The 106,412-nt window shown below is 70.6% G+C and carries 85 protein-coding genes, 3 pseudogenes and 1 riboswitch (1 of these 89 running past the window's edge); of the genes and pseudogenes, 57 read left to right on the forward strand and 31 right to left on the reverse strand.

The annotated features are described in order from the left end of the window. Window positions 1–553: the 3' portion of a TetR/AcrR family transcriptional regulator gene (locus tag ACIOGX_RS34690; RefSeq protein ID WP_401918687.1), read on the forward strand. The gene continues 116 nt to the left of window position 1, outside the view; only the last 553 of its 669 coding nucleotides appear in the window; its start codon lies beyond the left edge, outside the window; the stop codon is at window positions 551–553. 147 nt (window positions 554–700) lie between these two features. Here the strand turns inward: ACIOGX_RS34690 and ACIOGX_RS34695 are convergent, their stop codons facing one another. Continuing rightward, entirely contained in the window at window positions 701–1,096 is a 396-nt protein-coding gene (locus ACIOGX_RS34695; RefSeq protein WP_356516783.1) for a hypothetical protein, read from the reverse strand. 159 nt (window positions 1,097–1,255) lie between these two features. Between ACIOGX_RS34695 and cbiE the strand changes: the two genes are divergently transcribed. The 3 genes from cbiE (at window position 1,256) to ACIOGX_RS34710 (ending at window position 8,153) form a co-directional block, all read left to right on the forward strand. Then, window positions 1,256–2,731 carry a precorrin-6y C5,15-methyltransferase (decarboxylating) subunit CbiE gene (cbiE, locus tag ACIOGX_RS34700; RefSeq protein WP_401918689.1) on the forward strand — a complete coding sequence of 492 codons (1,476 nt, stop codon included), beginning with the start codon at window positions 1,256–1,258 and terminating at the stop codon, window positions 2,729–2,731. Continuing rightward, window positions 2,728–3,486, forward strand: a complete 759-nt coding sequence (cobM, locus tag ACIOGX_RS34705) for a precorrin-4 C(11)-methyltransferase (protein WP_356516779.1) — start codon at window positions 2,728–2,730, stop codon at window positions 3,484–3,486. Before cbiE ends, cobM begins: the two co-directional genes overlap by 4 nt. A 242-nt stretch (window positions 3,487–3,728) precedes the next feature. After that, entirely contained in the window at window positions 3,729–8,153 is a 4,425-nt protein-coding gene (locus tag ACIOGX_RS34710) for a hypothetical protein (RefSeq protein WP_401918691.1), read from the forward strand. 182 nt (window positions 8,154–8,335) lie between these two features. Here ACIOGX_RS34710 and ACIOGX_RS34715 read toward each other — a convergent pair whose 3' ends face one another. Beyond that, complete coding sequence (locus ACIOGX_RS34715) at window positions 8,336–9,457, reverse strand: cobalt-precorrin-5B (C(1))-methyltransferase (RefSeq protein ID WP_384765951.1); 1,122 nt, start codon at window positions 9,455–9,457, stop codon at window positions 8,336–8,338. Window positions 9,458–9,505: 48 nt separating this feature from the next. Between ACIOGX_RS34715 and ACIOGX_RS34720 the strand changes: the two genes are divergently transcribed. Next, window positions 9,506–10,402, forward strand: coding sequence for a cobalt-precorrin-6A reductase (locus ACIOGX_RS34720; protein WP_401918693.1), 897 nt, complete (start codon window positions 9,506–9,508; stop codon window positions 10,400–10,402). Here the strand turns inward: ACIOGX_RS34720 and ACIOGX_RS34725 are convergent. The 3 genes and pseudogenes from ACIOGX_RS34725 to cobG form a co-directional block, all read right to left on the reverse strand. Then, window positions 10,393–12,156, reverse strand: a pseudogene (locus tag ACIOGX_RS34725) (precorrin-2 C(20)-methyltransferase); the annotation flags it as partial. The gene ACIOGX_RS34720 and the pseudogene ACIOGX_RS34725 overlap by 10 nt on opposite strands. Next, entirely contained in the window at window positions 12,153–12,815 is a 663-nt protein-coding gene (locus ACIOGX_RS34730) for a precorrin-8X methylmutase (protein ID WP_356516768.1), read from the reverse strand. The pseudogene ACIOGX_RS34725 and the gene ACIOGX_RS34730, both read right to left, overlap by 4 nt. Beyond that, window positions 12,812–14,389 (reverse strand): precorrin-3B synthase, encoded by a 1,578-nt coding sequence (gene cobG, locus ACIOGX_RS34735; protein WP_401918695.1) that lies wholly within the window; start codon window positions 14,387–14,389, stop codon window positions 12,812–12,814. Before cobG ends, ACIOGX_RS34730 begins: the two co-directional genes overlap by 4 nt. 372 nt (window positions 14,390–14,761) lie before the next feature. Further along, window positions 14,762–14,834, forward strand: a riboswitch (cobalamin riboswitch). A 56-nt stretch (window positions 14,835–14,890) separates the two neighbouring features. Between cobG and cobN the strand changes: the two genes are divergently transcribed. Then, a complete protein-coding gene (gene cobN / locus ACIOGX_RS34740) occupies window positions 14,891–18,523 on the forward strand; it encodes a cobaltochelatase subunit CobN (protein WP_401918697.1) in 3,633 nt (1,210 codons plus the stop codon). A gap of 115 nt (window positions 18,524–18,638) precedes the next feature. Here the strand turns inward: cobN and ACIOGX_RS34745 are convergent, their stop codons facing one another. From ACIOGX_RS34745 to ACIOGX_RS34755, 3 genes are all read right to left on the reverse strand, one after another. Next, complete coding sequence (locus ACIOGX_RS34745) at window positions 18,639–19,424, reverse strand: ABC transporter ATP-binding protein (protein ID WP_401918699.1); 786 nt, start codon at window positions 19,422–19,424, stop codon at window positions 18,639–18,641. Between the two features lie 176 nt (window positions 19,425–19,600). Continuing rightward, window positions 19,601–21,556, reverse strand: a complete 1,956-nt coding sequence (locus tag ACIOGX_RS34750) for an FtsX-like permease family protein (protein WP_401918701.1) — start codon at window positions 21,554–21,556, stop codon at window positions 19,601–19,603. 404 nt (window positions 21,557–21,960) lie between these two features. Continuing rightward, on the reverse strand, window positions 21,961–23,655 hold the full coding sequence (locus tag ACIOGX_RS34755; protein WP_401918703.1) for a hypothetical protein: 1,695 nt from the start codon (window positions 23,653–23,655) through the stop codon (window positions 21,961–21,963). Between the two features lie 294 nt (window positions 23,656–23,949). Here ACIOGX_RS34755 and ACIOGX_RS34760 point away from each other — a divergent pair, with 294 nt between their 5' ends. Next, a complete protein-coding gene (locus tag ACIOGX_RS34760) occupies window positions 23,950–24,504 on the forward strand; it encodes a flavoprotein (protein ID WP_401918705.1) in 555 nt (184 codons plus the stop codon). A 54-nt stretch (window positions 24,505–24,558) separates the two neighbouring features. On the opposite strand, the gene ACIOGX_RS34765 is transcribed toward ACIOGX_RS34760, so the two are convergent. Continuing rightward, window positions 24,559–25,134 carry a hypothetical protein gene (locus tag ACIOGX_RS34765; protein ID WP_129773196.1) on the reverse strand — a complete coding sequence of 192 codons (576 nt, stop codon included), beginning with the start codon at window positions 25,132–25,134 and terminating at the stop codon, window positions 24,559–24,561. A gap of 116 nt (window positions 25,135–25,250) precedes the next feature. Between ACIOGX_RS34765 and hemL the strand changes: the two are divergent. From hemL to ccsB, 7 genes and pseudogenes are all read left to right on the forward strand, one after another. Then, a pseudogene (gene hemL / locus ACIOGX_RS34770) lies at window positions 25,251–26,564 on the forward strand (glutamate-1-semialdehyde 2,1-aminomutase); the annotation flags it as partial. Window positions 26,565–26,638: 74 nt separating this feature from the next. Further along, complete coding sequence (locus ACIOGX_RS34775) at window positions 26,639–27,322, forward strand: histidine phosphatase family protein (protein WP_401768951.1); 684 nt, start codon at window positions 26,639–26,641, stop codon at window positions 27,320–27,322. 274 nt (window positions 27,323–27,596) lie between these two features. Then, window positions 27,597–28,844, forward strand: a complete 1,248-nt coding sequence (locus ACIOGX_RS34780; RefSeq protein WP_356516737.1) for a hypothetical protein — start codon at window positions 27,597–27,599, stop codon at window positions 28,842–28,844. Window positions 28,845–29,060: 216 nt separating this feature from the next. Continuing rightward, the gene (locus ACIOGX_RS34785; protein WP_401918708.1) at window positions 29,061–29,681 is read left to right on the forward strand and encodes a TlpA family protein disulfide reductase; all 621 of its coding nucleotides are present in this window, start codon (window positions 29,061–29,063) and stop codon (window positions 29,679–29,681) included. Window positions 29,682–29,712: 31 nt separating this feature from the next. Then, a complete protein-coding gene (locus ACIOGX_RS34790; RefSeq protein ID WP_356516891.1) occupies window positions 29,713–30,450 on the forward strand; it encodes a cytochrome c biogenesis CcdA family protein in 738 nt (245 codons plus the stop codon). Window positions 30,451–30,454: 4 nt separating this feature from the next. Continuing rightward, window positions 30,455–32,329 carry a cytochrome c biogenesis protein ResB gene (locus tag ACIOGX_RS34795; protein WP_401918710.1) on the forward strand — a complete coding sequence of 625 codons (1,875 nt, stop codon included), beginning with the start codon at window positions 30,455–30,457 and terminating at the stop codon, window positions 32,327–32,329. Next, on the forward strand, window positions 32,326–33,417 hold the full coding sequence (gene ccsB / locus ACIOGX_RS34800) for a c-type cytochrome biogenesis protein CcsB (protein ID WP_356516731.1): 1,092 nt from the start codon (window positions 32,326–32,328) through the stop codon (window positions 33,415–33,417). Before ACIOGX_RS34795 ends, ccsB begins: the two co-directional genes overlap by 4 nt. 171 nt (window positions 33,418–33,588) lie before the next feature. Here the strand turns inward: ccsB and ACIOGX_RS34805 are convergent, their stop codons facing one another. Then, window positions 33,589–34,002: a PLD nuclease N-terminal domain-containing protein gene (locus ACIOGX_RS34805; RefSeq protein WP_401918712.1), complete on the reverse strand. Its 414-nt coding sequence runs from the start codon at window positions 34,000–34,002 to the stop codon at window positions 33,589–33,591. A 298-nt stretch (window positions 34,003–34,300) separates the two neighbouring features. On the opposite strand from ACIOGX_RS34805, the gene ACIOGX_RS34810 reads away from it, so the two are divergent. Continuing rightward, window positions 34,301–35,752 carry a menaquinone biosynthesis decarboxylase gene (locus ACIOGX_RS34810; protein WP_356516728.1) on the forward strand — a complete coding sequence of 484 codons (1,452 nt, stop codon included), beginning with the start codon at window positions 34,301–34,303 and terminating at the stop codon, window positions 35,750–35,752. Further along, entirely contained in the window at window positions 35,749–36,651 is a 903-nt protein-coding gene (mqnP, locus tag ACIOGX_RS34815; protein WP_356516726.1) for a menaquinone biosynthesis prenyltransferase MqnP, read from the forward strand. Before ACIOGX_RS34810 ends, mqnP begins: the two co-directional genes overlap by 4 nt. A 61-nt stretch (window positions 36,652–36,712) precedes the next feature. Here the strand turns inward: mqnP and ACIOGX_RS34820 are convergent, their stop codons facing one another. After that, complete coding sequence (locus ACIOGX_RS34820; RefSeq protein WP_401918715.1) at window positions 36,713–37,279, reverse strand: rhomboid family intramembrane serine protease; 567 nt, start codon at window positions 37,277–37,279, stop codon at window positions 36,713–36,715. Between the two features lie 171 nt (window positions 37,280–37,450). Between ACIOGX_RS34820 and ACIOGX_RS34825 the strand changes: the two genes are divergently transcribed. The 11 genes from ACIOGX_RS34825 to ACIOGX_RS34875 all read left to right on the forward strand — a co-directional run bounded on the left by ACIOGX_RS34825 (window position 37,451) and on the right by ACIOGX_RS34875 (window position 49,027). Next, window positions 37,451–38,194 (forward strand): UbiX family flavin prenyltransferase, encoded by a 744-nt coding sequence (locus tag ACIOGX_RS34825; RefSeq protein ID WP_401918717.1) that lies wholly within the window; start codon window positions 37,451–37,453, stop codon window positions 38,192–38,194. Between the two features lie 117 nt (window positions 38,195–38,311). After that, window positions 38,312–38,767, forward strand: coding sequence for an Lrp/AsnC family transcriptional regulator (locus ACIOGX_RS34830; protein WP_129773177.1), 456 nt, complete (start codon window positions 38,312–38,314; stop codon window positions 38,765–38,767). A 147-nt stretch (window positions 38,768–38,914) separates the two neighbouring features. Beyond that, the gene (locus tag ACIOGX_RS34835) at window positions 38,915–39,895 is read left to right on the forward strand and encodes a zinc-binding alcohol dehydrogenase family protein (RefSeq protein ID WP_401918719.1); all 981 of its coding nucleotides are present in this window, start codon (window positions 38,915–38,917) and stop codon (window positions 39,893–39,895) included. A gap of 73 nt (window positions 39,896–39,968) precedes the next feature. Continuing rightward, entirely contained in the window at window positions 39,969–41,147 is a 1,179-nt protein-coding gene (gene mqnE, locus ACIOGX_RS34840) for an aminofutalosine synthase MqnE (RefSeq protein ID WP_356516718.1), read from the forward strand. Between the two features lie 58 nt (window positions 41,148–41,205). Continuing rightward, complete coding sequence (locus ACIOGX_RS34845; RefSeq protein ID WP_356516716.1) at window positions 41,206–41,736, forward strand: GNAT family N-acetyltransferase; 531 nt, start codon at window positions 41,206–41,208, stop codon at window positions 41,734–41,736. A gap of 72 nt (window positions 41,737–41,808) precedes the next feature. Continuing rightward, on the forward strand, window positions 41,809–42,105 hold the full coding sequence (locus tag ACIOGX_RS34850; RefSeq protein ID WP_240046055.1) for a DUF4229 domain-containing protein: 297 nt from the start codon (window positions 41,809–41,811) through the stop codon (window positions 42,103–42,105). 470 nt (window positions 42,106–42,575) lie between these two features. Beyond that, the gene (locus ACIOGX_RS34855) at window positions 42,576–43,931 is read left to right on the forward strand and encodes a dicarboxylate/amino acid:cation symporter (protein ID WP_356516714.1); all 1,356 of its coding nucleotides are present in this window, start codon (window positions 42,576–42,578) and stop codon (window positions 43,929–43,931) included. Window positions 43,932–44,210: 279 nt separating this feature from the next. Then, window positions 44,211–45,269, forward strand: a complete 1,059-nt coding sequence (locus ACIOGX_RS34860) for a DUF1611 domain-containing protein (protein ID WP_356516712.1) — start codon at window positions 44,211–44,213, stop codon at window positions 45,267–45,269. Beyond that, on the forward strand, window positions 45,269–46,366 hold the full coding sequence (locus ACIOGX_RS34865) for a hypothetical protein (RefSeq protein WP_401768931.1): 1,098 nt from the start codon (window positions 45,269–45,271) through the stop codon (window positions 46,364–46,366). The genes ACIOGX_RS34860 and ACIOGX_RS34865 overlap by 1 nt, the downstream gene beginning before the upstream one ends. Further along, entirely contained in the window at window positions 46,363–48,126 is a 1,764-nt protein-coding gene (locus ACIOGX_RS34870; RefSeq protein WP_401918723.1) for an ABC transporter ATP-binding protein, read from the forward strand. Before ACIOGX_RS34865 ends, ACIOGX_RS34870 begins: the two co-directional genes overlap by 4 nt. Window positions 48,127–48,397: 271 nt before the next feature. Continuing rightward, window positions 48,398–49,027 carry a TetR/AcrR family transcriptional regulator gene (locus ACIOGX_RS34875; protein WP_356516889.1) on the forward strand — a complete coding sequence of 210 codons (630 nt, stop codon included), beginning with the start codon at window positions 48,398–48,400 and terminating at the stop codon, window positions 49,025–49,027. Here ACIOGX_RS34875 and ACIOGX_RS34880 read toward each other — a convergent pair. Next, entirely contained in the window at window positions 48,981–50,093 is a 1,113-nt protein-coding gene (locus ACIOGX_RS34880; protein ID WP_401918725.1) for a MaoC family dehydratase, read from the reverse strand. The genes ACIOGX_RS34875 and ACIOGX_RS34880 overlap by 47 nt on opposite strands. A 424-nt stretch (window positions 50,094–50,517) precedes the next feature. On the opposite strand from ACIOGX_RS34880, the gene ACIOGX_RS34885 reads away from it, so the two are divergent. After that, complete coding sequence (locus tag ACIOGX_RS34885) at window positions 50,518–52,446, forward strand: AMP-dependent synthetase/ligase (protein ID WP_401918727.1); 1,929 nt, start codon at window positions 50,518–50,520, stop codon at window positions 52,444–52,446. A gap of 229 nt (window positions 52,447–52,675) precedes the next feature. On the opposite strand, the gene ACIOGX_RS34890 is transcribed toward ACIOGX_RS34885, so the two are convergent. Beyond that, window positions 52,676–52,879 (reverse strand): cold-shock protein, encoded by a 204-nt coding sequence (locus ACIOGX_RS34890; protein ID WP_017948713.1) that lies wholly within the window; start codon window positions 52,877–52,879, stop codon window positions 52,676–52,678. A 445-nt stretch (window positions 52,880–53,324) separates the two neighbouring features. On the opposite strand from ACIOGX_RS34890, the gene ACIOGX_RS34895 reads away from it, so the two are divergent. The 5 genes from ACIOGX_RS34895 to ACIOGX_RS34915 all read left to right on the forward strand — a co-directional run bounded on the left by ACIOGX_RS34895 (window position 53,325) and on the right by ACIOGX_RS34915 (window position 58,773). After that, window positions 53,325–54,137, forward strand: a complete 813-nt coding sequence (locus ACIOGX_RS34895; protein ID WP_356516885.1) for a menaquinone biosynthesis protein — start codon at window positions 53,325–53,327, stop codon at window positions 54,135–54,137. A gap of 157 nt (window positions 54,138–54,294) precedes the next feature. Then, window positions 54,295–56,136, forward strand: coding sequence for a serine/threonine-protein kinase (locus tag ACIOGX_RS34900; protein WP_401918729.1), 1,842 nt, complete (start codon window positions 54,295–54,297; stop codon window positions 56,134–56,136). A 150-nt stretch (window positions 56,137–56,286) separates the two neighbouring features. Further along, window positions 56,287–57,513 carry a cyclic dehypoxanthinyl futalosine synthase gene (gene mqnC, locus ACIOGX_RS34905; RefSeq protein ID WP_356516701.1) on the forward strand — a complete coding sequence of 409 codons (1,227 nt, stop codon included), beginning with the start codon at window positions 56,287–56,289 and terminating at the stop codon, window positions 57,511–57,513. A 32-nt stretch (window positions 57,514–57,545) separates the two neighbouring features. Then, a complete protein-coding gene (locus ACIOGX_RS34910) occupies window positions 57,546–57,995 on the forward strand; it encodes an imidazolonepropionase-like domain-containing protein (RefSeq protein WP_401918731.1) in 450 nt (149 codons plus the stop codon). 85 nt (window positions 57,996–58,080) lie between these two features. Next, window positions 58,081–58,773, forward strand: coding sequence for a demethylmenaquinone methyltransferase (locus tag ACIOGX_RS34915; protein WP_356516697.1), 693 nt, complete (start codon window positions 58,081–58,083; stop codon window positions 58,771–58,773). Window positions 58,774–58,843: 70 nt separating this feature from the next. Here ACIOGX_RS34915 and ACIOGX_RS34920 read toward each other — a convergent pair whose 3' ends face one another. After that, entirely contained in the window at window positions 58,844–59,350 is a 507-nt protein-coding gene (locus ACIOGX_RS34920; protein WP_356516883.1) for a GNAT family N-acetyltransferase, read from the reverse strand. 107 nt (window positions 59,351–59,457) lie between these two features. Between ACIOGX_RS34920 and ACIOGX_RS34925 the strand changes: the two genes are divergently transcribed. Next, window positions 59,458–60,744 carry a geranylgeranyl reductase family protein gene (locus ACIOGX_RS34925; RefSeq protein WP_030351353.1) on the forward strand — a complete coding sequence of 429 codons (1,287 nt, stop codon included), beginning with the start codon at window positions 59,458–59,460 and terminating at the stop codon, window positions 60,742–60,744. Between the two features lie 135 nt (window positions 60,745–60,879). Here the strand turns inward: ACIOGX_RS34925 and ACIOGX_RS34930 are convergent, their stop codons facing one another. Continuing rightward, a complete protein-coding gene (locus tag ACIOGX_RS34930) occupies window positions 60,880–61,428 on the reverse strand; it encodes a glycoside hydrolase family 25 protein (RefSeq protein ID WP_356516695.1) in 549 nt (182 codons plus the stop codon). Window positions 61,429–61,778: 350 nt separating this feature from the next. On the opposite strand from ACIOGX_RS34930, the gene ACIOGX_RS34935 reads away from it, so the two are divergent. Beyond that, on the forward strand, window positions 61,779–64,361 hold the full coding sequence (locus ACIOGX_RS34935) for a hypothetical protein (protein WP_401918734.1): 2,583 nt from the start codon (window positions 61,779–61,781) through the stop codon (window positions 64,359–64,361). Between the two features lie 41 nt (window positions 64,362–64,402). Here the strand turns inward: ACIOGX_RS34935 and ACIOGX_RS34940 are convergent, their stop codons facing one another. The 4 genes from ACIOGX_RS34940 to ACIOGX_RS34955 form a co-directional block, all read right to left on the reverse strand. Further along, on the reverse strand, window positions 64,403–64,762 hold the full coding sequence (locus ACIOGX_RS34940) for a hypothetical protein (protein ID WP_401918736.1): 360 nt from the start codon (window positions 64,760–64,762) through the stop codon (window positions 64,403–64,405). A gap of 327 nt (window positions 64,763–65,089) precedes the next feature. Further along, window positions 65,090–65,284 (reverse strand): DUF397 domain-containing protein, encoded by a 195-nt coding sequence (locus ACIOGX_RS34945; protein ID WP_356516689.1) that lies wholly within the window; start codon window positions 65,282–65,284, stop codon window positions 65,090–65,092. Window positions 65,285–65,374: 90 nt separating this feature from the next. Then, entirely contained in the window at window positions 65,375–65,569 is a 195-nt protein-coding gene (locus ACIOGX_RS34950; RefSeq protein WP_401918738.1) for a DUF397 domain-containing protein, read from the reverse strand. Between the two features lie 13 nt (window positions 65,570–65,582). Then, a complete protein-coding gene (locus tag ACIOGX_RS34955; protein ID WP_401918740.1) occupies window positions 65,583–66,434 on the reverse strand; it encodes a helix-turn-helix domain-containing protein in 852 nt (283 codons plus the stop codon). A gap of 242 nt (window positions 66,435–66,676) precedes the next feature. Here ACIOGX_RS34955 and ACIOGX_RS34960 point away from each other — a divergent pair, with 242 nt between their 5' ends. Then, entirely contained in the window at window positions 66,677–67,144 is a 468-nt protein-coding gene (locus ACIOGX_RS34960; RefSeq protein WP_356516683.1) for an ATP-binding protein, read from the forward strand. Between the two features lie 743 nt (window positions 67,145–67,887). Here the strand turns inward: ACIOGX_RS34960 and ACIOGX_RS34965 are convergent. After that, window positions 67,888–69,867 (reverse strand): heavy metal translocating P-type ATPase, encoded by a 1,980-nt coding sequence (locus ACIOGX_RS34965; RefSeq protein WP_401918742.1) that lies wholly within the window; start codon window positions 69,865–69,867, stop codon window positions 67,888–67,890. Window positions 69,868–69,963: 96 nt separating this feature from the next. On the opposite strand from ACIOGX_RS34965, the gene ACIOGX_RS34970 reads away from it, so the two are divergent. Continuing rightward, window positions 69,964–70,347, forward strand: a complete 384-nt coding sequence (locus ACIOGX_RS34970; protein ID WP_356516677.1) for a metalloregulator ArsR/SmtB family transcription factor — start codon at window positions 69,964–69,966, stop codon at window positions 70,345–70,347. Window positions 70,348–70,805: 458 nt separating this feature from the next. Here ACIOGX_RS34970 and ACIOGX_RS34975 read toward each other — a convergent pair whose 3' ends face one another. After that, window positions 70,806–71,486 carry a TetR family transcriptional regulator gene (locus ACIOGX_RS34975; protein ID WP_401918744.1) on the reverse strand — a complete coding sequence of 227 codons (681 nt, stop codon included), beginning with the start codon at window positions 71,484–71,486 and terminating at the stop codon, window positions 70,806–70,808. Window positions 71,487–71,581: 95 nt separating this feature from the next. On the opposite strand from ACIOGX_RS34975, the gene ACIOGX_RS34980 reads away from it, so the two are divergent. Further along, complete coding sequence (locus ACIOGX_RS34980) at window positions 71,582–72,514, forward strand: SDR family oxidoreductase (RefSeq protein ID WP_356516665.1); 933 nt, start codon at window positions 71,582–71,584, stop codon at window positions 72,512–72,514. A gap of 36 nt (window positions 72,515–72,550) precedes the next feature. Here ACIOGX_RS34980 and ACIOGX_RS34985 read toward each other — a convergent pair whose 3' ends face one another. The 3 genes from ACIOGX_RS34985 to ACIOGX_RS34995 form a co-directional block, all read right to left on the reverse strand. Beyond that, on the reverse strand, window positions 72,551–73,165 hold the full coding sequence (locus ACIOGX_RS34985) for an HAAS signaling domain-containing protein (protein WP_356516663.1): 615 nt from the start codon (window positions 73,163–73,165) through the stop codon (window positions 72,551–72,553). Then, a complete protein-coding gene (locus ACIOGX_RS34990; RefSeq protein ID WP_356516661.1) occupies window positions 73,162–73,536 on the reverse strand; it encodes a PadR family transcriptional regulator in 375 nt (124 codons plus the stop codon). Before ACIOGX_RS34990 ends, ACIOGX_RS34985 begins: the two co-directional genes overlap by 4 nt. Window positions 73,537–73,686: 150 nt before the next feature. Then, window positions 73,687–74,532 (reverse strand): C40 family peptidase, encoded by an 846-nt coding sequence (locus tag ACIOGX_RS34995; RefSeq protein WP_129773121.1) that lies wholly within the window; start codon window positions 74,530–74,532, stop codon window positions 73,687–73,689. A gap of 881 nt (window positions 74,533–75,413) precedes the next feature. Here ACIOGX_RS34995 and ACIOGX_RS35000 point away from each other — a divergent pair. Genes ACIOGX_RS35000 through nuoN form a run of 14 tightly spaced genes read left to right on the forward strand, consistent with a single transcriptional unit; the run spans window position 75,414 to window position 91,532 of the window. After that, window positions 75,414–75,773 carry an NADH-quinone oxidoreductase subunit A gene (locus ACIOGX_RS35000; RefSeq protein ID WP_249948537.1) on the forward strand — a complete coding sequence of 120 codons (360 nt, stop codon included), beginning with the start codon at window positions 75,414–75,416 and terminating at the stop codon, window positions 75,771–75,773. Window positions 75,774–75,792: 19 nt separating this feature from the next. Further along, a complete protein-coding gene (locus tag ACIOGX_RS35005) occupies window positions 75,793–76,347 on the forward strand; it encodes an NADH-quinone oxidoreductase subunit B family protein (protein WP_046505025.1) in 555 nt (184 codons plus the stop codon). Next, complete coding sequence (locus tag ACIOGX_RS35010) at window positions 76,344–77,081, forward strand: NADH-quinone oxidoreductase subunit C (RefSeq protein ID WP_356516659.1); 738 nt, start codon at window positions 76,344–76,346, stop codon at window positions 77,079–77,081. The genes ACIOGX_RS35005 and ACIOGX_RS35010 overlap by 4 nt, the downstream gene beginning before the upstream one ends. Then, complete coding sequence (locus ACIOGX_RS35015; RefSeq protein ID WP_356516657.1) at window positions 77,081–78,412, forward strand: NADH-quinone oxidoreductase subunit D; 1,332 nt, start codon at window positions 77,081–77,083, stop codon at window positions 78,410–78,412. Before ACIOGX_RS35010 ends, ACIOGX_RS35015 begins: the two co-directional genes overlap by 1 nt. A 35-nt stretch (window positions 78,413–78,447) precedes the next feature. Then, window positions 78,448–79,317 (forward strand): NADH-quinone oxidoreductase subunit NuoE, encoded by an 870-nt coding sequence (gene nuoE, locus ACIOGX_RS35020; RefSeq protein WP_356516879.1) that lies wholly within the window; start codon window positions 78,448–78,450, stop codon window positions 79,315–79,317. Continuing rightward, on the forward strand, window positions 79,317–80,678 hold the full coding sequence (nuoF, locus tag ACIOGX_RS35025) for an NADH-quinone oxidoreductase subunit NuoF (RefSeq protein ID WP_356516655.1): 1,362 nt from the start codon (window positions 79,317–79,319) through the stop codon (window positions 80,676–80,678). The genes nuoE and nuoF overlap by 1 nt, the downstream gene beginning before the upstream one ends. Then, window positions 80,675–83,227, forward strand: a complete 2,553-nt coding sequence (locus ACIOGX_RS35030; protein ID WP_401918748.1) for an NADH-quinone oxidoreductase subunit G — start codon at window positions 80,675–80,677, stop codon at window positions 83,225–83,227. Before nuoF ends, ACIOGX_RS35030 begins: the two co-directional genes overlap by 4 nt. Further along, window positions 83,224–84,624, forward strand: coding sequence for an NADH-quinone oxidoreductase subunit NuoH (gene nuoH / locus ACIOGX_RS35035; protein WP_356516651.1), 1,401 nt, complete (start codon window positions 83,224–83,226; stop codon window positions 84,622–84,624). The genes ACIOGX_RS35030 and nuoH overlap by 4 nt, the downstream gene beginning before the upstream one ends. After that, window positions 84,617–85,222 carry an NADH-quinone oxidoreductase subunit NuoI gene (nuoI, locus tag ACIOGX_RS35040; RefSeq protein ID WP_356516649.1) on the forward strand — a complete coding sequence of 202 codons (606 nt, stop codon included), beginning with the start codon at window positions 84,617–84,619 and terminating at the stop codon, window positions 85,220–85,222. Before nuoH ends, nuoI begins: the two co-directional genes overlap by 8 nt. Beyond that, window positions 85,219–86,094 (forward strand): NADH-quinone oxidoreductase subunit J, encoded by an 876-nt coding sequence (locus ACIOGX_RS35045; RefSeq protein WP_356516647.1) that lies wholly within the window; start codon window positions 85,219–85,221, stop codon window positions 86,092–86,094. The genes nuoI and ACIOGX_RS35045 overlap by 4 nt, the downstream gene beginning before the upstream one ends. Beyond that, window positions 86,091–86,390, forward strand: a complete 300-nt coding sequence (nuoK, locus tag ACIOGX_RS35050) for an NADH-quinone oxidoreductase subunit NuoK (RefSeq protein ID WP_129773108.1) — start codon at window positions 86,091–86,093, stop codon at window positions 86,388–86,390. The genes ACIOGX_RS35045 and nuoK overlap by 4 nt, the downstream gene beginning before the upstream one ends. 14 nt (window positions 86,391–86,404) lie before the next feature. Continuing rightward, complete coding sequence (nuoL, locus tag ACIOGX_RS35055; RefSeq protein WP_356516645.1) at window positions 86,405–88,300, forward strand: NADH-quinone oxidoreductase subunit L; 1,896 nt, start codon at window positions 86,405–86,407, stop codon at window positions 88,298–88,300. A 5-nt stretch (window positions 88,301–88,305) separates the two neighbouring features. Continuing rightward, window positions 88,306–89,883: an NADH-quinone oxidoreductase subunit M gene (locus ACIOGX_RS35060; protein ID WP_401918751.1), complete on the forward strand. Its 1,578-nt coding sequence runs from the start codon at window positions 88,306–88,308 to the stop codon at window positions 89,881–89,883. Beyond that, entirely contained in the window at window positions 89,880–91,532 is a 1,653-nt protein-coding gene (gene nuoN, locus ACIOGX_RS35065; RefSeq protein ID WP_356516641.1) for an NADH-quinone oxidoreductase subunit NuoN, read from the forward strand. The genes ACIOGX_RS35060 and nuoN overlap by 4 nt, the downstream gene beginning before the upstream one ends. A 79-nt stretch (window positions 91,533–91,611) precedes the next feature. Here the strand turns inward: nuoN and fahA are convergent, their stop codons facing one another. The 3 genes from fahA to ACIOGX_RS35080 form a co-directional block, all read right to left on the reverse strand. Further along, window positions 91,612–92,835: a fumarylacetoacetase gene (gene fahA / locus ACIOGX_RS35070; protein WP_384774529.1), complete on the reverse strand. Its 1,224-nt coding sequence runs from the start codon at window positions 92,833–92,835 to the stop codon at window positions 91,612–91,614. A 242-nt stretch (window positions 92,836–93,077) separates the two neighbouring features. After that, window positions 93,078–95,093, reverse strand: a complete 2,016-nt coding sequence (locus ACIOGX_RS35075; protein WP_401918754.1) for a CocE/NonD family hydrolase — start codon at window positions 95,091–95,093, stop codon at window positions 93,078–93,080. A gap of 150 nt (window positions 95,094–95,243) precedes the next feature. Further along, the gene (locus ACIOGX_RS35080) at window positions 95,244–96,749 is read right to left on the reverse strand and encodes a peptide MFS transporter (protein WP_401918756.1); all 1,506 of its coding nucleotides are present in this window, start codon (window positions 96,747–96,749) and stop codon (window positions 95,244–95,246) included. A 154-nt stretch (window positions 96,750–96,903) separates the two neighbouring features. On the opposite strand from ACIOGX_RS35080, the gene ACIOGX_RS35085 reads away from it, so the two are divergent. The 4 genes from ACIOGX_RS35085 (at window position 96,904) to ACIOGX_RS35100 (ending at window position 101,553) form a co-directional block, all read left to right on the forward strand. Beyond that, window positions 96,904–97,914 (forward strand): polyprenyl synthetase family protein, encoded by a 1,011-nt coding sequence (locus tag ACIOGX_RS35085; RefSeq protein ID WP_356516633.1) that lies wholly within the window; start codon window positions 96,904–96,906, stop codon window positions 97,912–97,914. Window positions 97,915–98,147: 233 nt separating this feature from the next. After that, window positions 98,148–99,434 carry an outer membrane lipoprotein carrier protein LolA gene (locus ACIOGX_RS35090; protein WP_401918758.1) on the forward strand — a complete coding sequence of 429 codons (1,287 nt, stop codon included), beginning with the start codon at window positions 98,148–98,150 and terminating at the stop codon, window positions 99,432–99,434. Window positions 99,435–99,623: 189 nt separating this feature from the next. After that, the gene (locus ACIOGX_RS35095) at window positions 99,624–100,616 is read left to right on the forward strand and encodes an ABC transporter ATP-binding protein (RefSeq protein ID WP_356516629.1); all 993 of its coding nucleotides are present in this window, start codon (window positions 99,624–99,626) and stop codon (window positions 100,614–100,616) included. Further along, a complete protein-coding gene (locus tag ACIOGX_RS35100) occupies window positions 100,603–101,553 on the forward strand; it encodes an ABC transporter permease (RefSeq protein WP_401918760.1) in 951 nt (316 codons plus the stop codon). Before ACIOGX_RS35095 ends, ACIOGX_RS35100 begins: the two co-directional genes overlap by 14 nt. Window positions 101,554–101,684: 131 nt before the next feature. Here ACIOGX_RS35100 and ACIOGX_RS35105 read toward each other — a convergent pair whose 3' ends face one another. The 3 genes from ACIOGX_RS35105 to ACIOGX_RS35115 form a co-directional block, all read right to left on the reverse strand. Further along, entirely contained in the window at window positions 101,685–103,085 is a 1,401-nt protein-coding gene (locus tag ACIOGX_RS35105) for a M28 family metallopeptidase (protein WP_356516625.1), read from the reverse strand. A gap of 383 nt (window positions 103,086–103,468) precedes the next feature. Next, a complete protein-coding gene (gene rarD / locus ACIOGX_RS35110; protein WP_401918768.1) occupies window positions 103,469–104,434 on the reverse strand; it encodes an EamA family transporter RarD in 966 nt (321 codons plus the stop codon). A 197-nt stretch (window positions 104,435–104,631) separates the two neighbouring features. Further along, window positions 104,632–105,492: an SDR family oxidoreductase gene (locus ACIOGX_RS35115; RefSeq protein WP_401918762.1), complete on the reverse strand. Its 861-nt coding sequence runs from the start codon at window positions 105,490–105,492 to the stop codon at window positions 104,632–104,634. A gap of 161 nt (window positions 105,493–105,653) precedes the next feature. On the opposite strand from ACIOGX_RS35115, the gene ACIOGX_RS35120 reads away from it, so the two are divergent. Further along, window positions 105,654–106,025, forward strand: coding sequence for a helix-turn-helix domain-containing protein (locus ACIOGX_RS35120; RefSeq protein ID WP_356516877.1), 372 nt, complete (start codon window positions 105,654–105,656; stop codon window positions 106,023–106,025). Window positions 106,026–106,067: 42 nt separating this feature from the next. On the opposite strand, the pseudogene ACIOGX_RS35125 reads toward ACIOGX_RS35120, so the two are convergent. Beyond that, window positions 106,068–106,412 (reverse strand): annotated as a pseudogene (locus ACIOGX_RS35125) (2-oxoacid:ferredoxin oxidoreductase subunit beta); the annotation flags it as partial.

Below are 106,412 nucleotides of genomic sequence, written 5' to 3' on the forward strand. Positions count from 1 at the left end.
GCGCACGACGACCAAGGAGATCGCGAGGGAGGCGGGCTGCTCGGAAGCCGCGCTCTACAAGCACTTCCGCGACAAGGAGGAGATCTTCGTCAGCGTCCTGCACGAGCGCGCGCCGCGCTTCACGGACGCGCTGGCGCGGCTGCCGGGCCGCGTGGGCGAGGGGGAGGTGGCCGCTCATCTGGAGGAGGTGGCCAGGGTCGGGGTGCTCTTCTACCGGGGTACGTTCCCGATGGCGGCGTCCCTCTTCGCCAGCCCCGACCTGCTCGTGGCCCACCGCAAGCGGCTCGGACTCGACGGCTCGGGGCCGCACGAGGTGAGCCGGTCCGTGGCCGGGTATCTCGCGGCGGAACAGGAGCTGGGCCGGGTCTCCCCGGACATCGACCCGGACGCGGCGGCGCTGCTCCTCGTCGGCGCCTGCTTCCACCGGGCCTTCCTGGACCTGTTCTTCGCCCCGGATCCCCCGGAGGGCGCGCTGCGTCCGGAGAGCGAGGCGGATTTCGCGCGGGAGACCGTACGGGCACTGCTGGCGGGCATCGCCCCACCGGGCCCGTGAGCGCGGATGCACCGGACCCGTGAGACCCGTGAGACCCGCGAGTAAGCCCTGCCGCGCTCGTGAGCGGAAGCTCTGCCGGGCCCGTGAGCGAAGCTCTGCCGGGCCCGTGACGTGGGTGACCCGGCGGCGCGGCCGGGAAGCTCCGGTTCAGCTCCTCTCGGGGCGGCGCCTGTCGCCCGCGCACAGCGCCCAGATGATGAAGAGGTCGACGGCGAGGAGCACGAGGGCCCAGAGCGGATAGCGCGGGATCCAGAGGAAGTTCGAGATCGCGCCGAGCCCCGCCAGGATCACACCGACCACGCGCGCCCAGACCGCGCCCCGCAACAGCGCGCAGCCCGCGATGAAGATGATGGCGCCGATGATGAGATGGACCCATCCCCAGCCGATGAGACTGAACGAGAACACGTAGTTCCTCGTCGCGAGGAAGATGTCGTCCCTGGCGATGGCGGAGATACCCGCCAGGATCGTCATCACGCCGCCGAAGATCATGAGAACCGCGGCGAAGACCGTCCATCCGGTAGCAAGTGCCCTCTTGGCCGTCATGGGCGCTCCCTCGGTGAGGAGACGGGCCGCGGGCCGGTGCCGGTCCGCGGCCATTGCCGTCACCTCAAGGTTCCATACGGATGGGTCACCCGCATCTCTTCCGGAGGGCGGCCAGTAGAGTGCGGACTCGGTCTTCCCCCAGTTCAGAGGTGTACGGCAGTGAGCCCCGCCCAGCCATCCGCGCCCCCAGGGCCCACCGGGCCCCGCGCTCAGCTGCCGGTGACCGTCGTCGGGATCGGCGCCGACGGCTGGGCGGGGCTGCCCGGCGGCTCGCGGGCCGCGCTGCGCGAGGCGGACGTCCTCATCGGCGGCCCCCGGCAACTGGCCCTGCTCCCCGGGGAGTGCGCGGGCGAGCGGGTGCCGTGGCCGTCGCCGCTGCGGCCCGCCGTTCCCGGACTGCTGGCCGCCCACGCCGGGCGCCGGGTCGCCGTACTGGCGAGCGGGGACCCGATGTTCCACGGGATCGGGCGGACCCTGTCCGAGGTCCTGTCCGTGACCCTCGGCGCCGACGCCCAGCGGGCCGGGGTGCTGCGCGTGCTGCCGCATCCGTCGTCCGTCTCGTACGCGTGCGCCCGGCTCGGCTGGCCGGTGGAGGACACGGAGGTGGTCACACTCGTCGGCCGCCCCGCCGAGCGACTCTCCGCCGCCCTGTACGACGGCCGTCGGGTGCTCGTGCTCAGCGCGGGGGCGGCGACCCCGGCCGAGGTGGCCGCGCTGCTGAGGGACCGGGGTTTCGGACCGAGCCGTATGCATGTCCTCGAACAACTCGGCGGCGGAGAACGGGAACGGCGATTCGAGGGCATCGCCCAGGAGTGGGCCGAGCCCGCCGGTGATCCGCTCAATGTCGTGGCGGTCGAGTGCCGCCGCGCGCCCGACGCGCCGCGCCTCGGCGCCGTACCCGGCCTGCCGGACACCGCGTACGAGCACGACGGCCAGCTCACCAAGCGGCATGTGCGCGCCGCGACCCTGGCCGCGCTCGCGCCCGCGCCCGGCGAACTGCTCTGGGACATCGGCGGCGGGTCGGGCTCGATCGCCGTCGAGTGGATGCGTACGCACCGGTCCTGCCGCGCCGTCTCGGTCGAGCGCGATCCGGCGCGGGCGGAACGTATCGGCCGCAACGCGCGGGCGCTCGGCGTCCCCGGGCTGCGCGTCGTCACCGGCGGGGCGCCCGGCGCGCTGGCCGGACTGCCGGTGCCCGACGCGGTGTTCATCGGCGGCGGGCTGACCGTACCGGGGCTGCTGGAGAGCTGCTGGGACGCGCTGCCCGCGGGGGGCAGGCTGGTCGCGAACACGGTGACGCTGGAGTCCGAGGCGTTGCTGGCCGAGTGGTACCGCCGCCTGGGCGGGGAACTCGTACGGCTGGCGGTCGCGCACGCCGTTCCGGTGGGCGGTTTCACCGGGTGGCGGCAGGCCATGCCGGTCACTCAGTGGGCGGTCACGAAGGACCGGCCGCCACGGGTCCCCACAACAGGAGTTCCCTCGGCGGGGATTTCGTCAGCAGGACTCCCCGCGGCGGGGGTTCCGTCAGCGGGAGTTCCTGCGGCTGGACTCCCCGCGGCTGGACTCCCTGCGGCAGGAGTCCCCTCAGCAGGAGTTCCCTCAGCAGGAGTTCCCTCGGCAGGAGAAGAACGATGACGGTGTACTTCATCGGCGCCGGTCCCGGCGCCGCCGATCTGATCACGGTGCGCGGCGCCCGCAGGCTGGCCGCCTGCCGGGTGTGTCTGTACGCGGGCAGCCTCGTGCCGCGCGAACTGCTGGCCGAGTGCCCGCCCGGCGCGCGCCTGGTCGACACCGCGCAGATGGACCTGGACGGAATCACGGCCGAGCTGGTCCGGGCGCACGAGGAGGGCCACGACGTCGCCCGGCTGCACTCCGGCGACCCGTCGGTCTTCAGCGCCGTCGCCGAGCAGATGCGCCGGCTGGACGCGGCGGGCGTGCCGTACGAAGTGGTGCCGGGCGTACCGGCGTTCGCGGCGGCGGCTGCCGCGCTGAAGCGTGAGCTGACCATCCCGACGGTGGGCCAGACGGTGATCCTCACGCGGATCGCCCAGCGCGCCACCCCGATGCCGGAGGGCGAGGACCTGGCGACCCTCGGCCGGAGCGGCGCGCTGCTCGTCCTGCACCTGGCCGCGCGGTATGTGGACCGGGTGGTGGCCGAACTGCTGCCGCATTATGGGGCGGACTGCCCGGCCGCGGTGGTGGCGATGGCCAGCCGCCCGGACGAACTGGTGCTGCGCGGCACGCTGGACGACATCGCCGGCCAGGTGAAGGCGGCGGGAGTGGTGCGGACGGCGGTCATCATGGTCGGCCGGACGCTGGGCGCGGAGCAGTTCCGCGACAGCCACCTGTACTCGGCCGGCAGGGAGCGCCCGCACACTTCGCGGCCGTAGGTCCTGTCAGGTCCTGACGGGTCCTGTCGGGTCCTGTCGGGTCCGGTCAGGCACTTTGGGCACTTCAGGCGCTTCGGCCCTGCTCGGCCCCCTTCTTTTTCGTCGCGGTCATGTCACATCTTCCCCACGCGTTCGACCCGGGGCTCCACGTGAGCTGCGTCCGCGCGCCATACTGAGAGGGCAATCGAACATTCAATAAAGCCTCAATAAACTGCCAAGTCGTACAAGGGAGTTGGGTGTACGTGGTCGAGATACCGAGTACGCCCGAGCCGCTCGCCGCCGCGGTGCTCAGGGTCCGGTATCCCGACGGTACGGCTGTCGGCGTCGGCTTTCTCGTGACCGGGGAACTGGCCGTCACCTGCGCCCATGTCGTCGCCTCCGCGCTCGGGCTGGACGAGGACGAGCGCCCGGCCCCCGGGGCGACCGTCGAGGTGGACCTGCCGCTCGGCCCCGTGGACAGCCCGACGGGCGGTCGGGGGGACGGCCGGGAGGATGGCCGGGCGGGCGGTCCGGCGGGCGGTCCCGTGGTCGTTCCCGCGGCGGTGGAGTACTGGCCCGACGGCGGCCCGTCCGGGGCCCGGGACATCGCCGTACTGCGCCTGCGGTCCGCCATCCCCGGCTCCGTACCGCTGCGCATGGCCGAGGCGGACGACGTATGGGGACACCCCGTGCGGACCTTCGGCTTCCCGGCCCGTCACGACGACGGGGTGTGGCACGCGGGGGTCCTGCGGGCGCGGCAGGGGGCCGGCTGGCTCCAGTTCGAGCGGGCGGCGGGCAGCAACCACGCGATCAGCCGGGGCTTCAGCGGAGCACCGGTGTGGGACGAGCGGCTGGGCGCCGTGGTCGGCATGGTGGTCGCCGCCGATCCCCGGCAGCCGTCCGCCTTTCTCATCCCGACCGCGGAACTGCTGCTCGCCGTACCGTCGTTGCGGGAGGTGGTGCTGCCGCCCTCGCCGTTCCGTGGTCTGTCGGCGTTCCAGGAGGCGGACAGCGAGGTCTTCCACGGCAGGGACGAGGAGAGCGCCGAGGTCGCCGCGCTGGTCACCGAGCACGCGGTGGTCACCGTCTTCGGCCCGTCGGGTTGCGGGAAGTCGTCGCTGGTGCGGGCGGGTGTGGTGCCCCGGCTGAGGAAGGCCGGATACGCCGTGGTCGTCGTACGGCCGGGTGGTCCGTCCGGTCTGCTCGGTGCTCTCGCCATGGAGCTGACGCGGCTCACCCAGCCGGGACTGACGGGGAGCGCGCAGCGCGAGGAGAGCCGGGTGGTGGAGGCGGAGCTCTCCGTGCACGGCTGGGGGGAGATCCTGGCGCAGCTGACGGACGCGGGCGCGGGTCCGGGGCCGGGTACGGGTGGAGGTCCGGGCGCGGGTACGGGTACGGGTACGGGCAGAGGCCGAGGTCCGGGTACGGGTGGAGGTCCAGGTACGGGCGGAGGCGCGGGTGCGGTCACGCGGCGCGCTCGTGGGGCGCGTGGTCTCCGCGGTCTCGTCGTGGTCGTCGACCAGCTGGAGGAACTCCTCGACAACTGCCCCGCCGCCAGGACCGCCGCCGAGGCCGTCGCCGCGCTCTTCCCCGAACACCCGCCGTCGGGGCTGCGCGTGCTGTCGACCCTCCGCGCCGACTTCCTGGAAGCCGTCAGCGCGCGGCCCGGTCTGGAACGCGCCCTGCGGGGCAAGTCCCTCCTCCTGCCCGCGATGTCCGCGGAACAGGTGCGGCAGGCGGTGGTCCTGCCGGTCCGGGCGATCGCGTCCGTCGCGTACGCGGACGGCCTGGAGCAGCGCATTCTCGCCGACTGCGGCGACGCGCACGGCGTACTGCCGCTCCTGGAGTTCACCCTCGACCAGCTGTGGGAGCGGCAGCGGGGCGGTCTGCTCACCCACCGGGCGTACGAGGAACTCGGCGGCGTCAGCGGCGCGCTGGCCGAGCGGGCCGAGACCGTATGGCGGCGCGCGGCGGGGGAGGCCGACGGGGCCGGCCGGACGGACGGGACCGACGAGGACACGGCGCGGCGGCTGTTCACGCGGCTGGTCCGGCTGCCGCTCGGCGGCCCCGCGGCCACGCGCCGTGTCGTGCCCCGCGCGGAGCTGGACGGGCCGGAGTGGACGGTCGCCCGAGCGCTGGCCAGGGAACGGCTGGTGGTCATCGGCCTCGACGACGAGCGGCGGGAGACCGTCGAGCTGGCCCACGAGGCGCTGATCCGGGCGTGGGACCGGCTCGGCGCGTGGGTGGAACGCGACCGGGACTTCCTCGCCTGGCGGGAAGGTCTCCGGCACGACCGCGAACGCTGGGAGGCGGCCGGCCGCGTGCCGGATCTGCTGCCCGCCGCGCCGGCCCTGGAGGCGGCGCGCCGCTGGGAGCGCGAGCGCGGCGAGGACCTGAGCGAGGCCGACGCCGACTTCCTGCGCCGGGGGCGCGACCGGTCGCGGACGAGAACCCTGCGCAGACGCGGGCTGTTCACCGGCCTCGGTACCGTACTGGCGCTGGCGGCGGTGCTCGGCTCGCTCTTCGTGTACCAGACGGGTGTCACGGAGGAGCGCGCCGCCGAGGCGGACTCCCGCTCCATGGCGGCGACTTCGACGGATCTGCGCGCCACCGACCCGGCGCTGTCGGCGCTGCTCGCGATCTCCGCGTACCGCCGCTCGCCCACGGAATCGGCGCGCGACGCCCTGTTGCAGAGCTACCTCGCGTACGGGCGGGCGCGCTGGCTGATGTCGGGGACGCCGGGCAGGGTGCGTGAGGTCGCGGCCAGCGAGGACGGCCGCGTCGTGCTGGCGACGACCGAGCTGGGGCGGGCCACCCTGTTCGTACGGGACGACGACGGGCGGATACGCAGGGCCCACCTTCCGCCGGAAGCGGAGGCGGCCCATCCGGTCGTCGCGCGGGACGGGAAGGGCGCCGGTTACGTCGCGGCCAACGGAAAGCTGCTCTGGTACCGGGTCCGCGCGGAAACGGACACGCTGGTGGCGGACGGCCGGACGATATCCGCGGCCCCGATCGCCTCCACCCGCTTCTCGGCCTTCCGGCAGGCCGCGGTCTCGCCGGACGGGAGCCGGGTGGCCGCCGTCGTCAGCGACGACCTGGTGATCTGGGATCTCGCCAGGGGCACCGTCGTCCGCAGGACCGAGCCTCCGGAGGGCCACGATTTCCTGGCGCTCTGGTTCGGGGCGGACCCGGACACCGTGCTGGCGTACACCGGCGACTCCATGGCGGGCAGGGACTCCACACTCCGCGCGTACGAGGGCTCCCGCCCGCCCCGCACCGTCCTGTCCGGCCTGAACGGGGTGGAAGTGTCCGGCGACGGAACCGCGGTGGTCTTCTGCCGTGGCACCGACGTCTCGGAGAAGGCGCTGTACCGGGTGGTCCGGGTGGCGGACGGCGAGGAGACCGGCCGGTTCGCGAGCGACGGTCCCTGCGTGGAGAGAATGGCGATCGACCGCACGGGCCGGTACATCGCGGTCAGCGATCTCGTGGGCGACGTCATGCGGCTGGCCGACACGAAGGAGCGGAAACCGATCTCCGAGATCGGGGCGCGCGTGGGGGCCGGGGCGACGGACACCGCTCTGGGGAGCCGCCGCCCGTACGGCCGGCTGGTGCGGGAGGACGACGGGTTCTCTCTCCTGGCCTACGACCCGGCCGGCGTGACCGTGACCGGAATGTCCGCCGATGTGCGGGAGTTCCTCTCCGCCGACGGGGACGGCATGGGTACGGCCCTGACACCGGACGGTGCCACGGCCATCAGCAAGTCGCGTGACGCGGAGCTGATACGGACGCACAGCGTGGCCGGGGGATTCACGACGGACGCCACGGCGGACCGGCCGGGCCTGGGAGCGCGGGACAGTCTGAAGGTCAGCGGTGACGGCGCGCTGGTCGCCGATCCGGTGGACTCGGACATCGTCATCCGGGAAGTGCCGTCCCTGCGCGAGGTCAGTGTCGTCAGCCCCGCGGAGATCGGCGAGCCCTCGCTGTTCATGTTCACCGACGACCGGCATCTGCTCGTCACCGTCCACACCACCGTCGAACGCTGGGACGCCAGGAGCGGGCGACGCGTCGACCAGGTCGACCTGGCGGAACTGGACCTGGCGGAGAGCATCGGCGGTACCCCCGTCACCTGGCCGTATCCCAGGGAAGGGCATGTGGCGGTGCTCGGCGACACCTCCCTTCACGTCGTGGACCTCCGCGAGGGGCGCGAGGTGCGGGAACTCCGGGTCGAGATCGGGGAGGACGCGACCGGCCTCCGCATCGACGCCACGGGCCGGTACATGGGGGTCTTCCGCCGGGGCGGCGACTGGGAGCTGTGGCGACTCGACCCGGCCCGCAGGGAACTCGGACCCATGAGCGGCGCCGGGACCGGCGAGTTCGTCGACGGCGAGGGACGCTTCCTGGTGGCGGAGCCGGGAAAGGTGCGGATCTACGAGGTCGGACGCCGCTCCGCCGCGGAGTCCTTCGACTTCGGAACGGCGATGAACGCCACCCCGGGGACGTTCCCGGCCGTCTCGGCGGACGGCTCGACGGTCCTGTACGACGACGAGGGCCAGACGATCCCCGTACGCCTGGACCCCGATGAATGGACCGCCGGACTGTGCGCGGTGACCGGCCGCCGCACCCTCACGGCCGCGGAGCGCGCCGCGGTACCGGCGGAGGTGCCGCCGGGGGCGGTGTGCGAAGACTGAGCGCGGGGGCGGGCGCGGGGCGCCGGGGGAGGCGCGGTCGCGGGGCGCCGCCGTCTATCCGAATCCCGGCGTTGGTCTGGTTCCGCTGAGACGGCCGGCTGTGTGCCGCGGTCGTTCGCGTGGCGACGAGGCCCGCCGTTCCCGCCCGCGACACGGCCCCGCGTCGCACGGTCTGTGCGCGGTCACGCGGGATCGCTGCGGCCCACTATCGTGCCCGCCCTGTCGACGCAGATCACGTCCACCCGCACCGGCGCCCCGCGCAGCACCCGCAGGGCCTCGTCGCGTGCCCGTCTCGCGACCTCGTCGCCCAGTGGCACGTTCCGGGACTGGCACAGGCGGAGTGCCTCCAGGCCCGTGTTGGCCGCTGTCACCTGCTCCGCCAGTGGCGCGTCCGCGCCTGCCGTCAGGGCCAGTCGGGAGAGGAAGGTCTTGTCCACCTGGGAGCGGGCCGAGTGGAGGTCGAGGTGGCCCGCCGCCAGTTTGGAGAGTTTGGCGAAGCCGCCGCAGAGGGTGAGACGGTCGACGGGGTGGCGGCGGAGGTATTTGAGGACAGCGCCCACGAAGTCGCCCATGTCCAGGAGGGCGTCCTCGGGGAGGTCGTAGGCCGCGAGGACCGTCTTCTCGGACGTCGATCCCGTACAGCCCGCCACATGCGTACGGCCCGCCGCGCGGGCCACGTCCACGCCGCGTCTGATCGAGTCGATCCAGGCGGAGCAGGAGTACGGGACGACGATGCCGGTCGTGCCGAGTATGGAGAGCCCGCCCAGGATGCCCAGGCGCGGGTTCCAGGTGGAGCGGGCGATCTCCGCGCCGTTGTCGACGGAGACGGTGATCTCCACATCGCCCGTACCGCCGTGGCGGGCCGCCACCTCCGCCACATGGGCGCGCATCAGCTGGCGCGGGACCGGGTTGATCGCCGGTTCGCCCACGTCCAGGGGGAGTCCGGCGCGGGTGACCGTACCCACACCCGGCCCCGCGCGGAAGACGACCCCCGCGCCCGGCGGCAGCAGCCGTACGGTCGCACGGATCAGGGCGGCGTGGGTGACGTCGGGGTCGTCGCCCGCGTCCTTGACCACGGCCGCCATGGCCCTGTCGCCGGTGGTCAGAGCCTCCGAGGCGAGGGCGAAGGACGGCGTCTGGCCCCTGGGCAGCGTGATCGTCACCGGGTCCGGGAACTCGCCGGTCAGCAGCGCCGTGTACGCGGCGGTCGTCGCCGCCGTCGCGCACGCGCCGGTCGTCCAGCCCGGCCGGAGACCGGTGTGCTTGAGTTGGGCGGCGCGCCCGCCCTTCCCGCCGTCAGTCATGGAAAGACCCCGTCATGAAAGACCTCGTCACGGAAAGACCCGCCGACGATGAGTGAACCGACCCCGGCCCTGAAGCAGGCCCCGGCCCATGTGCTGATCCTCGGCGGTACGACGGAGTCGCGCCGGCTCGCCGAACGCCTGCACGGCCATGGCCGCCTCCGTGTCACCAGCTCCCTCGCCGGCCGGGTCGCCCGGCCCGTGCCGCCGCCCGGGGACGTACGGATCGGCGGGTTCGGGGGCGCGGAGGGGCTGGCGCGCTGGCTGCGCGAGCATCGCGTGGACGCGCTCATCGACGCCACCCATCCCTTCGCCGACACCATCAGCCACAACGCGGCACATGCCGCCCGGCTCACCCATGTTCCCCTCCTCTCCGTGCGCCGCCCCTCCTGGGTGCCGGTCGCCGGTGACGACTGGCACGCGGTCGGCTCCCTGGCGGAGGCCGCCGGGAAGCTGGCCGCGCTGCGGTGCGCGCGGGTCTTCCTGACCACCGGGCGGATGGGGCTCGCCGCCTTCGCGCACCTCGACGCGGTGTGGTTCCTCGTACGGTCCGTGGACGCCCCGGAACCCCCGTGCCCGGCCCGTACGGAAGTGCTCCTGGACCGGGGGCCGTTCACCCTCGACGGCGAGCGGGAGATCCTGCGCCGCCATCGCGTCGACGTCGTGGTGACGAAGGACAGCGGCGGCGCCGCCACCGCGCCCAAGCTCACGGCCGCCCGCGAGGCGGGGGTACCGGTCGTGGTCGTCCGGCGGCCGGCCGTCCCCGAGGGGGTGTTCTCGGTGGCCACGGTCGAGGACGCGGTGGAGTGGCTGGCTCAGCTTCCCGGGCTCTCGGGGCTCCCGGGGCTCCCCAGGCTCCCGGGGCTTCCGGGGCGCCCTGGGCTTTCCGGGCTCTCCGGGCGCCCGAGGCTTCCCGGGCCCCCTGGGCTGTCCGGGCTCTCCGGGTAGCGGCGCGGCGTCCACACCACCGTCTCGCCCCCGTCCTCGCCCCGCCGCGCGGTCACCGTCCGCGAGGAGCCGACCAGCAGGATCGTCCGCATGTCGACCTGCGCCGGATCGAGATCGGCCAGCCGCACGATCCGTACGCTCTCCTCCGGCCCGCCCACATCGCGGGCGAGGACGACGGGCGTGTCGGGCGCGCGGTGTTCCAGGAGGAGTTCGCGGGCCTTGCCGACCTGCCAGGTCCGGCTGGCGGAACCGGGGTTGTACAGCGCCAGCACCAGGTCCGCGCCCGCCGCCGCGTGCAGCCGCTCCGCGATGACCTCCCACGGCTTGAGCCGGTCGGAGAGCGAGAGCACGGCGTAGTCGTGGCCGAGCGGCGCACCGACCCGCGCCGCGGCGGCGTTGGCGGCGGTCACGCCCGGGAGCACGCGTACGGGCACGTCCCGGTACGGATCGGCGGACGCGGCCTCCAGGACGGCCGTGGCCATCGCGAAGACCCCCGGGTCGCCGCCCGAGACCACGGCCACGCGCCGGCCCCGCCGGGCGAGGTCGAGGGCGAACTCCGCGCGCTCCGACTCCACTTTGTTGTCGGAGCCGTGGCGCCGCTGGCCGGGGCGGACCGGAACTCGGTCCAGATAGGTGGTGTAGCCGACGAGATCCTGGGCGGCGGCGAGCGCGCCGCGCGTCTCGGGCGTGAGCCACAGCGGCCCGGCCGGGCCCGTCCCCACGACCACCACGTCACCGGTCGCCTCGCCGGTCGCGTCAGTGGTCGCGTCAGTGGTCGCTTCGGTGGTCGACTCGGCGGCCGGTTCCTCGGCCGGTTCCTCGGCCGACCCGGGTACGGCACGCGCCGCGACGCGGCTCGGCAGCACCGCCACCGAGAAGTACGGCACCGATTCCGGGTCCATGTCGGCCAGCGCCCCGGTGCGTTCGCCGCTCATCGTGGCGCGCTCGACGTACCGCGCGTCGGCCAGCCGACCCGCCCGCTCGACCGCCCGCCGCACGGTCGGGAACGTACGGCCGAGCTTCATCACCACCGCCGAGTCCGCCGAGGCCAGCCGGGCCGTCAGCTCCTCCTCGGGCAGCGTGCCCGGCAGGACCGTCAGCACCTCCTCGCCCTCGACGAGCGGGGTACCGAGCCGCGCCGCCGCCGCGCTCACGGACGTCACACCGGGGATGACCTCGGTCGGATAACGGTCGGCCAGCCGCTTGTGCATGTGCATGTACGAGCCGTAGAAGAGCGGATCGCCCTCCGCGAGCACCGCGACCGTCCGCCCGGCGTCCAGATGGGCGGCGAGCCGGGCGGCCGACTCGGCGTAGAACTCGTCCATCGCGCCCTGATAGCCGCCGGGGTGGTCGGTGGTCCCGGTGGTGACCGGGTAGACCAGCGGCTCCTCGATGTGATCGGGGCGCAGATGCGCGGCGGCGATGGACCGGGCTATGGACCGGCCGTGGCGGGCGCTGTGATACGCGATCACCTCGGCCTCGGCGATGACCTGTACGGCCCGTACGGTCATCAGGGACGGGTCTCCCGGCCCCAGACCGACCCCGTACAGCCGGCCCACGCCCGAGCCGGCGTCCGCCCGGACTCCTGAGCCCGCGTCCGCCCGGACTTCCGCGTAGGCGTCCGCCCGGATGTCCGAGGCCGCGTCCGCCCGGACTTCCGCGCCCGCGTCCGCGTCCGCCCGGACTTCCGCGCCCGCGTCCGCGTCCGCCCGGACTTCCGCGCCCTGCTCGTCGGTGGTGCTCCGGGCGCTCATTCTTCCTCGCTCGCGATCGCGTTGACGGCCGCGGCGGCGAGGGCGCTGCCGCCGCGCCGTCCCCGTACGACCAGGTGTTCCAGGCCGGAGTGGTGTCCGGCGAGCGCGTCCTTGGACTCGGCCGCGCCGATGAAGCCGACCGGCACGCCGATGACCGCCGCCGGGCGCGGAGCGCCGTCCTCGATCATCTCCAGCAGCCGGAAGAGGGCGGTCGGCGCGTTGCCGACGGCCACCACCGCGCCGTCCATCCGGTCGCGCCACAGCTCCAGCGCGGCGGCGCTGCGTGTCGTCCCCAACTCGGCGGCCAGCGCGGGCACCGACGGATCGGAGAGGGTGCAGACGACCTCGTTGTCCGCGGGCAGCCGCTTGCGGGTGACCCCGCTGGCGACCATCGCCACATCGCACAGCACGGGCGCGCCCGCGCGCAGCGCCTCGCGGGCACGGATCACCACACCGGGGCTGAAGGCGAGGTCCCGGACCAGGTCGACCATGCCGCAGGCGTGGATCATCCGCACCGCGACCTGGGAGACCTCGGCCGGCAGCCCGGTGAGGTCCGCCTCGGCGCGGATCGTGGCGAAGGACTGGCGGTATATCGCCGCGCCGTCCTTCTCGTACTCGAACCCTGTGGGCACTGTGGACACCGTGGTCTTCTCGCTCATCTCGTCGAACTCGTCAAAGGGGTCGTACGTGCCGCCGCAACCGCGTCGGCGAGTTCCGGTCCTGTGGCGGTGGCGTTCGGGGTGGTGTCCGGGGCCTCTCCCTGTACGGAGATGTCGTAGCGGCCTTCGCCCGTCGCGACCACATCCACCCACCGGCCGCCCTGCGGATGGCCGCAGCGGCGCGCGCATCCGGACCAGTGGACGGGCAGTCCGCCCGAGCCACGGGACACGGCCGCCGCCGCGTCGGACCGTACGTCCGCCAGCGCCTTCGCGCAGCCGGGCCGGCCGGTGCAGGCGCCGACGCCGTGCCAGGGGGAGCCGGGGCCGGTGATCAGCCCGGCCGTACGGAGCCGGTCCAGGGTCGCACCGGCCGCGGCCGGAGCCACCCCCGGCACGATCACTCCGCGCCATGGGGTCACGCGCAGCGGTCCGTTCGCCGCCGCCGCGAGCAGCCGCCACTGCGCCGCGGTCAGCCGGCCGAGGCGGGCGTGGACGGAGAGGGCCGTGGTCCCGTCGGGCGACGGTACGAGGCCCGGAACGGGACCTGGGGGGACGGGGCTTGGGTGGCCGGGGCTTGCGAGGACGGGGCTCGGGACCGGGCCTGGGAGGACGGGGCTCGGGAGGCCGGGGCTCGGAACGGGAAGCTCCTGTTCTGGCCTTGATCCCGGACCTGGCCCCCGACCCGGGTCCGGCCCCGGATCTGCTCCCGGACCCGGCCCCGGGCCCGGACCTGCTCCCGGAACCGGCCCCGGGCCCGGATCTTCTCCCGATCCCAGACCCGCCGCCTCCGCCACGTACTCCGTCCCGATCCCGGCGTCCGTCAGCCCCGCCCGTACCGCCGCCTCCAGCTCCCGGCCGTACTCGGCGGGCAGTTCCCGTACCCGCCACGCCCCCGAACCACTCGCCTCCGCGACCGTGAGGAACGTCTCCCCCGCCAACAGGGCCGCGCGCGGGGCGTCCTCGGGGGTCACACGCAGGCCCGACCCGTTTGCCCCGATACGTACGACAACCGACCCGTCCCCGCGTGCGAGCAACGTCACATCGGCGCCGAGGCCCGCCACATCGCCGCGTCCGTCGTCCAGCGCGAAGAGGAACCGCCCGGAGAGCGCCGCCGCCCGTGGGCTCGCGCACAGCAGTCCGTCCAGCTCGCGTGCCCACAACTGGACGTCTGCGGAAGGGAGTTCGTCGAGTCCGGCCAGCGGTGACGCCACGATGTTCCGTACCCGCTCGTGGCTCTCCGAGGGCAGCAGCCCGGCCTCGTGCAGCAGTCCGGCCAGTTCCGCGCCGCAGTTCCCGCCCAGGCCGCGCAGTTGCACATTGCCCCGGGAGGTGAGGTCCAGATGTCCGTCGCCCAGCCGCTCCGCCGCGTCCGCCAGTGCCTCTGCCTGACGGATCGTCAGGAGCCCGGCGGGCAGCCGCAACCGGGCCAGCCGGCCGTCGTCCGCGGTGTGCAGCCGCAGTGCGCCGGGGCAGGCGTCGCCGCGCTCCCGCTGTGGGGCCCGTACGGACTCCCGTACGGCGGCGCGCGGGGGCGCTTCGTCCCGGTTCACGGGTGTTGGCGAGGTGGGCGGCATGGCGGCGAGCATACCTACGCGGCCACGCCCGCTCCCTTCCCGCCGCCGGGCCGCCCTCGCCGCCCGCCGCTCGCCCGCCGCTCGCCCGCCGCTCGCCCGCCGCTCGCCCACCGCTCGCCCACCGCTCGGCCACCGCGCCGGTCGCCGCCCCGGTCATCCCGCCGGTCACCGCTCCGGCCGCCACCCCGTCCCCGCTCGGTCGTCGCCCGGTCGTCATCCGGCCACGCCCGGCCACCATCCGGCCACGCCCGGCCGCTCCCGCCCCCCTGCCGGCCCGCGTTCCGGGCGCCCTCCCCCACCCGTGACCTCAGCACTTACTATGCAGACGACGGGTCTGCCCAGACCCGTCAACGCCAGCGACGGCGTCATGGGGAGGAAGCCCGGTGCGAACCCGGCGCGGTCCCGCCACTGTGAGTCCGGCAGCAGCCGGACGAGCCAGGAACTCCCGCCGTCCTCCACACCTCGCCCGGGGCGCGGACCCCGAGGAAGGCCAGACGCCGCATGCTTCTGCTCCTGTCGACGTCCGACACCGATCTGCTGAGCGCCCGCGCGGCGAACGCGGCGGGCGGGCCCGTCCCGTACCGCTTCGCCAACCCCGCCCGGCTCGCGCTCGACGAACTGCCCGCGCTGCTCGACGGCGCCGACCTCGTGGTCGTACGGCTCCTCGGCGGGCTGCGCGCCTGGCAGGACGGGATCGACCTGCTGCTCGCGGGCGACTGGCCGGTCGTGGTCCTCACCGGTGAACAGGCCCCCGACGCCCAGCTGATGGAGGCGTCGACCGTCCCCATCGGTATCGCGGCCGAGGCGCACGCCTATCTCGCGCACGGCGGTCCTGCCAACCTGGACCAGCTCGCACGGTTCCTGTCCGACACGGTCCTGCTCACCGGCCACGGCTTCGAGCCGCCCGCCGCCGCGCCCACCTGGGGCCGGGTGCCCCGTCCGGTACGGGCCAAGGCGCTGGGCGCGGACCGGCCGACGGTCGCAGTGCTCTACTACCGCGCACACCACCTCAGCGGGAACACCGCCTTCGTGGACACGCTGTGCGAGGCCGTCGAGGCGGCCGACGCCCGCGCCCTCCCGCTCTACGTCTCCTCCCTGCGCGCGCCCGAGGCCGAGCTGCTGGTGGCCCTGCGCGAGGCCGACGCGATCGTCACGACCGTGCTCGCCGCCGGGGGCACCAAGCCCGCCGAGGCGTCGGCCGGCGGGGACGACGAGGCGTGGGACGCGGGCGCGCTCGCCGCGCTCGACGTACCGATCCTCCAGGCCCTCTGCCTCACCGGCAGCCGCGCCGCCTGGGAGGAGAGCGACGAGGGGCTGTCCCCGCTGGACGCCGCCTCGCAGGTCGCGGTACCGGAGTTCGACGGCCGTCTCATCACCGTCCCGTTCTCCTTCAAGGAGCTGGACCCGGACGGTCTGCCGGTCTACGTCGCCGACCCCGAGCGGGCCGCCCGCGTGGCCGGGATCGCCGTACGCCACGCCAGGCTGCGGTATGTCACGAACGCCGAGAAGCGCGTCGCGCTGGTGCTCTCCGCGTACCCCACCAAGCACTCCCGTATCGGCAACGCCGTCGGTCTCGACACCCCCGCGAGCGCGGTGTCCCTGCTGCGCCGACTGGACGCGGAGGGCTACGACTTCGGCTCCGAACCCGTCCCCGGTCTGGCCTCAGGCGACGGCGACGAGCTGATCCACGCCCTCATCGAGGCCGGCGGCCATGACCAGGAGTGGCTGACCGAGGAGCAGCTCGCCCGTAACCCCGTGCGCATACCGGCCGCCGACTACCGGCGGTGGTACGGCCAACTCCCCGCCGAGCTGCGCGAGTCGGTGGAGCGGCACTGGGGGCCGCCGCCCGGCGAGATGTTCCTCGACCGCAGCCGTGCCGGCGCGGGCGGCGACCCGGACGGCGACATCGTGCTCGCCGCCCTGCGGCGCGGCAATCTGCTGATCCTCATCCAGCCGCCGCGCGGCTTCGGCGAGAACCCCATCGCGATCTACCACGACCCCGATCTGCCGCCCTCGCACCACTACTTGGCGGCCTACCGCTGGATCCAGGCCGCCCGCGAGGACGGCGGCTTCGGCGCCGACGCGATGATCCACCTCGGCAAGCACGGCAATCTGGAGTGGCTGCCCGGCAAGAACGCGGGAATGTCGGCGGCCTGCGCGCCCGACGCCGCGCTCGGCGACCTGCCGCTGATCTATCCGTTCCTGGTCAACGACCCGGGCGAGGGCACACAGGCCAAGCGGCGCGTACACGCCACGCTCGTAGACCATCTCGTACCGCCGATGGCGCGCGCCGAGTCGTACGGCGACATCGCCCGCCTGGAGCAGCTGCTCGACGAGTACGCGGCGATCTCGTCCATGGACCCGGCGAAGCTGCCCGCGATCCGCGCCCAGATCTGGACCCTGATCCAGGCGGCGAAACTCGACCACGACCTGGGGCTCGAGGACCGGCCGGACGACGACGGGTTCGACGACTTCCTGCTCCATGTCGACGGCTGGCTCTGCGAGGTCAAGGACGCGCAGATCCGTGACGGTCTGCATGTGCTCGGCGGCGCGCCGGCCGGTGAGGCGCGCGTCAACCTGGTCCTGGCGATCCTGCGCGCCCGGCAGATCTGGGGCGGCACGGCCTCCCTGCCCGGTCTGCGCGAAGCCCTCGGGCTCGACGAGTCGGCCGCGACCCGTACCGACGCCGACGAGGCCGAGGAGCGGGCCCGTGCGCTCGTCCAGGCGATGGAGGACGCGGGCTGGGACCCGGCGGCGGTGCCGGGCGTGGCCGACGGCCTCCCGGCGGGGGTCGCGGCGATCCTCGGCTTCGCGGCGCGCGAGGTCGTACCGCGCCTCGCGGGCACCGTCGACGAGATCGAGCACGTGGTGCACGCGCTGAGCGGCGGGTTCGTACCGGCGGGCCCGTCGGGGTCGCCGCTGCGCGGCCTGGTCAACGTCCTGCCGACCGGCCGCAACTTCTACTCCGTCGACCCCAAGGCCGTACCGAGCAGGCTCGCCTGGGAGACCGGCCAGGCCCTCGCCGACTCCCTCCTCACCCGCTACCGCACCGACAACGGCGACTGGCCGACCTCCGTCGGACTGTCCCTCTGGGGTACGAGCGCGATGCGCACCTCGGGCGACGACATCGCGGAGGCGCTCGCGCTGCTGGGCGTCCGCCCGGTGTGGGACGACGCGTCGCGCCGGGTGACGGGCCTGGAGGCGATCCCCCTCACCGAACTCGGCCGCCCGCGCGTCGACGTCACCCTGCGCATCAGCGGCTTCTTCCGTGACGCGTTCCCGCACGCCATCGGGCTGCTGGACGACGCGGTACGGCTCGCCGCCTCGCTGGACGAGCCCGCCGACGCCAACTTCATCCGCGCCCACGCCCAGGCGGACCTGGCCGAGCACGGCGACGAACGCCGCGCCACGACCCGTATCTTCGGCTCCCGGCCCGGTACGTACGGCGCGGGCATCCTCCAGCTCATCGACAGCCGCGACTGGCGCACGGACGCGGACCTCGCCGAGGTCTACACGGTGTGGGGCGGCTACGCGTACGGCCGGGAACTCGACGGCCGCCCCGCGCGCGACGAGATGGAGACCGCGTACAAGCGCATCGCGGTGGCCGCCAAGAACACCGACACCCGCGAGCACGACATCGCGGACTCGGACGACTACTTCCAGTACCACGGCGGCATGGTCGCCACCGTCCGCGCGCTCAAGGGCACCGCCCCCGAGGCGTACATCGGCGACTCGACCCGCCCCGAGACGGTCCGTACGCGCACGCTGGTCGAGGAGACGTCACGGGTCTTCCGCGCCCGCGTGGTCAACCCCCGCTGGATCGAGGCGATGCGCCGCCACGGCTACAAGGGCGCCTTCGAACTGGCCGCGACGGTCGACTACCTCTTCGGGTACGACGCGACGACGGGCGTGGTCGCGGACTGGATGTACGACAAGCTCACGGAGACGTACGTCCTGGACCCGGAGAACCGCGAGTTCCTCCAGGAGGCCAACCCCTGGGCCCTGCACGGCATCGCGGAACGGCTGCTGGAGGCGGAGTCGCGCGGAATGTGGGCGAAGCCGGACCCGGCGGTGCTGGACGCGCTGCGGGCGGTGTTCCTGGAGACCGAGGGGGAGCTGGAGGGAGAGGACTGAGCCCGGCCCGGGGGCCCGGCCGCCGGGCGGCAGCCGGGCGGCTGCCACTCGGCCGTCTCGTCCCCGTCTCTCGTCCCCTCTCATCCCCGTCTCTCGTCCGTGTCAGTCGTCCCCCTCAGTCGGGCGAGGGCCTCTCGAACCGCCTCATCCGGTCCAGGACGCGATCCGCGCTCGGCGCGGCCAGCTCGTCGACGACACGTCCGTCCGCGAGGAACACCACACGGTCCGCGTAGGCGGCGGCCGAAGGGTCATGGGTGACCATGACGATGGTCTGGCCCAGCTGCCGGACCAGGGACCGGAGCAGGACGAGCACCTCGGCACCCGAGCGGGTGTCGAGGTTCCCCGTCGGCTCGTCGGCGAAGATGATCTCCGGCCGGCCGGCCAGCGCGCGGGCACAGGCCACCCGTTGCTGCTGGCCCCCCGAGAGCTGGGGCGGGCGGTGCGTGAGCCGGTCGGAGAGGCCGAGAGCGGCGATCACCTGGTCCAGCCACTGCCGGTCCGGGTGCTTTCCCGCGATGCCCAGCGGGAGGGTGATGTTCTCCGCGACCGTCAGGGTCGGCAGCAGATGGAACGCCTGGAAGATGAAGCCGATCCTGTCCCGCCGCAACCGGGTCAGGCTCCGGTCGGAGAGCGCCGCGAGATCCGAGTCACCGATCCACGCCTGTCCCGAGGACGGCGTGTCCAGCCCGGCCAGACACTGCATCAGCGTGGACTTGCCCGAGCCCGACGGGCCCATGATGGCGGTGAAACGTCCTTGGTGGAACGCGACGGTGACGCCGTCGAGCGCCGTGACCTGCTGCGGTCCGCTGCCGTGCACCTTGGTGAGGCCGACAGCGGACGCGGCGGGAACGAGCGGACGGGGCGGGTCCACGGCGCCGAACCGGGAACGGTGCGAGGTCATGCGCGACTCCTGGGCGTCAGGCCGGTACGGAGGGAGAGGAGAGCGAGGACACGGGCGCTCAGCGCGCGTGCGGCCGAGGCTTGCCTGCCGCCGTGGCGGACTCTCCGCAGAACAGCGGCCGGAACGGTCCGCCCGGTCTCTGCCCGCCCGGTCTCCGCCTCATGGGGTGCTCCTCCTCATGTCGTTCTTCTCGCGAACTGCCGCTGGATACCGGACAGCGGATGCGACGCCATCGCCGAGGGGGCGGCGACCGCCGCGACCGAGGCCACCAGGACGCCCACCGTCCAGGGCACGTCGAAGGCCGGCAGCGCCCCGGCGCTCAGGGCCGCGGCCAGCGGGACCAGACAGGCCAGCGCGGTGACGGCGGCCAGGGCGATACCGACCACCGCCGCCCCCAGGACCTCGTACAGCACACAGCGCAGCAGCTGGAAGCGGCCCAGGCCCATCGCGCGCAGATGGGCGCGCTGGGCGTGCCGGTCGCGCTGGGCGAGTGCGCAGGTGTTGGCCGCGGCCAGCAGCGCGTATCCCGAGACCACGGCGACGATCAGCCGGACGGCGAGGTCGTCCGCCGGATCGCGGGGGTCGAGGCCGTCGAGGTACGCGGCCCGGGAGGCCACCTGCCGGCCGTCCTCCGCCGGCCACGAGGCCACGGCCCCGGTCAGCAGGATCTGCTCGGCGTACGGGGACGCCGTGTGTGCCAGGGCGGTGGAGCGGGGGAGTACGAACTCGGGGAAGGCCAGATCGCGTTCGTAGACGGCGGCGAGGGTCAGCGTCCGCGCGGTGCCGTCGGCGAGCGCGAGCCGGACCCGCTGGCCCGGCCTCCAGTGATGTCCCTCGGCCTGGGTCGCCCCGGCGGCGAACGTCCCCTCCTTGAGATCGGCCAGACGGCCCTGCCGCACACCGAGGTCCAGGACCTTCGCCAGCGACGAGCCGTCCGCTCCCCACGCCCGCGCCGGCCCCGGCCGGTCGTCGAAGCCGGTGGGCGGCGGGGTGACTTCCGTGGCGATGAGCGGGGTCGCGGAAACGCCCGCGGGGGACACGGCGGTGACGGGGAGCCGGCTTCCGGGTTCCGCCGTGACCACCCCGTCGGCCCGTAACCCGTCCTCCGTCTGACGCTGGATCGCCTGGCCCATGGTGGCTCCCGCGCCGAGCAGACAGACCGCGACGCCCACCGCCAGCAGCACGGGGACCGCGACGGCGGTGGTGCGCGCGGGGGCCGCCCGCATTCCGGCGGCGGCGATACGGCCGACGCGCCGGTCCAGTACGCGCAGCGCCACCCGTACCGGCCAGGTCAGCGGCGGGACGGCCCAGGGCGCGAGCACGGCGAGTGTGGGGATGACCATCAGGGCCAGGCCCGGCGCGACGGCCGCCCGTAAGGTCCCGGGGAGGTCCATGAAGGCCATGACGAACAGCAGGGGAAGACAGAGAAGGCCCGCCATGGCCAGCCCGGTGAGCAGCCGGGCCCGGCTGCGGGCCGTCGGGGCCGCGGGAAGCTCCGGATCCCTCAGCAGATCCATCGCGCTGACCCGGCCGGCCGCGAGCACACTGGCCAGAGCCGCCAGTACGGCGACGGCGCCGGTGGCGAGACAGACACCGATCCCCGTCGCCCAGATCTGATCACCACCGGGCAGGGGGGCACTCGCGGGAAACAGCTCGCGCTCCACGAGCGCCCCGCGCCCGAGCCGCGCCAGCGGCACCATCCCCAGCGCGGCCCCCACGGCGGCGGAGAGGACGGCCAGCCGCGCCACATCGGCGGCGACCATGCGCCGCAGATGCCCCGCCGTCACCCCCAGCGCCCGCAGAACGGCGAACTGTCCCAAGCGCTGCCCGGTCCACAGCGAGACGGTGGAACCGGTCACCACCACCGCGCACATGAGCAGCATCGACAGCAGCAGCGACAGTACGTTCCGGGCGTCGAGCGCGGCGGCGGCGGCCGGGGAGTTCTCGGGAAAGTCGGGCCTGCTCGCACCGATGAGCAGCAGGACACAGGCGCCCACCCCGGCCGCCGTCACGGCGCACGCCAGCGCGGCGCCGGCCACCCGGGCCGGGTGGGCACGGATCTCGGAGAGGAAGAGTCGGCGGGTGCTGGTGGGGCCGAGGGGAGTAGGAGGCTTTCGGGACGTCAAGGACACGTGTTCCGGCCCTCCCCGGCGGGGAGAACGGGCTGAGCAAGTCCGGGGAGGCCGCCTGGGCCGTGTCCGTGAAGTCTCGACTGGCCTGCGACGCCCGCGGCCGGGCTCGCCCTTCGGGCGGGTGGCGCTCCGTTGAAGACAGCCCCTGGAATCGCGGCGACCAACAGCCCGCACATGCCTCCGCGTAATCGCGTCTGCCACTGCTCCGTCACGGCGAGCAAGGCTAATCGCCGTCATCCGCCGGGGGCATCCAACCGCGCCTTTCAGCCACGCAGTTGGCGGGGCGGCGGGGGCCGGGGCGGCGGGGGCCGGGGCGGGATGGCGCGCGTTCGTCCCGGCCCCGGGACGGACACGCGCCGTTCCGCTGTGCGCGTGCCCCGGCCGGCGTCCTCCGGACCCGTCCGTCAGGTGGGGATGGGCTTGGTCTTGGTGCAGTTCTTCCACTCGACCCAGGGCCGGGCGCCGCCGTTCTTGGGGCCGGTGGCGTAGGTGGGGTCGCCGGTGATCGTCTGGTTCTTCTCCTCGTGGGTGATGTCGATGCCGAAGAGTTTGAAGCCGAGCGAGAACTGTCCGGCGGAGATGCCGAAGCCGATGCCGAGTGAGGCGTTCCACCAGTCGGTGTTGGCGTTGTAGTCGAGCCGGCTGAGCTTTCCCTTGTTGTGCAGGAGGTGTTCGAGGGGGCTGGCGTCGTCGTCCGGTACCTCGGCGGCGTCGGAGGGGGAGGGGAGCGGGTTGCTGGCGGGGTCGTCGCCGCGTCCGCGCAGCCAGTCCTCGACGGTGGTGCTGTCGGCGTCGTTGTCGAGGATGAGCTCCGCCGTCTCGGTGTGTATCTGCGATTCGGTGGAACCGCCGCCACCGCCGACATCGATGGTGACGGGACCGGCGTTGGCGCCCGCCTCGACCTTGACGCCGCCGCCATCCCCGGCTTCCTGGCTGGTGGTGATGACCAGTTTCTCCGGGTGGTGCGGGTCGTCGTTCTTCTCCTCCTCGTCGTAGGCCGCCGCGTCGTAGGTGACCGCGACCTGTTGCATCCTCTCGCCCGTGGCGACGCCGCCCGCGCCCGCCGAGCCCTTGACAGTGAAGGTGTAGATGAAGGTGATCTTCCCGGCGTTGACACCGGTGTTGGTGCGCATGACCACGACGTCCTCGGTCATGGTGCCGTTGAGCACTTCGCCGGAGATCTTGCCGAGGTCCTTGGGGCCGTCGCTCTTCCCGGCGTCCTTGCCGCCCTTGCCGTTGCTCTTGAACTTCCCGCCGAAGCTCACGTTGCCGGACGCCTCGGTGGAGGTCTTGGTGATGTCGACGTCGGGCGCCTTCTCCGGTTCGAGGTCGGGCTTCTTCTTGCCCGCGTGGTAGCCGCAGATCATCCCCAGCTCGGAGGAGCGCGGACCGGCGGGCCTGCTGTTGCACTCGTCCTGCGCCTTGAGGTATTCGGTGAACTGCTGGGCGTCTTCGAGGTTGGCCGCCAGATCCGCCTGGGGATCGCCGCTCTTGTTCCCGTTGAAGAGCCACTGGCCACCGCTGCCGCTGCCCGCCAGGTAGGTGCCGCTGAGCTTGGCGCTGCCGCCCCAGTCCTTCAGCCCGGGGATGCCGGCGGAGATGCTCGCCGTGACCCCGCCCCCGACCTCGGTCACGCGCTCCAGGGTGACGGTGCCGTCGGACCACTGCTGGAGCTTGACCGTCTCCGAGCTGCTGATCTTGATGAAGAGGATCTGGATGACGACGGTGGTCTTGGTCTGATCCTGGGACAGCAGACACCGCGCGGGCTCGAACGGGTCACCGTTGGGCACGAAGGGATCGCCGGGACCCCCGCCTCCGCCGGTGTCGCCCCCGTCGCCGCCGTTACCGTCGCCCGCGTAATCGCCGGAGGAGCACGCCTCGGCTCCGCTCAGCGGGTGAAGTATTCGGCACACCGCGCTCTTCAGCCCGGTCGCCTCGTCGGCGGGCACGCTCAGCCCGACGATCGCCGCCACGACCAGGGACACCACCCCGACCATCGCGGCGTACTCGGCCCCGCTCTGACCCCGGTCGCGCCGCGCTCTGTCGACCAGCCCGTGGTTGTGCCGGTGCCATCTGCGCAACCTGTCGGCGCCCGTCATCAGTTCTCCTCGCCCACGCCGTCCCCGAACCCCCCGAGCGAGAGCAGCGTATGGATGGGTCCGGGCCCAAACGCAGGGTCCCCGGGCCCACTTGAGGGGCCCACTCCGAGAGCCGCGCACCCCCTCCTACCTGCGAAAAGTGGCGCCCGCCGCACTGTTGGATGAACTCTGCGGGGACGCCGTACGTCTTCCGTGCCGACGGCGTCTCGTAGCCGCCGATGCCCTCCCGGCCGTTAGGGTCGGGGGCATGACCACGGGAGAGCGCGTTGTTGCTGCGGGCGCGCGAGCGCGCCGATGAGCGAGCAAGCGAAGAAGCCGTTCCTGTACGTCGTCGTGTGCGCGGCCGGCATCGCCGGCGACGTCGCCAACCTGATCACGGCTGCCCAGGAGGCGCATTGGGACGTGGGCGTCATCGCCACCCCGCAGGGCCTGGGTTTCATCGACGCGGCGGCCATCGAGGCTCAGACCGGCTACCCCATCCGCTCGGCCTGGCGCAGCCCCGGCGATCCTCGCCCGCTACCGCCCCCGGACGCCATCGCGGTCGCGCCGGCCACGTTCAACACGATCAACAAGTGGGCCGCCGGGATCGCCGACACCCTCGCCCTGGGGATTCTGTGCGAGGCGTACGGACTGGGCATTCCGACCGCGGTCCTCCCGTACGTGAACGCGGCCATGGCCTCTCACCCCGCGTACTCCCGAAGCCTGGAGCAACTGCGGGAGATGGGCGTCCTGATGGGGTCGTACCGCCCCCATGGCCCGAAGGCGTCGAAGCCGGAGGGAGACGCGGACCGGTTTCGCTGGGAGGAGGCGCTGGAACTCCTCGCCCCGGCGATCTCACCCCAGCGCTGATCCCGCAGCTCACCTGCTCACCTCAGCGGCGGGGCCGGGCCAACCGGGGTCGGCTCAGGGCCACACCAGGCAGTACGGCTGGTGCCCCGCCTCATGCAGGCGGTGGCTGAAGTCCTGCCATTCGTGCAGCAGTTGGTAGACGTTGTACGCGTCCCTCGGGCCGCCCCTGTCCGGGACCGTCGACCAGATGAAGGCCGCCGCGCCCACGGATTCCTCGCCGATACCGCGCAGCGGGTCCACCACCGTCATCGGGAGTTTGACCACCGCGTAATCGGGATGCAGCACGACCAGTTCAAGCGGCGGCACTTTGTACAGGGGCATGCCCTGAATGCCCGTGAGGACCATCGCCGCTATCGTCTCGGGCTTGATCTTCGTGAACATGCCGCCCATGCCCAGCTCGTCGCCGCCCAGCTCCTCCGGGCGCATGGAAATGGGCACACGCGCGGCCGTGGCTCCGTCGGGCGCGCCGAAGTATTTGTAGGTCACCCCCACCCGGCCACCACTCCTGCTTTCCGGCGTTGTCGGCGGTTGCTCCCGCGCCTCACGTTCGCGCCGTCGATGCTTTCCACGCCGGGCAGGCTCGGGACCGAGGTCGTCGGTTCCCTCGCCCAGTCCGCCACCGCGATGCATATCTCCACCCGACCACTCGCAGCCATGGCCGCGCAACCCGATCATCGTGACAGTGACCTCCCCCACGAACGTCCGGTGAAACACCTGTCCGCAAGAACGTCCGAGCCTCTGACACCATGGATTCCGTGAGCTTCCCCTATGACGCCCCAGTTTCGCAGACGCTTTTCGACCGTGCGGCCCTCGTGACGCCCGGCGGCGTGAACTCTCCCGTCCGTGCCTTCCGCGCGGTGGGCGGTACGCCCCGGTTCATGGTGTCCGGTAACGGTCCATACCTCATCGATGCGGACGGTCGTGAATATGTCGACCTCGTATGTTCTTGGGGGCCGATGATTCTCGGTCATTCCCACCCGGAGGTCATCGAAGCGGTCCAGGCCGCGGTCGCCCGCGGTACGTCCTTCGGCACGCCCGGTGAGGGCGAGGTGGCGCTCGCCGAGGAGATCGTGGCCCGGGTCGGCCCCGTCGAGCAGGTGCGGCTCGTGTCGTCCGGGACCGAGGCGACCATGTCCGCCATCCGGCTCGCCCGCGGTTTCACCGGGCGCGCCAAGGTCGTGAAATTCGCCGGCTGCTACCACGGGCATGTCGACGCGCTGCTCGCCGCGGCGGGCTCCGGGGTCGCGACCCTCGGGCTGCCCGACACCCCCGGGGTGACCGGCGCGCAGGCCGGGGACACCATCGTCCTGCCGTACAACGATCTCGATGCCGTGCGCCGTGCGTTCGCCGCGCACCCCGGGGAGATCGCCTGTGTGATCACCGAGGCGTCGCCCGGCAACATGGGCGTCGTGCCGCCCCGGGACGGGTTCAACGCGGGGCTCAAGGACATCTGCGCCGCCGACGGCGCGCTCTACATCTCCGACGAGGTGATGACCGGGTTCCGTACGTCGAAGGCCGGCTGGTACGGCGTCGACGGTGTCGTGCCCGATCTGATGACCTTCGGCAAGGTCATGGGCGGCGGGTTCCCGGCCGCCGCGTTCGGCGGGCGCGCCGACGTCATGGGGCGGCTCGCCCCCGCGGGCCCCGTCTACCAGGCGGGCACGCTCTCCGGGAACCCGGTCGCCACCGCCGCGGGCCTCGCGCAGCTGCGGCTGCTCGACGACGCGGCGTACGCGAAGATCGACGCCGTCTCGCGGCAGATCCAGGCGCTGGTGACGGAGGCGCTCAGCAAGGAGGGCGTCGCCCACCGCGTACAGACGGCGAGCAACATGTTCTCCGTCTTCTTCACGGCCGACGAGGTCCGCGACTACGAGGGCGCCAAGAAGCAGGAGTCGTTCCGCTTCACGCCCTTCTTCCACTCGCTGCTGGCCGACGGCGTCTATCTGCCGCCGTCCTCCTTCGAGTCCTGGTTCGTCTCCACCGCCCACGACGAGCGCGCGATCGAGCGGATCGCCGCCGCGCTGCCGGCCGCCGCCCGCGCCGCCGCCGAAGCGACCGCCCCTGAGCCCACCGTCGCCGGGACCCGCGCCGCCGAGGCCAGTGCCCCCGAGCCCACCGACCCGGAGAACGCCGCATGAGCACGAGCGAAGAGACCACCGTCGTCCATCTCGTGCGCCACGGCGAAGTGCACAATCCGGACGGTGTCCTCTACGGCCGACGCCCCGGCTACCACCTCTCCGAGCTGGGCAGGCAGATGGCCGACCGGGTCGCCGAGTACCTCGCGGACCGTGACATCGCCTACGTCGTCGCCTCCCCCCTGGAGCGCGCGCAGGAGACCGCGGCCCCCGTCGCGAAGAGCCACGGGCTGACCCTCGACACCGATGACCGGCTGATCGAGGCCGCGAACGTCTTCGAGGGCAAGGCCTTCGGGGTCGGTGACGGCGCGCTGCGCAGGCCCGGGAACTGGAGGTATCTCACCAACCCGTTCCGGCCGTCCTGGGGCGAGCCGTACATCGAGCAGGTCGTACGGATGATGGGCGCGCTGAACGGCGCGCGCGACGCCGCCCGCGGGCACGAGGCGGTCTGCGTCAGCCATCAGCTGCCGATCTGGATCGTGCGGAGCTTCGTCGAGCGGCGCCGGCTGTGGCACGACCCGCGCCGCCGGCAGTGCACGCTCGCGTCCCTGACCAGCTTCACCTATCAGGGCGACAAGATCGTCTCCGTCGGCTACTCCGAGCCCGCCCGTGATCTCGTCCCGGCCCACCTTCTCGCCGGCGCCCGGCCGGTCAAGGGTGGGGCCAAAGCCTTCGGCGCCTGAATGCGCGGGAACGGGCGCGCGCTCGTGAAGTGCACTCGCTCGTGAACTGTGCGCTCGTGAACTGTGCTCGCTCGTGAACTGTGCGCGCTCGTGAACCGGCGCTCGCTCACGATCCGCTGATCACTTTCTGTCATATCTACCGATACATCAGTGAAGATCGGTAAAGATATGACAATTACAGGAACCTCCCTGTTCGCTCACTCATCTCTCGTGTTGCCGCTTGTAAGACTTTTACGAGCGGCATACGCACCAGACGAGCGCGGATGGGAACGGTATGCGCGACATCAGCCGAAGGAGCCTGCTCGGAGCGGGAATGGGAGCGGCTGCCGCGATCGGGGTCGCGGGCTGCTCCACCGGCGAGAGCGGTTCGGTCCGGCACACGGATGTGGGCAAGGGCGGCGGGAGCGGAGGCGCGACGGGCAGTGCGCGCCCCCTCGGTAAGGAGGCCCGGCTCATAGGGGACGGTTCCACTTCCGACACGGGAAAGCAGCCGCACCAGCCGGCCGCCCCGGTCCCCCTGGAGCCCGGCCAGACCCCGCCGCAGTTCGTGGTCTTCTCCTGGGACGGAGCCGGCGAGGTCGGCAACGGTCTCTTCCCGCGCTTCCTGGAGCTCGCCAAGAACCACGACGCGGCGATGACCTTCTTCCTCTCCGGCCTCTATCTGCTGCCCGAGTCGAAGAAGACGCTCTACCGCCCGCCGAACAACCCCGTCGGCGCCTCGGACATCGGCTATCTCACCGACGGCCATATCAAGGACACCCTCAAGAACGTCCGCCAGGCGTGGCTGGACGGCCATGAGATCGGTACGCACTTCAACGGGCACTTCTGCGCCGGCTCCGGCTCTGTCGGCGACTGGACCCCGCAGCAGTGGCGCAGCGAGATCGACCAGGCTGTGTCCTTCGTCACCGAGTGGCGTACGAACAGCGGCTGGACCGATCTCGACCCGCTGCCCTTCGACTACCGCAAGGAACTGATCGGCAGCCGTACGCCCTGTCTGCTCGGCCAGGAGAATCTGCTGCCGACGGCGAAGAAGCTGGGCTGGCGGTACGACGCGAGTTCGCCCGGCGGTACGCAGCGGTGGCCGGACAAGAAGAGGGGGATCTGGGATTTCCCGCTCCAGCAAGTCCCGTTCCCCGGGCACAGCTTCGAGGTCCTTTCCATGGACTACAACATTCTGGCGAATCAGTCGAGGAATTCGACGAACGGTATGACCTCGCGTTACGCGGAGTGGCGCAGGCAGGCCACCGACGCGTATCTCGGCGGTTTCAACCGTGCCTACGAATCGAATCGGGCGCCGTTCTTCATCGGCAACCACTTCGAGCAGTGGAACGGCGGGATCTATATGGATGCCGTGGAGGAGGCGCTGAAGGGGATGGCGGGCAAGAAGGACGTACGGCTCGTCTCGTTCCGGCAGTTCACCGACTGGCTCGATGTCCAGGACCCCGCCGTACTCGACAAGCTCCGCACATTGGAGGTCGGCCAGGCCCCCGCCGGCGGCTGGAACGCATTCTTCAAGGCATGAGCCTGAGAAGGCCGCCTGAGAAGACGGCCACGGCTGAGAGGGCTGCCTGAGAAGGCTGCCTGAGCGGACTGTTTGAGCGGACTGTTAGAGCGACCGCCCGAGCGGATCGGCGCGCGGACCCCCGGCTGTTGCCCGTACGCGGCTCTTTACAACGGGCTTTACGGGCAGCCAGGGGGGTGCGCAAGATCCCTGAATCGCCCATGCGAAACTTTTCACATGAACTCAGGCCGCGCTCCCCGACGCCGCTCCGAGCGACGATTCCGCGCCCTCCCGCCGGTTGTCGTCGGCGTGGCGGCCCTGACGCTCTCGGCCTGCGGGGGCGGCGGCAAGTCCGGCGGCGGCGGTGACACCAACTTCGTCACGAACACGGGTGGCATCTCCACCGTGGCGGCAGCCGACCGCAAACCCGCCAACCGGCTCTCCGGCGAGACCCTGGAGGGTGAGCAGCTCGACGTCGCCGACCTCAAGGGCAAGATCGTCGTGATGAACGTATGGGGCTCGTGGTGCCCGCCCTGCCGCGCCGAGGCCCCGCACTTCGCGAAGGTCGCCAAGGAGACCGAGTCGAAGGGCGTGGCGTTCGTCGGGATCAACACCCGGGACGCCAACAAGGGCCCGGCGCTCGCGTTCGAGAAGGACTACGCCGTCCCCTACCCGAGTCTGTACGACCCGACGGGCAAGCTCATCGTCAACGGCTTCCCCCGGGGAAGTCTCAACCCGCAGTCCATCCCCTCCACGATCGTGCTCGACCGGGACGGGAAGATCGCGGCCCGCGCGCTGATGGCGCTCGACGCGGAGAAGCTGCGCAAGATGATCGACCCGCTGATCGCGGAGAAGTGATCCCGTGCAGGTTCTCGCCGCGGTCCCCGGCATGAATGAGACGGTCTACAGCGGAGCGCTGCTGATCGCGCTGCCGATCGCCCTGCTGGGCGGGCTCATCTCCTTCTTCTCGCCGTGCGTGCTGCCGCTCGTGCCCGGCTATCTCTCGTATGTCACCGGCGTCAGCGGCACCGATCTGGCGGAGGCCAGACGCGGCCGGATGGTCGCCGGAGCCTCGCTCTTCGTCGTCGGCTTCACCGCGGTCTTCGTCTCGGGCGGGGCGCTGTTCGGCTTCGCGGGCGAGACGCTCCAGGAGCACCGCGCCATCCTCTCCAAGGTGCTCGGCGTCCTGATGATCGTCATGGGCGTGTTCTTCATGGGGATGATGCCCTGGCTCACCCAGCGCGAATTCCGCTTCCACAAGCGCCCGGTGACCGGCCTGGCGGGCGCGCCGCTGCTCGGCGCCCTCTTCGGGATCGGCTGGACGCCCTGCCTCGGGCCGACCATCTCCGCGGTGAACGCCCTCGCGTTCGAGCAGGCGAGCGCCGGCCGGGGGGCCATACTGACCGTCGCGTACTGCCTCGGTCTCGGAGTGCCGTTCGTGCTCGCGGCGGTGGCGTTCCGCAAGGCGCTCGGGGCGTTCGGCTGGATCAAGCGCCATTACGTATGGGTGATGCGCATCGGCGGCGCGATGATGATCCTGACGGGTCTGGCGCTGCTGACCGGCGCGTGGGACAGCCTCGTGCAGTCCATGCAGACCTGGACCAACGGCTTCACGGTGGGGATCTAGTTCCATGAGCAAGGCGTCCATGAACGACACCGGGACCGGCACCCCGAGCGTGGCCGGGACCGGCGACGACAGCGGCAGCGGCACCGCCGCGCAGGCGGCGGCGGACACGGCGAGCACCGCCTCCGACGCCCGCGCCGTCTCCGAAGCCTCCGACGCCCGCGGCGCCTCCGAAGCCTCCGATGCCCGCGCTGCCTCCGCCGCCTCCGACGCCCGCGACGCGCGCGAACTCGGTGACGCCGGGTCCACCCTCTCCACCGCCCCCCGCGAGGAGCGCGAGGACACCGTCATCGGCGGCCCCACCCTCGGGATCGTCGGCTGGCTCCGCTGGTTCTGGCGCCAGCTCACCTCCATGCGCGTCGCGCTGATCCTCCTCTTCCTGCTCTCCCTCGGCTCCATCCCCGGCTCGCTGATCCCGCAGACCGGCATCGACGAAGTGAAGGTGCAGGACTTCAAGGAGCGGCACGAGACGCTCGCGCCGATCTACGACAGCCTCCAGCTCTTCCACGTCTACAGCTCGGTGTGGTTCTCCGCGATCTACATCCTGCTGTTCATCTCCCTCATCGGCTGTATCGTCCCGCGCACCTGGCAGTTCGTCGGCCAGCTGCGCAGCCTGCCGCCGGGCGCGCCCAAGCGCCTCGACCGCATGCCCGCGTACGCGACGTGGCGCACCACGGCCGAGCCCGAGGCCGCCCGCGAGGCCGCGCTCGCGATCCTCAAGAGGCGCCGCTTCCGGGCCCATACGGTCGGGGACGCGGTCGCCGCCGAGAAGGGCTATCTCCGTGAGGCGGGCAATCTCGCCTTCCACATCGCGCTGATCGTGCTGCTGGTGGCCTTCGCGAGCGGGCAGCTCCTCAAGTCCGAGGGCGGCAAGCTGATCGTCGAGGGCGACGGCTTCTCCAACACCCTCACCCAGTACGACGACTTCAAGTCCGGCTCCCTCTTCAACACGGACGAGCTGGCGCCGTTCAGCTTCACCCTGGACGCGTTCACGGGAACGTACGAGCGCAGCGGGCCGCAACTGGGCACCCCCCGGACCTTCAAGGCCGACGTCCGCTACACCACCGACCCGGCCGGTCCGGAGAAGAAGGCCGTCATCGAGGTCAACAAGCCCCTCGACGTCGACGGCTCGAAGGTCTACCTCATCGCCCACGGATACGCCCCCGTCGTCACCATCAAGGACGGCCGCGGCAAGGAGGTCTTCCGGGGCGCGGTCCCCCTCCTGCCGATCGACAACAACGTCTCGTCCACGGGCGCCATCAAGGTCATGGACGGCTACCGCGACAAGAACGGCAAGAAGGACCAGCTGGGCTTCGCCGCGTTCTTCGTGCCGACGTACGGCGGGAAGGGCTCGGGGCAGATGTTCTCCCGGTTCCCCGCGCTCGACTTCCCGGTGCTCAACGTCGGCGCGTACCACGGCAGTCTCGGGGTCGACTCCGGGCTGCCGCAGAACGTGTACCAGCTGAACACCGACAAGATGAAGGCGTTCAAGGACGCCAAGGGCGATGTCCTGAAGAAGACCCTCCTGCCGGGCGACTCGCTCACGCTGCCCGACGGCGCCGGCTCCATCACCTTCGAGAAGGAGGTCAAGGAGTGGGCGAGCTTCCAGATCACGCATCAGCCCGGTGATTCCTGGGCCCTCGCCGGTGCGATCGCCGCCATCGCGGGGCTGGCCGGCTCGCTCTTCATCCAGCGGCGCCGGGTCTGGGTCCGGGCGGTACGGGGCGCCGACGGCGTCACCGTCGTCGAGATGGCGGGACTCGGCCGCAGCGAGTCCGCCAAGCTCCCCGAGGAACTGGCCGAACTGGCCGGCACCCTCCATTCAGAGGCGCCCAGCGCGCCTGATCCCGCAGAAAAGACTGTTGAAGGGGCTGAGAAGTGAATCTCGCCGCCACAGCAACCAATGAGAGCCTGGCACAGACCAGCAATGTGCTGATCTATTCGGCCATGGCCGTCTACCTGCTGGCCTTCTTCGCGTACATGGCCGAGTGGCTGTTCGGCAGCCGCAGCAAGGTCGCCAGGACCGCCGCCGCGCTGACCGGCGGCGACCGGAAGTCCGCGGCGGCGCCGGTGACGGTACGGTCCGCGCGGGAAGGCGGTTCCACGGCCGTCCTGGAGCGGCCCGAGGTCATCACCCGCTCCGCGAGCGGCACCCGCGACCTGCCCGACGGCCCCGGCGCGGCCGGCGGTGACGCGCAGGGCGATCTGTACGGCCGGATCGCCGTCTCGCTCACGGTCCTCGCCTGGGGCATCGAGGCGGCCGGGGTGGTCACCCGCGCGCTGTCCGTGCAGCGGGCGCCGTGGGGCAACATGTACGAGTTCAACATCACCTTCACCACCGTGGTCGTCGGTGTCTATCTCGCGCTCCTGGCGCTGCGGAAGAACGTCCGCTGGATGGGACTGCCGCTCGTCACCGTGGTCCTCCTCGATCTCGGGCTCGCGGTCACCGTCCTGTACACCGCCAGCGACCAGCTGGTTCCGGCGCTGCACTCGTACTGGCTCTGGATCCATGTCTCGACGGCGATCTTCTGCGGCGCGGTCTTCTACGTCGGCGCGGTCGCCACGCTGCTCTATCTCTTCCGTGAGCGGTACGAGTCGAAGCTCGCCGCCGGCCTCAAGCCCGGCGCCTTCGCCACCTCGGTGATGGAGCGGCTGCCGGCCTCGGCGTCGCTCGACAAGTTCGCGTACCGCGTCAACGCGGCGGTCTTCCCGCTCTGGACGTTCACGATCATCGCGGGCGCGATCTGGGCCGGCGACGCCTGGGGCCGCTACTGGGGCTGGGACCCCAAGGAGGTCTGGTCCTTCATCACCTGGGTCGCGTACGCCTGTTACCTGCACGCCCGCGCCACCGCCGGGTGGAAGGGCCGCAAGGCCGCCTATCTGGCGCTGGTCGCCTTCGGCTGCTGGCTCTTCAACTACTACGGCGTGAACATCTTCGTCACGGGCAAGCACTCGTACGCGGGGGTGTAACGCGCGTACACCGGTGCAACTCCGGGGCACTGGACACAACTTCCGTACGCCATGTGCATCCCGCGTACACCGGATACATCAAGAGGCGCCCTCCGCGGTATTGACTCCGCGTAGGGCGCCCCTGTATGTGCGCATGTCCGATGGGTGTATGTCCGTCCGAAGGGGCGGCTGTCAGGGCTTCGGCGGGGTGTCGTCCGCGCCGCCGCCCTTCTCACGCCGCTCGATCTCCTCCTCGCGGCGCCTCAGATCCGCTTCCCACTGCGCGAGATGAGCGGAGTCCTCGTCGCTTCCCGCCACGTCCTTGGCGTTCTTGACGTCCCTGACGTTCTTCTCGTCCTTGAGGGAGTTGAGGAACTCCGGGTTGTCGTCGGGCGCCACCCAGCCGCCTCCACGGCGCACCGCCGTCGTCCGCTCCCGGCCCACGATCAGCCACGAGATGGAGCCGACCAGAGGGAAGAGCAGCACCAGAATCGCCCAGATGGGCTTGGGGAGGTACCGGATCTCCTTCTCATCGGTGGTGATGCAGTCGATGAAGGCATAGATGCTGAGAGCCAACGGCACCAGAAGCATCAGCACCCGAAGCATGGAGGTCCCCTTTTTAGTGGAGATCGAGTTTTTGGTGGAGATCGTGGTGGAGATCGAGACCGGGTCGGCGGCCCCCTGACAGCACCAGGGTAACGAGTAACCGATCAGACCCGGTCCCGGACGGTCAAGGGGTCTTCTCGTGGGACAGGGCTCTTCCCGCCGCACGCCGGTCCCGTCCGCACGCCGGTCCCGTCCGCACGCCGGTCCCGTCCGCACGCCGGTCCTGTCCGTACGCAGGCCCTGTCCGGTCGGTAAGCCCCCGGCGGACCGCGCCGGGGAGGATGACACACTGGAGCGCATGGCTTACGACGATCTCCGCTCGCTGCTCCGGGCGCTGGAGCGCGAGGGCGACCTCAAGCGCATCAAGGCCGAAGTCGATCCGTACCTGGAGGTCGGGGAGATCGTCGACCGGGTGAACAAGGCGGGCGGGCCCGCGCTGCTCTTCGAGAACGTGCGCGGCTCGGCGATGCCCCTCGCCATGAATGTGTACGGCACGGACCGCCGGCTGCTGAAGGCGCTGGGGCTCAAGGCGTACAGCGATATCAGCGACAAGATCGGCGGACTGCTCAAGCCCGAACTGCCGCAGGGCTTCATCGGCGTGCGCGAGGCGTTCGGGAAGCTCAGCTCCGTGGCGCACGTACCGCCGAAGAAGATCAAGGACGCGCCCGTCCAGGAAGTGGTCCTCACCGGCGACGACGTCGATCTGGACCAGCTGCCCGCGCTGTTCACCTGGCCCGAGGACGGCGGCTCCTTCTTCAACCTCGGTCTCACCCACACGAAGCACCCCGAGACCGGCGTCCGCAACCTCGGTCTCTACCGGCTCCAGCGCCATGACCGGCGCACCATCGGGATGCACTGGCAGATCCACAAGGACAGCCGCAACCACTACCAGGTGGCCGCCAAGCGCGGTGAACGGCTGCCCGTCGCGATCGCGTTCGGCTGTCCGCCCGCCGTGACGTACGCCTCGACGGCCCCGCTGCCCGGTGACATCGACGAGTACCTCTTCGCGGGCTTCGTCCAGGGCCGGCGCATCGAGATGGTCGACTGCAAGACCGTCCCGCTCCAGGTGCCCGCCAACGCCGAGGTCGTCATCGAGGGTTGGCTCGAACCGGGCAGGATGCTGCCCGAGGGCCCGTTCGGCGACCACACCGGTTTCTACACTCCGCGGGAGCCGTTCCCGGCGCTCACCATCGACTGCGTGACGATGCGGAAGAGGCCACTGCTCCAGTCGATCGTGGTCGGCCGGCCGCCGACGGAGGACGGGCCGCTGGGGCGCGCGACGGAACGGTTCTTCCTGCCGCTGCTGAAGATCATCGTGCCGGACATCGTGGACTACCACCTCCCCGAGTCGGGCGGCTTCCACAACTGCGCGATCGTCTCGATCGACAAGAAGTACCCCAAGCACGCCCAGAAGGTGATGCACGCGATCTGGGGCGCGCACATGATGTCGCTGACCAAACTGATCGTGGTCGTCGACGCGGACTGCGATGTGCACGATCTGCACGAGGTGTCCTGGCGGGCGCTGGGCAACACCGACTACGCGCGCGACCTCACCGTCGTCGAGGGCCCGGTCGACCATCTCGACCACTCCTCCTACCAGCAGTTCTGGGGTGGCAAGGCGGGGATCGACGCGACGAGGAAGCTCCCCGAGGAGGGGTACACCCGGGACGGCGGCTGGCCGGAGATGGTCGAGTCCGACCCGGAGACGGCGGCGAAAGTCGACCGCCGGTGGAGGGAGTACGGGCTGTGACGAGCGCAGCGGCGGCGGTACCGCAGCCGGGCAGGACCAGGGCTTTTCTGCGGCTGGTGATGATCGAGCACTCGGTCTTCGCGCTGCCGTTCGCGTATATCGCCGCGCTGACCGCGATGTTCCAGCTGGACGGGAACGTCCACTGGGTCCGGCTGCTGCTGGTCACCATCGCGATGGTCGGGCTCCGTACGTTCGCGATGGCATGCAACCGGATCATCGACCGCGAGATCGACGCGCGCAATCCGCGGACGGCGGGGCGCGAGCTGGTGACGGGCGCGGTCTCGGTGCGCTCCGCGTGGACGGGCGCGCTCGTGGCCGTCGTCATCTTCCTCGGGGCCGCGGCGGCGCTCAATCCGCTCTGTCTCGCCCTCGCGCCCATCGCCGTGATCCCGATGGTCGTCTATCCGTACGGGAAGAGGTTCACCAACTTCCCGCACGCCATCCTCGGCCTCGCCCAGGCCATAGGCCCGGTCGGCGCGTGGCTCGCGGTCACCGGCAGCTGGTCGTGGGACGCGGTGATCCTCGGGCTGGCGGTCGGTATCTGGATCGGCGGCTTCGACCTGATCTTCGCCTGCCAGGACGTCCAGGCGGACCGCGCGCACGGCGTGCTGTCCGTACCGGCGCGCTTCGGCATCCCGGCGGCGCTGTACGGGGCGCGGGCCTGCCACGCCGTGACCGTGGCGCTGCTGGTCTGGTACGCGCTGGCCACGGACGCCGGAGCGTTCTTCTGGACCGGGCTGGCCGTCGTCGCCGGGGCGTTCCTGTACGAGCACACGATCGTGAAGCCGGGCGATCTGTCGCGGCTGAACCGCGCGTTCTTCAGCGTGAACGGCTTCATCGGGATAGCCCTTTTCGTGGCCGCGCTGCTGGATCTCGTGGTGCGGGGCCTGACGCTGTAGGGCGGCCGGTGCCGGCCGGTGTCCTGCGCTCAGCCGCTCAGCCGCTCAGTCGCTCAGCCGCTCAGCCCCGGGCCGTTATTCGCTCGTTCAGCGGGGGCTGCCTGCGGAACAGGAACGCGGCCAGCACCCCGCCGATCAGCCCGAAGAGATGGCCCTGCCAGCTGACCGCCGAGTTGGTCGGCAGGACGCCCCACAGGGCCGAGCCGTAGAACGCGAGGACCAGCAGACCGGTCACGATGTCCACCGCGTTGCGGTCGACGAAGCCCCGCACCAGCAGATAGCCGAGCAGCCCGAAGACCACACCGGAGGCGCCCGCCGTGACCGTGTGGTCGGCGGCGGTGAGCCAGACGCCCAGGCCGCCGACGACCATGATCGTGAACACGACGGCGGCGAACCGCCGCAGGCCGGTCAGCGCGGCGAGGAAGCCGAGGATCAGCAGCGGCACGGAGTTGGACACGAGATGGTCGTAGCCGTGGTGCAGGAAGGCCATCGGGATCACATCGCGCAGCTCACCGACGTCACGCGGGCTCAGTCCGTACGTACTGAGCGAGCCGGTCGGGCCGTTCACCGCTTCGAGCACCCAGAGCAGCGCGACCCAGCCGATCATGACGGCCGCGGCCGGCTTCATCCGTGAGGTCCGGCTCCGTGCGGTCGGGCCCGCGGGTGGTCGGGCGGTCGGATACGGCATCGGGGCCCCCTCTGGTCACTGCTCGTCCGCATTCCCGAGGTTCTGTGCCCCGTGAACGTCCGGGGTACGGTCATCGGTTCCTGCCCCGGCCCGCCGGATAGGCTCGGATCCGTGAAGCCCGGATCGTACGAAGACCAGCACAGCCCGCGACAGCCCCGGCGGCCCTGGGTCGTCGGCGTCTCGGGAGCGTCGGGGACGCCGTACGCCGCGGCCGTGCTGCGCGGGCTGCTGGACGCGGGCGAGCGCGTCGATCTCGTGGTCAGCCGGGCGTCGCGGCTCACCCTGCTCGACGAGACGGGCATCGCCTTCAGGGACGCGCGCTGGCGGGACGATCTGCGCACCTGGCTGGCGCGCGGCGCGGACGGCAAGCCGGACACCTTCGACGTGAAGCTGAGCCGGGACCCGGACGCGGACGACGTACGGCACTGGCCGGCCGGAGATCTGGCGGCAGGCCCCTCCTCGGGCTCGTACCCCGTGAAGGGGATGCTGATCGTGCCCGCGTCCACGGCGAGTGTGGCCGGGGTGGCGCTCGGCCTCTCGAAGGATCTGCTCCAGCGCGCGGCGAGCGTGACGCTGAAGGAGCGGCGGACGCTGGTGGTCGCCCTGCGGGAGACGCCGCTCAACGGCCAGACGCTGAGACATCTGGTGACCCTGGACGAGGCGGGCGCCGTGGTGCTGCCCGCCTCTCCGGCGTTCTACGCGGGCGCGACGCATATCCAGGACCTGGTGGACTTCGTCGCCGGGCGGGTCCTGGACGCGGCAGGGGTGCCGCACCGGCTGTACCGCCGTTGGGAGGGGGAGCTGGGCGGCGCTCGCGGTGACGACCAGGTCGATCAGGTCGACCACGTCGACTAGGTCGACCGGGACGAGGACAGGCCGCCGAATCAAATATTCGTAGGGTTTGAGCCCTGCATGCCTTAGATTCTATATATAATCTTGTGGGATTGCTGAATAATGGAAGGCTTCAGGCATATGGACGCCGTGGATAGGCAGCTCATCCAGGCCCTCAGAGAGAACGGCAGAGCCTCGTACGCCGAGCTCGGCAGGCTCGTCGGGCTCTCCGGGCCCAGCGTCACCGACCGCATCAACCGTCTCGAAGCGGCGGGCGTCATCACCGGCTACCGCGCCACGGTCGACTCGGCCTCACTGGGCCTCGGCGTCACCGCGCTGATCGGGATCTCGCTCTCCGACGCCGCCGACCACGAGGACGTGGCCCGCCGGATGCGCGACCTCGGGGAGATCGAGGACTGCTGGTTCATCGCGGGCGACGACTCGTACATGCTGAAGGTCCGCGCGAGCGACGTGGACGGCCTGGAGAAGACGATCGGCCGGCTGAGCGGTACGAAGGGCGTCTCCCGGACCCGTACCACCATCGTGCTCTCCACCAAGTGGGAGAACCGGGTGGGGGAGTTGCCCGAGGAGATGTGACCCCGGCGGGTCCGTCCGGCCGGGAGCACAGGACCGGAAGCGCGGACACCGGAAGCACAGACACCGGAAGCGCGGACACCGGAAGCACAGAAGCGGAAGCGCGGAACCGGAAGCGCGGAAGAAGAGGAAGAGGAAGAGGAAGCGACTGTGCGTATCGTCCGGCACCACGAGTACGGCCCGTCCCGGGTGTTGCGGACCGAGAAGGCCGACCCGCCCGCCCTCGGCCCCGAGGACGTGCTCGTCCGCGCGGAGGCCATCGGTGTCGACCACGCCGACGTACAGCGCCGCCTCGGCACCTTCCCGCTCGGCGCCCCGCCGCTCCCGTACTGCCCGTCCACGGATGTCGCGGGCGTCGTGGTCGGGACCGGCGACCGGGTGACCGGGATCGGACCGGGACAGCGGGTGGTCGTATGGAAGGCCCGTGACGCCTATGCGGAGTTCGTCGCCGCCCCCGCCGCGCGTGTGCTGCCGCTGCCGGACGGCCTCGGTTTCGCGGAGGCCACCCTGCTCGGCTCCACCGGCCGGATCGCGGTGCATCTGCTCCAGACCGCGCGGGTGGCCGCCGGTGAGACGGTGCTGGTGCACGCGGGCGCGGGCGCGATCGGTCATATCGCCGTACAGGCGGCCCGTGCCCTGGGCGCGGAACGGGTCATCGCCACCGCCGGGTCACCGCGCAAGCTGGACTTCGTCCGCGCGCTCGGCGCGGACGCGGCCGTCGACTACACCGACCCCGACTGGCCCGCGCGGGTCCGTGACGCCGCCGGACCCGAGGGTGTGGACGTCATCCTCGACGGCGTCGGCGGCCCCCGGCTCCTCGACGGCGTCCGGCTCCTCGCGCCGTACGGACGGCTCGTCTTCTACGGCGCGTCCGGCGGCGACAGCGAGCAGCCGGCCATCCCGGTCATGGATCTGCTGGGCATGCGGCAGGTGACGGGCTTCAGCATGCCCACCATGCTGCGCGACAGCCCGGCGCTCGCGGAGGAGGGCGTACGGCTGCTGTTCCGGCTGATCGGGGACGGATCCGTACGGCCGGTGATCCATGAACGCGTGCCGCTCGACGAGGCCGCCCGCGCCCATGACCTGCTCGAACAGCGCGTCAGCATGGGCCGCGTCGTTCTCGTTCCGTGAGGGGCGTAGTCTCGACTGGCACGTTGTGGCGGACATTTCGGCAGAGACAGCAGAGATAGTGGGAGGCGGCCTGATGACTGCATCTGTTCAGGATGCGGGTCTCAAGCGCGAGCTGGAGGCGAAGATCCGGGCCGGCGAGCGGCTGACCCGCGAGGACGGCATCGCGCTGTACGAGTCGGACGATCTGGCCTGGCTCGGCGGTCTCGCCCATGAGGTGCGTACCCGCAAGAACGGTGACGTCGTCCACTTCAACGTCAACCGTCATCTCAATATGACGAACGTGTGCACCGCCTCCTGCGCCTACTGCTCGTTCCAGCGCAAGCCGGGCGAGAAGGACGCGTACACGATGCGCATCGAGGAGGCCGTCCGCCTCGCCAAGGCGATGGAGGGCGAGAACCTCACCGAGCTGCACATCGTCAACGGCCTCCACCCGACGCTGCCGTGGCGCTACTACCCGCGCTCGCTCAGCGCGCTGAAGGAAGCCCTCCCGCAGGTCTCCCTCAAGGCGTTCACCGCGACCGAGATCCACCACTTCGAGACGATCTCCGGCCTGTCGGCCTCCGAGATCCTCGACGAGCTGATCGAGGCCGGTCTCGAGTCGCTGACCGGTGGCGGCGCCGAGATCTTCGACTGGGAGGTCCGGCAGCACATCGTCGACCACAACACCCACTGGGAGGACTGGTCGCGCATCCACCGGCTCGCGCACGAGAAGGGGCTCAAGACCCCGGCGACGATGCTGTACGGGCACATCGAGGAGCCCCGGCACCGCGTCGACCATGTGCTGCGGCTGCGTGAACTCCAGGACGAGACCGGCGGTTTCCAGGTCTTCATCCCGCTGCGCTACCAGCACGACTTCGTGGACATGAAGGACGGCAAGGTCCGCAACCGCCTCCAGGCCCGCACGACCATGGCCACGGGCGCCGAGGCACTGAAGACCTTCGCGGTCTCCCGGCTGCTGTTCGACAACGTCCCGCACGTCAAGGTGTTCTGGGTGATGCACGGCGTGCAGACCGCCCAACTCGCCCTCCAGCACGGCGCGGACGACATGGACGGCTCGGTCGTCGAGTACAAGATCACGCACGACGCGGACAACTACGGCACGCCCAACAAGCTCGGCCGCGAGGATCTGCTCGACCTCATCCGCGACGCGGGCTTCCGGCCCGTCGAGCGGAACACCCGGTACGAGATCATCCGCGAGTACCCGGGCCCCGACGCCGACCGACGCGAGTCCCCGCAGCCCATGCGGGTCTGAGCGGGCGCACGGGCCGGGGAGAAACACGGAACAGGGCATACGGAACAGGGCATACGGGATGGCGCTCATATTCGAGCTGGATCCGGCGGTGGACCCCGCCCTGCGCGACGGTGTTCTCGCGCTCTGGGCGGATGTCTCCAACGCGGGCGGTGCCGTCGGATTCGTACCGCCGGTCACGGTGGACGACATACGGCCGGAGCTGGTCAAGCACCTCGCGGCCATGGCCGAGGGCCGGGTCAGACTGCTGGTCGGGTACGACGAGGAGGGCGCCGTCGCCGCGACGGCGTTCCTCGCGCTCAACACCCACCGGCTGATGCGGCACTGGCTCTGGCTCTACACCGTGATGGTCCACCCGCGGCACCAGGGCAAGGGGTACGGCCGTGACCTGATGGCCGCCGCGGCGGACGCCGCCCGCGGGATCGAGTCCATCGAGGCGATCCGGCTCACCTGTCGCGGGGGCACGGGCGTCGACAGGTTCTACGCCTCCTGCGGCTACAAGGAGGTCGGGCGGGTGCCGGACGCGATCAGGGTCGCCCCGGGTGACGACCGCGACGACATCACGATGCTGCTCCCGCTGAACCGGTACTGAACACGCCGTGCTTGACTGGTAGGACTCGGACATACCGCGACGTCGGTACGCCAGGAAGAGAGAGGGCCCGCTGTGACCGCTTCGAAGACGAGCGCCACGATCCGGTACACCGCGATGCGTCTGGGCATCTTCGCCGGCTGCTTCGTGGTCGTCGCCGGCCTGGTCCAGTTCGGAGTCCTGCCCAAGGGGCTCGGCGACTCCAACTTCGTGTGGGTGCTGCTGCTCGCGATCGTGATCTCGGCGCCGCTCAGCTTCATCCTGCTGCGCAAGCAGCGCGACGAGATGTCCGCGCAGATCGTGGGCAAGGTCGACAGCGCGAAGTCGCGGCTGGAGGCGAACCGCGCCCAGGAGGACGGCGTCACCCAGTAGGGCGACGCCCGTCCCCTTATGACGTGGGCGCCGTATAAGCGCCACGTAAGCTTTCTCACACCCCAGCCCCGGAGCCGTCCCTCCAGGGCTGGGGTGCCGCGTTTCCAGGGCCCTCCCAGAGCCATGTCAGGGCCCTTCCGGGGCTCTTCGGGTGGTCTTTCCGGCGCTTCGTACCCCAAAGAAATGCTTTGAGCTTCTCAAAGTTCAAGTGTTAACGTGTTCGATATGAAGACAGCAGTGCGTCACCGCGGCCACCTGGGCATCCCGCTCGTGGCACGCCTGCATGTCGACCTGTGCCGCTGTATGTCCGCGGTCTGTTGCCGCGCGGTCTGACCCGGCATCATGCAGCGGCGCCCCTGCTGAATTCTCCTGAGTCTTCTTTCGAGTCCTCCCGAGCCTTCGAAGCACGAGCGCCGCACCCCTGTCCCGTATGACCCCTCTCCCCGATACGTCATGTCTGGAGTGTGTTCGTGTCCGCGAACTCCGCGTCCACCACGCCCGAGAAGCCGGCTGACACCAGATCCGGCTCTCCTCTGCCCAAGATCCCGTTCTGGGCGCAGATCGTCGCCGGTCTGGTCCTCGGTGTGCTGCTCGGCTGGCTCGCCCGCAGCCAGGACATCAGCTGGCTCTACACCACCCTCGACAAGATCGGCAGCATCTTCGTCCAGCTGCTGAAGCTGGCCGTGGCGCCGCTGGTCTTCTTCGCGATACTCGTGTCGATCACCAACCTGCGCAAGGTCAACAACGCGGCCAGGCTGGCCTCCCGTACCCTGCTCTGGTTCATGATCACCTCGCTGATCGCGGTCGCCATCGGCCTGGCGATCGGCCTGATCACCAACCCGGGCTCGGGCACCGGCCTCACCCCGAAGGACGGCAAGGCACCCGAGGGCTCCGGGTCCTGGATCGACTTCCTGACCGGCATCGTCCCGACCGACGTGATCACGCCGTTCACCGAGCTGAACGTGCTCCAGATCGTCTTCATGGCCGCCGTCGCCGGAATCGCGGCCCTCAAGCTCGGCCCCAAGGCCCAGCCGATCCTCACCCTCAGCGAATCCGTCCTGGAACTGCTCCAGAAGGCCCTGTGGTGGGTCATCCGGCTCGCCCCGATCGGTACGGTCGGCCTCATCGGCTTCGCCATCGCCGACTACGGCTGGGACCTCATCGGCAAGTACGCGACCTTCACCGCCGACGTCTACATCGGCTGCGCGCTGGTGCTCTTCGGCGTCTACCCGCTGCTGCTCGCCACGGTCGCCAAGGTCAACCCGATCCAGTTCTACAAGGGCGCCTGGCCCGCGATCCAGCTGGCCTTCGTCTCCCGCTCCTCCGTCGGCACGATGCCGGTCACCCAGAAGGTCACCGAGCGTCTCGGCGTCCCGAAGGAGTACACCTCCTTCGCCGTACCGTTCGGTGCGACGACCAAGATGGACGGCTGCGCCGCGATCTACCCGGCGCTCGCCGCGATCTTCATCGCGCAGATCTTCGACGTCCAGCTGGGCATCCAGGACTATCTGCTGATCGCGTTCGTCTCGGTCGTCGGCTCCGCGGCCACCGCGGGCCTCACCGGCGCCACCGTCATGCTGACGCTGACCCTCTCCACGCTGGGGCTCCCGCTGGAGGGCGTGGGCCTGCTGATGGCGATCGACCCGATCCTGGACATGATGCGTACGGCCACGAACGTCGCGGGCCAGGCGCTGGTCCCGGTCATCGTCGCGGCGCGCGAGAAGATCCTCGACCACGACGCGTACAACTCGGCCTCGGCGTCGCCGGTGGACGACTACGACAGCGCGGACGAGACGCGCGGGGCAAAGGTCCCGGTCGCCGCGTAAACCACCCGCGTCGCCGCGTCACACGCACGCGCGAAGCACACTCCGATCGCCCCCGTCCTCCGTCGAGGCCGGGGGCGACGTGCTGCCGGACGGCGGGTCGTCGCGCCCGCGGACCGCCGCCCCGGGCCCTTCGCCTCACCGGGCCGGGTTCACCGCCAGGGCCACCGGCCACAATGCGGTCGATCGCGAGAGCACTAATCATGGGATGAGCGAATCGAATGGACGACACCCGTTCGGGCGCCGCCACGGGCCCGATCCGCACCGGATGAGGGATCTGAGATGAGAGATTTCGCTGGGGCCAAGTGGGGCTATGTGACGCGCAGAATCAACGACCGGGACGCGACCGCGCCCGGTGGGTCGGTTCGCGCACCACAGCTCGGGGATCTCGTGGTCGCCACTGTGGCCCGCCTGGGCGAGCTCGACCATCTGGAGGATGTCCATGGTCGGCGCGTCCGTCTCTACTGGGGCGACATCGTGGTGGGTGCATACGGCAACCGGTACGCCACGGACTTCTACGAGGGTTACCTGCCGACCGGGCCCAACGTTCATCTGCTGACGGCGGGCGGCCTTGTGGGAACGGTCGCCTCGGCGCATACGCGACGGCTGCCACCGACCGAGCTGAAGGTGATCGGCACCCTGAACGACCGGTCCGGGATGCCGCTGTCGCTGGAACACTACGCACGCACGCCGTCACCGCACACGGCGCCGGAGTGGGGCACTCTGGTCGTGCTCGGCTCGTCGATGAACGCGGGCAAGACCACGACGGCGTCGGCCCTGGTGAGCGGCTGGACGCGAGCCGGACTGGCTGCCGGTGCGGGCAAGGTCACCGGTTCCGGCAGCGGCAAGGACCGCTGGATGTACATCGACGCGGGCGCCAGTACCGTGGCCGAATTCCTCGACTTCGGTATGTCCTCCACGTTCGGCTACCCGGTCGAGCGGCTGCGGACCACGATGATCTCCATCCGCGATGCACTGGTCGACGACGGTGCGGACGCGGTCGTCCTGGAGATCGCCGACGGACTGCTCCAGTCCGAGACACGGGCGCTCGCGGAGCGCCTGCCCGGATTCGCCCACGGCGTCGTACTGGCGGCGGCCAACGCGCTGGACGCGGTGGCCGGGGTCACGATCCTGCAAGGGCTGGGGGTCCCGGTCCGCATGGTGAGTGGCCTGGTCACCGCCAGCCCCCTTGCCTCCCAGGAAGCGCACGCGGCCACGGGACTGCCGGTCCTGTCCCCGCCCCAGCTGGCGAACGGCGCGGCCGTCGACCTGGTGCGCGCACCGGCCCGGCAGACCGCCGCCACGGCGGAACCCGTCGCCGATGCCCGTGTCCGGGGCTGATGCCCGTGATACCGGCGATCGTCTACCTCCCTGACGGACGTCCCTGGCCCGGACAGCTGCGTGAAGCGGCCCTGGACGTCCTTGAGCTGCGGCCGGCCGAAATAGTGCTGCCCGAGGCCACGATCCGTGACGAGCGCGGCGGGCGGCTGTTCGACGGCTCTCCGTTGATGTTCGAACCCGCGGCCGGTGGCGGCCCCCTGGCTGACGCCGTCGCGGACCGGCAGGCCCGCGCATTCGGCGTGACCAACACGGCCTTCCACGTCCAGCGTGCCCTGCGGTTCGCTGCCGCCCTGCTCGGCCACCCTCTCCCTCGCCTGCTGGTCAGAATCGGGATGCACGACCAGCCCCGCCGCTGGCGGGGAGGGCACTACCGGCTTCCCAGGGGGTCGCTCACGGACGAGCCCGCCGCTCTCAGCCGCGCGGGTGAGGTCCATCTGGGGGGCGGCGCCGGATTCGTCCCGGCACCGGGCGACAGCCGGTACTTCCTCGCCCCCGCGCACAACGCCGCGATCATCTGCCACGAAGTCGGCCATCACCTGTGCCGGCACACCGCGGACTTCCGGCTCAACCGGCTGCGTCCTCCGGCGCAGCAGACCAACCTGAAGATCGCCCTGGACGAGGGCACGGCAGATGTCCTCACGGCCATCCTGCTGGGCACCTCGGACATCTACGGCTGGCACCGCGGAGCCATCGCCGAATGGGACCCGCGGCGCCGCAAACTACAGCCCCGGTGGACAATGGCGCACTTCGTGGGCGGGCGGGACCAGGATCCGCACGCCGACGGAACCGTGTGGGCATCGGCATGCTGGTCCGCCCGTGAGCGGGTCGCCGCCGCGGGCGCCGACGCCGCCCGCTTCGACGCGGCGCTGCTGCGCGGCATGGACTCGGCCGGAGCCGAGGCCGCCCCGCTCACCAAGGACGCCCTGAACGAGCGCCGCCAGTTCTCCCGGCTGCTGTCCGCGATCACACGTGCCGACCCGGAACTCGCGCCGGTGGTGCTGACCGCCATGGCCGAGCACGGCGTTCGCCCCGGCGCGAGCAACACGGCCCTCAAAGACGCCGCCCGCGCCGAACTGGTCGGGGAGGTGGGCAGATGAAGTCCCGCCGCGACGATGTGGGAATGCTCCGGCACCTGTGGCGATTCCGTTCCTACGGGCGCCCGCACCTGCGCACGCTCACGCTCGGCGTGGGCCTGCGCATCGGGGAACTGATCGCCGACCTGGCGGCACCCTGGCCGCTGGCGCTGGTCATCGACAACGTACTCAAGGGCCGGACCAACGGCCCACTGACCTGGCTCACGGGCATCGTGGGCTCGTCGCCGCTGGCCATGCTCAGTGTGGCCGCCGCCGCACTGCTGCTGATCACTCTCGCCTCCGGGGCGTTCGACTACCTCGGCGACCGTGTGATGAACAGCGCGGGAGAGCAGATCACCGCGTCGATCCGTACGGACGTCTTCGCCCATATGCAGCGGCTCCCCATGAGCTACCACGACCGGCAGGCCGCGGGGGAACTGACCAGCCGCGTCGCGATCGACACCAGCCGGATCCAGGACGCCCTGGTCGATCTGTTCTCCACACTCCTGCCCGGACTGCTGGCCCTCTCGGGCTACGCCACCGTCATCCTCTTCGTCGACTGGCGCCTGGGGCTGATCGCGATCGCGGGCGCCCCGCTGATATTCCTCACGGCCGCCCGCTACACCCGGTTGACCCGCCAGACGGAACGGCGGCAGCGTGCCGCCGAAGGGCACCTCGCCGCCTTCGTCACCGAATCCCTCCAAGGCATCCGTACGATCCATGCCTTCGGCCGCCAGGACCTGCACGATGAACATTTCGCCACCAGCAACAGCACCACCCTCGACGCCGGCCTGCGCAGCGTCGAACTACGGGCCCGATTCACACCCCTGCTCGAAGCCGCCGCCGCGGTGGCCACCGCGGCACTGCTGTGGGCGGGCGGCCTCGGTGTCGTGAACCACTGGTGGAGCGTCGGGCTGCTGGTCGTGGTGACCAGCTACCTCAAGGACATGATCAAGCCCATGCGATCGATGTCCCGCCTGTCGATCACCTTCCCCCAGGGCGCGGCCTCCGCGGAACGCGTCGCCGCCATCCTCGATCAGCCACCCCCGCCCCCGACGCCGCACCGGCGCCTGCCGGACCGCGCCACCGGCCGAATCGATCTGCACGACATCACCCTCGACTACGGCCGCGGCCCCGTCCTGAACCACTTCGACCTCACGGTCCAACCCGGCGAACACCTCGCGCTGCTCGGACCCAACGGCTCCGGCAAATCCACCGTGCTCTCCCTCATCGCCGGGCTCTACCCGCCGACCCGCGGCCGTCTGCTCCTCGACGGACTCCCCCTCACCGACATGCCCACCCTCTGGCTGCACCGCCAGATCGCCGTCGTGCTCCAGGACACGTTCCTGTTCTCCGGCACCATCGCCGACAACATTCGCTACGCCCGCCCCGACGCCGGCCCGCACGAGGTCGCCCGTGCGGCGGAGGCGGCCCTGGTCACCGAGTTCACCGAACGCCTGCCCGATGGCCTGGGCACCCGGCTCGCCGACCGAGGCGCCGGGCTCTCCGGCGGCCAGCGCCAGCGCGTCGGCATCGCCCGCGCCCTGCTCGCCGACGCCCCCGTCGTGCTGCTCGACGAACCCACCACGGGACTGGACAACGCCGCGGAAGACCTCGTCGTCCGCGCGCTCGGTCGCCTGGTCGAGCGCAGAACAGCGGTCATGACCACCCACCGGCCGGCGCTCACCCGCCTCGCCACCCGCACCCTCCATCTCGACGACGGCACTCTGCTCACGTGCCGCGGTCCGGCCTCGGCCTCGGCGTCGGCCCGGCGGGCCGCCTGACGGCTCCGGCCCCTGACACGGCCGGAGCTTCCTGACACGGTCGGAGCTGCCGGTGCCGTACAGGCGACGTGCCGGGGCGGCCCTCTCCGTCGCGCGAGTCGAGGGGCCGGAAGACGGCCGGAACACCACGGGTCCGCTGTCCGGGCTTCCGGTGAACCGTAGGCTGACGGGGTTTGGGCCGGATTCGCGGGCCGACGGGGATGGCAGGACGAGCGGGAGGAAGCCTGACGTGGGTGCGGTGAGTGCCGCGAGCACCGGCAAGAGCAAGCGGATGCCGCGCGCGGAGCGCGAACGGCAGATGATGGACGCCGCCGTGCGCACCTTCGGACAGCGCGGATACCGTGCCGCCTCGATGGATGAGATCGCCGAGCAGGTGGGCGTCTCGAAACCGCTGGTGTATCTCTACCTCAACTCCAAGGAAGAGCTGTTCACCGCCTGTATCCGGCGCGAGTCGGCGGCGCTGGTCGCGGCGGTGACGGCGGCCGTGGAACCGGGAGCGCCGGCCGACCGGCAGCTGTGGACCGGACTGGTGGCGTTCTTCACGCACACCGCGGAGAACCCGGACGGCTGGGCGGTGCTCCACCGTCAGGCGCGCACGCACGGCCAGCCGTTCGCCGCCGAGGCCACGAGGATGCGGGACGCGCTCGTCGCGTATGTGACGGGACTGATCGGCGCGACGGCCCGCGAGGCGCACGGCGCGCCCGATCTGGCCGACCGGGATGTGGCCGGGCTGGCGCAGGCGCTGGTGGGGGCGGCGGAGGCGCTCGCGGCGTGGGCGAACGAGACTCCGGGCGTCTCGGCGAAGGAGGCCGCGGCGACGCTGATGAACTTCGCCTGGACGGGACTCGGGAACCTCATGGCGGGGGAGCGCTGGACGGACCGCGAGACAGCTCCCCGGTGAGGTGGACGCGGGTCCCGTCACCGTCACGCAGCTGGAAGGCGACGCTCCCCTCGGTGCCGGTCCGCGCGGTGCCGGTCCGCGCGGCGTACGTCACGGTGGCGGGAAGCAGTACGGGTGCCCTGAACTCCGCGCGTACGGAGGATGCGTGGCCACCTGTCCCCGTCCACGTACCTGCACCTGTGCCTGCACCCGTACCGGCTCCGGCTCGCGCTTGCGCTTCCGCCTCCGCGACACAGCGGGCGAACGTCCACATGCCATGGGCGATCGCGCGCGGGAAGCCGAAGGGCCGCGCGGTGAGCGGATGCAGATGGATGGGGTTGCGGTCGCCGGACACGGCTCCGTAGCGACGGCCCAGCTCAGCGGGTAGCCGCCACTCCGCGCTGACCGGCAGTGGTCGGGGGATGTCGGGCGCGACCGCGGGCGCCGGGCCGCCGTGACGGCCTCGGCTGTCACGGCCTCGGCTGTCACGGCCGCGGCCACGGCTTGCGTGGCCGAGGTCGTCGCCCTGCCCGTCGCGGTCCCGGTGGCGTGCGAGATAGGCGCTGCGGGAGTGCCAGACCACGTCACCGCCGACCCGCGCCTCCGTCACGATGATCACTTCCACGCCCCGGCGGTGCGGCACGAGACTCCGCGCGTACACGCTGATCTCCGGCCGTTCGTCCACCGAGAGGGCGCGCTCTCCGCCGATCTCGATCCAGGTGTGCACCAGCCCCAGTACGGGCAACGGGAACTGACACGCCGTCATGAGTCGCATGGTCAGCGGGAATCCGAGCACATGCGGATACGTGAGCGGCACCGTCCCGTTCCCGTCGGTGGGAAACCCGCAGATCCGGGCGTACGAAGCGAGCCGACCCGGGTCGATACGGGCACCGGCCAGAACGAGCCGGGTCCTGGGCAGCGCATCGGCTCCGTCCCGTATCCGCCCCGTCCAGCCCGGCCGCCGCAGCCGCCGTGCGCGGCCCGGCGAGGCGAGGGCGCCTCGCACCATGGCGGGTGCGAGCCGGGGCGGTGAGGAGAGGAAACGGCCGGGTGCTGTGCCGGTGACGTGCAGATGGCGGTCGGCCATTGTCCTGGCTCCCTGGGCGCTCGTAGATTTACCCCTCAGTAAGGTTACTTAAGGGTCAGGAGTTTGGTCGAGATACTTCCTCTCAGCCCTCTTCGAGTCCACGAGGCGGCGAGGCGGCGATTCCCGAACGCGTCCGACCTGTCCGGATGACAGAACCGAAGAGCCGAAGAGCCGAAGAGCCGCGAGGCCGAAGAACCGAAGAGCCGCGAGGCCGAAGAGACCGCACCGCCGCACCGCCGCACCGCCGCACCGCCGCACAAGCCTCACTGCCGAGGAGCCGCCCGTGTCCGCCGACACATCTGCCGACGCCCAGCCCGCCGAGTCCGCAGAGTCCGCCGACTCCGCCCAGTCCCGCGAGTCCCGTGAGTCCCGCCCGTCCTCTCGGTCCCCCGGGTCCTCTCGGTCCACCGTGTCCGTTCCTCCGATGCTGGTCGAGCCGGACAAGCAGCGCGTGGACGGGACCGTGAGGCAGGTGTCCGTACCGCCGCTCGCGCCATCCGTCCGGCGCGGTTCCCTCGCGGACATCCCTTTCGACAACGCCGAAGAGGCCCCCGACGAGGCCGTCCTCAGCCGCAAAGGAAAGAACGGGCGGTGGCGGGACGTCACGGCCGCCGCCTTCGCCGACGAGGTCCTGGCCGTCGCCAAGGGACTGATCGCGGAAGGGCTGCGTCCCGGTGACCGGCTCGCGATCATGGCCCGTACGACCTACGAGTGGACGCTCCTCGACTTCGCGGCCTGGGCCGCCGGGCTGATCACCGTACCCATCTACCCGACCTCCTCCGCGTTCCAGGCCCGCTGGATCCTCCAGGACTCGGGCGCGGTGGCATGCGTCGTGGAGGACGCGCACCAGGCCCGGCTGATCTCCCAGGAACGCAGGCAGCTGCCGGGCCTCACCCTCCTGTGGGCATTCGACACCGGCGCCGTCGGCACCCTGCGCGGCGCGGGCGAGCACCTCGCGGACGAGGACGTCACCGCGCGCCGCGCGCAGTTGGCGCCGGATTCCCCGGCCACGTTCCTCTACACCTCGGGCACCACCGGACGCCCCAAGGGCTGCGTCCTCACCCACGGCAATTTCTTCGCCGAGGTGGACAACGCCATCGAACTGCTCCACCCCGTCTTCAAGTCGGTGAGCAAGGAACCCGCGTCCACGCTGCTGTTCCTGCCGCTGTCCCATGTCTTCGGACGGATGGTCGCGATCGGCTGCCTGCGGGCGCGGGTACGGCTCGGACACGCGCCGTCCATCAGGACCGACGACCTGCTCGCGGATCTGGCGGGGTTCCGGCCGACGTTCCTGCTGGCCATCCCGTACGTCCTGGAGAAGGTCTACAACACCGGCCGTGCGACGGCCGAGAGGATGGGCCGCGTTTCGTCGTTCGACCGCGCGGCGAGGATCGCCCGGCGGTACGGCCAGGCCGTGGAGGCGGAGGAACACGGCACGGGCCAGGGCCCGTCGTTCGCCCTGCGGGCGGCCCGCGCGCTGTACGACCCGCTGGTCTACCGGCGGATACGGGCCGCGCTCGGCGGCAAGGTGACGTACGCGATCTGCGGCGGCTCACCCCTGGGGCGCCGGCTCGCCGCGTTCTACGCGGGCGCGGGCATCGAGATCTTCGAGGGGTACGGCCTGACGGAGACGACGGCGGCGTCGACCGTCACCCCACCGCTCAAACCCCGGCTGGGAACGGTCGGCTGGCCGCTGCCGGGCACGGCGGTACGGATCGCCGGCGACGGGGAGGTGCTGCTGCGCGGGAGCCATGTGTTCGCCGGCTACTGGGACGCGGAGCACGGCCGGGTGGTGGGGGCGCTGGAGCCGGGACCGGGATCCGGGCCGGGTCATACGGAGGGGTGGTTCGCGACGGGGGACCTCGGGGCGCTGGACGAGGACGGCTATCTGACGATCACCGGCCGGAAGAAGGACATCATCATCACCTCGGCCGGCAAGAACGTCGTCCCGGCGCCCCTGGAGGACTGGCTGCGCGCGCATCCGCTGGTCAGCCACTGCATGGTGCTCGGCGACAACCGCCCGTACGTCACGGCCCTGATCACCCTCGAACCCGACGGCCTGGCCCACTGGCGCCTGATGAAGGGGAAGCAGGACATCCCCCTGCCCGCCCTGACGGAGGACGAAGACCTGCGCGGCACACTCCAACGCGCGATAGACGAGGCCAACCGGCTGGTGTCCCGCGCGGAGTCCATCCGCCGCTTCCGCGTCCTCCCGGTGGACTTCACGGAGGGGAGCGGCCACCTGACGCCGTCGCTCAAACTGAAGAGAACGAAGATCGCGGAAGACTTCGGCCCGGAGATCGAGGGGCTGTACGCGGGGAGGGGCGGGGGCGGCTGGGGTGGGTGGCGGTAAGGGCGCGCGGGCCGTCCCGCCGCTCAGCGGTCGTATACGTTCCGGTGTCGCTCCGGTGTCGCCCCGGTGTGGGAACAGGAGTTCGATAGCGGACGATCGGTAGCCATGGCGACACGCGGGCGGCGGGGCCCGCGCGAAAAGGCAGGAGCCCCGCTGTCCCCCACCCGAGTGGGGAAAGCAGGGCTCCTTGGTTACTGCGTAAGTCGTGCGCGATCGCCGACCCGGGCAACTAGGCCGGGGTGACGTTCTCCGCCTGCGGGCCCTTCGGGCCCTGAGTGACGTCGAAGTTCACGACCTGGTTCTCCTCAAGGGAGCGGAAGCCGGTCGCGTTGATCGCGGAGTAGTGGACGAAGACATCCGGGCCGCCGCCGTCCTGGGCGATGAAGCCGAAGCCCTTTTCAGCGTTGAACCACTTGACGGTTCCGGTAGCCATAAGCCCTCCTTGGGCCAAAGGGTTGCCCTGCTCCAGAACCTGCAAAGAAGTCTGAAAACTACAAAAGCCTGCGGGTCACATGCTCCGCAGGCTCTGTACTGCAAGGGAAACCAAACTGCAACTTGCGGCGAGCCTAGCACGCGGCACATGTCCAGCGGTAGAGGGAAAGATCACTTCACCCGGACGTTTGTATAGGGCCCTGACGTGCTGACGAGCCACGCCGTAAGCGAGCCCCGGAGCCGTCCCGCACCCGGCGCGGGTCTAGCCTCGCGCTGTGGACAGTCCAGCGGAAAACACGGCAGCAGAAGCATCACGGGCATCAGGGGCATCCGGCGCGGCGGCACCCCCGGCGGCACCCCCGGCCGAGGCGCCCGATGCGCCCGAGGCGCCCGGCGCGGCGGCCGGAGGTGACGACGACCGTCGCAGTCGGCCGCGTGTCGGCCATATTCAGTTCCTGAACTGCCTGCCCCTCTATTGGGGCCTCGCCAGGACCGGCGCGCTTCTCGATCTGGAGCTGACGAAGGACACCCCCGAGAAGCTCAGTGAACAGCTGGTGCGCGGCGAGCTGGATATCGCGCCCGTCACCCTCGTCGAATTCCTCCGCAACGCCGACGATCTTGTTGCCTTCACCGATCTCGCGGTCGGCTGCGACGGACCTGTCATGTCCTGTGTCATCGTCTCGCAGGTACCGCTGGACCAGCTGGACGGTGCCCGGGTGGCCCTCGGCTCCACATCCCGTACGTCGGTGCGCCTGGCCCAGCTGCTGCTGAGCGAGCAGTACAAGGTGACGCCCGACTACTACACGTGTCCGCCGGATCTCGGTCTGATGATGCAGGAGGCCGAGGCGGCCGTCCTGATCGGTGACGCCGCGTTGCGCGCCTCGCTCTACGAAGCGCCCCGGCTCGGCCTCCAGGTCCACGACCTGGGGCAGATGTGGAAGGACTGGACGGGCCTGCCGTTCGTCTTCGCGGTGTGGGCGGCGCGCAAGGACTATCTCGCGCGCGAGCCGGGGGTCGTACGGAAGGTCCACGAGGCGTTCCTCGCGTCCCGGGACCTCTCCCTGGAAGAGGTCGCGAAGGTCGCCAAGCAGGCCGCACGCTGGGAGACCTTCGACGCGGAGCTGCTGGAGCGGTACTTCACGACGCTCGACTTCCGCTTCGGCCCCGACCAGCTCGCGGGCGTACGGGAGTTCGCGCACCGGACGGGCCCGACCACCGGGTTCCCGGCCGATGTGCATGTCGAGCTGCTCAGGACCTGACCACGGACGTACCCCCACCCCCTACTCTGCTGCGTAGAGGCGCTGAGAGGCGCTGCGTAGAGACGCTGAGAAGCGCTGAGAGGCGCAGGAGAGGCGTAGAGATCCGTCCGTCGGGACGTACGGGGACGCAGGACAGGACGCGCGAGGGGGACGGGGAATGCAGCCGCTGGAGGCCGGCGATCCGGCGATCATCGGTCGGTACCGGCTGCTCGGGCGGCTGGGGTCGGGCGGAATGGGCCGGGTCTACGTCGCCCGCTCGCACGGCGGCCGTACGGTCGCGGTCAAGGTCGTCCATCCGCACTTCGCGACGGACGAGGAGTTCCGGGCCCGCTTCCGCCGCGAGGTGGACGCGGCGCAGCGCGTCGGTACGGCGCCCGACGGGTCCCGCTGGTCGGCGCCGGTGCTGGACGCCGATCCGGAGGCGGCCATTCCGTGGGTGGCCACGGCCTATGTGGCGGGCCCTTCGCTGACCCAGGCGGTCGGCACGTACGGACCGCTGCCCGCACACTCCGTACGCGCGCTGGGCGCCGGTCTCGCCGAGGCGCTGGAGGCCGTGCACGGCCTCGGGCTCGTGCACCGGGACGTCAAGCCGTCGAACGTCCTGCTCGCCCCGGACGGGCCCCGGCTGATCGACTTCGGTATCGCGCGTGCCACGGACGGCACCGCCTCGCTCACCTCGACCGGCGTCTCCGTCGGGTCGCCCGGCTACATGTCGCCGGAACAGATCCTGGGCACGGTGGTCACGGGCGCGTCGGACGTCTTCTCGCTGGGCGCGGTCCTGGCGTACGCGGTGACGGGCACGAGCCCCTTCCCCGGCGACTCGTCGGCCGCGCTGCTCTACAAGGTGGTGCACGAGGAGCCCGAACTGGGCTCCCTCCGCGGCGAACTGCGCGAACTGGTCGCGGACTGCCTCGCCAAGGACCCGTCCGTACGGCCCGCGCCGGCCGAGATCGTGCGCCGCCTCGCCGGTGGCGGGGCCGCTGACGGGGCCGTGCGCGCGGCCGACGGCGCGCAGGGGCTGGTGGCCGCGGGCTGGCTGCCGGCTCCGCTGGTCGAGGAGGTCAGCCGGGCGGTGGTCCGGCTGCTGCACCTGGAAGCGGCGGCTCCGCCCGTACAGACGGGTCCCGTGCCGTTCAGCAACCCGTCGATGGGGGCCTTCGGACCGCCGACGGACATACAGGCGGGCCCGCCGCCGACCCCGCCGCCGACTCCGCCGCCGACCCCGCCGAGCGACTCACCCCAGGACGCCCCGGCCGCCGGGGCGCGGTTCTCCGTGTCGGTCTCCGCCGACACCACGACGGCACCGGGAACGGGTCACGACTCCGGCCCCGGCACCGACTCCGGCTCCGGTGTCGGCTCCGACTCCCGTACCCGCTCCGGCACCGGACGCCGTGCGCGCAAGGTCAGTTGCACGGTGGCACTGGCCGTCGCGGGCGCGATGGCCGCCGTGATGGTGGGCAGCGCGTTCCTCTTCGACCTCATCCCGGGCGGCGGCACCAACGACTCCGCCTCCAAGGACAAGCCCGGCCCGTCGTCGAGCGTCTCCGCGTCCGCTCCTCCGGCAGGCTCCGCTCCTCCGACGGACTCGGGTCATCCGACGGACTCGGGTCATCCGACAGACTCCGGTCATCCGACAGACCCCGGCGACGCCTCCGTACCCGCCGAACTCGTCGGTGTCTGGGACGGCGAGGTCACCGCCGCCGGACTGCCCGCGGGCACGATGAAGGTGACCATACAAACGGGCTCCACCGGCGAACGGGTCGGAAAGGCCGAACAGACCGACATCCTCGGCAACTTCATCTGCGAGGACCTGCTCACCCTCACCGGGGTCGAGGGCAACACCCTCGTGGTCGACGCCCGGCGCGGCCCTCGCAGCAAGGACGTGTGCACCGAGAGCACGACCGGCCTGCGGCTCGGCCTCGAAAGGGACGGTCTGCGCTACCTCTCGGAGGACGCGCGGGCGGGCAGCCCCACCGGCGTCCTGACGAAACAGAGGTGAGCACAGGGGTGACCGCGGAGGTGAGCGGCCCGCTTCCACGCGCCGGATGCTCACCCCGCCCCCACCCGCCCCATGGCGCTCGCGGCTCGCCGCCACCCCTGGCGTAGGCTGGATCGGTCGTCACAGCCCCCTTGGGAAGGACCCGCACCGGTGACCGAGAAGGCCGACCTCACGTCCGTAAAAGTCACTGGCAGCCTCACTGACGTCCTGGACCGCGCCGCCGCCGGCGGTCGCATCACCCCCGAGGAAGCGCTCGACCTCTACCGTTCCGCTCCGCTGCACGCGCTCGGCGCCGCGGCCGACGCCGTACGCCGCCGCCGGTACGCCGGTACGGAGCACATCGCGACGTACATCATCGAGCGGAACATCAACTACACCAACGTCTGTGTGACGGCGTGCAAGTTCTGCGCCTTCTACGCCGCGCCCAAGGACACCGCCAAGGGCTGGAGCCGCGACCTCGACGACATCCTGCGCCGCTGCGCGGAGACCGTGGAGCTGGGCGGTACGCAGATCATGTTCCAGGGCGGCCACCACCCGGACTACGGCGTCGAGTACTACGAGAAGCACTTCGCCGCGATCAAGAAGGACTTCCCGCAGCTGGTCATCCACTCCCTCGGCGCCTCCGAGGTCGAGCACATGGCCCGGATCTCCGGTGTCTCCGTCGACGAGGCGATCCGGCGCATCCACGCCGCCGGTCTCGACTCCTTCGCGGGCGCGGGCGCCGAACTGCTGCCCGCCCGCCCGCGCAAGGCGATCGCGCCGCTCAAGGAGTCCGGCGAACGCTGGCTGGAGATCATGGAGATCGCGCACGGTCTCGGCGTCGAGTCGACGTCCACGATGCTCATGGGGACGGGCGAGACCAACGCCGAGCGCATCGAGCATCTCCGGATGATCCGTGACGTACAGGACCGGACGGGTGGCTTCCGCGCCTTCATCCCGTACACCTACCAGCCCGAGAACAACCACCTGAAGGGCCAGACGCAGGCCACGCTCTTCGAGTACCTGCGCATGATCGCGATCGCGCGCCTCTTCCTCGACAACGTCGCGCACATCCAGGGCTCCTGGCTGACCACGGGCAAGGAGGTCGGCCAGCTGTCGCTGCACTACGGCGCCGACGACCTCGGCTCGATCATGCTGGAGGAGAACGTGGTGTCGTCGGCCGGCGCCAGGCACCGGTCCAACCGGCTGGAGATCATCGACCTGATCCGCAAGGCGGGCCGCGTCCCTGCGCAGCGCGCCACGACGTACGAGCACCTCGTCGTGCACGACGACCCGGCGAACGACCCCGTCGACGACCGGGTCCAGTCGCACATCTCGTCGACGGCGATCGAGGGCGGTACGGCCCACCCCGAGCTGAAGCTCATCGCCACCAACTGAGCCGATCGATCGGGAGTCCGGGAGTCCGCGCGGTGGAGACCCTGCACGTGGCCGACGAGGTGCGCCGCACCTGGGACGCCGTCGAGCCGATCAAGGGCGGCGGCGTCATGGTGGCGGGGGACCGGATCGGCGCGGTCGGCACGTTCGACGAGCTGCGGGAGCGGTTCCCCGGCGCGCGGGTACGGAAGTGGGCCGGGGTGCTCGGACCCGCCCGTGTCCACGAGGGGCCGCTGCCCGACGCCCCGACCCCGCGCGAGCGGATCCACGCCGTACTGAAGCTGGGCGCGGCGGCGGTCCTCGCCGAGTACGCGACGGCCCCGGGGCTGCGCGCCGCCGCCGCGCGGGTGGGCGTCCTCGTCCTGCCCGCGGCCGGGAGTACGGCGATCGCCGAGGCGGGCCGCGCCGATCTCGCCGTGTTCGACGCGGACGGACGCTGCGTCGCCACGGTGTGCGCGGGCCGACTGGTGCACCGCCGCGCGTAGCCGCGTACGGGGAGTCCCGTATGAGGAGTCCCGTACGAGGGAGTGGCCCGGTCCGGTCGATTCCGGCCCTGCCACAATGGAGTGCGTGACCCGAGCCTCCCTGGACAAGCAGCCGCACGAAGTCATCTCGATGTTCGACGACGTGGCGGAGAAGTACGACCTCACGAACGATGTGCTCTCGCTCGGCCAGGCACGGCTGTGGCGCAAGGAGGTCGCCAAGGCCGTGAAGGCCCGCCCGGCGGAGAAGGTCCTCGACCTGGCCGCGGGCACCGCCACCTCCTCGATGTCGCTCGCCGCGACCGGTGCGTACGTCGTGCCCTGCGACTTCTCCCAGGGCATGCTGCGTACGGGCAAGAAGCGGCACCCGTGGATGCCGTTCACGGCCGGGGACGCGACGAAACTGCCGTTCGCCGACGCGGTCTTCGACGCGGTGACGATCTCCTTCGGCCTGCGCAACGTCCAGGACACGGACCTCGCGCTGCGCGAGCTGTACCGGGTCACGAAGCCCGGCGGGCGGATCGTGATCTGTGAGTTCTCGCACCCGACGTGGGCGCCGTTCCGCACCGTCTACGAGGAGTACCTGATGCGCGCGCTGCCGCCGACCGCGCGCGCCGTGTCCTCCAACCCCGAGGCGTACGTCTACCTCGCCGAGTCGATCAGGGCCTGGCCGGACCAGCCCGCCCTCGCGGCGCGGCTGAAGGGGGCGGGCTGGTCCAAGGTGGCGTGGCGGAATCTGACGGGCGGGATCGTGGCGCTGCACCGGGGCGTACGCGCCTGAGTCCCGGGCCGGGGGTAGCACCCACCGGGACCGGCTCGGCTCCGGATCGGGTGCTCACCGGCTCACCGGCTCACAAGTCCATCCGGAAGCAGTACGCGGTGTCCCCCGACGAGAGCGGGTACGTCTCCGCCAGCTCCATCCCGAGCCGCCGCGTCACCGCGACCGAGCGCTCGTTGCGGGAGTTGACCATCGCGACGACCCGGCCGACCCCTGCCGCGCGTACCCGTTCCAACGTGGCGCGCGCGGCGGCCGTCGCGTAACCCCGCCCCCAGTGGGCCCGCCCCAGCCGCCAGCCGATCTCGATCTCGCCGACCGGACCGAACGTCTCGTGCGGCCACGGCTGGGCGCCAGTGAAGCCGATCACCTCTCCGTCATCGTCCGTCATCGTCCAGAAGCAGAAGCCGCGCTCGGCGTCGTGCCTGCGCTGCCGGGCGGTCAACTCCTCGTACACCGACTTCTCCGCCGAGACGCCGCCGTGGAACTCCATCACCTCGGGGTCGTCGAAAACCCGGTGCCAGTGGAACGCGTCCTCCTCCGTGGGCACGTGGAGCTGCACCACAGGGAGCGGGTGGGTCATGTTGTTCACGAGGGCAACCCTTCAGTGGAGGTAACGGTGCACCCCCATAGACTGCACATGCCCCGTGCCGCCAGGTACCCAAAATCGAGTCTTCGGGAGAACCCGCTGTGACCGAGCCCCTCTCCGAAAACAGCGCAGATGTGATCGTCGTGGGCGCCGGCCCGGCCGGTTCCACCACCGCGTACTACCTCGCCAAGGCGGGCCTGGACGTCCTGTTGCTGGAGAAGACCGCGTTCCCGCGCGAGAAGGTCTGCGGCGACGGCCTCACGCCGCGCGCCACGAAGCAGCTCGTCTCGATGGGCATCGACATCTCCGAAGAGGCCGGCTGGCTGCGGAACAAGGGGCTCCGGATCATCGGCGGCGGCGTACGGCTCCAGCTGGACTGGCCGGACCTGGCCGCGTACCCGGACTACGGGCTGGTCCGCAAGCGCGACGACTTCGACGAACAGCTTGCCCGCCAGGCGCAGAAGGCCGGCGCGCGGCTGTACGAGCGGTGCAACGTGGGCGCCCCGATCACCGACGACCGCACCGGCCGCATCATCGGCGTCAACGCCAAGCTGGGCGAGGAGAAGACCCCGGTCACCTTCCACGCGCCCCTCGTCGTCGCCGCCGACGGCAACTCGACGCGGCTGTCCCTGGGCATGGGCCTGCACCGGCGCGAGGACCGGCCGATGGGCGTCGCGGTCCGTACGTACTTCACCTCTCCCCGCCACGATGACGACTACCTGGAGTCGTGGCTCGAACTGTGGGACCGCCGCGGCCCCGGCGAGGACCGGCTGCTGCCCGGCTACGGCTGGATCTTCGGGATGGGCGACGGCACGTCCAATGTCGGCCTCGGCATCCTCAACTCCTCCTCCGCGTACAAGGAGCTGGACTGGCGCGAGGTGCTCAAGGCGTGGTGCGCCTCGATGCCGGAGGACTGGGGCTACACCCCGGACAACATGACGATGCCGATCCGCGGCGCCGCGCTCCCCATGGCGTTCAACCGCCAGCCGCACTACACCAAGGGCCTGTTGCTGGTCGGTGACGCGGGCGGCATGGTCAACCCGTTCAACGGCGAAGGCATCGCGTACGCCATGGAGTCCGGCCAGATCGCCGCCGATGTCATCGTCCAGGCCCATGCCCGCGCGACCCCCGCCCAGCGCGAGATGGCACTGCTCCACTACCCGAAGGTCCTCAAGGAGACCTACGGCGGTTACTACACGCTCGGCCGCGCCTTCGTGAAGCTCATCGGCAACCCGAAGATCATGAAGATCGCGACGCAGCGCGGGCTGACGCATCCGCTGCTGATGAAGTTCACCCTGAAGATGCTGGCGAACCTGACCGACCCGACGGGCGGCGACGCGATGGACCGCATCATCAACGGACTGTCGAAGGTGGCCCCCAAGGCGTAGTGGGGCCCTTCCGGGGGAGGGACTGTCCCGGCCCTGGAATCCGTTCCGGCCCGGGAATCCGTCCGGGCGCTGGAATCCGTTCCGGTGCTGGAATCTGTTCCGGCTCGGCAAACCGTCTCAGTGCTGGAATCCGTCTCAGCCTCGGGTCCATTTCTTCAGGGCGGCCCGGTCGGCGAACTTTCCCACGTTCGTGTCGACCGGGGTGTCCGTGTACTGGTGAAACTTCCACGCGGCCTTGATCCGGGGCTTTCCGGCGGTCACATAGTCGGCGATCCACAACGCGTCGCCCGCGTTGCTGGTGGTGTCACGGTGCAGCCAGTAGTACTGCCCGCAGTACAGCCCCACCTGGTGATTGGACCCGCGCAACCGCTTCACCTCGGCGATGAACGCGTCCTTCTGCGCGCAGGAAACCCCGTCGTCCTCCCAGTCGGCGAACAGCGGGTCGTACTCGATGCTGGCGCACTCCTCGACGAAATACCGCGCCTGCGCCTTCATGTCACCGGGCCGAAGGAAGTGGTAGAAGCCGACCACCAGCCCGGCGTCCCGGGCACGTCCGGCCTGCGCGGTCATCTTGGGGTTGACGTATGACGTGCCTTCGGTGGCCTTGATGAAGACGAAGTCGAGGCCGGCGGTGCTGTAGCTGGAACTCTGATGTGACGAGACATCGATGCCTTTGGTGGTCATGGGGGGAGGCCTCCTGCGCGGTGGTTCAAGCGTTTCAACTCTCCCTTACCCAAGCCTGGTTCGTACGGATCGCGCTGGCGTATCGGCGACAGCCACGACATCTTTACGAGTGAAACCCCCCAGCTGAGGGAACTTGAGCCCGCCGTTGAGACGCGGGGTGGGCCCGGCGTGGGCCCGGGGTGGGCCCGTGGGCCCTTCGAAATGGGTCTAGCTCGTACGTACTGTCCGATATACGTGCCGCGGCTGGACGCCTGCGCGCCGGACAACAGAGCAGTTTGCTGGAAGGGTTACCCGTGTCGGACTCACAGGGCCTGGTTTATCAGGTCGGCATACCCACACATCGATGGGAGTTGCCGAGATCACTGGTCGTGACCCGGGTGCTGCTGTATCTGATGTTCGCTCTCACGCTGCTGGGCGGCATCGGTGTGTTCGACTCGCTGCTCGACCTGGGCACCCACATCACGCCGACGCTCACGCTGGCCGCGCTCTACGCGCTGGTGCCGGGGATTGCCGCTGTGATTCTGGCGCGGCGTGTGTGGACGGGTGGGAAGGTCGTCTGGGTCGCGTTGATCGCTCTTCAGGGCTGGCTGCTGGTGGGCAGCATCGTCAATCTGTACGCGGGCTCGGCGCGTGGGCTCAGCCAGCTTCTGCTGCCGGGTGCGCTGCTGGCGCTGGTCAGTGCGGGTGCCAGCCGGGCGTGGTTCGAACTGCCTTCGGAGCAGCGGGCGGTGAGGCCGCGGTGGACGCTGGAGCGGTTGCGCCGGGAGGGGATCCCGTCGGTTCCGCACGTGATCGGGTGGCGTCGGGATCGCGGGCAGTCGGCGGCCGAGTACGCGGGCATGGTCGGTCTGGTCGCCCTGATCATCGGTGCGCTTGTGCTCGGTGGCGTGGGCACTCAGATCGCGAACGGTCTTCAGACGGCGGTCTGCACCATCCTCGGCGGCGACTGCGACAGCGACACGGTCGCGGGCGGCGGTGGTGAGTCGGGCGGCGGCGGCAACGGCGGTGGTGACGGCGGCGGCAACGGCGGGGGTGACTCCGGTGGTGGGGATAACGGCGGGGGTGACTCCGGTGGTGGTGATTCCGGCGGTGGGAGCAACGGCGGCGGCGACTCCGGCGGTGGGAACAACGGTGGTGGCGACTCCGGTGGGGGAAACAACGGCGGTGGGAACAACGGCGGTGGATCCGACGGCGGGTCTGACGGTGGCGGTTCCGATGGCGGTGGTTCCGACGGTGGTGGGTCGGACGGTGGTGGGTCGGACGGCGGTGGTTCCAGCGGTGGTGGTTCCAACGGTGGCGGCTCCAACGGTGGTGGGTCCAATGGCGGTTCGGACGGCGGTCGTTCGAGCGGCGGTGGCTCCAACGGCGGTGGTTCGAGCGGCGGTGGTTCGAATGGTGGCGGCTCCAACGGCGGCGGGTCCAACGGCGGGTCCGACGGTGGCCGTTCGAGCGGTGGTGGTTCGAACAGTGGTGGGTCCGATGGTGGTTCGGACAGCGGTGGTTCGGATGGTGGGTCCGACAGCGGTGGTTCCGACGGTGGGCGTTCGAGCGGCGGCGGTTCCAACGGTGGTGGTAGTTCGAGCGGTGGTGGCTCGAACGGCGGCGGCTCGAACGGCGGTGGTTCGAGCGGTGGTGGCTCCAACGGCGGTGGGTCCAGCAGTGGTGGCTCTTCCGGTGGTCGCTCAAGCGGTGGCGGCTCCAACGGCGGCGGTTCGAACGGCGGCGGGTCCAGCAGTGGCGGTTCCACCGGTGGTCGCTCAAGCGGTGGCGGTTCGAATGGCGGCAGTTCGAGCGGTGGTGGTTCGAACGGTGGTGGTTCGAGCGGCGGTGGGTCGAGCAGCGGCGGCTCGGACAGTGGTGGCTCGGATGACGAAACCGTGTGCACGCCGGTCATGGGTCCTGCGGGGATCACCCAGCACTGCACGGGACCGGATAAGCCGGATAAGCCGGATGACGATGACAAGGACGACGACAAGGACAAGGACGACGACGGCAAGGAAACCGTCTGCACGCCGGTCATGGGCCCGGCAGGGATCACCCAGCACTGCACGGAGCAGGACAAGCCGGACGAGCCGGATGACGACGACAAGGACGACGACAAGGACGACTGTCGGGACAAAAATGTCGCCTTCTACAACCGTGTGACCACGGGCGGAGCCGGCAGCGGGCGCTACACGCTCGCCTCGGCCGGTATTCGTACGCCCGTTGTCGTCAGTGGCACCACGTTCGCAGCCGGCTCCGGAATCCCTTCCCCTCTGAACCTGATCTCCACGGTGTCCGGGTCCACCATCGCCGGTGTTGACACGTTCCAGGACGTGAAGGACAGGCTGACCATCGCGATCGGCCTCACGGACCCGCCGCCTCCGCCGATCAAGGACGACCCCGAGCCGGAGCCCGAGCCGGAGCCGGAGCCCGAGCCGGAGCCGGGGCCGGAGGACTGCCCGGTCGGCAAGTCCAACCCCAACCCTCATCCAGAGGTGATGGAGGACGACTACGACATCAAGATCACGGGTGTCGACGAGGAAGACATCAAGTGGCGCGACACGGACGAGACTCTGTACCGCTTCGATGACCGTCCCCCCGAGGACATCTTCCTGAACGGCTTCGATCCGAAGAATCCGGACAACGGGGATCTGTACGACTACGTCACGCAGAACACGGACTCGGCGTTCGTCGGGACAACGAGGAACGAGCAGCCGGATCTGCTCTACGAGGACAGGAAGTACCGCTACGACATCGATCCGCCGGGTGGAATCGACGTCAACGGGACCCTCGGGGACAACAGTCGCTGGGCCAGCGAAGAGGAGATCGCCTTCCCCGGCGGGATCGATTCGAGGTACATCAAGGGCGCCTGGGAGATCAACCCGGACGGTAGTTTGGGCAAGTACATACCGAACGACAAGTGGTACGAGCCGCCGAACGAGCGAGACTGACGGCTGAGCCGTACGTACGGCCCTGTGCGGTGACCGATCGGTCACCGCACAGGGCCGTCGTCATGCCCGGTGCTGAGGGGGAGCGGGACGGGGCGTACGGTCCACTCCGTCCAGAAGCCACGATGGCTGAGCGAGAACCCGCACGGCTCGCCCCGGTGCAGCGCCCCGACCGCGCCGATGCAGCCACCGCCGTCCACCCAACTCAGGGCGCGCTTGCGCTCGATGAGCGGGAGGGTGGCGGCGAGATCGCGAACGGCCCTGCGGATGGCGCTGATCGCTTCTGCGGGGGTGGGAGCCACGTGGTGCGACGCGTCGGCGACCCCGCCGACGGCGAGCGAGCTGTAGGTGACCCGCTCGCACCAGAACGCGCGCTCCGCTTGCTCTGTGCCGGAGTTGGGCATGGTGGGGCCTCCTGGCGGGTGGGCGGAGTGTGGAGGAGGTGCGGGGTTGCCCCCTGCCTTTGGCCGGCGTGACGAGCGGCGGGCAGGGGACAACCTTTCTGACGCTCCCCCAACTGGCGCAGAAGGAGGGGGAGTTATGCGACGTCCACGGGCACGGCGGAGCCGGGAGTTCTGCCCGTGGCGGCGGCACGGGTGAGACGTTAGCGTTTGCTGCGAGCGCGTATCAAGTGTTTACGTCTAACGAGTGATACGGCATGCATTGATAGGTAGTACGTGATCAGATGCATGGGTCATCGCCAGCTCCGACGGGGCGTGAGGGTGCCTGGCTCAGGCGAGGTCGTCGAACGTGCCCTGCTTGGCGCTGTCGAGGAAGGCGCGGAGCCTGGTGGGGGTGGTGTGGATGATGACGTCGGGGTTGTCGCTCTCGCGCATGAGGATCTCGCCGCCGTGCTCGGCAAGTTCGAGGCAGTTGCTGCCGTCAGCATTTGAGGACTTCGAGGACTTGCGCCACTGGATATCCATACCTCCATGCTTGCCGTGGCGTCCCGTCAACAAAACGGGCGGCCTCCACCTGCGCCGGTGGAGACCGCCCGTTTCGCGGAGCGCGTTGGATCAGGCGAGGTTGTCGAACTCGCCTTCCTTGGCGCCGTCGAGGAAGGCGCGCAGCTTGGTGCGGGTGGTGTGGATGATGACGTCGGGGTTGTCGCTCTCGCGCATGAGGATCTCGCCGTTGTGTTCGGCGAGTTCGAGGCAGTTGTTGCCTTCGGCGTCCGAAGACTTCGAGGACTTACGCCACTGAATATCCATTGTTCTCACGCCTTCATACTTGTTGTGCGATCTTGCGAATGAAGTCTCGTGAACTCTCCGGATCGAGCGACCGCTCCTCGGTCCGGTCCAGCACCGCTCGATAGTTCGCGAGACGCGTATCAGCATCCAGGAACTCCGGCCCGGTCGCTGTTTCCATCTGTACGGTATCGAGCTGCGGAACAGGCCCGTACACATAGTGTGTCGAACTGCTGGCGTTCGGGAAACCGCCTGCCGCGAACGGGATCGCACGGATGGTGACGTTGTCGCGATCTGATTCCTTCAGAAGGTAGTCGAGCTGGCTGCGGGCGACCTTGGAGCCGCCGTACGTCATCCGCAGTCCGGCCTCGTGGATAAGGAACGTGCAGGTGGGAGGGTCTTCCCGGTCGAGTACGTCGCGCCGTTTCAGCCGATGCGAGAGCAGGCGGCGCTGGCGCGCGGGACTCGGTGATGGCACGGCTTGAGCGAACACTGCTCGCACGTAGTCTTCGGTCTGTAGCAGGCCAGGCATATGCATGATCTGCACCGCTCGAATGCCGGTGGAGTGATGCTCCAGTTCGGCAAGATCGAGTGGGCCACTGGAGAGGTCGCCGCGGTAGTCCTCCCACCATCCGTTTATGCGCTCTGCGGCCATGTCGGCGAGTGCGTCGATGTAGGCCTTGTCGGGGCATCCGTAGCTGTCGGCCCACGCGCGAACTCGTTCGGCGCTCACGCCGAATCGTCCGGATTCGGTGTTGCTGATGGTGGTGCGGTCTGTACCGAGCAAGGCTGCTGCCTCGGCGAGCATCATGCCGGTGTGCTCCCGGATCTTGCGCAGCTCCGCACCCAGTCGACGCTGGCGCGCCGTGGGCGCCTTCCTCGGTGGCATCGGCGTCTCCTCCTGTTGAACTCAGTTCTGCGAGTGTCCTGATGGTAGTCCACTCGTTACCAAGACGCTCCAAGTGCGTACAACATGTCGTACGTGACGCTATGGTCGTCTCAGCATCGCGTCGCACGTCAGTAAGCCCGAAGTGCAGCCGCTTTGGCGCGCCTTGGGGCGCGCTTGCGCGGTCATCGCCACGCATGGCGGGCCACGCGCCAGTTCAGACCGCACCGCGTTGGGAGAACGACATGACCACCGTGACCGCCACCGCAACTCCTCAACCCCCGCCACCGCAGGGCGGCGAGAACTACCGGCTCGCCCTGCCTAACACCGCGAGCGCGGCCAAGGTCGCGCGTGACTTCGTCACGTCGCTGCTGGGGGTGAACCGGCACCGCGCACTCGTTGATGACGCGCGCCTCTGTGTGACCGAGGTGGTCACCAACGCGCACCGCCACACGCATACGCCTCTGATCCGCGTACAGGTGACGGTCGATCACCAGCAGGCCACGGTCTCCGTGGCGGACGACAGGCCCTGGTCCTTCCCTCTGCCGACCGAGCCCGCCGCGCTGTGCGTGGAACGCACGCAGGAAGGCGGGCGCGGGCTGATGCTCGTGGACAGCCTTGCCTGTGCGTGGGGATTCACGATCTATGGGGGGCGTTCGCCCAGGTTGAAGGCGGTCTGGTTCACGCTGGCCGAGGCCGGGGAGGCCGGCTGATGGAACCGGTAACGGATCCGGCGTTGTGGGGTGTTGTGTCGATCGCGATGAGTGCGGTCGTGCTGGGGGTGTGGGTGTTGTGTGCGGTCATGCCGGCGGTGGGCAGTGCCGCTGTTCCGCTGGTGCCGGTGGATGCGGAGGAGGGGTACACGTACACCTGCTACTGCTGCCCCGATCCGGTGCGTGTGACGGTTCGTGCGCCGCAGGCGCACTTGGTGGGGCGTGTTCCTGGTGGTCGGCGGCCGGTCAGGACCGAGGGGTAGCCGGGGTGGCCCGGTGCGCTCGGTGGCGGGTGGGGGCCGCCCCTGATCTTTGAGTTTCGCGGTTGCGGGGTGGGTGTCAAGGGCGCTCCTGCGTCGCGTCGGCTGCGCCGATTCCGCTGCGCTCCACCCTGGACACCCACCCCTCCACCGCAAGTGCAGCTTTGAGGGGGGCCGGCCCCGGGGGAGGGGTCCCCGGAGGGGATCCGTGGACGGTGGCCGGTCCGTTGCCGACCGCTGCTCGGTGGTGGTCTGCGCGGCAGTGGAGTGGGGCGGCCCGGCCCCGGCTCGGCGACTTACCCCCGTGGAGAGCCGGGATTCATGCCCCGCTGGTGAGGGTCCGTTGTTGGGTGCGCCTGTGGCCCGAGGTGAACGGGAGGCGCGGCCTAACCCTTATGTTGCTGTTTGGCCGGGCCTTTGGGGGGTTTCTGGCCGGTCATGTGTCCTGTGGCCAGTTGTGCGGGCTTCTTGGTGTGGTCCGGCTCACCGTACGGCGCGGGCGGCGCGGTTCCAGGCGGCGTCGCGCAGCAGGCGCAGGCCGTTGAGGCCGACGATGACGGTGGAGCCCTCGTGGCCGAGAACGCCGAGGGGCAGTGGCAGATGGCCCGCCAGGTCCCAGATGACCAGGCCCGAGATGAACACTGCGGCGATGACGAGGTTCTGCACCACCAGGCGGCGGGCGGCGCGGGAGAGGCTCAGGACGGTGGGGATGGTGGCGAGTTCGTCGCGGACGATGACCGCGTCGGCGGTCTCCAGGGCGAGGTCGGAGCCCGCGCGGCCCATGGCGACGCCGGTGTGGGCGGCGGCCAGGGCGGGGGCGTCGTTGACGCCGTCGCCGATGACCAGCACCTTGCGCCCTTGGGTCTCCAGGCGCCGTACGGCTTCGACCTTGTCCTGGGGCAGCAGACCGGCGTGGACGTCGGCGCCGGTGATGCCGACCTCGGCGGCCAGGCGTGCGGCGGCGCGCGGGTTGTCGCCGGTCACCAGCATCGGCGTGCTGCCGGTCAGTGTAGTCAGGGCCGCAACGGTCGCGGTGGCGTCGGGACGGAGCCGGTCGGCGATGCCCAGCACCCCGACCGGGGCGCCGTCGCGCAGGACCAGGATCGCGGTGCGTCCGCCGTTCTCCAACTCGGCGGCGTGGGCCGAGACGGTGTTCTCGGTGCCGTCGAGGAGGCGGGCGGGGGCGCCGACCGCGATGGTGTGGCCGTCGACGGTGGCGGTGACGCCGATGCCGGGAGTGGAGATGAAGTCCCGCATGTCCGCGATGGCCAGGCCGCGGGTGCGGGCGGCGTCGACGACTGCGCGGGCCAAGGGGTGTTCGCTGGGGTGCTCGGCGGTGGCCGCCAGCGCCAGCAGGGTGTCCTCGTCAAGGCCGGAACCGTCCAAGGGGCGGATGTCGGTGACGCGGGGCGTGCCCTCGGTGAGGGTGCCGGTCTTGTCGAGTGCGACCGCGTCGACCTGTCCCAGGCGTTCCATGACGACGGCGGACTTCACCAGGACGCCATGACGTCCGGCGTTGGCGATGGCCGAGAGCAGCGGCGGCATCGTCGCCAGGACCACGGCGCACGGTGAGGCGACGATCATGAAGGTCATCGCACGCAGCAGCGACCCGGTGAGTTCAGCGCCGAACGCGAGGGGGACGAGGAATACGGCCAGGGTCGCGAAGACCATGCCGAGGCTGTACCGCTGCTCGACCTTCTCGATGAACAGCTGGGTAGGCGCCTTGGTCTCGGAGGCTTCCTCGACCATGGCCACGATCCGGGCGATCACCGAGTCCGAGGCGTCCCGCTCGACCTTGACCCGCAGGGCACCGGTGCCGTTCAGGGTGCCGGCGAAGACCTCGTCACCGGTCTCCTTGGGTACCGGCAGCGGCTCGCCGGTAATGGTGGCCTGGTCGACCTCGCCGGCCCCGGCCACCACGCGGCCGTCCGCGCCGACCCGTTCACCGGGCCGGACGAGGATGGTGTCCCCGACCACCAGATCGGCGGTGGCGACGCTCTCCTCGCTTCCGTCATCGGCCAGCCGGGTGGCCGTGGTGGGGGCGAGGTCGAGCAGACCGCGCACCGCGTCCTGTGTCCGCGCGGTGGCCAATGCCTCCAGCGCGCCGGAGGTCGCGAAGATGACGATCAGCAGGGCGCCGTCCATCACCTGCCCGATCGAGGCTGCACCGATCGCCGCGACGATCATCAGCAGGTCGACGTCCAAGGTCTTCTCCCGCAGCGCCGTCAGCCCGGCCCAGGCCGGCTCCCAGCCGCCTGTGATGTAGGCGGCGGCGTAGAGCGTGCCCCACGCCCAGGCGGGAGCACCGGTCAGCTGGAGCGGCAGCGCGATCAGAAACAGTGCCAGCGCCGAGGCGGCCCAGCGCGCCTCGGCCAGGGCGAACACCTGGGTGCGCCGCTTCGGAGCCGTACGCGAGGCGGTTGGAACCGCCTCTTCGAGGCGCTGGACGAGATCAGAAGGCATGACGAAATAACCCTTCACGGGCATGGGGGGCGCGACACATCCACCGTACAGGAATATATGAACAGGTCTTCATGTGTCGCCAGTAGGATGGGCGGCATGGGTCACGGAACCGATGACAAGGCCACCCCCCGCGAACGGCTGGACGCGGCGGGAGCCACCGATGTCGCCGCCACCCTCCAGGCCCTGGCCACCCCCTCGCGCCTGTACATCCTCGCCCGCCTCCAGGAAGGCCCCTGCGCGGTCGGCGACCTCGCCGAAGCCGTCGGCATGGAGGCATCCGCCTGCTCCCACCAGCTCCGTCTGCTGCGCAACCTCGGACTCGTCACCGGAGAACGCCGGGGTCGGTCCATCGTCTACGCCCTCTACGACAACCATGTCGCCGAACTCCTGGAGCAGGCCCTCTTCCACGTTGAGCACCTGCGCCTCGGTCTGCGCGACGCCCCCACCACTGAAGGGGCACCGGCCACGATCCGCCGGTAGACGGTCGCATGCGTCCTGAGGCCGGTAAACCGGTTCCACGGCCCCCCACCGGCCCCCTAGCCGCCTCTTCCGTCACACCCGCCCCGCCATCCACGCACCCTCACCAGCGGGGCATGAATCCTGGCCCTCCACGGGGGTAAGGCGCTGAGCCGGTGCCGGGCTGCCCCACTCCACTGCCGCGCAGACCACCCACCGAGCAGCGGTCGGCAACGGACCGGCCCCAAGCACGGATCCCCTCCGGGGACCCCTCCCCCCGGGGCCGGCCCCCCTCGAAGCTGCACTTGCGGTGGAGGGGTGGGTGTCCAGGGTGGAGCGCAGCGGAATCGGCGCAGCCGACGCGACGCAGGAGCGCCCTTGACACCCAACCCGGAGCCGCGAAACTGAAGCCTCAGGGGCGGCCCCCACCCGCCATCGAACCTTCCGGGTGAGCCCGACTACCCCTCGGTCCCCCGCCCACCTCAGCGCGATGCGCGGGCCAGCAGTCCCGAGGCCGTCACTTCCAGTTGCCCGCGGAGCGTCGCGGTGAAGTCCATGCGCATGGCCGCCAGCGTGGGATCGGCCTCGTACGCGGCCAGCATCGCGGCAGAGGGCTGCGCGTGGGTCCAGATCGCGCCGGTCAGCAAGAAGGCCGCGGCGGCGTACCGCATCGCGTCGTTTTCGTCCAACTCGGGTACGTATGCGTGGATCAGCCGGACCGCGACGGCGACGGTGGCCAGGGTGGCGTGCTTGTACTCCGCGGCGATCCGCGGGGAGATGTTCCGTTCCAGCACCGCGGCCTGCGCGCCGACCAGATCGCAGAGCACCGGACGGGCCGCGAGTGTCTCCGCGAACGTGCCGGCGAGCTGGTCGCCGCGTTCGTACGGTCCGGCCGACGCGTCGATCGACGTGGCGAGGGTGTCCTCCAGCAGGTCCAGCCACTCCCGCAGCGCGGTGTCCAGCAGCTCGAGCAGGACGGCCTCGCGGGACTCGAAGTAGCGCAGCACGTTCGACTTCGCCAGACCGACCCGTCGGCTCAGCTCGTTGAGGCTCACCTGTGCCACGGGCATCTCGGTCAGCATCGCCGCCGCGGTGTCCAGGATCGCCTGCCGGCGTACGGCGCGCTGCTCGTCGCTGCGGGCGCGCTGGAAGGGCCTTGTCATGGCCCCAGGCTACAGACCCCTGGTCTGTTGTTAGCGGACCGACGGTCTGCTAGCGTCGATGACAACAGACCGCCGGTCTACTAGAAGGAGTCGCCATGTACGTCGTCCCCGACCAGAGCGGGAAGCTCGCCGTCGTCACCGGCGCCAACAGCGGGACCGGCAAGGAGGCGGCCCGGCGGCTCGCCGGCGCGGGGGCGCGCGTCGTGATGGCCGTCCGTACGGTCGCCAAGGGCGAGCGGGCCCGTGCCGAGATCCTGGCCCAGCACCCGGACGCCCGGCTGGAGGTGCGCAGGATCGATCTGGCCGATCTGGCCTCCGTCCAGGAGTTCGCCGACGGGCTCATCGCCGACGGCACCCCACTCGATCTGCTGGTCAACAACGCCGGGGTGATGGCCCCGCCGTCCAGGCACACCACGGCCGACGGCTTCGAGCTCCAGATGGGCAGCAACTACCTCGGCCCCTTCGCGCTGACCGTCCGGCTGCTTCCGCTGCTGCTCTCCGCCACCGCGCCGCGGGTGACCACGATGAGCAGCGGTGTGGCCAACTACGGCCGTATCCACTTCGAGGATCTTCAGTGGGAGCGCCGCCGCTACAGCCCCAACCTCTCCTACGCGCAGTCCAAGCTGGCCAACCTGATGATGACCCGGCATCTCGCGGACCTCGCCGCCGAGCGCGGCTGGCGGCTGCTGAGCACCGGCGCGCACCCCGGCTACACGCGCACGAACCTCCAGACGACGGGGCCGAGTCTCGGCACCGGCAAGCCGTCGCGCGGGGTTTCCGTCCTCACGTCCCTCAACTTCCTGCCCTCGCAGGAGGTCGAGCAGGGCACGGAACCCCTGCTGTACGCGGCGGCCGATCCCGGGGCCGTCGCGGGTGGTTACTACGGTCCGAGCCGGCGGTTCGAGCTGGTCGGCCCCACCACCACGGCCCGTACGACCCGCCGGGCCCTCGACCCGGCCGCCAACGCCCGTCTGTGGGCGGAGTCCGAGCGCCTCACGGGAGTCACGCTTCCCGCCCCCGCCGCCTGACGGGAGCGCGACGGCGGGCGCGGCCGTCGTCCGCGCTCAGGCGCGACGGGCCCGCCAGAGCCATACGGCCGTGCCGACCATCAGGGCGAGGCTTCCCAGATTGCCCAGGAGGGCCGGGACTTCGCCCGCCGCCGAGCCGGTGGTGAGGTTCCAGGTCGCGATGGCGGTGGTCGGCACGATGACGGTGAGCAGCACGCCGGTGGTCTTCTGGACGGCGGTCCAGTGCACCGAGGTGCAGAGAAGTACCGCGCCGGTGACGCGGAACAGGAAGCCGAACACCGCGCCCGCGTCGAACGCCGCGTCGGGGCCGATGGAGAAGAGCATCGTGAAGGGCAGCGAGAGGGTGAGCATCAGGAGCGGGACCAGGGGGTGCACCTTGCCGCGCCGGGCGGGCGCGTCCACGTCGCTCCGGGCCGGGGCGCCGGTGGTTCCGTTCCCCGCCTCGGCCAGTGCCGTCGCCGCGATCGTGCGGGGGTCCCCCAGCTCCGCCAGGATCTCGCCGGTCGCGGCGCCGGGGCGTTCGGCGCGCGTCACCTCGATGTGTTCGGCGAGGTCGGCGAGGAGTTCCTGGCGACGGTCGGCGGGGAGTGCGGAGGTCTCGCGTTCGACGGCGGAGAGGTAGTCGCGTACGGGGTCGGCAGAGGTCTTCATGCGAGGTCTCCGGTGGAGGGGTGGGGGGCGGTCAGGAAGGCGTCGACGGCGTTGCGGAAGCCGGGCCAGACGCGGGTGAACTCGTCGAGCGCGTCCCGCCCGCTGTCGGTGAGCGCGTAGTAGCGACGGGGTGGTCCGGAGGTGGACTCCTGCCAGGTGGTGGTGACCAGGTCGTCGCGGCGGAGCCGGGAGAGCAGCGGGTAGACCGTGCCCTGGCTGGTGGCCAGGGCGCCGGAGTCCTCCAGGGCGTGGAGGAGTTCCACGCCGTAGCGGGGGCGGTCCCGCATCAAGGCGAGTACGCAGTACTCCAGGACGCCCTTGCGCAGTTGAGCGGCTGCCCGAGCCTGCTTGGTCGAATCACCTGGTTCCATGCGATGCAAGATACCTGGCGGGACAAGTGGACAGGGAAGGGGGTCCCTTCCGCGCACCGTGAGCGGGTGAGGGGACGGGAACGACGAATACCCGCATCCCCCCGAGCGGGGTGCGGGTGTTCGCCGTAGGCGAGTGGGGCTACGGGTGGATCAGAGAACGCGGACCGCGCCGCTCGGCGGGTCCCAGTCCATGGACTTCTTCACCACACCGGAGCTGGGGTTCTGCGCGCCGATGAACTCACCGCCGCCGGCGTAGATCGCCGTGTGGTACGCGCTGCCCGCGCCGCCCCAGTAGAGGATGTCGCCCGGCTGGAGGTTGCTCAGGGAGACCTGGGTGCCGGCCGTCGACTGGTCCTGCGAGACGCGCGGGAGGTCGACGCCGATCTGGCGGTAGGCGGCCTGGACGAGAGCGGAGCAGTCCCAGGCGTTCGGGCCCGTCGAGCCCATGATGTACGCGTCGCCGATCTGGGACTGGGCGAACGCGAGGACGGCCGCCGCGGAACCGGTCGCCTGCGAGGAGACGTTTGAGGCGGAGGCGGTCGAGCCGGAGGAGGAGCCCGAGCCGGAGTTCGAGGACGAGGGCGCCGACAGCGTCGTGCGCTCCGCGGTGCGGGACGCGCGCTCGGCGGCGGCGGCCTTGGCGCGGGCCTCGGCGGCCTTCTTCTTCGCCTCGGCCTTGCGGTCCGCCTCGGCCTTGGCCTTCTTGGCGGTCCGCTCGGCGGTGGACGCGGCGGCGTCCTGCTGGGCGCGCAGGTCCAGGGAGTTCGCGACGCGCTGCGTGGCCTCGGCGGACCGCGTGAAGTCGCCGACGAGTCCGGAGGTGAGCGTGGGCATTTCGATGGTCTGGGTGGTCACCGGCTCGGCGTTCGCCGGTCCGGCGGCACCGGCGACCGCGATGGTGCTGAGGACGCCACCGGCAACTCCACTACGGAGGACGACTTTCGACGCGCTGCGGCGGGGCTTCCGGTGGCTGGGTATGTGAGCGGTGTGGGACATGAGAACTACGGCTATCAGGTGGAACCTGGTTCCCGTCAAGCAAGGTGTGTTGCGCCACAGTTACGTTCGGAATCTGTGAATCCGCTTAGCCTCGGGTCTTATTGACGCCGTAACGGGCAAACCGGGCATGGGTGATCATGGCTGTGATCACGGACTTTCGGATAAACGTCCGAATTGCCCGCCGCTTACCACCCCTTCACACACTTGGCCAAGCCCTCTTGTCTTGACGGTTCGGTGAGGTGGTATAGGTCACAGAGTGGCCAACGTCCGGCGGCCGGAACGATCACGGAGCCCGCTCGGCGTGACCGCGGAGCCCGCTCGGGGTGATCACGGAGTCCGCCCGGGGCGATCCCGGAGTGACCTCGGAGTGATCTGGGAGTGATCTGGGAGTGATCTTGGGGGCGTTCGGGGGTGCTCGCACGTATCTCTGTGGACGCTCGTGAAGCTGTCCCGGTTGCTCGTGAATGCGTGCACGTGTCCACGTCGGTCCGCACTTCCCCCTCGTGCGGGTGACCGCCGGGCCCTTATCACTGTAGACTGTTTCATTGCAAATTTGCTTGTACGGTGCATCCCTTGGTAGAGCGATGCGCCCCCGACCAGCGGAAACAGGATCGGATGTCACATCTGGTGACCGCTCGGCCGCTTCACGTATAAAGATCACCGCTCATCCGACTTCATGATCCTTCGTCGGGTGGTGGAGATCACAAAGCCGTTGCTGTACCCCGTGTCGCAGATCACAGACCACCGGGCATAAGATGCGGGGCAGTCGGGCTTGTGAACTGCCTCACATGTACGCGATCTTCAGGGGTCGTGGTGGGGCGGTGAGGCGAACCGCCCGGTGCGATCCAACGGTCAAGGACGACTGGAAGGAGCTGAGGGGCGTGAATTCCTACGCACCCATCCTCGTGCTCGGCGCCCTCGGGGCTGGGTTTGCGATCTTCTCCGTGGTCATGGCCACGCTTATCGGGCCAAAGCGCTACAACCGGGCCAAAGTTGAAGCGTACGAGTGTGGCATCGAACCCACACCGACGCCGGCCGGAGGCGGCCGTTTTCCCATCAAGTACTACCTGACGGCGATGCTCTTCATCATCTTCGATATCGAGGTCGTCTTCCTTTACCCCTGGGCCGTCACCTTCGACGCCCTGGGGATTTTCGGGCTCGTGGAGATGCTGCTCTTCGTGCTCACCGTCTTCGTCGCCTACGCGTATGTGTGGCGGCGCGGCGGTCTGGAATGGGACTAAAGGGGCTGAGGGGCCACCAATGGGACTCGAAGAGAAGCTGCCGAGCGGTTTTCTGCTGACCACCGTCGAACAGGCCTCGGGCTGGGTGCGGAAGTCTTCCGTCTTCCCCGCGACCTTCGGCCTCGCGTGCTGCGCCATCGAGATGATGACGACCGGCGCCGGGCGGTACGACCTGGCGCGGTTCGGCATGGAGGTCTTCCGCGGTTCGCCGCGGCAGGCCGATCTGATGATCGTGGCCGGGCGGGTGAGCCAGAAGATGGCGCCCGTTCTGCGGCAGGTCTATGACCAGATGCCCAACCCCAAGTGGGTGATTTCCATGGGGGTTTGTGCATCATCGGGCGGAATGTTCAATAACTACGCGATTGTCCAGGGCGTGGATCACATTGTCCCTGTCGACATCTATTTGCCCGGCTGCCCGCCACGGCCCGAGATGCTGATGGACGCCATTCTCAAGCTCCACCAGAAGATCCAGAGCTCCAAGCTCGGGGTCAACGCGGAGGAAGCGGCCCGCGAGGCGGAGGAGGCGGCCCTCAAGGCGCTCCCGACGATCGAGATGAAGGGGTTGCTGCGGTGACCGGCGACCAGGGATCCGGAGAGCGGCCCTCCGGAAACAACGTTCCGTCCGCGCGCGAGGACACCGGCGAGCCCATCCGCGTACAGAAGGGCATGTTCGGCGCCAACAACGGCGGCGACACCTCCGGATACGGCGGGCTCGTCAGGACCGTGCTGCTGCCGGGCGCCTCCGCCCGGCCGTACGGCGGCCCCGGCGGGTCCTTCGACGAGATCGCCGACGAGCTGGAAGGCGCGCTGGAGGAGCAGGGACTCGTCCCGGAGAACGCCATCGAGAAGACGGTCGTCGACCGCGGCGAACTCACCTTCCACGTCGCCCGCGAGCATCTCGTCCAGGTGGTGCGCACCCTGCGCGACGACCCGGCGCTGCGCTTCGAGCTCTGTACGGGGGTGTCAGGCGTCCACTACCCGGGCGACAAGGGCCGCGAGCTGCACGCCGTCTACCACCTGCGCTCGCTCACCCACAGCCGGCTGATCCGCGTCGAGGTCTCCGCGCCGGACGCCGACCCGCACGTGCCGTCCCTGGTCGAGATCTATCCGACCAACGACTGGCACGAGCGCGAGACGTACGACTTCTTCGGGCTGATCTTCGACGGCCACCCCGCCCTGACCCGGATCATGATGCCGGACGACTGGCAGGGCTTCCCGCAGCGCAAGGACTATCCGCTCGGCGGGATCGCCGTCGAGTACAAGGGCGCCCAGATCCCGGCTCCGGACCAGCGGAGGTCGTACTCCTGATGTCTGCTCCCCACGCACCCCACGCCACGCCCCGCGCGACCACCGAGGGCACCGTATATACGGTCACCGGCGGCGACTGGGACGAGGTCGTCCAGTCCGCCGCCAAGGCCGACGACGAGCGGATCGTCGTCAACATGGGTCCCCAGCACCCCTCCACCCACGGAGTGCTGCGGCTGATCCTGGAGATCGAGGGCGAGACCGTCACCGAGGCCCGCTGCGGCATCGGCTATCTGCACACCGGTATCGAGAAGAACCTCGAATTCCGCAACTGGACGCAGGGCACCACCTTCGTCACGCGCATGGACTACCTGACGTCGTTCTTCAACGAGACGGCGTACTGCCTGGGCGTCGAGAAGCTGCTCGGCATCGAGGACGACGTCCCGGACCGGGCCACGCTCATCCGCGTCCTGCTGATGGAGCTGAACCGGCTCTCCTCGCACCTCGTCTGCATCGCCACCGGCGGTATGGAGCTGGGCGCGACGACGATCATGATCTACGGCTTCCGTGATCGTGAACTGATTCTCGATGCCTACGAGCTGATCACCGGCCTGCGGATGAACCACGCGTTCATCCGCCCCGGCGGCCTCGCCCAGGACCTGCCCCCGGGCGCCGTCGACCAGCTGCGCGAGCTGCTGAAGACGCTGCGGAAGAACCTGCCGGAGTACGACAAGCTCGCCACCGGCAACCCGATCTTCAAGGCCCGTATGCAGGACGTCGGCTATCTCGATCTGACCGGCTGCATGGCACTGGGCGCCACAGGACCGATCCTGCGCTCCGCCGGGCTTCCGCACGACCTGCGCAGGAGCGACCCGTACTGCGGTTACGAGACCTTCGACTTCGAGGTCCCGACCGCCGACACCTGCGACGCGTACGGCCGCTTCCTCATCCGGCTGGAGGAGATGCGCCAGTCGCTGCGGATCGTCGAACAGTGCCTGGACCGGCTGGAGCCGGGCCCGGTGATGGTCGCCGACAAGAAGATCGCCTGGCCCGCGCAGCTCGCGCTCGGCCCCGACGGCCTGGGCAACTCGCTCGACCACATCAAGAACATCATGGGCACGTCCATGGAGGCTCTGATCCATCACTTCAAGCTGGTGACGGAGGGCTTCCGGGTCCCGCCGGGGCAGGCGTACGCCGCCGTGGAGTCGCCCAAGGGCGAGCTGGGCGCGCATGTCGTCTCCGACGGCGGCACGCGCCCGTACCGGGTCCACTTCCGCGACCCGTCCTTCACCAATCTCCAGGCCATGGCGGCGATGTGCGAGGGCGGCCAGGTCGCCGACGTCATCGTCGCCGTCGCGTCCATCGACCCCGTGATGGGAGGCGTCGACCGGTGACCACCACACCGCCCAACGCGGGGGTGAGCCTGGGGATGCCACAGCTCCCCGCTCCCGACTACCCGGCCGATGTGCGCGCCAGGCTGGCAGCGGACGCCAAGGAGATCATCGGCCGCTACCCCGGCTCCCGGTCCGCGCTGCTGCCGCTGCTGCACCTTGTGCAGTCCGAGGAGGGGTTCGTCTCCCGTACGGGGATGGCCTTCTGCGCCGAGCTGCTCGACCTGACCACCGCCGAGGTCACGGCCGTCGCGACCTTCTACTCCATGTACCGCCGCAAGCAGGGCGGCGACTACCAGGTCGGCGTCTGCACCAACACGCTCTGCGCGGTGATGGGCGGCGACGCCATCTTCGACGCGCTGAAGGAGCACCTCGGCGTCGGCAACAACGAGACGACCGAGGACGGCAAGGTCACCCTCGAACACATCGAGTGCAACGCGGCCTGCGACTTCGCGCCCGTCGTGATGGTGAACTGGGAGTTCTTCGACAACCAGACGCCGGACAGCGCCAGGCGGCTCGTCGACGACCTGCGCGAAGGGCAGACCGTCCAGCCGACCCGGGGCGCGCCCCTGTGCACGTACAAGGAGACCGCGCGCATCCTCGCCGGCTTCCCCGACGAGCGCCCCGGCGCCGTCGAGGCCACCGGCGGCGCCGGGCCCGCGTCGCTGATCGGGCTGCGGCTGGCCAAGGGCGAGACGGCCGAGCCGCGTGTGGTGCGCCCGCGCGACTCCGGAGCGCCGCGCGACGCGGCGCAGCCGGGCGCCGAGCATCTCAGCTCGCATGCCCGCCCGTCGCCCGACCACCACCCCACAACGAGTCCCTCCGGGACACCGGAGACATCGCCGCAGCAGACCTCGGCCTCCGACCCGGACCACCCGGCCGGACCCGCAGCCGAGGAGGGGGAGTGATGACGATGGCCGCCGCGCTCAACGAGAACGGGACCAGCCCCGAGAAGATCCTCGCGCCCGTGCTGTCCGCCTTCTGGGACCAGCCGGAGTCCTGGACGCTGGAGACCTACGAGCGGCACGAAGGGTACGAGGGGCTGAAGAAGGCCCTCGCCATGCCGCCCGACGACGTCATCGCGTACGTCAAGGACTCGGGCCTGCGCGGCCGTGGCGGCGCGGGCTTCCCCACCGGAATGAAGTGGCAGTTCATCCCGCAGGGTGACGGCAAACCGCACTACCTCGTCGTCAACGCGGACGAGTCGGAGCCGGGCACCTGCAAGGACATCCCGCTCCTCTTCGCCAATCCGCACTCCCTCATCGAGGGGATCGTGATCGCCTGTTACGCGATCCGGTCGCAGCACGCGTTCATCTATCTGCGCGGCGAGGTCGTCCCCGTACTGCGCAGGGTGCAGGAAGCCGTGCGCGAGGCGTACGCGGCGGGGTACCTCGGCAAGAACATCCTGGGCAGCGGGCTCGATCTCGATGTCATCGTGCACGCGGGCGCGGGCGCGTACATCTGCGGCGAGGAGACCGCGCTCCTCGACTCCCTGGAGGGCCGTCGCGGACAGCCCCGGCTGCGTCCTCCGTTCCCGGCGGTGGCGGGCCTCTACGCCTGCCCCACTGTGGTGAACAACGTCGAGTCCATCGCGTCCGTTCCCGCGATCCTCAACCGCGGCAAGGACTGGTTCAAGTCGATGGGAAGCGAGAAGTCCCCGGGCTTCACGCTCTACTCGCTCAGCGGGCATGTCACCAGCCCCGGCCAGTACGAGGCGCCGCTCGGGATCACGCTGCGCCAGCTGCTCGACATGAGCGGCGGCATGCGGGCGGGCCACCGGCTCAAGTTCTGGACGCCGGGCGGCTCCTCCACCCCGATGTTCACCGACGAGCACCTCGACGTCCCGCTGGACTACGAGGGCGTGGGCGCCGCCGGATCCATGCTCGGCACGAAGGCGCTCCAGTGCTTCGACGAGACCACCTGCGTCGTACGGGCCGTCACCCGCTGGACCGAGTTCTACGCCCATGAGTCCTGCGGCAAGTGCACGCCGTGCCGCGAAGGCACGTACTGGCTGGTGCAGTTGCTCCGCGACATCGAGGACGGCAAGGGACAGCTGTCCGACCTCGACAAGCTCAACGACATCGCCGACAACATCAACGGCAAGTCCTTCTGCGCGCTCGGCGACGGTGCCGCGTCCCCGATCTTCTCCTCACTCACGTATTTCCGCGAGGAGTACGAGCAGCACATCACCGGCAAGGGCTGCCCCTTCGACCCCGCGAAGTCCACCGTCTGGGCAGACCGGAACCCGCACCTGGAGGTGAACGCATGACCGTGACGACGAGCGCTCCCTCCGGCGGCGGCGAGGCGGCGGTCCCGCCCGAGGATCTCGTCTCGCTGACCATCGACGGCATCGAGATCTCCGTCCCCAAGGGGACCCTGGTGATCCGTGCCGCCGAACTCCTCGGCATCGAGATCCCGCGCTTCTGCGACCATCCGCTCCTCGACCCGGCCGGCGCCTGCCGCCAGTGCATCGTCGAGGTGGAGGGCCAGCGCAAGCCGATGGCCTCCTGCACCATCACGTGCACCGACGGCATGGTCGTCAAGTCGCAGCTGACCTCCCCGGTCGCCGAGAAGGCCCAGCGCGGGGTGATGGAGCTGCTGCTCATCAACCACCCGCTGGACTGCCCGGTCTGCGACAAGGGCGGCGAATGCCCGCTCCAGAACCAGGCCATGCAGGTCGGCGACCCGGACACCCGCTTCGAGGGCAAGAAGCGGACGTTCCAGAAGCCCGTCCCGATCTCCACGCAGGTGCTGCTGGACCGCGAGCGGTGCGTGCTGTGCGCGCGCTGTACGCGGTTCTCCAACCAGATCGCGGGCGACCCGATGATCGAGCTGATCGAGCGGGGCGCGCTCCAGCAGGTCGGCACCGGCGAGGGCGACCCCTTCGAGTCGTACTTCTCCGGGAACACCATCCAGATCTGCCCGGTCGGGGCGCTGACCTCGGCCGCGTACCGCTTCCGCTCCCGCCCGTTCGACCTGGTGTCCTCGCCGAGCGTCTGCGAGCACTGCGCGGGCGGCTGCGCCACCCGGACCGACCACCGGCGCGGCAAGGTCATGCGGCGGCTGGCCGCCAACGACCCCGAGGTCAACGAGGAATGGCTGTGCGACAAGGGGCGGTTCGGCTTCCGCTACGCGCAGAAGCCCGACCGGCTCACCACCCCGCTCGTCCGTAACGAGGACGGCGTCCTCGAACCGGCGAGCTGGCCCGAGGCGCTGGAGGCCGCCGCCCGCGGTCTGGGCGCCGCGCGCGGCCGGGCAGGCGTCCTGGCGGGCGGCCGGCTCACCGTCGAGGACGCCTACGCCTACGCCAAGTTCGCCCGGGTCGTCCTCGGCACCAACGACATCGACTTCCGCGCACGCGTGCACAGCACCGAGGAAGCCGACTTCCTGGCCGCCCATGTCGCCGGCCACGGCCGTGACCTGGACGGTACGGGGCTCACGTACACCACGCTGGAGAAGGCCCCGGCCGTGCTCCTCGCGGGCTTCGAGTCCGAGGAGGAGGCGCCCGGCGTCTTCCTGCGGCTGCGCAAGGCGCACCGCAACCACGGCCAGCGCACCTTCTCCCTCGCCACGTACGCCACCCGCGGTCTGGAGAAGGCCGGCGGCACGCTGCTGCCGGCCGCGCCCGGCACCGAGACCGAGTGGCTGGACGCGCTGGCGGCCAACCCGGTCAGCGCCGGACTCGAAGGGGACGGCGCACGGGCCTCCCAGGCGCTGCGCGAGCCGGGCGCCGTGATCGTCGTCGGCGAGCGGCTCGCGGCCGTGCCCGGCGGGCTCACCGCCGCCGCGCGGGCCGCCACCGCGACCGGCGCGAAGCTGGTGTGGATCCCCCGGCGGGCCGGCGAGCGCGGCGCGGTGGAGGCGGGCGCGCTTCCGTCGCTGCTGCCCGGCGGCCGTCCCGCCACCGACCCGGGGGCCCGTGCGGAGACCGCGGCGGTCTGGGGCGTACGCGAACTGCCGCACCGCTACGGCCGCGACACCGGCCAGATCATCGAGGCCGCCGCCACCGGCGAGCTGGCCGCCCTGGTCGTCGCGGGTGTCGAGGTCGCGGATCTGCCCGACCCGGCGGGCGCGCGGGCCGCGCTGGACGCCGTCGGCTTCCTCGTCTCGCTGGAGCTGCGGCCCAGCGAGGTCACCGAGCGGGCCGATGTGGTCTTCCCGGTCGCGGCCGTCGCGGAGAAGTCCGGCACGTTCCTCAACTGGGAAGGCAGGGCGCGGCTGTTCGAGGCCGCGCTGAAGCCGGAGCAGATGACCCGGCGGCTGGCCCCGGCCGACGCGCGGGTGCTGCACATGCTGGCCGACACGTTCGCCGCCGTCGCCGCCACCGAGGACGCCGGCGTGTCCGGTGACTTCGGACTGCCGGACCTGAGGGCCGTACGCACCGAGCTGGACCGGCTCGGCCGCTGGGAGGGACCGCGCGCCGACGAGCCGCTGGAACCGTCCCGTCCGGTGCCCAGGCCCGGCGGCGGCGAGGCGGTCCTCGCGGGCCACCGGCTCCTGCTCGACCTCGGCCGTCTCCAGGAGGGCGACGACGCGCTGGCCGGCACCCGGCACGCGGCGGTCGCCCGGCTCTCCGCCGTGACGGCCGCCGAGACGGGCGTCAAGAACGGCGACGAGCTGTCCGTCACCGGCCCGTCGGGCACGGTCACGCTCCCGCTCCAGGTCACGGAGATGCCGGACCGGGTGGTCTGGCTGCCGCTCAACTCGACGGGCGGCGGGGTCCTCGCGGACACCGGCTCCCGCCCCGGCACGCTCGTCCGCATCGGCCCGGCCGAGGCACGGGACGCGGCCACGGAAGCACCGGAGGTGCGCGCATGACCGCCCTCGCCCAGCTCGCGGCGGCCCCGGGGACCGTCCTCGCCGCCGAGGACCTGTCGATGTTCGGCCGCGACCCGTGGTGGCTCGTGGTCGTCAAGGCCGTGTTCTGCTTCGCGTTCCTGCTGCTGACCGTGCTCTTCGCCATCGTGTGGGAGCGCAAGGTCGTCGCCTGGATGCAGCTGCGCATCGGCCCCAACCGGCACGGCCCCTGGGGCATGCTCCAGTCGCTCGCCGACGGCGCCAAGCTGATGTTCAAGGAAGACATCATCGTCAAGCGCGCCGACAAGGTGGTGTACGTCCTCGCGCCGATCATCGCGGCGGTGCCGGCGTTCATGGCGATCGCCGTGATCCCGTTCGGCCCGGCCGGCAACGAGGTGTCGATCTTCGGCCACCGCACCACGATGCAGCTGACCGACCTGCCGATCGCGATGCTCTACATCCTCGCGGTCGCCTCGGTCGGGATCTACGGCATCGTCCTCGCGGGCTGGTCCTCGGGGTCGACGTATCCGCTGCTCGGCGGGTTGCGCTCGTGCGCGCAGATGATCTCGTACGAGATCGCCATGGGCGCCGCGTTCGCGTCGGTGTTCCTCTACTCGGGGTCGATGTCGACCTCCGCGATCGTCGAGGCCCAGGCCGACCGCTGGTACATCATCCTGCTGCCGGTCTCCTTCATCATCTACATCGTCACGATGGTGGGCGAGACCAACCGCGCCCCCTTCGACATGCCGGAGTCCGAGGGCGACCTCGTCGGCGGCTTCAACACCGAGTACTCCTCGATCAAGTTCGCGATGTTCATGCTCGCCGAGTACATCAACATGGTCACCGTCTCGGCCGTCGCGACCACGCTCTTCCTCGGCGGCTGGCGCGCCCCGTGGCCGATCTCCACGTTCTGGGAGGGCGCGAACCACGGCTGGTGGCCGCTGCTCTGGTTCGTGGTCAAGGTCCAGCTGCTGCTGTTCTTCTTCATCTGGCTGCGCGGCACGCTGCCGCGCGTGCGCTACGACCAGCTGATGAAGCTCGGCTGGAAGGTCCTGATCCCGGCGTCGGTGGTCTGGCTGATGGTCGTCGCGACCGTACGGGCCCTGCGCAACGAGAACTACGGCTTCCAGTCGATCGTGCTGTACGTCCTCGGGGCGGTCATCGCGATCCTGCTGCTCTCCTTCGTCGCGGACATCTTCCGCGACAGGAAGGAGAAGGCCGCGGCGGCGAACGAACCGGAACCCCCGGCCTTCGACCCGATGGCGGGCGGATTCCCCGTACCGCCGCTGCCGGGACAGGAGTTGCCGCCCGTACCGCGCAGGCGGCCACGACGTGACCGCGAGCTGATTGTCAGTGGCGGGGGCAATACTGTGAGTGACGGTACCGAGAGTGACGGAAAGGAGGCTGACAGTGTCTGACTCTTCGCCGGGGGACATCCCGCGTCCCCCCCGGAATCCGGTGGCCGGCTTCGGCGTGACCTTCAAGGCCATGTTCAAGAAGCGGCTGACCGAGCAGTACCCGGAACAGCAGAAGGTGACGGCGCCGCGCTTCCACGGCCGGCATCAGCTGAACCGGCATCCGGACGGGCTGGAGAAGTGCATCGGCTGCGAGCTGTGCGCCTGGGCGTGCCCGGCGGACGCGATCTACGTGGAGGGCGCGGACAACACGGACGAGGAGCGCTACTCCCCGGGGGAGCGCTACGGCCGCGTCTACCAGATCAACTACGCGCGCTGCATCCTGTGCGGTCTGTGCATCGAGGCGTGCCCGACCAGGGCGCTCACGATGACCAATGACTTCGAGCTGGCCGACAGCTCCCGCGAGAACCTGATCTATACGAAGGAGCAGCTCCTCGCGGGCCTTCAGGAAGGCATGGTCGAGACGCCGCACTCGATCTTCCCCGGCACCGACGAACAGGACTACTACCAGGGGCTGGTCACCGAGGCCGCGCCGGGCACGGTCCGGCAGGTCGCGGTGAGCAAGGGCGAGAAGCCGACGGACGAGGAGGTCGGTGCATGAGCCTGCTCGCCGCGTCGTCCCTCTCGTCCGTCACGTCCGTTTCCTCCTTCACCTCCGCTCCGTCCTTCGCCGCCGCCACGACGACCTCGACCGGCGAGGCCGTCCAGTTCTGGATCCTCGGCACCGTCGCCGTGATCGGCGCGCTCTGCACGATCCTGATGAAGAAGGCCGTGCACAGCGCGCTGTGCCTGGCCGCGACGATGATCATCCTCGCGGTCTTCTATCTCGCCAACGGGGCCTATTTCCTGGGCGTGGTGCAGATCGTCGTCTACACCGGCGCGATCATGATGCTGTTCCTCTTCGTGGTCATGCTGGTCGGTGTCACCGCCGCCGACTCCCTCAAGGAGACGCTGAAGGGCCAGCGCTGGTGGGCCGCCGCCTGCGGGCTCGGCTTCGGTGTCCTGCTCATCGGCGGGATCGGCAACGCCTCGCTGAACTCCTTCACCGGGCTCGGCCAGGCCAACGCCGGCGGCAATGTCGAGGGATTGGCCGCCCTGATCTTCACGCGGTACGTCTTCGCCTTCGAGATCACCGGCGCGCTGCTGATCACCGCGTCGGTCGGCGCGATGGTGCTCACGCACCGCGAGCGCACCGAACGGGCCAGGACCCAGCGGGAGCTGGCCGAGGAGCGCGTACGCAAGGGCACGCAACTGCCGCCGCTGCCCGCCCCAGGTGTCTACGCCCGGCACAACGCGGTGGACATCGCCGGTCTGCTGCCGGACGGCACCCCGTCCGAGCTGACGGTCAACAAGACGCTCAAGGACCGCGGACAGATCCGCGATGTGTCGAACGAGGCCATCGCGGACCTCAAGGCGCTGGAGCAGCGGTCGTCGGAGCGGCTGGGCCGCGAGGATGAGGAGGTCAAGCGATGAATCCGGTCAACTACCTCTATCTCGCCTCGCTGCTGTTCACCATCGGCGCGGCCGGGGTGCTGATCCGGCGGAACGCGATCGTGGTGTTCATGTGCGTCGAGCTGATGCTGAACGCCTGCAACCTCGCGTTCGTCGCCTTCTCCCGGATGCACGGCAATCTCGACGGCCAGATCATCGCGTTCTTCACGATGGTCGTCGCCGCCGCGGAGGTCGTGGTCGGGCTCGCGATCATCGTGTCGCTGTTCCGTTCCCGCCACTCGGCCTCGGTCGACGACGCCAGCCTGATGAAGCTCTGAGGGGTCGCTGAATCGTGGAGAACTTGATTGCGCTGCTCGTCGCGGCGCCTCTGCTCGGAGCGGCGGTCCTGCTGTGCGGCGGGCGTCGGCTCGACCGCGTGGGCCACTGGCTCGGCACACTGCTGGCCGCCGCGTCCTTCGTGATCGGTGTCGTGCTCTTCAGCGACATGCTCGGCAAGAGCGGCGAAGGGCGCTCCCTGCACCAGCATCTGTTCAGCTGGATCCCCGTCGAGGGGTTCCAGGCGGACATCGCCTTCCAGCTCGACCAGTTGTCGATGACCTTCGTCCTGCTGATCACCGGCGTGGGCACGCTCATCCATATCTATTCGATCGGGTACATGGAGCACGACGAGCGGCGCCGCCGCTTCTTCGGCTATCTGAACCTGTTCCTGGCGGCGATGCTGCTGCTGGTCCTCGCCGACAACTACCTGCTGCTGTACATGGGCTGGGAGGGCGTCGGGCTCGCCTCGTACCTGCTCATCGGGTTCTGGCAGCACAAGCCCAGCGCGGCCACGGCCGCCAAGAAGGCGTTCCTGGTCAACCGCGTCGGCGACATGGGTCTGTCGATCGCGATCATGCTGATGTTCACCACCTTCGGGACCTTCGCCTTCGGTCCCGTCCTGTCGTCCACGGGCGACGCGACGGAGGGCAAGCTGACGGCGATCGGCCTGATGCTGCTGCTGGCCGCGTGCGGCAAGTCGGCGCAGGTGCCGCTCCAGTCCTGGCTCGGTGACGCGATGGAGGGCCCGACCCCGGTCTCGGCCCTGATCCACGCGGCGACGATGGTGACGGCGGGCGTGTATCTGATCACCCGCTCCGGCGCGATCTTCAACGCGGCGCCGGACGCTCAGCTGGTGGTCGTGGTGGTCGGCGCGGTGACGCTCCTCTTCGGTGCGATCGTCGGTTGCGCGAAGGACGACATCAAGAAGGCCCTCGCGGGCTCGACGATGTCGCAGATCGGCTACATGATCCTGGCGGCGGGCCTCGGCCCGATCGGCTATGTCTTCGCGATCATGCACCTGGTGACGCACGGCTTCTTCAAGGCCGGGCTCTTCCTCGGCGCCGGTTCGGTCATGCACGGCATGAACGACGAGGTCGACATGCGGAAGTACGGCGGCCTGCGGAAGTACATGCCGGTCACGTTCGTCACGTTCGGTCTCGGCTATCTGGCGATCATCGGCTTCCCCGGCCTGTCCGGCTTCTTCTCCAAGGACAAGATCATCGAGGCCGCCTTCGCCAAGGGCGGTACGGAGGGCTGGATCCTCGGCGCCGTCACGCTGCTGGGCGCCGCGATCACCGCGTTCTACATGACGCGCGTGATGGTGATGACGTTCTTCGGCGAGAAGCGCTGGCAGCCCGACGAGAAGGGACACGAGCCGCGTCCGCACGAGTCCCCGAAGTCCATGACCATCCCCATGATCATCCTGGCCTTCGGCTCGGTCTTCGCCGGCGGGTTCTTCTCCATCGGTGACCGCTTCCTGCACTGGCTGGAGCCCGTCACCGGACACTCGCACGGGAACCCGCCGGTCAGCGCGGCCACCGTCACCACCGCCACCGTGGTCGTGATGGTTCTCGGGGTCGCCCTCGCCTGGTTCATGTACGGACGCAAGCCCGTGCCGGTGACCGCCCCGCGCGGCTCGCTGCTCACCCGCGCCGCCCGCCGCGATCTCCTCCAGGACGACTTCAACCATGTGGTCCTGGTCCGCGGCGGCGAGCACCTCACCCGCTCCCTGGTCTATGTCGACCACACCCTGGTCGACGGCGTGGTCAACGGCACCGCCGCGTCGTTCGGCGGGCTCTCCGGCCGGCTGCGCAAGTTGCAGAACGGCTACGCCCGCACCTATGCGGTCTCGATGTTCGGAGGTACGGCAGTGCTCATCGCCGCGACCCTGCTGATGAGGGCGGTGTAACGGACATGTCGTTCCCGCTCCTGACGGCGACGGCCGTGCTGCCCGCGGTCGGCGCGATCGTCACGGCGGCCGTCCCGGCCGCCCGGCGCACCGCCGCCAAGTGGCTGGCGCTGCTCTTCTCGCTCGCCACGCTCGTGCTGGCCGCCCTCGTGGTGGTCCGCTTCGAGCCCGGCGGTGCCCGCTATCAGCTCACCGAGTCGCACGCCTGGATCTCGGACTTCGGGGTCCGTTACGAACTGGGCGTGGACGGCATCGGGGTGGCGCTCCTCGCGCTGACCGCGCTGCTGATCCCCTTCGTGATCCTGGCCGGCTGGCATGACGCCGACCCGCTGGAAGAGGTGAACCCGAACCGCCGGTGGCGGCCGACCCAGGGCTTCTTCGCGCTGATCCTGATGGTCGAGGCGATGGTGATCCTCTCCTTCGAGGCCACCGACGTCTTCCTCTTCTACATCCTCTTCGAAGCCATGCTCATCCCGATGTACTTCCTCATCGGCGGCTTCGGCGACCGCGCTCACAGTGGCGGGGACGAGGCGGCGGCCACCCAGCGCTCGTACGCGGCCGTCAAGTTCCTCCTCTACAACCTGGTCGGCGGCCTGATCATGCTGGCCGCCGTCATCGGGCTCTATGTCGTCGCGGGCAGCTTCTCGCTCTCCGAGATCGCCGAGGCGCGGGCCAACGGCTCGCTGTCCATCGCGACCGACACCGAGCGGTGGCTCTTCCTCGGCTTCTTCTTCGCCTTCGCGGTGAAGGCGCCACTGTGGCCGCTGCACACCTGGCTGCCCAACGCCATGGGCGAGGCCACCGCGCCCGTCGCCGTACTGATCACCGCCGTGGTCGACAAGGTCGGCACGTTCGCGATGCTGCGCTTCTGCCTCCAGCTCTTCCCCGAGGCGTCCAAGTGGGCGACCCCGGTGATCCTGGTGCTCGCGCTGATCAGCATCGTCTACGGGGCGCTGCTCGCCGTCGGCCAGCGGGACATGAAGCGGCTGATCGCGTACGCGTCGATCTCCCACTTCGGTTTCATCATCATGGGCATCTTCGCGATGACCAGCCAGGGCCAGTCGGGCGCCACGCTCTACATGGTCAACCACGGGATCTCGACGGCCGCGCTGATGCTGGTGGCCGGCTTCCTGATCACCCGGCGCGGCTCGCGGCTCATCGCGGACTACGGCGGCGTGCAGAAGGTCGCGCCGGTACTCGCGGGGACGTTCCTGATCGGCGGGCTCGCGACGCTCTCGCTGCCGGGGCTCTCCCCGTTCGTGAGTGAATTCCTGGTCCTGGTCGGCACGTTCAGCCGGTACCCGGTGATCGGCATCATCGCCACCATGGGCATCGTGCTCGCCGCGCTCTATGTCCTCGTGCTCTACCAGCGCACGATGACAGGACCGGTGAAGGCCGAGGTCAGGACGATGCCGGATCTGCGTGTCCGGGAGCTGGTGGTCATCACCCCGCTGATCGCGCTGCTCCTCTTCCTGGGCGTCTACCCGAAGCCGCTGACCGAGATCGTCAACCCGGCGGTGGAGCACACGCTCTCCGACGTACAGCAGACCGATCCCAAGCCCGAGGTGGAGGCCGCTCCATGAGTGCGACTGTCGTCCACAGCCTGTGGACAACGACGGCGGCCGACGGGATCACCAAGATCCCGGCCCCGAACATCGAGTACGCGCAGCTGTCACCGGTACTGATCGTGCTGGGCGCGGCGGTCCTGGGCATTCTGGCCGAGGCGTTCGTCCCGCGCCGGGGCAGGTACCACACCCAGCTGTTCCTCTCCGTGGTCGCCCTGGCCGCCGGCTTCGCCGCGGTGGTCGGGCTCGCGGCCGGCGGCTACGGCACGACCAAGAAGCACATCGCGGCCATGGGCGCCATCGCCGTCGACGGCCCGGCGCTCTTCCTCCAGGGCACGATCCTGCTGGCCTCGATCGTCGCCGTGTTCACCTTCGCCGAGCGCAAGCTCGACCCGGAGGCCCACGGCAACCGCGTGGACTCGTTCGTGGCGCAGGCCGCGGCCGTACCGGGCAGCGACAGCGAGAAAGCGGCGGTCAAGGCGGGGTTCACCACCACCGAGGTGTTCCCGCTGGCCCTGTTCGCCGTCGCGGGCATGCTGGTCTTCCCCGCGGCCAACGATCTGCTGACGCTCTTCATCGCGCTGGAAGTCTTCTCGCTCCCGCTCTACCTCCTCTGCGCCCTCGCCCGCCGCAAGCGGCTGATGTCGCAGGAGGCGGCGGTCAAGTACTTCCTGCTGGGCGCCTTCTCGTCGGCGTTCCTGCTCTTCGGGATCGCCCTGCTGTACGGATACGCGGGCTCCGTCTCGTACGCGCGGATCGCGGAGGTCGTCAACGGCACCGCGCAGAACGTCAACCCGGCCCTCGCCGACACCATGGGCAATGACGCGCTGCTGCTGATCGGCGGCGCGATGGTGCTGATGGGGCTGCTCTTCAAGGTCGGCGCGGTGCCGTTCCACATGTGGACCCCGGACGTCTACCAGGGCGCGCCCACACCGGTCACCGGCTTCATGGCCGCGGCGACCAAGGTGGCCGCCTTCGGCGCGCTGCTGCGGCTGCTGTACGTCGTGCTGCCGGGGCTGCGCTGGGACTGGCGCCCGGTGATGTGGGGCGTCGTCATCGTCACGATGCTGGGCGGCGCGATCGTCGCCATCACACAGACCGACATCAAGCGCCTCCTGGCGTACTCCTCGATCGCGCACGCGGGCTTCATCCTGGCCGGTGTGATCGCGGGGACGAGCGAGGGCATCTCGTCCGTCCTCTTCTATCTGGCGGCGTACTCCTTCGTCACGATCGGCGCGTTCGCGGTCGTCACGCTGGTGCGCGACGCGGGCGGCGAGGCGACCCATCTGTCCAAGTGGGCCGGGCTCGGGCGGCGTTCACCGCTGGTGGCCGCGGTCTTCGCGGTCTTCCTGCTCGCCTTCGCCGGTATCCCGCTGACCTCGGGCTTCTCCGGGAAGTTCGCGGTCTTCAAGGCGGCGGCGGACGGCGGCGCGGGTGTGCTGGTCGTGATCGGTGTGATCGCCTCGGCGATCGCCGCGTTCTTCTACATCCGGGTCATCGTGCTGATGTTCTTCAGCGAGCCGAAGCCGGAGGGCCCGACGGTCGCGGTGCCGTCGGTGCTGACGACGACGGCGATCGCGGTGGGCGTCGCGGTCACGGTGGTCCTGGGCGTGGCCCCGCAGTACTTCCTGGACCTGGCGGGCCAGGCGGGCGGGTTCGTGCGGTAGAGCGCCGTCGCTGGACAGAGCCGGCTGCCCGGCACCCGTCGCGGGTGCCGGGCAGTCTCGTCCGGAGCCGTACGCCGGTTCAGGCGGGCACGATACGGCCCCTGACCTCGCCGAGGCCGACTCGCGTGCCGTCGGGGCCCGGGGCCCAGGCGGTCAGGGTGACCTCGTCGCCGTCCTCCAGGAACGTCCGCTTGCCGGCGGGCAGTTCGAGGGGCTCGGTGCCGTTCCAGGTGAGTTCCAGCAGGGAGCCGCGCTGCTCGCGCGCGGCGCCGCTGACCGTGCCGGACGCGAAGAGGTCGCCCGTACGGAGCGAGGCGCCGTTGACCGTCATATGGGTCAGCTGCTGGGCCGCCGTCCAGTACATGGTGGAGAACGGCGGCTCCGAGACGACCTGGCCGTTGAGCGCGACGGAGATCCGCAGGTCGAAGCCGCCCGGCTCCTCGTCGTCGGAGTCGTCCAGATAGGGGAGCAGCTCGGCGGTACGGGCCGGGGGCGCCACCCGGGCCGCGTCCAGGGCCTCCAGCGGGGTCACCCACGCCGAGACGGACGTGGCGAAGGACTTCCCGAGGAACGGGCCGAGCGGTACGTACTCCCATGCCTGGATGTCGCGCGCCGACCAGTCGTTGAGGAGCGACAGCCCGAAGACATGGTCACGGAAGGACGCCTGGTCCACCGGACTGCCCTGCCGGGAGGGCGTGCCGACGACGAAGCCGACCTCCGCCTCGATGTCGAGCTTGACGGAGGGGCCGAAGACCGGCGCCGGGTCGGCGGGCGCCTTGCGCTGGCCCGACGGGCGCGTCACATCCGTACCGGACACGACGATCGTGCCCGCCCTGCCGTGGTAACCGATCGGCAGATGCTTCCAGTTGGCGGGCAGCGCGTCTCCGTCGGGGCGGAAGATCCGGCCCACATTGGTGGCGTGGTGCTCGCTCGCGTAGAAGTCGACATAGTCCGCGATCTCGTACGGCAGATGCAGCGTGACCGAGCCGAGCGGATGGAGCAGGGGCTCTATGTCCGCGCGGTGCGCGGGCACCGTGACCCACGCGGTGAGGGCCCGGCGGACATCGCGCCAGGCCGTACGGCCCGCCGCCATCAGGGGGTTGAGGCTCGGCCGGGCCAGCAGTGCGGCGTACGGGGAGCCCAGGGCGTGCGCCGCCGCTCCCGCGTCGAGCACGTGGTCGCCGATACGGACCCCGAGCCGGCGGCGGTCGGGCTCGTCGGCGGTGGAGAACACTCCGTACGGGAGGTTGTGCGGACCGAAGGGGTCTCCCTCGGCCGGTTCGAGCGGGCTCTGCTCGGGCATTGGTGCTGCCTCGCTTTCCGGATCGATGCAGGACACGTTACGTCGCTGTTGCCCAGCCGCGGCAGTGGTGAAAAGTCCGTCTTGACCCAAAAGTGCGGAGTGTTACGGGTAGTTCGCGGAGCGTACCCGCGGTAGCCCCCGCGACGGACCTGTTCCCTCGTCAGATCGCCGCCGCTCGGGCCGTTCGCGCCGCGCGCACCGCCCGCGCGCGGTCCGGCCCGTCCGCGTCGCCGTGCGCGCGATCACCCCGCCGTGCGCGGAACGCGTTTCTCCCAGGTCCGGTGGAAGACCACCTCCGCGCCGTCCCGGCAGATCACCTCGTTGGACGTGATGAAGTCGTCCACGTCGCAGCTGATCTCGGAGCGGGTCTCGACCCGCGCGTCCCAGGCCGACTCGGGCCGGTGCAGCCGGATCCGCCAGTCCGAGCGGGCGGTGGCCGACAGCGGGTCGCTCTCCTGGATCATGTACGTCTCCAGCGCGTCCTCGGTGAATTCGAGACCGTCCGGATAGACGCGGGTACCGCCGTAGCGCGGATCGACCTCCAGCCGCCACAGCCCCCGCGCCACGTCCCGGGTCACCAGCCGCTCGGGCCGCTCCTCGTCCAGGGTCACCGGCGAGACCACGCCCATCGGTTCGGCCTGCTCGGGCGGTTCGAACGAGATCGCCCGGTCAGCGGCGGCGGTGGCGGCGGTGGCCGTACGGACCGGGAGTTCGAGCGAGCTGCCCGCCGGGTCCAGGGTGAAGCCCGCCGACTCCGCGCGCGGCCAGATCCACGGCCAGTACGCGGACGAGACCGCGAGCCTGATGCGGTGTCCCGGCGGGAAGGTGTGCCCGATGCCGTTCAGCTCGAAGGTGACGTCCTCGGTCGCGCCCTCGGGCCAGGGCGCGATCCGGTCGCGGCCCTTCCTGGCCGACAGATTGAGGACACCGCGCGTGACGAGGGTGGACGAGCCGTCCGGCGCGACATCGCAGAGCCGGGCGATCGCCTGTCCCGAGAGGACGTCCAGCCGCAGCCGCAGCCGGACGCGCGGGCGGCCCAGGATCTCGGTCAGCCCGCCGGTGACGGGGATCTCGAAGCAGGCGGACTTCGCGTCCTCGTCGCGCTGGTCGGGCGGCAGATCCGCGTCATTGCCGAACGGGAAGAAGCGGCCCGCGTCCAGCCCCGTCTGCTGCGGGGAATCGACGGCCACCGGCTCGCCCTGGAAGGCGTACGGGACGACGGTGACGTTCGGCGAGGGCCAGGAGGGCTCGCCCGCCCAGCGGCCCGGCAGCTCGGGATAGACGGTCGCGGGCGGGTGCGAGGCGCTGATCCAGGAGCGCAGCGGCGGCTCGGCCATGATCCCCGTGTCCGCGCCCTTCAGCCACTGGTCCCACCAGCGCAGGGTCTCCTGGAGGAAGCCGATCGCCGGGCCCGGCGGCAGCCCCCGGTCCGGGTACTGATGCGACCAGGGCCCGATCAGCCCCCGTACCCGCGCCGGGTCCAGGTGCTCGACGAGCCGCAGCACGGTGTCGCGGTACGGGTCGTGCCAGCCGCCGACGGCCAGGACCGCCGCCTCGATCGCGCCGTAGTCCTCGCAGACGCTGCCGTGCCGCCAGTACGCGTCCCGGGTCTGGTGGGCCAGCCAGGTGTGGATGAGGGGCTCGACGGCTTCGAGGCGGTCCAGCCACATCTCGCGCCAGCCCTCCCCGGCGAACGCCGGGTCCGGCGGGCGGGCGACGAAGGCCAGCATCGTCGCCGCCCAGGCGTGCATGTCCACGGCGAGCACCGAGCCGCCCATGTAGTGGACGTCGTTGTCGTAGCGGTCGTCGGACGAGCAGACGGTGACGATCGCCTTCAGGGGCTCCGGTGCGAGGGCGGCGAGCTGGAGCGCGTTGAAGCCGCCCCAGGAGATCCCGAACATGCCCACGCGGCCGGTGCACCAGGGCTGCGCGGCGAGCCAGTTGATCACCTCGACGCCGTCGGCCAGCTCGGTCGCGTCGTACTCGTCCCCCGGCAGCCCCTCGCTGTTGCCGTGCCCGCGCACATCGACCCGTACGGACGCGTAGCCGTGGCCCGCGTACCAGGGGTGGCGCTGCCAGTCGCGCGGGGCCGTCCAGTCGCTCAGCCGGTACGGCAGATATTCGAGCAGCGCGGGGACGGGCTCGTCGGTGACCGGGCGCCAGACGCGCGCGTACAGCCGGGTGCCGTCGGGGAGGGGGATGCGCAGGTCCGTGTGGGTCGTCTCGTACGGGAAGTCGGTGCGGATGGTGGGGGGCATACCGGTCACCTCGGCGGACGGTGCGGGAGAGGCGGGAGGGCTTGGTGGAAGTGGCTCGGTGGACGGGGCCGGCGGACCGGGCTCAGCGGACCGGGCTCAGCGGACCGGGCTCAGCGGACGGGCTCAGTGGACGGGCTCAGTGGACCGGGCTCAGTGGACCGGGTGCATGGTCCGGCGCAGCCAGGGCGCCGCCGCGACCACCGCCAGACCGGCCACGACCGCGATGGCGCCGTTCACGCCGAAGTACGCGGGCTGCGAGACCTGCCCGTACAGCTTCACGGTCTGCGCCTGGATGCCGTTGGCGAGGGCCAGCGACAGGAACCAGAGCGCCAGGGTCTGGCCGGCGAACGCCTTGGGCGCGAGCTTGGTGGAGGCGGAGAGCCCGGAGGTCTCCACCAGGATGTCGCCGAGGCCGAGCAGCAGATACGAGCCGACGATCCACCAGGCGGCCATCCGGTAGTCGGCGCTGCCGTGCCCGGAGGTGGGCAGCACCATCAGCAGGAAGGACAGACCGCCGAGGATCACCCCGATCGCGATCTTGTTGGAGGCGTGCGGCTGGCGGCGGCCCATCCGGACCCAGACGGCGGCGACGACGGGCGCGAGCGCGACCTCGAAGGCGCCGAGCGCGGACGCGTACCACCCGGCGGGGAAGCCGAAGCCGAGGATCGACGTGCCGGCGTTGGTCGAGGCGAGCAGGATCATCGTCGAGTACGCCTGGAACAGGATGAAGTTGAAGAAGACGGAGGCTATGAACAGCACCAGGTACGGGCGCAGCCGGCCGCGCTCCTCGGCGGTCACCCGCGGGCTGCGGAACATCACCACGAAGTAGACGACGGGCGCCATCACCGAGAGCACGGTGAGGACGTCGGCGAAGCGGCCGATGGTGAGCCAGCCCGCCGGCGAGAGCGCGACCGCCAGGGCGGCGATCACGAGCGCGCCCATGATCATCAGCCGTACGGCCCGGCGCATCGGCTCCGGCGCGAGCGCGAACTCGGCGCCCTGCTTGCGTCCGGCCAGGTGACGGCGGCCCACCACGTACTGGACGAGACCGAGGGTCATCCCGACGGCGGCGGCCGAGAACGCGGCGTGCCAGCCGGAGTGGTCGCCGAGCCAGCCGGTGACGAGCGGGCCGAGGAAGGCACCGATGTTGATCGCCATGTAGTAGAGGGCGAAACCGGCGTCCCTGCGCTCGTCCTCGGTGCGGTAGAGCGTGCCGACCATGGCCGACACATTCGGCTTGAGCAGGCCCGTACCGGCGCTGATCAGACCGAGGCCCGCCCAGGTCATGCCCGCCGTGGGGACGGCCATGGCGTAGTGCCCGAGGGCGATCAGAACGCCGCCCCAGAGCACCGCGCGGTACGAGCCGAGGATCCGGTCGGCGAGCCAGCCGCCGGCCACCGAGAGCAGGTAGACGAGCGTCCCGTAGGCCGCCGCGACGGAGGCCGCCGTACCGTCGGCCATGCCCAGGCCGCCGTCCTGGACCGTGGCGACGAAGTAGAGGACGAGGACGGCCTGCATCCCGAGGAATGAGAAGCGCTCCCAGACCTCGAGACCGGACAGCGTCAGCAGACCGCGGGGATGGCCGAGAAAGGCGTGATCATCGCCGGGCGGTGGCTGCTCCGCGTTCGCTCGGGGTTCGGTCGTTGTTCCGGACAAAAGCGCTACTCCTGGTTGTATGGCTGTTCCGAACATACCGGCGGGTCCGGGAAGGCGCCCACGGTGATCGAAAGGCGACCGGATACGCTGACTTGAGTGAAGGCAGCGACACATCGACAATCCGTGTGATCGTCAGCAGACAGGAGTACCTCTCGTGACCGTCGTCGGGCTGTTCGGGCTGAGCGTGCGGGACCAGGCTCTTGAGGCCGATGTCCAGACCGGGTTGGCGGCCGTCGAGGCGGGACTGCTCGATGCCACCAAGAGCGACGTGCCCTTCATCACGGAGGCGGCGCAGCACCTGGTACGAGCCGGCGGCAAACGTTTCAGGCCGTTGTTGGTCATGCTCGCGTCACAATTCGGTGATCCGTACGCGCCCGGTGTCGTCCCCGCGGCGGTGGTCGTCGAGCTGACCCATCTCGCGACGCTGTACCACGACGACGTGATGGACGAGGCCGAGGTCCGCCGGGGCGTCGCCAGCCCCAACGCCCGCTGGGGCAATTCGGTCGCCGTCCTCACGGGCGACTTCCTCTTCGCGCGCGCGTCACACATCCTGGCCGACCTGGGGCCCGAGGCGGTACGGGTCCAAGCCGAGGCGTTCGAACGGCTGGTGACGGGCCAGATCCTGGAGACGGCGGGTCCGCGCGACGGACGCGACCCGGTCGCGCACTACCTCGACGTCCTCGGCGGCAAGACCGGTTCGCTGATCGCCGTCTCCTGCCGCTTCGGCGCGATGACCTCCGGCGCGGACGACTCGGTCGTCGACATCCTCACCCAGTACGGCGAGCGGCTCGGCGTCGCCTTCCAGCTGGCGGACGACGTACTCGACATCGCCAGCGACTCGCACGAGTCGGGCAAGATGCCCGGCACGGATCTGCGCGAGGGCATTCACACGCTGCCGGTGCTGCTGCTGCGGGCCCAGGCCGAGGCGCACGGCGCACCCGAGGACCTCGCGCTGGTCGAGCTCCTGGACGGCGATCTGGCGGACGACGAGCGGCTCTCGGAGGCGCTGCGGCTGCTGCGCGCGCACCCGGCCCTGGAGCAGGCGCGCAGGGACACGGTGCGGTACGCGCAGGAGGCGCGGGCGACGCTCGCACCCCTGCCCGACGGGTACGCGAAGTCCGCGCTGATCGAGCTGTGCGATGCCGTGGTCCACCGGGCGGGCTGACGGGGCGTCCGCCTCAGGGCGGAACGTTGTCTTCCCCTAGTGGATGCGGGAAGCATCTCATCGGTATGTCATCCCAGAGCAGTACGGGAAGTTGCGCCCCGGGTCTGACGCTTATATCGAGGCCGTTTGGTCAGATGGTTAACACCACTCCTGACCAATTCGGGTGAGACTGGCGGCGCGGAGTGGACGAGTGCACGAGACCGAAGGCCGCCGACCACGGAGGTAGAGCACACATGGCACCGAACGACAGCGCACGGATCACCGAGGAGGACAGGGAGCCCGGCGAGGGCCGCCGCAAGGCGGCGCGCTACGCGCTCCCCGTCGCGGTGGCGGGGGTGGCTGCGGCGACCATCGGGCTCGTCCCGGCACTCGCCGCGACCGGCGACCCCGAACTGCCGCGGATCAGCGCGCAGCAACTCATCGAGAAGATCGCCGCGTCGGAGACCGAGCAGCTCTCGGGCTCCGTGAAGATCACCACGGATCTGGGGCTCCCGTCACTGGCCGGCCTCGGCGACCTGGCGGGCGGCGCGCTCGCAGGCAAGGGCGGGCCGGGCGGTTCCGGCGCCACCGACGGCTCGACCGCGGACCCGAACGCCAAGCTGATGGAGCTCAGCTCGGGCACGCACACGCTGCGCGTCGCGGTGGACGGTCCCGACAAGCAGCGGCTGTCGATCCGTGACACCGCCGCCGAGTACAGCCTGATCCACAACGGCGGCGAGGTCTGGGCGTACGACAGCGCCTCCAACGAGGCGTACCACGTACGGGCCCCGAAGGACGCGGCCAAGGGCGGCGCGGCCGAGGACGGCGGCAAGCACGCCCCGAAGGACGCGCTGAAGGATGTCCCGGCGACGCCCAAGGAGTTCGCCGAGCAGGCGCTGAAGGCCGCGGGCGGCACGACGTCCGTGACCGTCGACGGTACGGCGAAGGTCGCCGGGCGCGACGCGTACCAGCTGCTCATCAAGCCGAAGCAGAGCGGTTCGACGGTCGGCTCGATCAAGGTCGCGGTCGACGCGAAGACCGGTACCCCGCTGAAGTTCACGCTCTCGCCGAGCAGCGGTGGCAAGGCCGTGGTCGATGTCGGCTTCACCGAGGTCGACTTCGCCAAGCCCGCCGCCTCCACGTTCGACTTCACGCCGCCCAAGGGCGCGAAGGTGACGCGAGGCGACGACAAGGGCGCGGGCGACGCGAGCGGGATCCCGGAGCTGCCCAAGGGCCACGACAGCGCCAAGGGGCCGAAGGAGCTGGGCGATCCGAAGGTCATCGGCGAGGGCTGGAACGCCGTCTACGAGCTGAACACCGGCGCCGGCGAGGGCGTCACGGGCGCGGCGAAGCCGGGCGATGTCCCGGCCGAGGCGCAGCAGTTCCTGGACGCGCTGGGTGGCAAGGTCACCGGGAAGTTCGGCTCGGGCACGGTCTTCAAGACCCGCCTGATCAACGCCCTGATGACGGACGACGGCAGGGTGTACGTCGGCGCGGTGACGCAGGACGCGCTGGTCAAGGCCGCCAACGCGGCGAAGTAACGATCCGGCTGGTCCGGCCGGTCCGGCCCGACCGGTCTGTTCGGTCTGTTCGGCTTGTTCCGCCCCGTCGTGCGCTGCGTACGGCGGGGCGGAACGCTGACCGGGGCCGGTCCGTTCTCGTACTGCCGGGAGGTGACGGACGGCGTACGGCCGACGACGGGACGACGGGACCGGGGGAGCGGGAGCGAGATGACAGCCGTGCTCGACGAGAACCATGCGCACGAGGTGCGTGACGGGCGCGCGGTGATCGAGACGCGCGGACTCACCAAGCGGTACCGCGGCGGGCAGCTCGCCGTGGACCGGCTCGACCTCTCCGTCCCCGCCGGCAGTGTCTTCGGCTTCCTCGGCCCCAACGGCTCGGGCAAGACGACCACGATCCGGATGCTGATGGGACTGATCGAGCCGACCGCGGGCTCGGCCTCGCTCCTCGGCCGTCCCATGCCCCGCGCGGCCCGCGCCGTGCTCCCCGAGGTCGGTGCCCTCATCGAGGGGCCCGCGCTGTACGGGTACTTGTCGGGCAGGGACAACCTCGTACGGTACGACTCCGCCGACCCGACCGCCGACCCCCGTACCCGCCGTGCCCGGGTGACCGACGCCCTGGACCGGGTCGGGCTGACCGCCGCGGCGGGCAAGCGGGCGAAGGCGTACTCCCTCGGGATGAAGCAGCGGCTCGGGCTCGCGTCGGCGCTGCTGCGACCGCGCGGGCTGCTGGTGCTCGACGAGCCCACGAACGGTCTGGACCCGCAGGGCATGCGGGAGATCAGAACCCTGATACGGGAGCTGGCGGCGGACGGCACGACCGTCTTCCTGTCCTCGCATCTCCTCGACGAGATCGAGCAGGTGTGCACGCACGTCGCCGTGATGGCCCAGGGACGGCTGATCACCCAGGGGCCGGTCGCCGAGCTGGCGGCCGGGACCCGGGGGCGGCTGGCCGTGACCACCCCCGACCCCGGCGAGGCCGCCCGGGTGCTGAAGGAGCTGGGGGTCACGGATGTGGTCGTGGCGGAGGACCGGGTGAGCGGCGAACTGCCCACGGGCGGGGCGGAGCCGGTGGACCCCGCCGACCTCAACGCGGCGCTCGTACGGGCCGGGGTACGGGTACGGGCCTTCGGCCAGGAGCGCGCCTCGCTGGAGGACGCCTTCGTCGCGCTGACGGGGGAGGGCTTCGATGTCGCGGGCTGAGGCGGGCGCGCCGGGTGTGGCGGGCGCCGGGGCGGGCGTGCCGGATGTGGCGGGCGCGGGACCGGTGGAGCCCGGGACCCGGGACAGGGAGCGCCGGCTCCGGTGGACGTTCGGGCTGCTGTACTCCGAGGTGACCACCACCTTCCGGCGCTGGCGGACCCTCGCGCTGCTGGGTGTGCTCGCCGCCGTACCCGTCCTCATCGGGATCGCCGTGAAGATCGAGACGAGCGACGGCGGGGGAGTGGGGCCGGGGGGCGGGCCGAACGGCCCCGCGTTCCTGACACAGATCACCAACAACGGACTGTTCCTGGTCTTCGCCGCGCTCGCCGCGACGCTGCCCGTCTTCCTGCCGATGGCGGTGGGGGTCATCGCGGGCGACGCGATCGCGGGCGAGGCCAACGGCGGGACGCTGCGCTATCTGCTGGTCGCGCCGGCCGGCCGTACGAGACTGCTGCTCGCCAAGTACGCGTCCACGCTGGCCTTCTGCCTGGTCGCGACGCTCGTCGTGGCGGTCTCGGCGCTCGCCGTCGGCGCGCTGCTCTTCCCGCTGGGTGAGGTCACCACCATCTCGGGCACCCGTATCTCCTTCGGCGACGGGCTGCTGCGGGCCCTGCTGATCGCGGTGGTCGTCGCCGCTTCGCTGGTGGGGCTGGCGGCGGTCGGTCTGTTCATCTCGACCTTGACCAACAGCGGGATCGCGGCGATGGCCGCGACCGTCGGGCTGCTGATCACGGTGCAGATCCTGGACACGATCCCGCAGTTGCACGCGATACAGCCGTATCTCTTCTCGCACCACTGGCTGTCCTTCGCGGATCTGCTGCGCGAGCCGTTCTACTGGGACGACATCGGCAGGAACCTGGGGCTCCAGGCGCTGTACGCGGCGGTGTTCGGCTCGGCGGCCTGGGCGCGGTTCACGGCGAAGGACATCACCGTCTGAGCCACGAGGCGTCCCCCTCCGGCGAGGAGGTGCGGCTGCCCGCGTGCGCACAGATTGCAGCACGCGGGCAGTCGCGGTCAGGGAAGGCGCCGCGCCCCGTTCCCGGAGGGGCCGGGGAGAGGCCGGGAGGTTCAGAAGGTGAGGCGCCAGCTGTCGATGTAGCCGGTGTCCTGGGCGGCCACGTCCTGGACCCGGAGCCGCCAGACGCCGTTCGCGGTCTCGCTCGACGCGTTCACCGTGTAGGTGGCGATCACGTTGTCGGCCGAGTCGTTGCCGCTGGAGTTCTTCAGCCGGTAGGCCGTCCCGCTCGGGCCGATCAGGTCGATGACCACGTCACCCCGCCAGGTGTGCTTGATGTCCACACCCACCTTGAGCGCGGCGGGGGCGTTGCCCGTACGGCCGGAGACGGTCACCGCCGAGGTGATGGTGGGGCCGTTGTCCGGGATGGTGACGTCGTCGAGGGTCTCGAAGACCTCGCCCGACGGACCGGAGGAGTTCGCCGACAGCGTCCACACCGCGTAGGCGACGGCGTCGCTGTTGCGGTCGAGCGCGGTGTCGTTGATGTTCGCCGTGGTGTCGCAGGAGGAGTGGTAGCAGCGGTCGAAGGACTGCCCCGAGGTGCCGCCCCACTTCTGCGCCTGCGCGGCGGTCTTGATGTAGTCGGCGCCGCTGAAGAGCCCGCCGACGGGGACGCCCACGTTCTTGAACGGAGCGTGGTCCGAGCGGCCGTCGCCCTCGGTCTCGATCTCCGTCGCGACGCCGAGACCCGCGTAGTAGTCCTTGAAGGTCTGCTCGATGGCCGGGTCGTCGTCATAGACGAAGTAACCGGGGTTCGGGCTGCCGATCATGTCGAAGTTCAGATAGCCGCTGATCTTCGACCGCTCGGCGGTCGGCAGGTTGTTGACGTAGTACCGCGAGCCGACCAGCCCCAGCTCCTCCGCGCCCCACCAGGCGAACCGCAGGTGCTTCGCCGGCTGGAGCTGCGCCCGGGAGACGGCGAGCGCGGTCTCCAGGATGGCCGCGGAGCCCGATCCGTTGTCGTTGATCCCGGCGCCCGAGGTGACCGAGTCGAGATGCGAACCGGACATCACGACCTGGTTCGGATCGCCGCCCGGCCAGTCGGCTATCAGGTTGTAGCCGGTGGCGCCGCCGGAGGTGAACTGCTGGACGGAGGTGGTGAACCCGGCCGCGTCCAGCTTGCCCTTGACGTAGTTGACGGAGGCCAGATAGCCGGCGCGGCCATGGGCGCGGTTGCCGCCGTTGGCGGCGGCGATGGACGAGAACTGGGTGAGATGCGCCTTGACATTGGCGAGCGGTATGTCGGGGGCCGCGAGCGCGGCGGGCGCGGACTGTGCCGGTCTCTTGGCGACCGGAGGCGCGGCGGGCGCCGCTGACACGGCGGGCGCGGCGGCGGCGAGCAGTCCGGCGACCGCGAGTCCGGCGACCGCGGCCGTGGCGCCGCGGGTCGGTATCCGGCCGGTTCGGACGGGCCGACCGGGTATGCGGTGCGCTCCGGGAACGGAGAGTTTCATGTGGGGGCTCCGGATTCCGTACGGGGACAGGACGGAACGTGCGAGACGCCCCACGGCGACGATGGCGCGGGGCGTTGGAGCTGGTGGCGCCGGTGGTGCCGATCGAGAAGCTGATCGTGGTGCTGAAGCTGTTGGTGCGCTGTGCGTGCTGAATGCTCGGGGAGAGCTTGACTCGCCGTCAAGAGCGGAAACCGGTCAGTGGTGTTCGCTGACCGGACATGTCCCGTTTCCCTGGCGGTTTCGGGGCATGTCGTGGGCCTGACGGGACTCGGGCGGTACCCGGCCGCCCGAGTCCCGGCGCTCCTCCGCGTACGGCTGGTCATGCGCGTACGGCTGGTCATGCTCGCACTCCGGCTCGTCCGGAAGGCGGACGGCGGCCGGATTCACCGCCCGGCCGTTTTCTCCTCCGCGACCGGGATCGGTGCGCCCGCCTGTGCCGGGGCCGTTGCCTCTACCGCCGCCGCCGCCGCCGCCGCTGCCTCGGCCTCCGCCTCCGCCGTGAGGCGCAGCGCCTCCGCCCGCGTACGGCGTGCGTTCCGCAGCGCGTCCCAGGTCAGGATCGCCAGGGCCAGCCAGACCAGTGAGAAGCCCGCCCACCGCTCCGGCGGCATCGCCTCGTGGAAGTACGTGATCCCCAGGACGAACTGGAAGACCGGGGCCAGATACTGGAGCAGGCCCAGCGTCGACAGCGGTACCCGGATCGCCGCCGCGCCGAAGCAGACCAGCGGCAGCGCGGTGACCACGCCCGTGGCGGCGAGCAGGGCCATCTGGCCCGTGCCCTCCGAGCCGAAGGTGGCCGACCCGGACGCGCCCAGCCACACCAGATAGCCGAACGCGGGCAGGAACAGGACCGCGGTCTCGGCTGCCAGCGACTCCAGACCGCCGAGGTTGATCTTCTTCTTGACCAGGCCGTAGGTCGCGAACGAGAAGGCCAGGACGAGCGAGATCCAGGGCGGCTGCCCGTACCCGATGGCGAGGACCAGCACGGCGGCCAGGGCGATGAAGACCGCCGTCCACTGGGCGGGCCGCAGCCGTTCCTTGAGCAGCAGGACCCCCATGGCGATCGTCACCAGCGGGTTGATGAAGTAGCCCAGAGACGCTTCGACGACATGGCCGGTGTTGACCGCCCAGATGTAGAAACCCCAGTTGAGGGAGATCGTGAGGGCGGCCACGGCGATGAGCCCCAGCTTGCGGGGCTGCCGTATCAGCTCCGGTATCCAGCCCCAGCGGCGCAGCACCAGCAGCCCGATGGCGACGAACGCCAGCGACCAGACCATCCGGTGGGCCAGGATCTCCATCGCCCCGGCCGGTTCGAGCAGGGGCCAGTAGAGCGGGACCAGCCCCCACATCCCGTAGGCCCCGATCCCGTACAGCAGCCCCGCCCGCTGGGCAGGCAGTCCCGCCCGCTGGTCGCCCTTCGCCTTCACTGGCCCTCCCCGCCGCACATGCGCCGACCCGGCGCGGCGCCCCCAAGAAGGTAGCGCCGCGCGGGCCGCGATGTCATGTCCGTATCGTCATACGGTCATGACGCGTAGGCGCCCGGGTGTCAGCTCTTGAGCGCCTCGGCGATCGTGTCGGCGAGCGGGGTGGTGGGGCGGCCGGTCAGCCGGGCCAGATCCCCCGTCGTCCCGGCCAGCAGTCCGCGCTCGATCGCGTGGTCGACGTCCACCAGGAGCGCGGCCATCGGCTCGGGCACGCCGGCGCCGGTGAGGATCCCGAGCACCGTCTCGGCCGGCACGTTGTTGTACGCGATGGTCCTGCCGGTCTGCCGCGACAGCTCCGCCGCGTACTCGCCCAGCGACCACGCCGTGTCGCCGCTCAGCTCGTACGCCGTGTTCAGGTGGCCCTCGCCGGTCAGTACGGCCGCCGCGGCGGCGGCGTAGTCCGCGCGGGCGGCGGAGGCGATCCGGCCCTCGCCCGCGGCGGCGACGACGGCGTCGTGCTCCAGTACGGGCGCGAGGTTCCCGGTGTAGTTCTCGGTGTACCAGCCGTTGCGCAGGAAGGTGTACGGCAGCCCGGAATCGAGGATCAGCCGCTCGGTCGCCTTGTGCTCGTCGGCCAGCCGGAGATCGGCGTCGGGCCCGCCCAGGATGCCGGTGTACGCGAGCTGGGCCACGCCGGCCGCCCGCGCCGCGTCGATGACGGCGGCGTGCTGCGGCACGCGCTGCCCGACCTCGCTGCCGGAGATCAGCAGGACCCGGTCCCCGGCCCGGAACGCGTCCGTCAGCGTCTCGGGGTGGCTGTAGTCGGCGACCCGCTGTTCGACACCGCGCGCCACCAGACCCGCGGCCTTCTCCTTGTTCCGCACGACGACGGCGATCCCGTCGGCCGCGACGCCGTCGGTCAGCAGGGATTCGACGACCAGGCGGCCGAGATGTCCGGTGGCTCCGGTGACGACGATGCTCATGGGGGGCTCCAGTTCGAGTGGATTTGCCGGGATCGGCACTCTCTGTCACTCACCCTAAGGGCAGCACTAACCAGGCGTAAGTACCCACCTTGAAGTAAGGTACTGGCATGGCCGTAAGGGAAAACCCGGGGAAGCCGGCGGACTGGTGGAAGCCGGAGAACATGAGGGCGGGGCAGCCGGACGTCAGCCCGTCCATGTGCCCGTCCCGGATCGTCCTGGAGCACGTCACCAGCCGCTGGGGCGTGCTGGTGCTCGGCGCGCTGCTGGAGCGCTCCTACCGCTTCAGCGAACTGCGGCGCGGGATCGGCGGGGTCAGCGAGAAGATGCTCGCCCAGACGCTCCAGACCCTGGAACGCGATGGCTTCGTCCACCGCGATGCCAAGCCCGTGATCCCGCCGCGCGTGGACTACTCCCTGACCGAGCTGGGCCGGGAGGCCGCCGAGTACGTGAGCGATCTGGGGCGCTGGACGGAACGACGGCTGGACGACGTGTTCAAGGCCCGGCAGGCATACGACGAGGCCCGGACCTCGTAGGAGATCCGGGCCCCGGAGAACCGGAACGTTCCTGAAGACGCCTTAACCGACGACGGTCCACGTGTCGCCACCGGCGAGCATCGTGGCCAGATCGCCCTTGCCCTGCCGCTCGACGGCCGCGTCCAGCTGGTCCGACATCAGGGTGTCGTAGACGGGCCGCTCGACGCTGCGCAGCACCCCGATGGGGGTGTGGTGCAGCGTGTCCGGGTCGGCGAGGCGGGAGAGCGCGAAGGCGGTGGTGGGGCTGGTGGTGTGGGCGTCGTGGACGAGGATCTGGGATGCGTTGTCGGGTGTGACGGTGACGACGTGGAGGTCGCCGGTGGCGGGGTCGCGGACCACGCCTTTCTGGCCGTCGATGCCGAAGCGGATGGGCTGTCCGTGTTCGAG

Source organism: Streptomyces sp. NPDC088147, from assembly GCF_044741565.1.
Taxonomy (GTDB): Bacteria; Actinomycetota; Actinomycetes; order Streptomycetales; family Streptomycetaceae; genus Streptomyces.

Coding starts and splice junctions, on each gene's coding strand:
- ACIOGX_RS34695 (WP_356516783.1), bottom strand. CDS start 1,096: ATGACGGCCAAGAGGGCACTTGCTACCGGATGGACGGTCTTCGCCGCG.
- cobM (WP_356516779.1), top strand. CDS start 2,728: ATGACGGTGTACTTCATCGGCGCCGGTCCCGGCGCCGCCGATCTGATC.
- ACIOGX_RS34715 (WP_384765951.1), bottom strand. CDS start 9,457: ATGACTGACGGCGGGAAGGGCGGGCGCGCCGCCCAACTCAAGCACACC.
- ACIOGX_RS34720 (WP_401918693.1), top strand. CDS start 9,506: ATGAGTGAACCGACCCCGGCCCTGAAGCAGGCCCCGGCCCATGTGCTG.
- ACIOGX_RS34730 (WP_356516768.1), bottom strand. CDS start 12,815: ATGAGCGAGAAGACCACGGTGTCCACAGTGCCCACAGGGTTCGAGTAC.
- cobG (WP_401918695.1), bottom strand. CDS start 14,389: ATGCCGCCCACCTCGCCAACACCCGTGAACCGGGACGAAGCGCCCCCG.
- cobN (WP_401918697.1), top strand. CDS start 14,891: ATGCTTCTGCTCCTGTCGACGTCCGACACCGATCTGCTGAGCGCCCGC.
- ACIOGX_RS34745 (WP_401918699.1), bottom strand. CDS start 19,424: ATGACCTCGCACCGTTCCCGGTTCGGCGCCGTGGACCCGCCCCGTCCG.
- ACIOGX_RS34755 (WP_401918703.1), bottom strand. CDS start 23,655: ATGACGGGCGCCGACAGGTTGCGCAGATGGCACCGGCACAACCACGGG.
- ACIOGX_RS34760 (WP_401918705.1), top strand. CDS start 23,950: ATGAGCGAGCAAGCGAAGAAGCCGTTCCTGTACGTCGTCGTGTGCGCG.
- ACIOGX_RS34765 (WP_129773196.1), bottom strand. CDS start 25,134: ATGCATCGCGGTGGCGGACTGGGCGAGGGAACCGACGACCTCGGTCCC.
- ACIOGX_RS34775 (WP_401768951.1), top strand. CDS start 26,639: ATGAGCACGAGCGAAGAGACCACCGTCGTCCATCTCGTGCGCCACGGC.
- ACIOGX_RS34780 (WP_356516737.1), top strand. CDS start 27,597: ATGCGCGACATCAGCCGAAGGAGCCTGCTCGGAGCGGGAATGGGAGCG.
- ACIOGX_RS34785 (WP_401918708.1), top strand. CDS start 29,061: ATGAACTCAGGCCGCGCTCCCCGACGCCGCTCCGAGCGACGATTCCGC.
- ACIOGX_RS34790 (WP_356516891.1), top strand. CDS start 29,713: ATGAATGAGACGGTCTACAGCGGAGCGCTGCTGATCGCGCTGCCGATC.
- ACIOGX_RS34795 (WP_401918710.1), top strand. CDS start 30,455: ATGAGCAAGGCGTCCATGAACGACACCGGGACCGGCACCCCGAGCGTG.
- ACIOGX_RS34805 (WP_401918712.1), bottom strand. CDS start 34,002: ATGCTTCGGGTGCTGATGCTTCTGGTGCCGTTGGCTCTCAGCATCTAT.
- ACIOGX_RS34810 (WP_356516728.1), top strand. CDS start 34,301: ATGGCTTACGACGATCTCCGCTCGCTGCTCCGGGCGCTGGAGCGCGAG.
- ACIOGX_RS34820 (WP_401918715.1), bottom strand. CDS start 37,279: ATGAAGCCGGCCGCGGCCGTCATGATCGGCTGGGTCGCGCTGCTCTGG.
- ACIOGX_RS34830 (WP_129773177.1), top strand. CDS start 38,312: ATGGACGCCGTGGATAGGCAGCTCATCCAGGCCCTCAGAGAGAACGGC.
- mqnE (WP_356516718.1), top strand. CDS start 39,969: ATGACTGCATCTGTTCAGGATGCGGGTCTCAAGCGCGAGCTGGAGGCG.
- ACIOGX_RS34845 (WP_356516716.1), top strand. CDS start 41,206: ATGGCGCTCATATTCGAGCTGGATCCGGCGGTGGACCCCGCCCTGCGC.
- ACIOGX_RS34860 (WP_356516712.1), top strand. CDS start 44,211: ATGAGAGATTTCGCTGGGGCCAAGTGGGGCTATGTGACGCGCAGAATC.
- ACIOGX_RS34865 (WP_401768931.1), top strand. CDS start 45,269: ATGCCCGTGATACCGGCGATCGTCTACCTCCCTGACGGACGTCCCTGG.
- ACIOGX_RS34870 (WP_401918723.1), top strand. CDS start 46,363: ATGAAGTCCCGCCGCGACGATGTGGGAATGCTCCGGCACCTGTGGCGA.
- ACIOGX_RS34875 (WP_356516889.1), top strand. CDS start 48,398: ATGCCGCGCGCGGAGCGCGAACGGCAGATGATGGACGCCGCCGTGCGC.
- ACIOGX_RS34880 (WP_401918725.1), bottom strand. CDS start 50,093: ATGGCCGACCGCCATCTGCACGTCACCGGCACAGCACCCGGCCGTTTC.
- ACIOGX_RS34885 (WP_401918727.1), top strand. CDS start 50,518: ATGCTGGTCGAGCCGGACAAGCAGCGCGTGGACGGGACCGTGAGGCAG.
- ACIOGX_RS34890 (WP_017948713.1), bottom strand. CDS start 52,879: ATGGCTACCGGAACCGTCAAGTGGTTCAACGCTGAAAAGGGCTTCGGC.
- ACIOGX_RS34900 (WP_401918729.1), top strand. CDS start 54,295: ATGCAGCCGCTGGAGGCCGGCGATCCGGCGATCATCGGTCGGTACCGG.
- ACIOGX_RS34920 (WP_356516883.1), bottom strand. CDS start 59,350: ATGACCCACCCGCTCCCTGTGGTGCAGCTCCACGTGCCCACGGAGGAG.
- ACIOGX_RS34930 (WP_356516695.1), bottom strand. CDS start 61,428: ATGACCACCAAAGGCATCGATGTCTCGTCACATCAGAGTTCCAGCTAC.
- ACIOGX_RS34940 (WP_401918736.1), bottom strand. CDS start 64,762: ATGCCCAACTCCGGCACAGAGCAAGCGGAGCGCGCGTTCTGGTGCGAG.
- ACIOGX_RS34945 (WP_356516689.1), bottom strand. CDS start 65,284: ATGGATATCCAGTGGCGCAAGTCCTCGAAGTCCTCAAATGCTGACGGC.
- ACIOGX_RS34950 (WP_401918738.1), bottom strand. CDS start 65,569: ATGGATATTCAGTGGCGTAAGTCCTCGAAGTCTTCGGACGCCGAAGGC.
- ACIOGX_RS34955 (WP_401918740.1), bottom strand. CDS start 66,434: ATGCCACCGAGGAAGGCGCCCACGGCGCGCCAGCGTCGACTGGGTGCG.
- ACIOGX_RS34960 (WP_356516683.1), top strand. CDS start 66,677: ATGACCACCGTGACCGCCACCGCAACTCCTCAACCCCCGCCACCGCAG.
- ACIOGX_RS34965 (WP_401918742.1), bottom strand. CDS start 69,867: ATGCCTTCTGATCTCGTCCAGCGCCTCGAAGAGGCGGTTCCAACCGCC.
- ACIOGX_RS34970 (WP_356516677.1), top strand. CDS start 69,964: ATGGGTCACGGAACCGATGACAAGGCCACCCCCCGCGAACGGCTGGAC.
- ACIOGX_RS34975 (WP_401918744.1), bottom strand. CDS start 71,486: ATGACAAGGCCCTTCCAGCGCGCCCGCAGCGACGAGCAGCGCGCCGTA.
- ACIOGX_RS34980 (WP_356516665.1), top strand. CDS start 71,582: ATGTACGTCGTCCCCGACCAGAGCGGGAAGCTCGCCGTCGTCACCGGC.
- ACIOGX_RS34985 (WP_356516663.1), bottom strand. CDS start 73,165: ATGAAGACCTCTGCCGACCCCGTACGCGACTACCTCTCCGCCGTCGAA.
- ACIOGX_RS34990 (WP_356516661.1), bottom strand. CDS start 73,536: ATGGAACCAGGTGATTCGACCAAGCAGGCTCGGGCAGCCGCTCAACTG.
- ACIOGX_RS34995 (WP_129773121.1), bottom strand. CDS start 74,532: ATGTCCCACACCGCTCACATACCCAGCCACCGGAAGCCCCGCCGCAGC.
- ACIOGX_RS35005 (WP_046505025.1), top strand. CDS start 75,793: ATGGGACTCGAAGAGAAGCTGCCGAGCGGTTTTCTGCTGACCACCGTC.
- ACIOGX_RS35015 (WP_356516657.1), top strand. CDS start 77,081: ATGTCTGCTCCCCACGCACCCCACGCCACGCCCCGCGCGACCACCGAG.
- nuoE (WP_356516879.1), top strand. CDS start 78,448: ATGCCACAGCTCCCCGCTCCCGACTACCCGGCCGATGTGCGCGCCAGG.
- nuoF (WP_356516655.1), top strand. CDS start 79,317: ATGACGATGGCCGCCGCGCTCAACGAGAACGGGACCAGCCCCGAGAAG.
- ACIOGX_RS35030 (WP_401918748.1), top strand. CDS start 80,675: ATGACCGTGACGACGAGCGCTCCCTCCGGCGGCGGCGAGGCGGCGGTC.
- nuoH (WP_356516651.1), top strand. CDS start 83,224: ATGACCGCCCTCGCCCAGCTCGCGGCGGCCCCGGGGACCGTCCTCGCC.
- ACIOGX_RS35045 (WP_356516647.1), top strand. CDS start 85,219: ATGAGCCTGCTCGCCGCGTCGTCCCTCTCGTCCGTCACGTCCGTTTCC.
- nuoK (WP_129773108.1), top strand. CDS start 86,091: ATGAATCCGGTCAACTACCTCTATCTCGCCTCGCTGCTGTTCACCATC.
- ACIOGX_RS35060 (WP_401918751.1), top strand. CDS start 88,306: ATGTCGTTCCCGCTCCTGACGGCGACGGCCGTGCTGCCCGCGGTCGGC.
- nuoN (WP_356516641.1), top strand. CDS start 89,880: ATGAGTGCGACTGTCGTCCACAGCCTGTGGACAACGACGGCGGCCGAC.
- fahA (WP_384774529.1), bottom strand. CDS start 92,835: ATGCCCGAGCAGAGCCCGCTCGAACCGGCCGAGGGAGACCCCTTCGGT.
- ACIOGX_RS35075 (WP_401918754.1), bottom strand. CDS start 95,093: ATGCCCCCCACCATCCGCACCGACTTCCCGTACGAGACGACCCACACG.
- ACIOGX_RS35090 (WP_401918758.1), top strand. CDS start 98,148: ATGGCACCGAACGACAGCGCACGGATCACCGAGGAGGACAGGGAGCCC.
- ACIOGX_RS35095 (WP_356516629.1), top strand. CDS start 99,624: ATGACAGCCGTGCTCGACGAGAACCATGCGCACGAGGTGCGTGACGGG.
- ACIOGX_RS35100 (WP_401918760.1), top strand. CDS start 100,603: ATGTCGCGGGCTGAGGCGGGCGCGCCGGGTGTGGCGGGCGCCGGGGCG.
- ACIOGX_RS35105 (WP_356516625.1), bottom strand. CDS start 103,085: ATGAAACTCTCCGTTCCCGGAGCGCACCGCATACCCGGTCGGCCCGTC.
- rarD (WP_401918768.1), bottom strand. CDS start 104,434: ATGTGGGGGCTGGTCCCGCTCTACTGGCCCCTGCTCGAACCGGCCGGG.
- ACIOGX_RS35115 (WP_401918762.1), bottom strand. CDS start 105,492: ATGAGCATCGTCGTCACCGGAGCCACCGGACATCTCGGCCGCCTGGTC.
- ACIOGX_RS35120 (WP_356516877.1), top strand. CDS start 105,654: ATGAGGGCGGGGCAGCCGGACGTCAGCCCGTCCATGTGCCCGTCCCGG.